Here is a 114,835-nt window from a genome sequence, read left to right as displayed (position 1 = left end):
GATCTCGGACTGCGAGCGATGCCTTTCGCAAGGGTAAACGGCGATGAAACCATCCCCGATGAAACTCATGATCTGCCCCCCTTTGCGATTGAAAGGTGCAGCAACGGCGTCGAAAAACTGGTTCAGCGTATCGATATAGATTTCACGGCCGGAGGTTTCGGCAAGCCTTGACGACCCGCGCATGTCGCCCATGACCAGCGCGGCCCGGATTGTATCGCCCTCGCCGCGCTTGATCTGACCGTCAAGCACGCGCCTGCCGGCGTCGCCGCCGAGATAAGTGGTCATCATGTTGTCGGCGAGCTTGGTGAGAACCGCCATCTTGGTTGCCATAGCGAGATGGTTCTGGATGCGCAGCAGCGCCGAAATCATGCTGTCGCTGAACCCTGCGGCACTGTCGGTGGACCAGGACCCCATCATGCCCTGACTGGCGTTGCCGTTGAAGGAATGCACGAAAGCCAAATAGTCGGTGACGCCTATAAGCCTGAGATCATCGAAAACAGGAAACTCCGATGGCAGCGACGGGTCGAGCCGGCGTCGCAGGTGGTCGAGCTTGTTGCTGAGCAGATGATAGTATGGGCTGGTCAGGAACCTGTCGGACGGCGCGCCGGGCTCATTGCGGAAGCTTTCGATTTCTAAGCCTCGGCCGCGAACCCAGGTGAAGCCAAGCGCATCATAAAGCGGATGAAGCATCGAAAAGCTCAAATGCACCCGCTTCAACGGCAGGCCGGCAGCAGCCAGCCGTTCGCAAAAGCCTTTTACCAATGTTTCTAGGTCGTTGCCGGCAAGTACCGATTGGTTCAGCCAATCGGCTACCTTATCCATGAGAATGGTGGAAATTTCTGCTTGCGTCGTGCTCATGCTATCTCGAAACTCCTCGAAGACGAGGCATTGTCCTTTGATCCGCCCACAACACAGTCCGCCAACGACCCCAAGAAGAGATCCCCGAAGTCAATGAAGCCAGCTTTGGCAGGAAAAGCCGGCGAAGAACTTCGCAACTGGCTGTCCGTGCGGGCGAGCGACAGGCTAACTGTATCTATTTACTCGCGGCATTATGTGTCGACGCTGCCGGCCGAGTGCAACCACGATCCTGACATCGAGCAAAGAATTCGCCGGCTCAGACCGCCGTCAGGCCTTTACCACCGTCTCTCGGGCTAGCCCGAGGCGGCCGAAAACATTGCGCGTGTCGACGATCAGAAGGGCGTGATCGGCGATCGCCTGATAGTCGATCGCGTCGTGGTCGGTTGCAACGACGACAGCATCGAAATCCTTCAAGGTCCCCTCGCTCAATTCGACAGACCGACGCCCCTTGATCGGCATATGCTCCCGTGTCGCCGGAATTTCTCTGACGTGCGGATCGTGGAATTCGGCCTTGCCGCCCCATTCCTCGATGAGTTCAATGAGCCGCAATGAAGGGCTCTCGCGGATGTCCGGCACATTCTTCTTATAGGCGAGCCCAATGATGAGAATGCGCGAGCGGCTGAGCGCCTTGCCGCAACGCCGGTCCAGCGCCCTGGCCAGTTCATCGACCACATGACGCGGCATAGCCGTGTTGATCTCTGCCGCCAGTTCGATGAAGCGGGTCGGCAGTTCGTATTCGCGCGCCTTCCACGTCAGGTAGAAAGGATCGATGGGGACGCAGTGCCCGCCAAGTCCGGGCCCAGGATAGAACGGCATGTAGCCGAAGGGCTTGCTCTTTGCCGCCTCGATCACCTCCCAGATGTCGATGCCCATCGCACCGAGCACGACCTTCAACTCGTTGACCAGGGCTATGTTGACCGAGCGAAAGATGTTTTCCGTTAGCTTGACCGCCTCGGCGGTCGCGGTGGTGGAAACCGGAACGACGGTCTCGACCACACCCTGGTAGAAATCCTTCACGAGCGCCGCCGCTTCAATGCCGTCGCCTGCCACGACCTTGGGGATCGTCGCGACTTCAAAGCTGCGGTTGCCGGGATCCTCGCGTTCGGGCGAGAAGCCCAGGAAGAAGTCTACCTTCGACTGCAAGCCGGTTTGTTCCAGGATGGGCTTGATCACGTCGTCGGTGGTGCCGGGATAGGTGGTCGATTCCAGCACGACCAGCTGGCCGAGACGCAGATGCTTCGCGATGGTGCCTGCCGTGTTCCTGACAAAGGAGAGGTCTGGCTCGCGGTTTTTCGTCAGCGGCGTCGGAACGCAGATGACGATGACATCGCAGGCGGCCAGTTCGGTAAAATCCGCAGTGGCGCGAAACCGTCCGCTCGCCACCTCGACGGCAAGGGCAGTGGACGTCACCGCCTCGATGTAGGATTGCCCGCTGTTCAGATTCTCGACCTTCTGGGCTTCAATGTCGAAGCCGAAAACCGGGAAGCCGGCGCGTGCTACCGCGACCGCCAGCGGCAATCCGACATAACCCAGTCCGATCACCCCGACTTGCGCGGTGCGCGTCGAAATCCGGTTCAGCAGACTGTCATATGTCGATCGTGAGGCGTCCAAAAATCTGTTTTCCTCAATGTGGACAGACTGCCCGCTTCCACGGCGAGGCTCATGTGGGCCCAACAACCCCGAGGCATATTGCGGAAAATGGATCTCCGCAAGCCGTCGTCAGGCCGACACCTTCGCCTTCAGGCTTGCGGCAGCCATCGCATAACCGCCGGCGGCGCCGTCGATGAAATGAACATGATCGCGCTGCAGCGGCGAGGCGACGAGGCACGTCATCAACGCCGATTGCTGGCGGTGCAGGCCATAGGTGCAAATGCCCGCCTCTTCGGCCTGCTGCAGCCGGTGCTCGATCCGCTGCAACAAATCCGCATCTACATCGATGGTCATCTTCAAGCCGTCATCGAACTTCCGGAAATCCGAATTGCTGGCCACGTCGCGTTTGTAGATCTTCGGATCGAACCTCCCGATTGTCCAGCCATATCGATCGGTCACAGCCGCAAGCGACAACAGGAACACTATCCACAGCTTCGACAACCACCGCCTTCCCGCCGGCGCGACGGCCCGGGCCTCGAGATCGAGGCCGGCGGGCGAAAAACCGTAGGCCGGCCCGTTCACCGGCACCGGATGGCCATCGCGTTCCTGTCGACCGACAAGGGCGATGATGTCGGAAGCCAGAACCTGAAAGCCGCGCACATCGCGCGAGGCCCCCGGAACGGCTATGATCGAGACGATTTCGCCATGCCGGGCTTCGATCGGGCGCCATCGGCAGGAGAGACCGGTCAGATCCGGCCGCGCGTTGGCCGGCGCAGGATCGATCAAGTAGCGCCCCGCTTTCATCTCGGCTTCCGCCCAACTGCCGCCGCCGCCGGCGAACATGGCATAGAACACCGCTTCGGAGGCCCGGAACCTCGCTACCCGAACGTCGAGGCCCTGCGCTCTTATATCCGCTATCGGCACGATTGCGGCACGCAAGGTCAGGGCCAACTCGTCCGCCACCCATCGCTGGACGGCCGCCAGGGCGTTGCGCGTGATCTCCAGCGCCGAACTCGGAAACGCCACGAGCGCGCCGTCGCCGCCGAACACAAAGGGAAGATCTTGCCGACCCAGCGCATTGAGCAGCGCCGAAATGACGCTGGCGCCGGCCATATTCACGGTTTTATAGCGCCCTGCCTCGATCGCCTTGGTCGAGCCGACGATGTCGGCGGTGGCCAGCGCCCAGCCATCGGGAAGCGGCCGATAGTTGTCGATGTCGGCAACGCTTTCGAACTTCGCGAACACCGGCAAGGAAGCGACGAACGGGTCGGACGCTGCGGCTGTTTCCATGAGCATGCAATAGCACATTCCACTGCTTGAAGGTGAAACTCGATCATGCTTCGAAATTGACTTGCGCAGGCTTTCGAATGATAGGCTCCGGCGATGCGAATTGCCTTCTACGCGCCGCTGAAGTCGCCCAATCATGCCGTTGCCTCTGGCGACCGTCAGATGGCACGGATGTTGATCAAGGCGCTTGAGCATGGAGGGCATCGCGTCGATCTGGCATCCGAATTGCGCTTCTATCTACGCGAACCGGAGTCGAAAAGTTTCGATGCGCTCAAGGTCGAAGCCCGAGAGGAAGTCGCGCGGCTGACAGAGCTTTGGCAGCGTGACGGCAAGCCCGACCTCTGGTTCTCCTATCATCTCTATTACAAGGCGCCCGACCTGATCGGGCCCGAGCTGGCGTCGGCCTTTGCCATCCCCTATGTGACCGCGGAAGCCTCCTATTCGAAGCGGCGCAACGTCGGTTTTTGGGCCGATATGCAAGCCTTGGTGGCGCTAGCCGTCGAACAGGCGGCGCTGAACATCTGCTTCACGCAAAGGGATCGTCGGGGACTGACAGACGCTCTTCCAGACGCCGTTTTCGGCATGCTTTCGCCCTTCATCGACACATCGGTATTCCGGGAACTGCCGGCGCGTGGTTGTCCGACGCGTCTCGTTACAGTCGCCATGATGCGACCGGGCGACAAGGTCGATAGCTATCGCATGCTCGCGCAAGCCCTCGCTCCGATCGGCCACCTGCCCTGGACCATGTCGGTCGTCGGAGACGGGCCTGCCCGTGACGAGGTCAAAGCGCAATTCGCCGGCCTTCCCGCCGACCGGATCGAATGGCTTGGCGCGATCGAGCCAGCCGCCGTGCCGGATGTCCTCTACAGTGGAGGGATTTACGTCTGGCCGGGTTGCGGCGAAGCTTATGGCGTTGCCTATCTTGAAGCACAGGCCGCCGGGCTTCCGGTGGTGGCGCAGGACATCGCCGGCGTGCCGGAGGTCGTGCGGGATGGCCAGACCGGATTTCTCACTCCGCCGGGCGATGTGGCGGCGTTCACGTCTGCCATTGAAAGGCTTCTGGTCCGTGGCGACGAAAGAACCGCCATGGCCGGCAACGCCAGACGTTTCATCCTCGAAAAACGCTCTCTCGGTACTGCAGCGGCGCGTCTTTCCGAACTTCTTGCGAAGATCGCGGTTGCATGACATTCGATCAGATCTGGCAGCCCTTGGTGGAAGAACTGGCGTGCTGGCGACGGGCGGACCGCAAGGCGGAGTTCTGGTTGCGCGACGACGACGCTGTGGATCCGACGGCTGCGCTTGATCGGCTGCTGGACCTCACCCGTGCATTCGAGGTTCCGCTCACTCTGGCCGTCATTCCGGCGCTGACCGACGAGAGGCTTGTCGTCCGGCTTGACGAGGCGCCGCATGCCTCCGTCGCCATCCATGGCTGGGCGCACCGAAACTATGCGCCGGAGGACCAGAAAAAGCAGGAACTCGGCGCCCATCGGCCACGCCAGGCGGTGCTCGATGATATGGCTCGCGGGCTGTCGCGCCTAACCGGGCTGCACGGCGCGCGTGCCGTTCCGATGCTGGTGCCACCCTGGAACAGAATCGACGCCGGCTTGGTATCGCAGCTTGGATCGGTAGGATTTGCGGCATTGTCGGTCTTTGGGCCGCCGAAGCCGGCCCCAGTGCCGGTCATCAACAGCAATGTCGACATCATCGATTGGCATGGCACGCGCGGCTGTCGCGATCATGGGCCCTTGGTTCAGGCCATCATTGCGCAATTGCGGCATGCATTCGACGGTGGCGAACCGGTCGGCCTGCTCACCCACCATCTCGTACACGATGAACCGGCCTGGCTTTTTCTCGAACGGCTGTTCACAGTCGCCGCACAGACTGAAGCCTGCGCATGGCTTCCGATCAGGACATTGATCGAGCGTGGCGGCGGTAGAGCAATTCCAGGAAAAGTGTGAGCGGTTTTCCGTCCGGAATGGCGTCAAAACAATAAGATAGAGCAAAATAGCTCAGCGCTTTTTGTGCAATGAGACTGGAAATTTGAGCGTCTGGCCGTCCCGCGCGGCAAAAGCGCCGGCAAACCTGGCTTTGGCCAGTTTTTCGATCTCGTCCAATTGCTCGTCGGTGCGTGTCGGATCGTGGTGGAACAGCCCAAGCCCTCGGGCACCGGCTGCCTCACAGAGTTTGACGCCCTGCTGCCATGTCGAGTGCCCGTTGCCACGGCGGTCTTCCATTTCGTCCTCGGTATAGGTGCAATCGTAGATGACGAGGTCGGCGTCTTCGATCAGGTCGAGCACCGCCTGATCCAGCTTACCCGGCTCGTGCTCAGTGTCTGTGATCACCGCCACGATGCGGCCGCCCCATTCGACGCGGTAGCCTATGCAGCCTCCCGGATGGTTGAGACTGCCGGTCCGGACGACCACTCCTTCGCGCGGCCTTAGAACGTCTCCGGATACGAAATCGCGGCAGTCGATGCTTGCCTTGCAGATGTCGAGCTTGGCCGGAAACCACGGCGGCCGCATGAATTCATCGACCATCTGACGGGTCGTCATGCGTCCTGCAAGATGGCCAGACCAAAGCCTGACCTTGACGCTCCGGTCATAGATCGGTTTGAAGGCTGGCAGCCCGATGATGTGATCGTAATGGCAATGGGTGAAAAACAGCTCGAAATCGGTCACGCCCGAGGCCCGAAACGCTCTGCCGGCAAGCCCTAGGCCAGAGCCGGCATCGAACAGAAGGGTATGCTTGCCGCATCGCATCTCAATGCAGCTCGTGTTGCCGCCATAGCGAGAGAATTCTGGTCCCGATACCGAAATGCTGCCCCGCACGCCCCAAAACCTGACCAGGAAATCCATGCTGCTCCTTCGCCCGTCGTGGCCAAACAACTGCTGCTAGGCGTTTCGTGCGTCGATCAGGTCCGCGGTCGTATGGCTTAGACGATCGGCAAGAACCCGCAATATCTCGATGGTCATCTCTGGGAACTCCTTCATAAGCCTCAGGAAATGATCCTTGCTGATTTTCAAGGCTTCCAGCGGACTTGCCGCTCTGACGGTGGCAGTACGGGAGCTGTTGCACAAGATGGCGATCTCGCCAACGATCGAATTTGGCGCCAGTTCGGCAACTTTTATCGGCCCGCTGTCGGAATCGACCAGAACATCCGCACTGCCTGAAAGGATGACATAGGCGGCGTCTCCCTCGTCGCCCTGCCGGAAAAGGATCTGGCCGGCGCTGTAGCTCACACGATCGGATGTGAACGCAAGCAGCTTGAGCTTTGTCGGTTCGATGCCGGAGAACAAGGGAACGCGTTGCAGCATTCCAACTTCATCCTTGAGCAGCATTGTCGCAAACCTTCTCAAAATTCGCGTTTGCCAGGCGCCGTATCCCGAGGCCTTGCAGCCAATTCCCACCGACAGAACGATCCCATCTCAATGCCCGTTGATCTAAGACAGCAGTTCCTTGAAGATACCCTTCCCTGCCAAAAGTGTCTCGAGCGTTCCGTCTTCCACCAATTTACCCGAGTCGAAGACGATAACGCGGTCGAACATCATCCCCATTGCCGGATTCGTCACGACCCACACAATTGCCGGCGAATGGCCGTCGCACCTGGCTTCGTCGAGCACGTTTCGCAGCACCTTGTCCTGCGCACGCTGGTCGAGCGCCGACAGCGGCCGGTTGAGAATGAGAAAATCGGGACGCTTGAGCAGGGCCCGGGCAACGTCGAGCTTCTGCCGCTGTCCAGCGGTCAGCCGCCTGCCGCCGGCGCCGACGTTGAAGTCCAGGCCAACATCCAGAAGTTCGGCATAAAGCCCCAGTTCGTCGAGAATGTCATAGACGATCGAGCGTATGCGATCCGGCGCGTCGGGATGGTTGTTGCCCACACGCCCGAACAGGACATTATCCATGACGCTGGCCGCGGCAATGTATTTGGCAGGATCATAACGTTCGATCGCATTTTGCAGCTCGGACGGCAGGGTTTCATAGAAACGGTTGCGTGCAGCGACGATCTTGCTCATCAGATCCTCGCTCAGCAGACCGAAGCGGTGCCGGGGCTCGATATAGGCAAAGCTCAGTGTAACGATCATGGCGCGATCGTTCTCCGAAACTGCCTCGTAGGGCCGGTTCTTGAGCCGTTGCAACAAGGTTTCGTAGGCGGGTATCTCTTCGGCGCCCATGAAGGCGAGCTGCTGGAAGAACTGGTGATCGGGCGGCAGGTCGGCAAACAGCTCGATCGCCTGTTCGGCGATCTCCATGCCCATCTCGAAAAGCGTGCGGTCGAGGCCGGCTTGCCTCAGCACAGACGCAAAATAGGGATTGGCCGCTAGTGCCTTGTCGGCCAGTTCGGGGCCGGCGGCGGCGCCGAAGAGCAGGTTTTGGCCGATCGATGCTTCCTTGTTGTAGGCGCCTGGTTCGAAAGGAACCACCAGTCCGCTCAGCCCTTCCTGTTCCAGCCGGGTTCGCAGCGCCGCACGCAGTTCGACGATGCGCCTGGCGAGTTCCGTGTGACGCGTCAGGTCAGCCGAGGAGCGCAAGCCAAGATCCAGAATGTCGCGCGACAGAAGAACCGCGTCGAGCACCCGGCGCACCGCCTCAAAAAGGTCGTGCGGGCCGGTGGCGCCGGCGGAAGCATAGTCGATCCAGTCGCTCCGGATATCGAGGTCCGAATTGCCCGACCGCCGCGCCTCGTGAATGTTCCAGCGCTGCTGGTCTGCCGCAGCACCCTCATAAGGCACCGATGTCAGCGGCGCATGCTTCAACCCGTAGAGCAGGTTATCGCGGAGGCTTGCATGGAACAGGAAAACATCCGACGAGGCGTAGGACATGCGCCGGCCGGTCACCGCTTCGGGAAGTTCAAGCAGGTCGTCGGCGCCCGAAGCGATCTTTCCGCTGTCCGGCCAGTTCAGCCGCGCGAAGGCTTCCGCAAGCGCCTCCGCTCCACCTGTTGCGGTGCTGACCAGCGCCACCGTCTCACCCGGCTTGACCTGGAGCGAGATCCGGTCGAGGAGCATTCCACCGCCATCGTCCGCTATGGACAGATTGATCGCCGACAGCGGGTTGGTCATCGGACCGGGAGCATCGATCGTCAACGCCCCAATTCTCGGCGCGATGAGACCCTCGACGGTGAATTGCTCAACGACCTGCTGGTATTTGACCTGGACATCCTGGCGAGCCTGATCCCAGTCGATCAGTTCCTTCATCGGTCCGGGCAGGTCCTTGTAGGCGCTGATCACGGCCACCAGCTGGCCGACGTCCAGCCGCCCCCGGATGACCAGGTAGCCACCGATCATGTAGAACAGAAAGGGCGTGAGCTGCGCCAGGAAATTGTTGAGGAACTTCACCATGAATTTCCATTGGTAAAGATCGAAGCGGATCTTGAAGATGAGGCCGAGCCGGGCAGCTATGTCGGCGCGCTCGTAGTTTGATGTGTCGTGGACGTGAACCGCGCCGATGCCGTCGACGATTTCGCCGACCCGGCCCGAGAGCGCGCGCGCGGTCAACTGCCGTTCGCGCCCGAGCACGATCAGGCGCCGCCGCATGCGCGGGATGAGGACGATCTGGATCACCACGATCACGACCGCAATCGTTCCGAGCCAGAAGTTTTGCACCATGATGAACAGCATGGCCGTCAGCGCCTGACCGCCGAGCAGCACAGGCTGCAGGAAGGCATCGCCGATGAAGCCACCCAGCGGCTCCACCTCGTCCTTCACCATGGTCGCCACTTCGGCGGATTTCACGCGTTTGAAGTAAATCGGCGGAAACCGCAGCACGCGATCGACCAGATCGAAACGGATACGCCGCAGCATGCGCTCGCCGAGTCGGCCCTTGTATGTGTTGATGTAGAGTTTGAACAGGCCGTTGATGATAACTAGCAAAAGGAAAACAATGCTCAGCGCAAACAGCGTCTCCGTGCGGTCGAGCTGAAAGCCGGAGAAGAACTGCACCTCACCAATGAACGGCAAGTCATAGTGCAGCCTCATGAACGGCTGGGTCGCGCCGGGTTCTCCGAAACCCTTACCTTGGATGGGGCCGTTGACGATCAGCTTCGGCAGATCGAAGGATATGAAATACGGGATCATCGAAAGCACGACGATCATCAATATCCAGACCTGCTGCCTCTTGGTGTGCGTCCAGATATAGCGGGCTAGACTGGGTTCCATCCGACCGTGGACCGTTCAATTGCAAGGCTGCAGGACATAGAAGCACCTGCTGGCTAATGGCGTATCGGCAATTTCTTCGTCGCCAACGACATGCTTCGAGCCACAGTGCACCGTGATTGTCCTACGCTCAACGATGAAAGGACGCTGCGAGGCGGCGCGATCCAGTTCAGGCGCATGGTCGATGACCGCAACACGGGCATTGTTGATTAGCGAAGAAAGCAGCTGGCCAAACGATTGACGGCTGCCGTGGCGTTTTGGCGAACGGCCGCCACAGCTGCGCTGCTGATGCTGGCGCATGAACGCCGATGGTCCGGACTGATGCGACAGCCCCTCTCCGGCACGGGGCAATGGCGAAGCGGCGTGCAGCATGATCAACGTCCGCGAACCAACCAGCCTTGCCGGGGCAAGATTGCGTTGTGTCGCCCGAAATCCCAACCTACAAGACGAGTATGATGGATGTCACGCAACCACGCAATGCGGGCATGGACGGGCACGAACAGGCCTTGGACCTCACGCGGGGAATTGCCGCCTATGTCAACCACCCTCTCGTGGCAGGGCTGGCGCGCGTCATCGCCAAGCATCCGCAGGCCGATATCGCCAACGCCTTCAACCACAAGCAGGTCGCCTGCAAGATGTGGGCGCGCGACAGGCTGTTCGACAGCTGCGGCGGCCGGTTCGGGCGCATATGGGTTTTGGGTGGATGGTACGGCGTATTGCCGGCAATGCTTTTCAACGACGCTCGCTTCGACATCGGGGCGATTGATAGCATCGATATCGATCCCGAAGTCGCGCCGGTCGCCCGGACCCTCAACCGGGATGCCGTTGACCGGTTCCGGGCGCTGACGGCAGATATGTACGCCGTTGACTATGTGGCCGCGCAGCCCGACTTGGTGGTCAATACGAGCTGCGAACACATAGTCGATCTGCGCGCCTGGCTTGCCCTGCTTCCGCGGGGCACGAATGTATTGCTGCAATCCAACGATTATTTCAGCGAGCCGACGCACATCAACTGCGTGGCTTCACTGGCAGCCTTCGAAGCAATGGCGGCGCTACGAGAGGTGCGGTTCGCGGGCGAACTGCCGACCAAAAATTATACGCGCTTCATGCTGATTGGAACTGTTTAACGCATTTCGCTCGAAAGAAGCGTGACGGCTGTCGAATAACGACGTCGCGCGAATCTCACCGGGGCGACGCGCGTTAGCTAGAGTTCCGTTTTCAGGGACCATGTTCGATGTCGCTCGCGCAGGATTTGGGCCGAGCGACGCGCGCCTTCCAGATCGAGACGATGCGCGGACGGCCTCGGTCCAGCAAGCGCCTGTTCGATCGCTCGCGCCAAACCTTCAGGCGTTAGGTCCTTTTCCGTCAGCACCGTTGCAAGACCGAGTTCTTCGAGCATCAGGGCGCGAACCGTCTGTTCGGTTTCCGCGCCCGCCGCAAATGGAACGAGTAGGGAGCGACAACCCGCGCGAAGCACGTCGCAGACCGTGTTGTAACCCGCCTGCGAGACCGAGAGGCGGGCGCCGGTCAGCAGGCTGGCGAAATCCTCGCGGAACCGGAAGACGGACAGGCCCGGCGTGGCATCGCGTGCGATCGCGTCGAAATCGCCTTTCGGCAGGTTGGGACCGGTGATCAAACACCATTTCCAAGCGCCGTTGGCATTCCGCGCCGCTGCGACAGTGGCACTGACGAGGCTCTTTCCGGCAGCCCCGCCGCCAACCGACACCAGAACGTCGAAGCGCTCGGAGACCGCGGGCGGTGGCGGCGCGGCAACGAGCCCAGTGTAGGCAACCTTGGCCCTGATCGCCCCAGCCAGTGGAAAGGTCTTGTCGATGGTCGCGAAAGCCGGATCGCCGTGGACCATGACAAGGTCGAAATGCCTGTTGATGAGATCGACCGTTTCCTCGTTTCGGCCCGGCTTGACGCGCTCCTGAAGGATATCACGGACGGACGTCGCCAGCAGCGGTCTGGGTGATGTCGCGTCGATGGCCTCGATCAGCGGCAGGAGTTCGAAACGCATCTGCCGGCGTCCAAATGGAAACGCCTCGACAATGACGATATCGGGCCCGCAATCCCGATAGGCCTGCAACAGCATCTCCGAACGCCATCTCCTGAAAGCATCGTCGATGGGTTTGCCCTGCAGGTCGACAAGTCCGGAAAATCCTTCATCGCCGGAGGTGACGGGAGGCAGAGATACAGATTTGACGCCCGATCCTGGAAACCCCGCGATCGGCGCGCCGCCCGTCACCACGGTTACGTCAAACCCGTCATCGACCAGAGCCGCCGCAATGCGGCTGGCGCGCGCAAGATGGCCGATACCCAGGAGGTGCTGGACATAGAAGAAGGCGCGCAGTCGCTTCATTCGGCGGCCCGCCACTCCCGCTCGAACAGTTCCTTGAGCTGCCCAATGCTTGTCAGATGATCGAAATTGGCGCGCACGCGCCACTCTGCAGCGTCACCGAGGCGGGCGCGCAGCACGGGATCACGGATAAGGCGCTCCAGCGCCTGTGCCAGGGCAATTGGGTTTTCTGTCGGGACCAGCAGCCCGGTTTCATCCGCAGATAAAAGCTCCGGCACGCCGGAAATATCGGTCGACACGCAGGCAAGCCGCTGGCTGGCCGCCTCAACCAGAACGTTCGGCAGACCGTCCCGGTCGCCGTTTGCGGTGATCCTGCAGGCCAGGGCGAAGATGTCGGCGCGGCGGTAGTGCTCAAGCACCTCCTCCTGAGCAAGCGCGCCTCTCCAAGAGACGCGACCATCCAGGCCGAGCTTTTGCGCCAGCGCCTTGAGCCGTTCCAGTTCCTCGCCGCCGCCGATATGCTCGAAACGCCACGCCAAATCACCAGGCAGGAGGGCAAGAGCCTCCAGCAAGGTATCGTAACCTTTCTTTTCAACGGCGCGCCCGACACTCAGAACGATAACCGGTTCGTCCGGTGCCGAGCCGTCATGCTGTTTCCGCGCCTCGCGGAAGCTGCCGAAGCGATCAAGGTCGAGCCCATGATAGCTCAGATGCAAAGACGAGTTGCCGTTAGCGAGTTTTTTCAGACGGTCGAAGCCGGTTTTCGTGCAAGTGACCGTCCAGCGGGCCGAGGAAAGCTTGCCGGCGAGATCCCAGTCAGGCGAAGTCCAGATGTCCTTGGCATGGGCCGAGCAGCTCCAGGGCAGACCGCGAAGCTGGCTGGCATAGCGTGTCACCGATGCCGGTGTGTGCGCGAAATGCGCATGCAGCCAGCCCACATCTTCCGGCCATTCGGCCGCCAACACGAGCGCTTGCCCGAAGCGGCGTACGCGATTGCGCGTAAAGTCGCGAGGGATGTCGGCAGCCAGCGATCCGAACGCGCGCCAGAAGCCTGGCCGCAGCAGACAAGCAAACAGCGAGCGAGCCACCCGCATCGGTTCTTCATGCAGATATTCCGGCAGATAATGGACGGGCGCTTTGATCTCGTTATGCACCGGATGGCGTTTTGTGTCGGTCGGCCGTCTCAGCGCGACGAGTATCAGGTCGAACCCCGCTCGCTCCAACCCGAGCAGTTCCTGCGCGATGAAGGTTTCCGACAGCCGCGGATAACCCTTCAGAACCACGACGATCTTGCGATGTTGCAACTCAGTTGATGCCTTCAATGACCGAAAGGTGATGGCCGGCACGCCTGTCGAGCAGTTCCGCGACGATCGCGGAAATATGAGGCAGCCCTTCCAGCCTCAGATGCGGATTGCTCTGCGATGGGCGGGGCCGATCCGGCAGCACCTTCAGTGTATCGGCAAACCGCTGGGAATCCTCGGCTTCTTCCGGCGAAAGCATCTTGATGAGACCGAGTTCGGCTGCTCGCCGTGCGCGGATCAGTTGCTCCTCGCGCGGCTTGATGCGCGGCACGATCAGCGCCGGCTTGTCGAAGGACAGTATCTCGCAATAGGTGTTGTAACCGCCCATCGCCACTACCGCCTTGGCGCCCGCAATCAGCTCTTCCATGCGGTTGTCGAATTCGATGATCTTGATATACGGGATTTTGGACCCCTTCTTAAGAAACTTGTTGCGCTTGCGCGCCGGCATGTAGGGCCCAAGCACGATCAGCGCCCTATGCTGCAATTGCGGATCCTGCTGATAGGCATCGATAACGTTGTGGATCAGATCGGCGCCGTCGCCGCCGCCACCGGTCGTAACGAGGATATAGTCGCCCTCGGGGCGGTGGCCGGGCAACTCGTTCTTCTGCAGGCTCCGTTGCAGGAAACCGACGAACTTCATCTTTGCCCTGATAGCCGGCGGCACATCCAGGCCGGTCAACGGATCGTAAAAATCCGGCGGACCGTAGGCCCAGACCTTGTCGTAGAACAGGCCTATCTTGCGCATCACATCCCTGCGTTCCCACTCTGCTTCCAGCAGATGCGGCGCATCCATCACCTCGCGCAGGCCAAGCACCAGCGTAGTGCCTCGCGTCTTGAGGTAGGACAGCGTGTCCTCGATCTCACCGCGCAGCCCGAGCGGTTCCTTGTCGACGATGAAGATATCCGGCCGAAACGTCTCGGCTGTGTGGCGAATGATCGACTGGCGCATTCTTAGCGTCTCATGCAGATCGATATCCTTTTCCAGCGAGGTGTATTCGCCGTTGCGCAACTTGATGACGCTCGGGATCTTCACGAAGTCGACGCGGGCGCGGTAGTCGAAGGCGCCGGCGATAGGCGCGCCCGAAATGATAAGCACCTGAAGTCCGTGGAAATCCTCGACCAGGGAATGCGCGATCGTGCGGCAGCGCTGCAAGTGGCCGAGCCCGAACGTGTCGTGGCTGTACATGAGAATTCGAGCATCTTGTACGTGCTGGGTCATTGTCGAACCTCTTTAGAATTCTCGCCTGAGGACCGCGGGCCCCCGCAGGATTCGAACCCATTTCTCGCGGGTCTATCGACCTGTTTTGAACATGAGGGAGCAATTTTTTCAAATTATATTACCCAAGAGGGTTCATATGCTGAGCAGCGTCTGCTCAGCTGCTATGCACATTGGATGCGATGCCCAGCCTATTTGCCTTGTCGGCCTCGTGCGCTGCAGATAGATCACGGCGGATACATGCACTTGTATCGAGACGGGTCGCGGGCTGGCCGATTGCTTGCTTTCAGAAAAGCGGCCAGGGCGATGGCGCTCCTCCCTCGTGGCCGACGCGGCTAAACTGCCCAAGAATGGGCTGAAGATCTTCAAAGACAGCGCGCCGACACAAACCATGATCGATGCCCCAGATGCGGGCGCTCTCGCGCCGCCCACGCAGAACATCGCCTTGTCCCTCAGCCAGACGAATTCAGTAACAGCATTGGCGTTATCCCACCTCCGACCCGATGAGCGAGGGGGCAACCCGCGCGGCCCACCCAAGCGCAGGACCTAACGTCGACGATTGTGCCTTCGAGCGTCGCCCAAGCGAAAGAGCCATATTCTACTCAAATTGAGGTATGACTCCGCGGGGACAGCCTTTCAAGCATGTGCTAATAAAGCCGTTTCAGGGAGGATGCCATGCCGTCCTTGAGGTGGGCTGCAGTTGTCGCGCTTGCCGCGAATCTCATCAATGCGACACCGACCATAGCCGCCGAAGCAGTGGGCCGGGCAGTCGTGATCAAGACTGCCGTTACCGGCGCAACCGGACCACTGGTGGTCAGCGCACCCGTTCATCGGGACGAACGTATCAGGACATCCAACACCGGGCTTGGCCAATTCGTGTTCCGGGATGGCACCAAGCTGGCGGTGGGGTGGGGTTCTTCCGTCGTCCTCGACAAATACGTCTTCAACGATAATAATTCGGTGAAGAAGCTCACCATTCGCGCTGCCAAGGGAACGTTTCGCTGGATAAGCGGGAGCTCGCCTTCGTCCGCCTACCAGATTGTGACGCCCGCAGGCACAATAGGCGTGCGGGGAACAGCATTCGATGTCCACATCGCGCCCAACGGCAAAACCGCCGTCGTGCTGCTGAAGGGGTCGGCCCGATTCTGCAGCGGCGGCGGATGCAGGGAACTGAAGCGGCGCTGCGATTGTGTGGTCGCGACGCCGTCAGGCTCAATGACCGACGTTGTCAAGGTCAATCGATCTGTGCTCACCACACTCGGGACCTCGCGGGCATTGCCGTTTCTGACCGGCAATCAGCAGCTCTCGGGAGGCTTTGACGCAATCGGCGGAAATTGCGGGCTTACGGCTGCCATTCAGCAGGAGCATACGGCGCGGCCGCAGCGGCGCAACTCACCGGCGCCACCCGGTCCGGGCACGCCCGATCCGCCGAGCCCGCCGCGGGGCGACAAAGATGACGGCAACAACGGCCATGGAAATGATCCGGGCAAGCACGATCCCAGCAATCCCGGAAAATCCAAGGGTCCTGGCAAAAAATAGCGGCAGGGGTGGCCGGCAGTGGCAAGAGCAGCGGATAGCCGCTCTTTTTCTCGGCGCGTCCGTATCCGACTTCGCCAACCGGTCTGGGCCAACTCGCCCCTACGTCGGGGTGGACGAAATTGTTGCCCTTGAACACCACCGAGTCGAGCGGTCGACCGCCCTACATCAATGAAGGTCAGGAACCGGAGCCGAATTGTTGCTCCGCATAGCCGGCATTCGCTTCCATCGCCGCTCCCGCCCGCTTGCCAACAAAATCATCCGCTCTGCGCGAGATCCGGCCATAGAATTCCTGCAACCCTGTCGGCAGGCCCGCAGCCTTGACTTTGGCCGCCGCGATCATCTTTCGGGTGCCTGGCAAGCGGGATTGCAACGCCTCCACGAGCTTGCCGTGGAGAAGCCGCAATTCGGCAAAATCCGGCGACGACCCAACGTTTTCATCGCCTACGACGGCATTGATTCTGGTCCTCGTGCTCTTTCCCTTGAGTTCCAGCGATCCGGCGTCGAGCAAGGCCCAGCCTTGCAGCGATCTTACTGTGTCGTCGGACGCGAGGATATCGAAACTCACCGTCTTGCACGTTGTCTCGATACGCGCTGCGATGTTCACCGCGTCGCCAACGGCCGAATAGTTGAAACGCGACTCCGCGCCCATATTTCCGACACAGGCGACGCCGGTATGGATTCCGATACCGATGCGAACCGTCTGCCCGGCCCCGAATCCGAATGCATCGCTTTCGTTGAGGCGGGCAATCGTCTCGCGCATCGCCAATGCCGCGCGAGCGGCTTTGCGGGGATGATCGGTGACGTCGACCGGGGCATTCCAAAAGGCCATGATCGAATCGCCGATGAACTTGTCGAGCGTGCCTTCATTGGCGGTGACATGACGGCTGAGCGCGTCGAGAAGCGTGTTCAAAAACCGCACGACGGCGGTGGGCGGCAGTCTTTCGCTGATCTCCGTGAAGTTTCGCACATCGACAAACATCACGGTCAGCTCTCGGTCGTCGCCGCCAAGACGAAGCGCGTCGCGCGTGTGCTCGATCCGGTAGAGAAGCGATGGCGACAAATACTGACCGAAGGCCCGCCGGATCGCGCGCCGCTCTCGATCAGTCACCAGGAAGCGGAAAGAGGTTGTCGCGAAATGCGTGATCGTGCCCATGAGGATCGGCGCAAACGGGTCGAACAGCAGTCCCGCAAGCGAAAAGGCAAACCATGATGCGACGAGCGCCAGTCCCGTGATCGCAAGGCCGCAGGCGAGCGCAATCGCGGGGCTTACGAAAATCGTCAGAATCACCAGGAGGCTGCCGAGCATCGCGATCGACGCGATTTCCAGCCCGTTTGCCCAATCAGGCCGAGACAGATAGTGGCCGGACAGCACCTGTTCAACGATCTGCGCGTGGATCGAGACGCCCGGCACGTTCTCACCGAGCGCGGTGACACGAATGTCCTGCAGCCCGGCGGCCGAAGTGCCGACAAACACGATGCTGCCTTCGATCGCGGCCCTCGTTTCGGACGAGACTCCGCCGGGTGCAAGCACGTCCTTCGCCGAAACATAACGCTCGGCCCTGTCGGGACTGACATAGAGCCAGAGTTCGCCGGCCGAGGTCACCGGGATAACGAAGTCGCCGATCTTGACGGAGGTCATTATGCCCTGCCGATCCGGCGCGCCGGCAATGAGGTAGGTGGAGGCCCCCTGCGCTACTCTTATGGCTTCGAGGGCAAGATCCGGATAAAGCTGCTCGCCATCAGTCAGAAAGAGTGGGGCTGTCCTCACCACAGCGGTCGATCTGCCGGGATTGAGGCTGATGTGTCCGATGCCGGCTGAATTGGCCTCAAGCTGCGGCCGCAGCGGCGTGGCTGCCTTGATAGGCGGAGGAGCAGCGACCGGGCTCTCGCCCATAAAGGCAATGCCAGCCTTGATTTGCGGCCGATAGTTCCCTTCGTTGGAGATGCCGTAGCCCAGGATAACTGGCTTGCCGGCGATCGACCCGGCGAAGATCTCGTCATTGTCGGGCAGGCGGTCGAGCAGGGCCGGATCGATGCCCGGCACGTCGCGGAGGACAGTGCGAGGCGACAGACGGTCGGGCTCGGCGAAAAGGATGTCGAATGCGATGGCTGCCGCACCAAGCTCCGTCAGCTTTTCGACCATGGCCGCCATGCGATCCCTGGGCCACGGCCACTGCCCGAACTGCTGCAATGAGGCCTCGTCGATGTCCACCACGCGGACGGGCATCGACTCGAAGCGGCGAGGTGCCAGCCTCTGATACTGGTCGAACGTCGCTTCGCGGGCGAGTCTCAACGGCTGCGGGTCGCTCGCCCGGACAATGGTAAGCGCTGCGACCAGCGACAGACCCAGGATGACGCCGGCCAACTGGGCGCGTGTCATGACATCTGCACCAGTAACTGTGCCGCGTATCCTGCCTGCATGGCCCGCTCCGGGAGGCAGCTTTCGAGCCTCGAAGCTAGGCTGCATTGTTCCCGGCAAATGTGCAATCGCCAACCTTACGCCCAACGGAGCAGCGTGGGCCCAGCGCTGGCGATTTGCGTAGCGACGAAGTTCTCAATCGGCTCCAGCGCTAGACAGTCGAGGAGCAAGAGCGCTAGCGGAGGCCGCCGGCCATTTTCACGCTCTCCGGCAAGTTTCGCAACCACAGCATAGCGGCCGCCCCGAGAAGCGGGCCCGGCACCAGCAGCAGGAAGGCCCAGCGCCAGCCGCCGATGAAGTCGGCGAAGCGCGGCGTCAGCCAGATGGCGAGCACCGTCAGCGCAAAGCCGGCGCCAAGCTGCACCGACAGCGCCGTGCCGACGAAGCGGCGATCGCCAAGCTCGGTCACTGCGGCGGAGAATTGCGCCGAATCGCCGATCACCGAAATACCCCAGACGACGGCGACCAGCATGAAGAGCCAAAGCGGCCCGGCAAACAGGAAGCCCATCAGCAGCGCACAGCTTCCCGAGACGATCATCATGCCGGCGGTGGTCGCGGTTCTGCCGATGCGGTCCGACAGATAGCCGCCCAACAGGCAGCCAATGATGCCGGAGGCGACGACGAAGAAGGTCGAAAGCGAGGCGGCAGCGGCCGATCCGATCGCCTGCGCCTCGAATGCCGAGCGCGTATAGGCAAGCAGCCACGCCCACATGGCGTAGAGTTCCCACATATGGCCGAGATAGCCGAGATTGGCCAAGAGCAGCGGCCGCTCGCGAAACACCTGCCCGATGCGCGATGGCTCGAACACCGCCTTGCCGAAAGGATAGGGCCCCTCCCTTGCGAACAAGAGAAACAGGAGCGCGCCGACCGTCGTTGCTACACTGGCGGCCGCGACCACCGGCCGCCAGTCGAGCGCGGTCAGGACAGCGCGAAAAAGATGCGGCAGCGCCGAGCCGATGGTGAGCGCGCCTATGACTGCGCCGAGCGCCAGCCCCCGGTCGCGCGTGAACCAGGTGGCGACGAGCTTCAGCGCCGGCGGATAGACGCCGGCAAGTGCTGCGCCGGTGACAATACGCGCGGCGATCACGCCGCCCGGCCCGAGATGAAACAGCAGGCTCGCATTGGCGAGCGCGGCGACAAAAGCGGCGGCCGCCATCAGCCGGCTGAGCCGCACCAAATCGGGAAGGTTGACCAGGCTCGCCCCCAGCGCACCGATCACGAAGCCGACCTGAACGCCGTTGGTCAGCCAGGCCTCCCCGCCGGCGCCGAGCGCGAGCTCCTGCCTCAGTTCGGGCAGGATGGCGGTCGCCGAAAACCAGGTGGTCAGCGACAGAACGACCGCCAGGCAAAGCAGCGACAGCACGCGCCAGCGGCCGCTGTCGGCGGCCATGCCAAGCGGGCTGCCGCTCACCGCGCTCATGCGCCTTGCAGCGGGACGGTCAACACGGTCGCCGCGCCGGTGGGACAAAGCTCCCCTGGCCGTTGCGTAGGCTGGTCTCGATCTTGCAGATCGGCTTGTCGGGGCGCAACTTCTTGACCTCCACGCGTCCGATGATCGCCTACTCAACGCCGACCGCCTTGACGAACTTCCATGCGATTTCGAGAAAGACGGTCCCGGGCCCGGGCAAATCCTCCGCGACCAGGGCATTGAGAATACCAGAACTGACGCCGCCGTGGAGGATCGGCTTGCCGAACACCGATTCTCGGCCAGCGCGGTCATTATGCAGCGAATTGCGCTCGCCGGTAATGTGGGTGGAGAGTTTCGATTCTATGCCAGCCCGAACCGTTCGACGGCCCGCATGATGCCGCGCAGTTCGGCGAGGCCCTTCAGCCTGCCGATCAGCGAATAACCGGGATTGATCCTGGTCTTGCCGATGTCGTCGGCGAGCAGATGTCCGTGATCGGGTCGCATCGGAATGCGCCAGTCGGCGCGGCCTTCCTTTCGACGGCGCGCTTCCTCCTGCATCAGGGCGAGGATGACATGCGCCATGTCGGTGCCGCCCTCGAGATGCTCGGCCTCATAGAAGGAGCCGTCATCCTCGATGGTGACGTTGCGCAGATGGACGAAATGGATGCGGCCCGCGAACTCCTTGACCATGGCGACGATGTCGTTGTCGGCGCGCGTGCCGTAGGAGCCGGTGCAGAATGTCAGCCCGTTTGCCGGGCTGTCCACGGCATTGAGGATGAATCGCGCATCGTCAGCTGTCGAAACGATGCGCGGCAGGCCGTAGAGCGAGAAGGGCGGATCGTCGGGATGGATGCACATGCGCACCCCTTCCTGTTCGGCGACCGGAATAATCTCGCGCAGGAACCAGGCGAGATTGTGGCGCAATTCCCTTGGCCCAATCGAATCGTACTCGGCCAAGGCCTCGCGAAAAGTGTCCCGGTTGTAGCTGCGCTCGGTGGCGGGCAGTCCGGCGATAAGGTTACGCTCGATCCGGTCGATTTTCTCGTCGCTGAGCTCTTTCAATCGCGCTTCCGCTTCGGCGATGCGCGCGGCGCTGTAGCCGGCCTCGGCATTCCGTCGCTTCAGCACGAACAGGTCGTAGGCCGCGAAATCGATCGCGTCGAAACGCAATGCATAACCCGTCGTCGGAAGGCGATACGCCAGATCGGTGCGGGTCCAGTCGACCACAGGCATGAAATTGTAGCAGATCGTCGCGATGCCGGCCTTCGCCAGCGCTCGGATCGTATCCTTGTAAAAGCCGACATAGCGCAGCCGTTCCGGCGAGCCGATCTTGATCGAGTTGTGGACGGGGATGCTCTCGACGACCGACCAGGTCAGCCCCGCCGCCTCGATGATCCGCTTGCGCTCCAGGATGTTTTCCAGCGGCCAGGCGCGCCCGTCATAGATGTCGTGCAGCGCCGAGACGATTCCGGTCGCCCCGGCCTGCTTGACGTGATCCAGCGTCACCGGATCGTCCGGGCCATACCAACGCCAGCACTGCTCCATTTTCTGCCTTCCTTTGAGAGGGAGCGGCAAGTTATTGTTGGACCACGATGAGAGTCAATGACAATTTGGGCTTTATCGGACGCCCTAATGGCCGACAGTAGCCCGGCAAACTGGTCGAGACCGCATCCAACTCGATTGTTTTCCCGGAATGTTGCGATATTCTGGTCCAACAATTTGGGAGATCGTCATTGGAAAATTCTCAGGCCGTGCGCGAGAGCGTCGCCCGCCGGCACCCCGGCGGCAGTTCGGCGGTCGATGCCGCGGCCGGGCGGATCCTCGATCTCATCCGCTCGCGGCAGCTGAATATCGGCGACGTGCTGCCGACAGAGCGCGAGCTCAGCGAGATCACCGGCGCCAGTCGCAACACTGTGCGCGAGGCTTTGCGCGCTATCCGGACCTACGGGCTGATCGAACCGAAACCCCGCGTCGGGGCGGTGCTCGCCGACAGGCATAGCATCGCCATCCAGAATTTCTTTGCCGCGCATATGGATGTCTCGCGCTCCTCCTTCGCCGACATTCAGGGCTTCAGGCGCATCATCGAAGTCGGCATCGGCGACCACATCGTGCTCAACGCCACCAACGAGCAGATCGAAGCGCTCGACGCGGTCAACGCGCGGATCGTCGAGAGCCGCTCGATCCAGGAGGCCGCCGAGAATGATTTCGACTTCCACATGGCGTTGATCGGGCTGGCGGACAACCGCATGCTGTCGGACATGTATTCCTTCCTTTCCCCGGTGATCCTGCGGATCATGACCATCGGCAAGGAGATGCGCCCGGTCCTGGCCGACACCCGCGCCGCGCATGGCGAGATCGTCGCCGCCCTGCGCGCGCGCGACAGAGTGGCCTACGCCTACCTGATGAGCCGCCATCTGGATTTCGCCCTGCGATTCCTGCCGGAAGAGCCGGGTTCCGACACGTGACTGAAGGAGTTCCCGCAATGAAGGATTTTGTTGGCAAGGTCGCCCTGGTGACGGGGACGACGGGAATCGGTCTGGCAACCGCCAGGCGCCTCGCCGCAGGGGGTGCTGCGATCATCGCCTGCGGCATCGACCGCTCGGCCAATGCGGCAATGAGAGCGGAGCTGGAAAGTTCCGAAGCCGGCGCGCTGGTCGTCGACACCGACGTCTCCGTGGCGGACCAGGTCCGCGATGCCGTCGCTGCCGGGGTCGCACGGTTCTGCGGCCTCGACGTGATCGTCAATTCGGCGGCCGTCCATCCCTACGGAACCGCGACCACGACCGACTGGGAAACATGGAACAAGGCCATGACGGTCAATGTCGGCTCGATCTACCTGACGGCGCATTACGGCATCCCCGAAATGATCCGCCGTGGTGGCGGCGCCATCGTCAATGTCGCCTCGGTGCAGGGTTTCGCCTGTCAGCAGAACGTCGCCGCCTATGCCACGACTAAGGGCGCAATCCATACGCTGACGCGTTCGCTGGCGCTGGATTACGCGGCGGCTGGCATCCGGGTCAATTCGGTCAGCCCAGGCTCGATCCGCACACCGATCCTGGAGAAGGCCGCGCGTGGCGAAACCGGCAGCGATGCCGATGTCGAGGAAGCGTACAGGCGCTTCGGTGCGGCGCATCCGCTTGGCCGCATCGGCGAACCGGAAGAAGTGGCCGAACTCATCGCCTTTCTGTGCTCCTCCAGAGCGAGCTTCTGCACCGGCGCGGATTACAAGATAGACGGCGGCCTGACCGCCGGCATCGGTGTGAAATAGAGCCATGAAGATCGGTCTTGGCCTTTGCCGGAGTAGCTGACGCCGGACGATTTCCGCTTTGCCCGTCTGGCGGGCGCCATGCATGTCGCTGCCCGCCTCACCAACTATTTCGTGGCCCAGGATCACCCAGGATAGATCAGGAGCTTGTTGGCATTGCAATGTGGTCGCACCAGTGGCGATCGCATCGCATTCGTGTTGAAAACGCAGCTTCAAAATCACCCAAAAAGCAAGTGAAGTCGAGGTCAAAAGGTTAAACTGATTTATATTTCGATTCAAATTGTCCATATTAACTAACTATTAACATGTCGCTTAACTTTTTGATTTTTTTAGGTATGGTGCCATGAAGGAGGTAGTTTGAACTACCGGAGAGTGGGGCGACTTCTCCTATGCGAAAAGTTTTAGAAACTTCAAAAAGAGATTTTGAACAACACAGCGCTACGACCGGCGGATCGGATCCGCTCCACTCCAGCCAACATCTGACGTCCGCGAACCATGAGACCTCTCGTTTTCCCCGGTTGCAGCACCAGACTTCGACCGGACGTCCAAGCGTGACCGCCGTGGCAGCGCTGGAAGCAGCCCCTTCCCGGCAGGACCTGCCTGCATTGCCGACGGTGCAGCTTGGCGGGCTGCCTGTCACCGTGATCGATCGGCAGGGCGCCGCCCGCCTGATGCTCGCGGCGGCGCGGCAGCACCGCCATGGCAGCCGTCCCTACTACTTCACCTCCGCCAACGGCGACGTCATCGCCCAGGTTCGCGCGAAATCTGAGATCGCCGCCCTCTTCCGCGAAGCCGACCAGATCTTCGCCGACGGCCAGCCGCTTGTTCTCGCCTCGCGCCTATTGTGCCGCACGCGGTTGCCGGAACGGGTGGCCACCACCGATCTGTTCCACGATGTGGCGAAGCTCGCCGAGAACGAGGCCGCGACCTTCTATCTGCTTGGATCGACTGAGGCCGGGAACGCCAAGGCCGTGACCGCCATCAAAGCCAGCTATCCGCGCCTGCGCATCGTCGGCCATAGCCATGGCTACCTCACCGGCGAAGCGCTCGAGAAAAAGCTCGAAGAGATCGACGCGCTTGCACCGGACATATTGTGGCTCGGCCTCGGCGTGCCGCGCGAGCAGATCTTTGTCCGCGATTTTGGCTCGCGGCTCTCGAATGTCGGTGTGATCAAGACTTCCGGAGGGCTGTTCGACCATATTGCCGGCAAGGTCCGGCGCGCCCCCCTCTGGGTCCAGAAGGCGGGTTTCGAATGGCTGTGGCGCATGTTGATGGAGCCGCGCCGGCTGTTCTGGCGCTACTTCACCACCAATCCGCGTGCCCTTTATGCCCTATTGAGGTATTCCCAATGACAGCCGAACATTCGCTTCGTCCGCTGCCGGAGGGAACCGACACGGAGATCGCTGTCGTCGGCGGCGGGCTCTCCGGGACACTTGCCGCGACTCTCCTCGGCCGGTCGGGCTACCGTGTCACATTGATCGACCGCCACCCCGTTTTTCCGCGCGAGTTCCGTGTCGAGAAGATCGCCGGCGACCAAATCGACAAGCTGCGCCGGATCGGCCTCCTCGACAGTCTTTCCACGGCGGCCGCGGCATTCGACGAGATCGTCAACGTGCGCAAGGGGCGAGTACTCGACCGCACGCGAGCCCGCCACTACGGCATTTTTTACGACGACCTCGTCGCGGCGATGCGGGCCGAACTGCCCAAGGCCGTACGCTTCGTCGCCGGCAGGGTGAGCGCTGTGGAGGCCGGCCCAGAGCGGCAGCGTGTGTCGATCATCGGGCAGCCGGATGTGACGGCTCGCCTGCTTGTGCTCGCCACCGGCATGGGCGACATCCTGCGGCGCGACGTCGGCATCGAGCGCCGGTTCGTCCACCAGCGCCAATCGCTGACTTTCGGTTTCAATGTCCGGCCGGCGGGAGCAAGCGCGTTCAAGCATCCGGCGTTGACCTATTACGGCGAACGCGTTTCGGACGGCATCGATTACCTCAACTTCTTCCCGGCCGGCGGCGTTACCCGCGCCAACCTCTTTGTTTTCCGGGAGCATACCGACCCGTGGGTCAAGGCGCTGCGCGACCGCCCGCGCGAAACGCTCATTGAAACGCTTCCGGGACTCCTCAAGACCTTTGGCGATTTCGAGGTCATCGACCGCGTTTCGAGCTGGCTCACCGACATCACCGTCGCCGAAAATTGCAAGCGCGACGGCGTCGTCCTGATCGGAGACGCCTATCAGACATCCTGTCCGGCCGCCGGAACAGGCGTCAGCCGCCTCCTCACCGATGTGGAGCGCCTGTGCATGGTGCACGTGCCGCAGTGGATGGCCTCGCCCGGCATGGCGGCGGCGAAGATCGCCACCTTCTATGATGATCCCACGAAGCAGGCGATGGATGAACGGGGGCTCGAGTTGGCGAATTTCCGCCGCAGCTTGACCATCGACACGGACCTGCGCTGGCGCGCGCGCCGGCAGGTTCATTTCAGCCGTCGCCGCATCCTGCACGAGATCGACAAGTTCAGCCCGAGCTTTGCCGCGCGGCTGCGCGGTCTCAAGCGGCCGCAAGTGGAAGCCGTGACCTGATTGCGGGTAAGCCGGCGCATTTCGTTCAAAGTACGCTTCGGCATAGGCGTGCGCGACCGCCTGAAGCTAGCGTAAGGCGTCCGAACCGACCCGCTTCAACTAGGACGACTCGGCGGCTTCATCGGCAGCCGGCGGCACGATGACAGCCGAAGGCTTGGCCTTCTTGACATGCGCGGCCTCAAGGATATGCCGCGCCAGCGCCTTGGCCGCCGGCAATTTCTGCACCGTTAGATGCGCCGCATAGCCGAGCGGACTCCCTGCGCGGTAGATTTGCCACATCGGTGAAGGCCGGCCGCCGAACACGCGCTTGTAGGGCTCGTCGCCGATGGTGAAATCGAGGTGTTGATCGCCGCGCTCGATGCAATCGCGGGCGATCTGCTCGAACATCAGGCTGCCGATCGACTGCTTCCGGTAGCCGGCCTCGTCGAAACCGCCGAGGATGACCAGGAGCGAGCCGCGGTGCTTGAGCCCGAGCGCGCCGGCGATCGGCTGGCCGTTCATCCAGAATGCATAGGTGCGGGCGAAGCCGCCGCACCCTTCATTGGCCACGGCCAGGTAGAAATCGAAATAGGAAGGCAGCTGCAAAAGGTCGGCCGGACCGTTGCTGCCGTCGAAGCGTTTGCCGCGATAGAGCTTGAGGGCATCGAATGTCGTGCGGACCGCGGCCGGGCCGTCAACGCATTCGAAGCGCGCCTCCCCGATGCGGTTGAGCTGCCGGGATTTCTTGTCCAGCTCCTTGCGATAGGACTGGTCCAGCCGCTGCTCGCGCCAGCCGGCGAATGTCGGCTCCAGCTTGCTGGAATAGGCGCTCATGCCCATGCTGTCGCGCTTGTCGACGCCAAGCAGGTGCTCCATCGCCAGGGAGCGGTCCGCCAGCTTGCCTATGCGCAGGAGATCGTATGGCCGCAGATACTTGCGGATGGCGGCGACGGTGCGGGCGTCGGCAAGAATGCGGGAGAAGGTCTCCTCGTCGGCGACGGGCGAGACATAGTCCGAAACCCGCATATCCGCGAATTCCACGACCTTCAGCAGCGTGTAGCGGCGCCTCACCAGCGGCAGGACCATCGCGAGCCTTCCGCTCGCACGCACGCGGACGACGATGATCAGTGGCGTGGCGGCGCCTTGCCGCACGAGCCTCTCATAAAGTTGCGCGAGCCAAATCGGATGCTGAAAAGCGGTTGCCGCCGAGCTGGCGAAGAGCTCGGCGTACTCCGTCGAACGGAAATCGAACGCATCCTCGGCAGTGACTTCAAACATGTGATCCGAACCGGCAGGGACAGCGGCTATCCACGACTTCTTACGTTCCAGGTCAAGACCGGTCGCCGCGATTGTTGGAATCTTGGTATATGCCGAAACCGCTAATCTTGCGTTGCATGGCAGTCCGGGCGGACGACCACAACCGCTTCGGGATCGCAAGTCGAAAATCATGCCGAAAAAGTAGAAATCCGGTTTTGCGTGTAACGCCGATGTAAGTATTTTCGGCCAGTCTCTCGTTCCTCATTGTTGGAAATCCGAGCAGGACATAGCCGCCCAAGACATGCTGGCGATCGAGGTCATCGTTCCGCAATCGGCGCCCCGCCATTGGCAGCGGCTCGCCATAGAGCGGCTGGAGGCGGACGGCCACGATGTCGCGGTGGCGCATCAGCCCGGGCCGGCGACCTGGCCGGCAGCGGCAAAAGCCGCCTTCCAGTTCGAGCAACGTCTTTTCCGCCGGCGCGGACCCCTTCTCGGCTCCGCGCTGCAAGCAATCCCGGCACGGCCCGGCAATCGCCCCCCCGCGCTGAGGCTCGATCTTGCCGGCGATGCGGCCTTGGCGAATGTTCCCACCATCGGCCTTCTTTTCGACGGATCCAGCGCCGATCTCTCGGCTGCAATTGCCGTCGCGGCCGGCAGGCTCCCGGTGATCGAGGCCGTGCTCGACGGGAAGACGGTGGTCGGCCAAGCGCGGCCCATGGTCGACAAGCGGGAATCCAGCGCACTCGGCACCGAGGACGTGTTCGCCCGCGCCATCACTCTGGTTCAGTCGGTCACCCGCGCGTTCGCGGCCGACCGGCTGCCACGAGGGGCAGTTGCTGAAATCCATGGTCGTGGCGAGCGAGGCGGGTTCACATCCGCCTATTTCGGCTCGGCGCTGCCGCGGCTCGGCCGGGAAGCGCTTCGGCGCGCGCGCTTCCGCCACGCGCATTGGCGTGTCGGCTATCGCTTTACCGATGCGCCGGGTGTCGCCGATACCGGCAAGCTCGGCACCGGCTGGTCGGTGCTGCCGGATCCGGGCGATCATTTCTATGCCGACCCGTTCCCCTTCTGGTGGCAGGGTCAGCCCTTCGTGTTCGTCGAGGACTATCCGCACGAGACCGGAAAGGCGGTCATTTCCGTTGTTCCGTTTGATGCGGATGGCGTTCCTGGCGAGCCTCGGGTCGTGCTGGAGGAGGCTCACCACCTCTCCTACCCGCAGGTATTCGAGCGCGACGGCGCGATCTGGATGCTGCCGGAGGCGAGCGCCGGCGGCAAGCTCACGCTCTACCGCGCCGCGGGCTTCCCGGACAGCTGGCTTGTCGAGACCGTGCTGGTCGAAGGCGAGATTTCCGATGCCACCTTGTTCGAGCATGAAGGCATGCTCTGGCTGTTCGCCACGGACCGTGACGGCCATGGAAGCACTTCCGACACGCTGGTGATTTTCTCCGCCCCCGCGCTTGCCGGTCCGTGGCGGCCGCATCCGGCGAACCCGGTCCTGATCGACCACCGCATGGCCCGCCCGGGCGGAGCCTTCGTGCGCAACCGCGACGGCCGCGTGCTTCTTCCGGTCCAGGACGGAACGCTGGGCTATGGCGGCGGGCTGGGCCTGTCGGAGTTGCTGGAGCTCAACCAGCAGACGGTGCGGCTGTCGCCGCCGCGGCCGATCGATGCGGCTGGCGACTTTCCTTATCCGAAAATCCACACACTCAATCGAGCCGGGCGCCTGGAAGTGATCGACGGGATCGCCGCCGTGCGCAAGCGGTCAGGCAAGCAGTAGCGCCTCGTAGCCCGCGCACATCCTGGCCGGCGAATACTTATCCCGCAGCCGCCGTCCCGCCTCCGAAAGCCTGGTCTTGGCTTCCGGCCGCGCAAACAGATCGCCAAGGCCCCTGGCCATGCCGGCAGCGTCGGCCTCGACGAAGAGTGCGGCGGGAGAGCCGTCCTCCGCGGTCAGCACCTCGCGCAAGACGTCGAGGTTGCTGGCCACAACCGGCAGCCCGGAAATGGCTGCTTCGACGCAGGCGAGGCCGAAGGTCTCCGTCATCGAGGCAAACGCATAGGCATCCCCGGCCGCGAGGAATTCGAAGATGCGCGTCGGCGGAACCTCGCCCACGAGATGCAGGCGGTCGGCAACGCCGCGGCTTTCGGCAAAGGCGACGAGCGCTTCGCGCTCCGGCCCCGCGCCTGCCAGCGCGACATGGACGTCGGGCAGTCGATCGAGCGCGCCGACAAGCGCGATCTGGTTCTTCATCCGCGTCAGTCGGCCCGATGATACGGCCAGCCAAACGTCCTGCGGCAGGCCGAAGGCGGCGCGCGCCGCTGCCTTGTCGAATTCCTCGCCCGGCGCGGGTACGCCGTGATCGATGCGACGCATGCGCCGCCGATAGGAGCGCGGATAGCGATCGAACTGCGCTTGAGTCCAGCCGGAATTGACGACATTCGCCTGGTAAAGGCCGACCGTGCCCATCAGCTTGTCGATTTGGGAGAGCAGCCCCATGACGCCCATGCTTTGCGGGGCACCGCTTTGGTTTGCGACGATGTGCCTGACGCCGGCCAGCCGGGCGCCGATCGTGCCGAAGATATTGCCATAGTGTTGGTAAGTGATGACTGCGTCGGGGCCTGCCGCGCGCAGATATCGCGCCAAGCCGACGGTCGCCCGGATCTGCCCGGGCAATCCGCGCGGTCTGTCCGTCAGGACGAAATCCACATTGGGATCGCGGTCATAGGCTTCGGTCTTGCGGTACATGAAGACGGTGCGTACCTCGTGCCCGCGCGCCCGCAAGCCCTCGCCCACCATGTCGGAGATGCGCTGCGCCCCCGCTGCTTCCGCCTGGGTCTGCACTTGGACGATCTTCACGTGCGCCCCTTCAGGAGGGCATGAGGCACCAGCCCGATCCTGTCCAGGGACAAGCCGAGGATCGACGGGTTGATGCCGATTCTGCGCCGGGCGATCAATACCCCGAAAGCCGTCCATGCGATGACGGTTCCGGCAATGCTGAGGGCCGCTCCTATGGACCCGAGGTAGTAAGTTGCCACGGCCGTCACGCAAAGTCCGACAACGTTGACGATGACCAGCACCTTGAAGAGCGCATGCTGCAGACCCGTCAACTGCAACAGGACTTCGATCGGGCCGCAAGCGGTGCCGAACGTCGCCCCGATGCCGAAGATGACGAGCGTCGCCCTCATGGTCGGCGTCGCATAGGCCGGATTGAAGATGGACAGGATGAAGTCGCCGAATATCCAGAAGGACGCCAGCACGCACAGCGCAATGGCCGAGCCGCCAAGCGCGGCGAGGCTGGTGATGCGCTGCACGTGAGCCCTGTCGCCGCTGTAGAAGGCCGCCGATATCTGCGGCGCCAGCGCCTGGTTGATGCCGTTGAGGGCAAGGGTCACGAAGCGCGTGGTCCGGTCCGCCACGAAGATCGCGCCTGCCGCCTCTGGCCCCAGGATCATCGCCACGAGCAGGGTGCTGACCTGGCCGAGCGCGGGCGGCAGCGAGGTGACGCCCCACAGGCCAAGCGTCACCGTCTTGAATTCCTGCTTTTGCCCTTCCGTGAGACCACCGCGATCTGCCCGCGTCGTGTCGCGCAACAGCACAATTGTTTGCGGGACGACCGACAGGATGAGCAGCAGCGCCGTCAGATATGTCGCCGCGATCGCATCGATCTTCACTTGCATGAAGTGCAGCGCCGCAACGGCGGCGATTGTCGCCGCGCGCCAAATGATGTCCCGCGGCAGCAGGCCCGATATCAGCGCGTTCTTGGCCCGGAAGGCGCCCGAGGTAAACTCCGACCAGCCGAGCGAGAACGACAGCACCGCCGCCGCCACGCATAGCGGCAGCCATTCCGGCGTTCCCCTGCCGACGAAGGGCAGGAATCCCACCACGATGATGAGCAGGCTGGTGCCGACAAGCCCGGCCAGCGCCACGAGAATGGCACGCGCCATCAGCCCGTGAGCCGAGCCGAGATCGCCCAGCCCGGCATATTGAGGCCAGAACCTGAGCACGGTGCTCTGCTGCCCCACCGAAGCGAAGAAGGAAACCAGGCTCGCGCCGGCATAGGTAGCGCTGTAAAGGCCGAACTCGCGTTCGTTCGTCACCATCGCCACGGCCACGAACATCAGGAAGGACAGGCCCGCGCTGGCAAGCTTGATGATGCCGGCCACGGCGCCGCTCTTGGCAAGCGCCGTGACCGACATGCGTATGTCGGTCGCCGGGCTGGCCCCTGCCCCGGGGGCGGCCTCGCGGTTCCCTTTATTGTCCTTCAACCTCGCCTCCTGAGACGATCGGCGATGGGCTACCCGCACCTACGACGACGCTCAAAACCCGATCCTGCATAAGCAAAATGCCGCAACCGCGCCAGCGCGAACGCTTCGCATGGTTACCGGCATCGCCAGCGCCGAGCGCATCGTCACGCCGCCAAGCTTAACGGATGGCTAACGATAATCCTTAATACTGTGGAGACGAGTGAGGTCGTGAAGTCGCGGCTCTCGACGAGGAAAATCGATGAAGCCAGCCAGTATCGACGAGCGCACTCTTACGCCGTTGTTCGACATAGGTGCAGTGTGGGCCATCCTTTGGGCGCGACGCGTGATGGTGCTTGCCATCGCCGGCGCGGCAGTGCTGCTGGCGCTCTCCTATCTTGCGGTGACCAAACCAAGCTATACCGCAACGGCCTCGATACTGATCGACCCCCGCGACACGCGCGCGACCAATTTCAACAACGTGCTTCCGGGGATCGGCTCCGACAGCGCCGCCATCGCCAGCCAGGTCTTCGTCATCCAGTCGCCAGACCTGCTCGGCGCCGTCTTCAAAAGCCAGAAGCTCGACAGCGATCCGGAATTCGCCGGCGGCGGCCTTGCTTCACGTCTGTTCGGAGCCGGCGCAAGCGCGCCGCAGGACGCCGCCTTCAAGCGCTTCCAGAGCAAGGTTTCTGTCGAGCGCGAAGGGCTGACCTACGTCATCAATGTCAGCTTCACGTCGTCGTCGCCGGAGAAGGCCGCGCGCATCGCCAATGCCATCGTCGATCAGTACCGGGCAGGCCTGGTGGGAGAACGCGAGAGCGCCAACAGCGACGTGAATACGCTGCTCACGGACAGGATCTCCGGCCTGCAGCAGGACGTCAGCGACGCCGAGCGGGCGGTCGAAGACTTCAAGACGAAACACAATATCGTCAATTCGACGGACGGCGGCACGCTGCAGTCGCAGCTCGATCAGCTGACGACGCAGCTGATCGCCGCCCAGGGCGACGCCGACCAGGCCAAGGACCGCTACAATCAGGCGCTGGCTGCGGGCAGTTCGCCGGCCGGGCTCGCCAAGCTTGCGGATATTCTTACCTCCACCTCGGCCATCAAATTGCGCGACGACTACAACCAGCGCGCCACCGAGCTTGCCAGCCTGCAAACCATGTACGGGCCGCGCCACCCGACCATCGGGCGGCTGCAGTCCGAGCTGGAGCGTTTGAAGCGGCTGATGTCCGCCGAGGCGGATCGCATAAGGCAGCAGTTGAAGGCCAGCTATGATCTCGCCGTGCAGAATGTCGGCAAGCTGCAGGACAAGCTCGAAGCCCTGCGCCAACAGTCGACGAACTCGAACATCGCGCAGGTACAGCTGCGGCAGCTGGAATCGAAAGCCCAGGCGGCGCGTGCCGTGCTCGACGACTATCTCAAGCGTGCACAGGAAACGTCGCAGATGCAGGGCGTGCAGACATCCGAAGCGCGCAAGATCGGCGTGGCTTCGCCGCCTGTCCAGCCGACATGGCCGAAGCCGGTCCTGCTTCTCTTGGTGAGCGCCGTTCTGGGGCTCCTCGCCGGATGCGGCCTCGCTCTGGCGCTTGGTCCGGTCCCGCAGCCGCAAGAGGACCCGCAGGCGCCGAAGGCGGCCGTGCCGGAGCCGGTCGTGGACCGTAAGGACAGCGCGCCGGTCAGCCCCCGGCCATTGCCGATGCCAGCCAATTTCGGCGAGTACCGTCTGCCCGGCGTCGCCGGTGGGACCGCCCATTCAAACATCAAGGCGATCAGGAAACAGCTCTTCCAGACCGGAAACGAAACGCTGTCGCTCGCCGTCCTGAAGATCATGCGGCAGATGGTCTTGCACCTGAACGACCACGGCAAACCGTTCGTCATCCTCGTGTCTTCGATCCACAGCAGTTTCGAGGCAAGGATTGCGGGCGCGATGCTGGGCATCGGAATGCAACGAGCCGATCAGAACGTGCTGATGGTGGAAATTGGCGATCGTCTGTCCAGCGCGACGACAGACGGAGCCGGTTTGTTCATCGATGGCGCGACCGGTCTGCAGACTGTCGTGTGCAGCTCAGTGGCGGAAAAAAGTCCTGGCGTTGCCGATCGCAACTCGTTCCGTGGCATTCTGGCCGAAGCCGGGAGCGCGTTCGATTTCGTCGTCGTGATCGCGCCCTCGCTCAATGAGAACGGCTGGAATCCGGAGCTCTTCGCCAAAGCCGATCTTGCGCTTCTGGCGCTCAGCCCCTCCGAGCAGCCTTCGGAAGCCGCCAGGCTGCTCGCGCAAAAATTCGGTGCCGGCCAGATCGGCCGCAGTGCCACTCTTGTCGTCGCGGCGGAAAGCGCGCGGCCAGCCACGGCGATCGACAGTCCGCGAGCGGCCGGCGAGCAGCGCCGCAGCGCCACCGTTCGGGGCTAGACCGTGGAGGCGGTGCATCGATGACATCGCCGCCCAAGGTGTCGAGGCGACAGGCGCTGGCCTTTGCCGCCGGAGCCGTTTTCGCCGCCTCCCCTCTGCCGCAATCCGCTGCGCTCGCGACGGCCGGCCAAGTTCCGTCGCGCGGCTTCAACCTTCCCGGATGGCTCGACCGAAACGATGGGCTTGCTCCCGCCACGGCCACGCTTGAGAAGCTGCGCCAATCAGGCTTCGAAACGATCCGGCTGCCGGTCAACGGCGATCTCGTCTCCAGCGGCGACCCGGCAACGCTTCGCCGCATCCAGAACGGGATCAGGGATCTTGTCGGGCTGGGCTTTTCGGTCCTCCTCGACATGCATCCTTCTGGCGAGCTTGTAGGAGTTTTTCGAAACGATCCCGAGGCGGCTGCAGGAAGAGTGCTTCAGGCCTGGACGGCGTTGCGTGCCGTCGTTGCCGATCTGCCTGCGGAGTGGGTCTATCCCGAGCTGCTGAACGAGCCACCGATGGAACGGAGCGCCTGGCTGGCGCTGCGGGAACGGATCGCCGCGGCGCTGCGGGCGAAATGTCCGCGCCACACGCTGGTCTGGGGACCGGCACGGTTTCAGGGCATCTGGGAAATCGCCGACGCGCCGCCGCTCGCCGACGACAACCAGATTGCCGCCGTTCACTATTACGCCCCCTTGGCCTTCACCCACCAGTGCGAGACCTGGGATGCCTCGCCGCTCGCCCGCATCGCGGACCTGCCCTTTCCCGCAAGCAAGGGAATGGCCCAGGTGAGCCGGCTTATCTCCAAACTGCGGTCGGCCGGCGACGAAGAAGCCGCCAACCTCGTTGAAGAGGAATTGTCGGCGCCTTGGACGGCCGCGCGGATCGGCTCCGATTTTGCCGATCTGGCGCGCTGGTCCACCACCAACGGCTGCCCGGTCATGCTGAACGAATTCGGTGTGCTCAACTTCTGCGTGGATGCCGAAAGCCGCGCCTCCTGGGTGCGCGCCGTGCGCAAGGCGGCTGAAGCGAACCATGTGGCATGGACCTATTGGGAGCTCGATCAGGGCTTCGGCTTCATCAGGAGCAGGCAGAGCGTCGAGGGCTTCGACGGCTCGATGATTGCCGCGCTCCTTGGAGGTTAGGCCGGAAATGGACGACAGGCGCCATCTACGCTTGCTGGGACAAGTGACGAGCGGAGCGGATCAGCGATGAGCACGATGCAGGTCTCTTCGCCCGTCAGACTGGGTTTGCCGGGCAGGGATACGCCCGAAACCTTGCTGCATGTCGGCACGGCCTTGCTTGTCGTTGCGCTCGCCGTCTCCGCATTTGCCGTGTGGACGCCGTTCGGGATTGCCGCAACATTCGTGCTGACGCTGATCGTTTCGAACGCGATGCCGGCGGGCGTTCCGGTGCTGATCATCTGCGCCTTTCTCTTTCAGAACCTCGTGGTCGCCTGGTTCACCCCCTACATTCCCGACAACGACACGTTCGACGCGCTGCGCGGCACCAACTTCATCATCCTGATGACAGCGTTCGGCATTTTCCTGGCCGCCTCATTTCAGTACCGCGTCCGCGCGCTGACCGAGTTGCGCCCGTGGCTGCTGCTGAGCATGGTCCTGTGCGGAACGATTTGTTTCTATTTCGCTCTCGGCGTCGTGCATGGCGACCCCAAGGACGCGGTCGTCTATTTCCGCAACACGATCACGCCGCTCGCCTGCTTCCACGTCGCGGTCCTCGCCGCCAGCCTTTATCCCGTCGATCTGCGCAAGAGCATGCTGTGGCTCGGCGCCGGCGCGATCGTCTATGGCTATGCGGAACTGACCTTCACCATGGATTTCCTCGGACTGTTCCACGGCGACCAATATGTCGAGCGCAGCATCTCGCGGCAGGTCGAGACCGGCGTGTGGGAAAAAGCGCTTCAGGAAACCGGTTTCGTTTACCGTGGGATCGAAGACGTGATGACCACGACCTTCTTCAACACGCCCCTGTTCAACGACATCCTGCCAAGCGTCTTCCGCATCGGCGGCCCGAACTTCCATCCGATCAGCTATGCTTACGCCTTAAGCATCATTTCGGCCTGGCTGCTCTTCAAAGGACGATGGGTGCTGCCTCTCGCGGCTCTGCCGCTGCTGCTCGTCATCGGCTCCAAGGGCGCGACCTTCATGCTTTTCGTCGCAATTGCCGTGCGGCTGATCTACAGTCCCTCCCGCGCCGGTCTGGCGCTCATGGCCGCGATGGCCCTGGCCGTGGTCTGGACGACGGCGGCGATCGGCTATGGCGCCACCCATGGCGACTATCACGTCCTCGGTCTGATTGCCGGCATGCGCGATTTCCTGGCCGATCCGCTCGGCCAGGGCTTGGGTCTCGGCGGCAACCTGTCGAGCACCAGCATCAATCTCAACTGGCAAACCGCCCAGGCCGAAGGCGCCGCCTCCGTGCCGGTCGAGAGCGCGGTCGGTGTCATGCTTTACCAGATGGGCGTGGGGAGCCTCGTCTTCTTCGGCTTCCTGGCGGCGCTGGCCGTGGCATTGCGACGGCAGCTTATCCAGACCGGCGACCCGGATTTCCTGTTCGGCTTTGTCGGCATCGTCACCATTTCGGCCAATGCCGTATTACAGGAGGAGGCTTTCTACTCCCCTCTTGCCCTCGCCTTCTGTCTGCTGCTCGTGGGCGTCTCGCTGGGAACACGCTGGCGCATGGCGGCAAGAGCCGAAGCGGCGGACTGACTTCGGATCGGCTGGGCTCCAGACCGGCTTCACGATTTCGTTCAGGAACCGAACAGCACCATTTCGGTGAACGTCAGGTCTCCCGGAGAAGGCGATTTCGGACCCTTGAAATACTTGATCCCCTTGTTCGGAAAATACCTGCCGGACAGACCGGGAACCGGGCCCATCGCATCGACGAGGCAAAGCAGCTGTCGGCGCCGCAGGAGAAAGCGGCCCACGACCCCGGCGCACCTGACCAGATCCGCGTGGGATCGGCAGTAGACGACCTGGCAGCACGACACGTGCCCATGCAATATCCGGCGCGGCTTCAGCACAAGCGGCAACGCCAGACCGTCGCAGACGCAGATCAGCGAAAGACAGCCCAACGCGGCGTGCTAGCGTAAGCACTGCGCCGACGATCCGGCCCGACTTCTCCAGGACGAACCCATATCGCGGAAAATCGACGACCGCTGGCCGCTGCGCCAGGCGGGTCAGCGCTTCTATCCAATAGCTCCTGCTGCGCTCCGGAAACCCCCGGTGCAGGCAATCCGCCACGCCTCCCCAATCCCTCTCGTCGAAGGGCCGGCAACCGATACCGGGAGGGAATGCGCCGAGAACCGCCATAATCGACTCAAGAAAAAGGCACCAAATATGTCGAGGTCCGGGTTATCCTGACGATCGATTACTAACGAATTACACCGCTATCGAAGCTAATTTTATTGGCCGGATTTGACGGGATCGTGCAGTGCTCCTCCGCCTACAATTTATCGTCGCATTACCCTTAGGCGGGTTACAATTGTAGAATTGACTAAAACAATCATTGGTTTTGTATGATTCGGGCCGGTGGCGGTCCTTCCTGGCAGAAGCGCCTCGCCATCCCGGCCGGCACAGCGGCGTTCGCCGTGACCCGGAAGTCCGCTGGCAACTGCCGGAAGTAGCCGCGCCTGGCGCTGTGCCTGCTGCATCCAAGGCAACTCCGAGTTCGATCGTGCAGGCGAAATTTCACCGGACCGGCTTGTGCGCAAATCTCATATGTGAATATAGTATTCACAAAAGAAGATTTGGAGGATCGATCGCGTCCGACTCCGGCTTGCCGGAGCGGTGCGGCCATTCTCCCGGAGCGGACGAACAGCGCAATGACCAGCTTCCCGCCCACCGTCGGCGTCGCTTCGACCTGCCCTGCCGACATGCCGCCCGATCACGCCTTGCTGCCGGTATGGAATGCCGAAAACTGGTTCTATGAAGATTGGCCAATCGGCCAGAAAATCCGCTCGCTCCGGCGCACTATGGCCGAAGGCGACAGTCATCTCTTCAACACCCTGGTGCTCGACATCCACCCTTATGTGCAGGACCAGATGTTCGCCGAGCGCGAAGGTATCTTCGGCAAGCGCCTCGTGGCGGGCGCGTTCGTTTTCTCGGCCGGGCTCGGTCTAGTCGCCACCAACTGCGTCAATGCCTTTTCCTACGGCTATGACAAGCTCCGCTTCATAAAGCCGGTCTTCATCGGCGACACCATCTATTCGATCCGCACCAACATGGAAAAGAAGCCCCGCTACAAGGAAATGGGGCTGATCCGCGCCAGCTATGAAGTGTTCAAGGGCGAAGGCGAGCTGGTGCTCTACTGCGAGCATCTGCAGACGGTGAAATACAAGGACCCGGCCGACTTCGCCGGCAAGACGGAGAAGCAATGATGGCCGCCGACCTGCCGCTGTCCGGCCTTGTCGTCGTCGACATGAGCCAGTTCCTGTCGGGACCTTACTGCTCGCTGAGGCTCCTCGACCTCGGTGCCCGCGTCATCAAGATCGAGCGGCCCGATGGTGGCGACCTGTCGCGCCGGCTCTATCTCAGCGACACCGAGATCGGTGGTGATTCCACCATCTTCCACGCCATCAACCGTGCCAAGGAAAGCTTTGCGGTCGATCTGAAGAACGAGGATGACCTTAAAGCGCTGCGCGGGCTGCTCGCCAAGGCCGACGTGCTGATCCAGAACTTCCGGCCCGGCGTCATCGAGCGGCTCGGCCTCGATTACGAGCATGTGCGGACGCTCAATCCGCGCCTGGTCTACGCCTCGATCAGCGGCTATGGCGAGGAAGGCCCGTGGGTAAAGCGTCCGGGTCAGGACCTGCTTGCCCAGGCGCGCTCCGGCGTCATGTGGCTGAACGGCGACGAAGATCAGGGTCCGGTGCCGTTCGGCCTGGCAATCGCCGACATGCTGGCCGGCGCCGCCTGTGCGCAAGGCATCCTTGCAGCACTGGTCCGGCGCGGCACCACCGGCGCGGGCGGCCATATCGAGACCAGCCTCTTCGAAGCGCTGATCGACCTCCAGTTCGAGGTGCTGACGACGCATCTCAATGACGGCCGGCGGCTGCCGCGCCGTTCGTCGTTCCATAGCGCCCACGCCTATCTGGCGGCGCCCTACGGAGTCTATCCGGCCAAGGACGGCTTCCTGGCGATCGCCATGACGCCGATCCCGAAGCTCGCCGACCTGCTCGAGATCGAGGCGCTGGCGCCCTATCGCGACCAGCCGGCGACCTGGTTCACGGCGCGCGACGAGATCAAGGCGATCATCGCGCAGCGCATCGCGCAGAAGTCGGTCGACGAATGGCTGGCGATCCTCGAGCCCGCCGACATCTGGTGCGCGAAGGTGCTGAACTGGAAAGAGGTGCTGGAAAGCGACGGCTTCAAGGCGCTCGACCTGCTGCAGACCGTGACGCGCGAGGACGGTGTTTCGATCGACACCACCCGGTCACCGCTCAGGATCGACGGCATGCGTGCCAAAGTCGAGCATGCGGCGCCGCGCGTCGGCGAGCACAGCGCAAAAATCCGCAAGGAGTTCGGCCTGTGACGACACTCAAGGGCATGACCTGGAACCATCCGCGCGGCTATGATCCGATGGTCGCCTGCTCCCGGCTTTGGCGGGAAAAGACCGGAGTCTCTATCGAGTGGGAGAAGCGCTCGCTGCAGGACTTCGAGTCCTTCTCTGTCGAAGAACTCGCCCGCGCCTACGACCTGATCGTCATCGATCATCCGCATGTCGGCCAGATCACCGCCGAGAAGTGCCTGGCCCCGCTCGACGTGCCCGGCCGCGAGGCGGAGCGCGAAGCGCTGGCGAAGGCAAGCGTCGGCCGGTCCTATCCGAGCTACACTTGGCAGGACCGGCAATGGGCCTTTCCGATCGACGCCGCGACGCAGGTGCAGGCCTGGCGACCCGATTTGATAGACGCCGCGCCGAAGATCTGGACCGAAGTGCTGGAGCTTGCCCAGCGTAGCCGCGTGCTCTTGCCGCTCAGGCCGCCGCACTCGCTGATGTGCTTCTTCACGCTTGCCGCCGATCTCGGCCGGCCATGTGCAGTCGAAAGCCCGAGCGATCTGATCGATCCCGATACCGGCGAGACCGTCTTCGAAATGCTGCGTGAGATCGCGGCACTCCTCGATCCCGAGTGCCTGACGATGGATCCGATTGCGGTGTTCGAAAAGATGGCCGAGGCCGGCTCGCGCATCGCCTGCGCGCCGCTGATCTATGGCTACGTGCCCTATGCCACTGCAGGCTTCCGGCCGAACCGGCTCTTCTTTTGCGACATGCCGACTGTGGGCGGCAACGGCCCGGTCGGCTCCGCGCTCGGCGGCACCGGCATCGCCGTCTCCGCCTTTTCCGCTGCCGGCGAGGAAGCGATCGACTTCGCCTACTGGATCGCCAGCGGCGACGTGCAGCGCGGCCTCTATGCCGCCGCCGGCGGCCAGCCCGGCCATGCCGCCGCCTGGGAGGACGAAGCCGTGAATGTCGCGACGGGCGACTTCTACCGCGGCACGCGGGCGACGCTGGAAGGCGCCTGGGTGCGCCCGCGCCACGACGGCTACATGGCGTTTCAGCAGGCGGCGTCCGATCGCCTCAACGAGGGTCTTGCCGGCCGGCAGGACGCCCCCCGCGTCGTCGCCGACATCAATCGCCTGTTCCGGCAGAGCTTCGCGGCGCCCCGCTAATACAGTCGGGCATCGGCCTTGCGGCTCACAGCCGCCAGAGCTTCTTCGCGTTGCCGGAGAGCAGTTTCGCGCGCTCGGTTTCGCTCGCCCCGGCAAGGAGCGCGTGCGTCGCCGCTACCCAGCCGAGCAGCCCGCCACCGAGCGTGCAGACCGGCCAGTCGCTGCCCCACACGACGCGATCCCAGCCGAAGCTGCCGATCGTGTGCTCGACATAAGGCCGCAGGGTCTCGACGGTCCAGCTCGCCGGATCGGCATAGGCGACGACGCCGGAGATCTTGCCGACGACATTGGGGCGCCGGGCGATCTCGGCGATCTGCTCGCGCCAGGGATGCTCGGCCTTGCCCCGGATGTCGGGCACGCCGCAATGATCGAGGACGAATTGCACGTCTGGCGCCAGATCGACCAGCGCGATCGCTTGGCTCATCTGTCGTGGCAGGACGCAAAGATCGAAGGTCAGCCCGCTGCCGGCGATGCGCCCGACGTTCTCGCGGAACAGAGCACCCTCGGAGACGTCGTCGGGCACGACATGCAGCACGCGACGGAATCCTTTGACAAATGGATCGCCCTTCACCTTGTCCAGCCAGTCGGCGAAGCCAGGTTCTTCCGGCCGGCACGACACGATCGCGCCCCGCACCAGGCTGCCCGGCTTCTTCGACAGTCCTTCGACAAGGGCTGTCTCGGCCGCGATATCGGCCGGGTGGACGTCGACTTCCATATGGAGCGCCAATTCTATGCCCGCGCGGCGCGCCTCGGTGGCGTAATCGTCGTGGGAAAAATCGCGGTCGAGGGCCGGCACGGCGGAAAGCCAGGGATAGCGTAGCGCCGCCCTGTCGATGAGATGCAGGTGCGTATCGACGATCATGGCTTCCTCCCTTGTCGCGCTATCCACGTGGCCCGAATTGCGCAGCGGCTTTTGCGCAAACGACATGCTTCAAACATCGTCTCGATCATTTCACGGGAGAATTCATCATTCAAATTAGAATTATTCCTGTGACCTCACATCCGACCCGGCGAGTTGGGACAGGCGGGCCGCTGCTGCCTGGAGCAGCGCGATGGTCCTGGTGATATCGGGCGCTGCCGGCGCGTTGACCAGAGTGATATAGGGTATGGTGAGCGCGGCGATGCCGTGCCCGTCGGAACCGAGCACCGGCGCCGACAGATTGTAGACGCCGGCGGTCTGCAGCGAAGCCATCATCTCGTAGCCACGATCGCGCACCTGGTCGAGGCGGGCGAAGAAGTCGGGCGACAACTTCATCTCCTCGTTGCTGCGCAAATGCTCGGCGATCATCATCTCGCGCTCTTCCGGCGAGCGGAAGGCCAGCAGCACATGTCCCGAGCCGGTGTCGAACAGGCTGATATGCGAGCCGACGCGGATCGAGATGCCCCAGTATCGCGGCGCTTCCTGCTGGGCAATGACCACGGCGCTGCCACGGTCGAACACGACGAGCTGGTTTGCCTGCCAGGAGGTCTCGGCCAGCTCGCGCATGATCGAGGTGGCGTAGGAGACCAGCCTGCGCACCGGTGCATGCAGCTGGCCAAGCCCGAAGAGCTTCAGCGTCAGCGAATAGCGGTCGCCGTCTGACCGGGTGACGTAGCCGCGTTTCACCAGACGGTCGAGCATCCGGTAAAATTCGTTCGGGCTGCGGTCGAGCCGCTTGGCGATCTCGGCCTGGGTCAGGCCGCCATCGACGCTGGCGAGCAGTTCCAGAATGTCCAGCCCTTTGTCCAGTGCCGGCGCGCGATAGCGGTCTTCCTCGTCGTCCTGCACCCGATGCCCTCTGGTGAATTCTGATCTTCATATACGCAAGACAGCCTTCATAGGGAAGAAGTTTCGGCTTGACGACCTATGAATAATTTGTTTGCATATGAATGAAGCATAGAGCTTCAGCCACGACGGCCTACAGCCGTTCCAGGGAGGATATTCATGAACAGACTGCTTTCCGGCGTCGCCGCCGGCGCATTGCTCATGGCATCGGGTGCGGTCTTTGCGGCCGACCTGCCGGGCAAGTTCACCGGCGTCACGATCGACGCCAAGCTGATCGGCGGCCAGCAATACGAAAAACTCTACGCGCGCATCGGCGAGTGGGAGAAAGCGACTGGCGCCAAGGTCAACGTCGTATCCAAGAAGAACCACTTCGATCTCGACAAGGAGATCAAGTCGGACATCGCCTCCAACTCGATCACCTGGTGCGTCGGCTCCAACCACACCTCGTTCGCGCCGCAATATCCGGGCATCTACACCGACCTCGCCAAGCTGCTGCCGAAGGAGGAGATCGACGCTTTCGTCCCGGCCAACATCGCCGCCGGCACGCTCGACGGCAAGCTGGTGATGCTGCCGCGCGCGCAGTTCGACGTCTCGGCGCTCTACTACCAGAAGAGCCTCTACCAGGACGAAGCCAAGAAGAAGGCCTACAAGGAGAAATACGGCGAGGAGCTCGCCCCGCCGGACACCTTCGACGAGATGGCCCAGCAGGCGGAATTCTTCGCCAGCCCGCCCGACTTCTACGGCACGCAATATGCCGGCAAGGAAGAGGCGATCAACGGCCGCTTTTACGAGATGCTGATCGCCGACGGCGGCGAATATCTCGACAAGGACGGCAAGCCTGCCTTCAACTCCGAGGCCGGCGTCAAGGCGCTCGACTGGTTCGTCAAGCTCTACAAGGCCAAGGCTGTGCCCGCTGGCACGACCAACTATTTGTGGGATGATCTCGGCCAGGGGTTCGCGTCCGGCACGGTGGCGCTCAATCTCGACTGGCCGGGCTGGGCCGGCTTCTTCAACGACCCGAAGTCGTCCAAGGTCGCCGGCAATGTCGGCATCAAGGTGCAGCCGAAAGGCTTGTCCGGCAAGCGCTCGGGCTGGTCCGGCGCGCATGGCTTCTCGGTGACCGAAAACTGCGCCAACAAGGAGGCCGCCGCCTCGCTCGTCTGGTGGCTGACCAACGAGGACAGTCAGAAGCTGGAAGCCGCGGCCGGCCCGCTGCCCACCCGCACCAAGGTGTGGGAATGGGACCTCGAGCAGGCCAAGTCCGATCCTTACAAAACCGAAGTGCTGCAGGCATTCCAGGAAGCCGCCAAGAACGCCTTCCCGGTGCCGCAGACGCCGGAATGGATCGAGATCTCCAACGCGGTCTATCCCGAACTTCAGGCCGCCATCCTCGGCGACAAGACTTCCAAGCAGGCGCTCGACGACGCTGCCGCCAAGGCGACGCAGATCCTCGAGGACGCCGGCAAGCTCTAAGGGACTATCCTCCCAGCGGCGTCGGTCTTCGCGACCGGCGCCGCTTTGACCGAGGCGGCCGCCCCATCGCCGGCCGTGCAAACAATTTTGGGACTTTGCATGACGGCCAAGCGGCTTTCCGCGCCAACGCTTCTTCTGCTGCCGGCCGTGCTCGTTCTGGCGGCCGTGGTGGTCGTGCCGCTCTGCCTGTCATTCTATTCAAGCTTCACGCCGTTCAGGCTGACACGGCCGGAAACCTTCTTCACCTTCATCGGCCTGCGCAACTATCGCAACATTCTGTCCGACGCGAATTTCTGGTGGGCCTTCGGCCGCACCGTGCTCCTGCTCACCATCGCGCTCAATCTCGAAATGCTGCTCGGTCTCGGCCTCGCGCTGCTGGTCGAGAAGGCTAGCCGCGGCCAGCGGTTGCTGCGTACCATCATGATGTTCCCGATGATGTTTTCGCCGATCCTGGTCGGCTTCCAGTTCAAGTTCATGTTCAACGACAATATCGGCTTGGTGAACAACGCGCTGCAGTCGCTAGGCATCACGCGGGACGCCATTCCCTGGCTGATCGAAGGCCATCTCGCCTTCATCGCCATTTCAGTCGCGGAGATCTGGTCGTCGACCTCGATCTTCGTGATCCTGATCCTCGCCGGCCTGCTCGCCATGCCGAAGGAGCCGGTCGAAGCGGCGCGCGTCGACGGCTGCACGCCGTGGCAAACCTTCCGCTATGTGACCTGGCCCTTCATCATGCCCTTCGCCTATATCGCCATGACCATCCGCTCGCTCGACGTTGCGCGCGCCTACGACATCGTCAAGATCATGACCGATGGCGGCCCAGCCGGCCGCACGGAACTGTTGTGGACGCTGGTCGCGCGCACCGCCTACAGTGACGCGCGCATGGGCGTGGCCAATGCGATGGCCTATTTTTCGATCCTGCTGTCGATCGTCTTCACCGTCTATTTCTTTAAGAAGCTCGCCGCGGCACGGACCCAGATCGGCGCGGAGTGGTGAGGATGGACGCCAACGCATCCGCCCGCCTGAAGCGCCGCGCCGGCGCCGTCGCCCACCGCGTCGGCCTGTTCCTCGCCATGCTTTTGATCTGTCTGCCCGGCATCTGGATCGTGCTGTCCTCGCTGCGGCCGACGGTCGAGATCCTGGCCAAGCCGCCGGTCTGGATCCCGCAGCAGGTCTCGCTCGATGCCTACGTCGCCATGTTCAGCGGTGTCGGCAAGGGCGGCGTTCCCGTCTTCGACTATTTCCGCAATTCCCTGATCATCTCGGTGACGTCGACCGTCATTGCCATCGCCATCGGTATGGCCGGTGGCTACGCCTTCGCTCGCCACCGGTTTCGTGGCAAGTCGGCGATGTTCCTCGGCCTTATGCTGACCCGCACCGTGCCTGGCATCGCGCTGTCGCTGCCGCTGTTTTTCGTCTATGCGCGGCTCGACATCATCGACACGCATTTCGGCCTGATCCTCGCCTATGTCGCGCTCAATGTGCCGTTCACCATCTGGCTGATCGACGGCTTCTTCCGCCAGGTGCCGAAGGATCTCGCCGAGGCCGCGCAAATCGACGGCTGCACGCGCTGGCAGGCCTTCTGGCAGGTCGAGTTTCCACTCGCCGGGCCAGGCATCGCGTCGGCCGGCATCTTCGCCTTCCTTACCTCTTGGAACGAATTCGCGCTCGCCTCGCAGCTGACGCGCTCGATCAATTCCAAGACGCTCCCCGTCGGGCTGCTCGACTACACCGCCGAATTCACCATCGACTGGCGCGGCATGTGCGCGCTGGCGGTGGTGATGATCATCCCGGCGCTGCTCCTTACCTTCATCGTCCAGAAACACCTCGTCGGGGGCCTGACTTCCGGCGCGGTGAAAGGTTGATCCGATGGCGATTGTCTCGCTCAAGAAACTGACCAAGCGTTACGGCAATATGGAGATCGTGCACGGCATCGATCTCGATGTCGCCGACCGCGAATTCATCGCGCTGGTCGGGCCGTCCGGCTGCGGCAAGTCGACCACGCTGCGCATGATCGCCGGGCTGGAAGACATCTCCGGCGGCACGATCGAGATCGGCGACCGCATCGTCAACGATCTGCCGCCGCGTTCGCGCAACATCTCGATGGTGTTCCAATCCTACGCGCTTTATCCGCACATGACGGTCCGCGAAAATCTCGGCTTCTCGCTGAAGATCGCCGGCGCGCCCAAGGAAGAGATGGACCGTCGCGTGGCCGAGGCCTCGGCCATTCTCGGCCTCGACGCGCTGCTCGAGCGCCGCCCCTCCCAGCTTTCCGGCGGCCAGCGCCAGCGCGTCGCCATGGGCCGCGCCATCGTGCGCGATCCGGACGTCTTCCTGTTCGACGAGCCGCTCAGCAATCTCGACGCCAAGCTGCGCACGCAGATGCGCACCGAGATCAAGAAGCTGCACGCCAAGGTGAAGTCCACGGTTATCTACGTTACCCACGACCAGGTCGAGGCGATGACGCTCGCCGACCGCATCGTCATCATGCGCGACGGCAACATCGAGCAGGTCGGCACGCCGGACGAGGTCTTCCAGCGGCCGGCGACACGCTTCGTGGCGGGCTTCATCGGCTCGCCGCCGATGAACCTGCAGGAGGCGACCGTGGACGACGGCAAGATCGTCTTTTCCGGCGGACAGAGCCTGCCGCTGCCCGGCCGCTTCAAGGCCAAGGTGAACGCCGGCGACAAGGTAGTGTTCGGCCTGCGTCCCGATGACCTCTACCCCGTGGGCCACGGCCTGCATTCGGGCGATGCCGCTGACGTCCACGAGATCGAGCTGCCGGTGACGGTGACCGAGCCGCTCGGCAACGAGACGCTGGTGTTCGCCGAATTCGACCGCCGCGACTGGGTTTCGCGGATGCTGAACCCGAGGCCATTGCGGGCGGGCGATCGCGTGGCGATGAGCTTCGACCTGTCGCAGGCGCATCTCTTTTCCGCGGAAACCGGCAAATCCTTGAGGGCCTGACGATGGCGAAGATCGAGAAAGTCGAGCTTGCAATGGTTGATCTGGTGCCGAAGGTGAAGCGCACCGACGCCATCCAGAGTTTCGTCAGCCAGGAGACGCCGATCGTCACCATCACCGACGTCGACGGGGCGGTCGGCATCGGCTACAGCTACACGATCGGCACCGGCGGCTCTTCGGTGATGCGGCTTCTGGCCGACCACCTCGCGCCGCGCCTGATCGGTGAGGATGCCGACCGGATCGAGGCGATCTGGCACGATCTCGAATTCGCCACGCACGCCACCACCATCGGCGCTATCACGGCCATCGCGCTCGCCGCCATCGACACTGCGCTCTGGGACCTTCGGGCGAAGAAGCAGAAGCTGCCGCTCTGGAAGCTCGCCGGCGGCGCCAAGGACCGCTGTCCGCTTTACACCACCGAAGGCGGCTGGCTGCACATCGAGACTGAAGCGCTTGTCGAAGATGCGCTGGCCGCCAAGGCGAAAGGCTTTACCGGCTCGAAGGTCAAGATCGGCAAGCCGCACGGCGCCGAGGATTTTGCCCGGTTGTCGGCCGTGCGCAAGGCGGTCGGCGACGGCTATGAGATCATGACCGACTGCAACCAGGGTTTTACCGTCGACGAAGCCATCCGGCGCGCCGAGCGGCTGCGCGATCTCGATCTCGCCTGGATCGAGGAGCCGCTGCCGGCCGACGACATAGACGGCCATGTGCGGCTATCGAATTCGACGGCGACGCCTATCGCCGTCGGCGAGTCGCTCTATTCGATCCGCCATTTCCGCGAATATATGCAGAAGGGCGGCTGCAGCATCGTCCAGGTCGATGTCGGCCGCATCGGCGGCATCACGCCCTGGCTGAAGGTGGCGCATATGGCGGAAGCCTTCGACATGCCGATCTGCCCGCATTTCCTGATGGAACTGCATGTCAGCCTGGCCTGCGCGGTGCCGAACGGCAAATATGTGGAATATATTCCGCAGCTGGATGAGTTGACGGGCAAGAAGATGGTGATCGAAAACGGCCACGCGCTGGCGCCGGACGAGCCGGGCCTCGGCATCGACTGGGATTTCGATGCGACCAGGGCCCTGAGCATCGCCGAATTCAGCGTCACCGTCACGGAACGGAGGAACTGAGAATGCAGCGAATGGGCATGGTGCTTGGCCTGAAGCCGGAAAAGGTCGAGGACTATGTGCGCCTGCACGCCGCCGTCTGGCCGGACGTGCTCGAGATGATCGCCGCCTGCAACATCAAGAACTACTCGATCTACCTCAAGCGGCCGGAGAACCTGCTGTTCTCCTATTTCGAGTATCACGGCATCGACTACGCCGCCGACATGGCCAAGATGGCCGCCGATCCGAAGACCCAGGAATGGTGGTCGGTCTGCATACCATGCCAGGAACCCTTGCCGACGAGGCAGGAGGGCGAGTGGTGGGCGACGATGGATGAAGTCTTCCACCATGACTGATGCCTTCGATCCCGCCTCGCTGGCGCAATCCTGGCCGATGCCTGCAAAGCCGCGTCCGATCGTCACCTTCGGCGCCGGCTCGATCGTCGGCGATGCGCATTTCCCGGCCTATCGCAAGGCTGGTTTTCCAGTGGTGGGTCTCTACGATCCGGACCAGGCCAAGGCTCGGAAACTGGCCGAACAATGGGGCGTGACGGCATTCGGCTCGGTGGACGAGGCGGCCGCCGTCAAGGATGCGATCTTCGATCTTGCAACGCCGCCCGGCCGGCACGCCGACGTGCTGAAGGCCCTGCCCGGCGACGCGGTCGCATTGATCCAGAAGCCGATGGGCAACTACCTTGGCGAGGCAACCGAGATCCTTGAAATCTGTCGCGCCAAGAAGCTCAAGGCTGCAGCGAATTTCCAGCTTCGCTTCGCGCCGATGATGCTGGCGCTGAAGGACGCGATCGCCAAGGGCTGGCTTGGCGAGGTCGTCGACTTCGATGCCTGGCTGGCGCTCGCAACGCCGTGGCAGCTCTGGGAATTCCTGCTCGCGGCGCCGCGTGTCGAGATCGCCATGCATTCGATCCACTATCTCGACCTGATCCGGCAGCTTCTCGGCGACCCGAAGGGCGTGCATGCCAAGACGCTCGGCCATCCCAATCACAAGGTCGCGCAGACCCGGACAAGCGCCATCCTCGACTATGGCGACACGGTGCGCTGCGCGCTCTCGATCAATCACGATCATAAGTTCGGACGGCGGCATCAGGCCTGCGAGTTCCGTATCTGCGGCACCGAGGGCGCCGCCTACGTCAAGCTTGGCCTCAATCTCGACTATCCGCGCGGTGAGCCCGACGTGCTGGAAATCCATCCTAAAGGCGGCTCCGATTGGGTCGGCGTGCCGCTCACCGGCGAATGGTTCCCCGACGCCTTTGTCGGGCGCATGGCCAATGTGCAGCGCTTCGCCTCCGGGGAAGACAAAGAGCTGGTCAGCTCCGTCGAAGATGCCTGGAACACCATGGCACTGGTGGAAGCCGCCTATCGTTCGAGCGCCGCGCCGGCGACGCCGCTCACCGCAAAACCGTAAGGAACGGCATGGAACAGGTCACCTATTTCGACGACTACGAGATCGGCTCGTCGCGGCTGACCAGCGGCCGCACCATCACCGAGACCGACTTTGTCGTCCATGCCGGCCACACCGGCGATTTCTTTCCGCACCACATGGACGCCGAGTTCATGAAGACGACGCCCTTCGGCCAGCGCATCGCGCATGGCACGCTGGTGTTCTCGGTCGGCGTCGGCCTGACCGCGAGCGTCATCAACCCGGTCGCCTTCTCCTACGGTTATGACAGGCTGCGCTTCATCAAGCCGGTCTTTATCGGCGACACGATCCGCACGCGCACGACGATCGCCGCGAAGGAAGACGATCCGAAGCGGCCGGACTCCGGGCGCGTCATCGAACGCGTCGAGGTTTTGAACCAGCGCGACGAAGTCGTGCTGGCCGCCGATCACATCTATATCGTCGAGCGGCGCCCCCGGCTCGGCTGAAGACGGAGACAAAACAACATGGCTGATCTGACAGGCAAGGTGGTGGTCGTAACGGCCGCTGCGCAAGGCATCGGCCGGGCTAGCGCGTTGGCTTTCGCCAAGGCTGGCGCGATCGTCCACGCCACCGACATCAATGAAGCGGCGCTGGCCGAGCTCGGCAACACCTCGGTCATCAAGACTCGCAAGCTCGACGTGCTGAACGACGACGCCGTGCAGGCCGCCTTCGCCAAAATCGGCCGCATCGATGTGCTTTTCAACTGCGCCGGCTTCGTCCACTCCGGCTCGATCCTGGAGATGAAAGACGAGGACCTCGACTTCGCATTCAACCTCAATGTGCGCGCCATGATCCGCACTATCCGCGCCGTGCTGCCCGGCATGCTGGAACGCGGCGGTGGTTCGATCATCAACATGGCATCGGTCGCCGGCGCCCCGAAAGGCGTGCCGAACCGCTTCGCCTATGGCGTGACCAAGGCGGCCGTGATCGGGCTGACCAAATCGATCGCCGCCGACTATGTCGGCAAAGGCATTCGCTGCAACGCGATCTGCCCCGGCACGGTGGAGAGCCCCTCGCTCGAAAGCCGCATGCGGGCGCAGGGCGACTATGAGGCCGCCCGTGCTGCCTTCATCTCCCGCCAGCCGATGGGAAGGCTGGGCACGGCGGAGGAGATCGCCGATCTTGCCGTCTATCTCGCCGGCGCCACCTATACCACCGGGCAGGCCTATAATATCGACGGCGGCTGGTCGATCTGATGAGGCACCGAGCATGACCCGCATTACCGATCTTCGCGTCTTCGATCTGCGCTTCCCGACGTCGCAGAGCCTCGACGGGTCGGACGCGATGAATCCGAACCCCGATTATTCGGCCGCCTATGTCACCCTCGACACCGATAGCGAGGGGCTTAGCGGCCACGGGCTCACCTTCACCATCGGCCGCGGCAACGAGATCTGCTGCGCGGCGATCGAGGCGCTGCGCCATCTTGTTGTCGGGATCGACTTGGACTGGGTCAAGCATGATCCCAGCCGCTTCTGGCATCACGTGACCGGCGACAGCCAGTTGCGCTGGATCGGCCCGGACAAGGGCGCCATGCACCTCGCCGTCGGCGCGGTTGTCAATGCGGTCTGGGATCTTTGGGCCAAGGAAGCCGGCAAGCCGGTCTGGCGCCTTGTCGCCGAGATGAGCCCGGAAGAGATCGTGCGCATCGTCGACTTCCGCTATCTCACCGATGCGATCGCGCCGGCCGAAGCGCTGGAGATCCTGAGGAAGGCCGGGGCCGGCAAGGCCGAGCGCATCGCCACCCTCGAGCGCGAAGGCTATGCCTGCTATACCACATCGGCCGGCTGGCTCGGCTATCCCGACGACAAGCTGAGGCGCCTCTGCCAGGAAGCAGTCGACGAGGGGTTCAATCACATCAAGCTGAAGGTCGGCCGCGACCGCGACGACGACATCCGCCGCCTCAGGATCGCCCGCGAGGTGATCGGTCCGGACCGTTACCTGATGATCGACGCCAACCAGGTCTGGGAGGTCGACCAGGCGATCGACTGGCTGCGCGATCTTGCCTTCGCCAAGCCTTTTTTCATCGAGGAGCCGACCAGCCCGGACGATGTCGCCGGCCATGCCAAGATCCGCAAGGCGGTGGCGCCGATCAAGGTTGCGACCGGCGAGATGTGCCAGAACCGCATCATGTTCAAGCAGTTCATCGCCGGCGGCGCGATCGATATCGTGCAGATCGATTCCTGCCGCATGGGCGGCCTGAACGAGGTACTGGCCGTGCTTTTGATCGCCGCCAAGTTCGGCCTGCCGGTCTGGCCGCATGCCGGCGGCGTCGGCCTGTGCGAATATGTCCAGCATCTGTCGATGATCGACTATATCGCGGTGTCGGGCACCAAGGATGGAAGGGTGATCGAATATGTCGATCACCTGCACGAGCATTTCCTCGAGCCCTGTGTCATTGAGAATGCGGCCTACATGCCGCCGACGGCGCCGGGCTTCTCGATCGAGATGAAGCCGGACTCGATTGCCGCCTACCTATTCCACAGTTGAATGCGAGCCGTAACGCAGGTGGCCTTGGCGGCGTTACGGCGTCGCTTCTACCTGGCGCGCTTCAGTCAACCTCGACGGCAAGCACCGCAACACAATCGCCGGCCTTGACCAGGCCGGGGAAATGGCGCGCGGCCAGGAGCCCTGACATCCTGGCCTTGATCTCCTGGGGCGCGGTGCCGGTGCGACCGGTCGAATGGATGCGCGCCACGACCTGGCCTTCCTCCACCTTCTCGCCGAGATCGATCATGGTCTCGATCATGCCCTCGTCCTCGGCAAACGCAAAGCAGTCCCCCGAGGGCATGTCGAGCCATTGAGTTCGATTTTTCTCGATAGCACCATCAACGATGCCGGCATGGCGAAGCACATTGAGGATGCCACGGCGAGCGATGCGCACCGTCTCGGCCCGGGCCGTGCCGCCACCGCCGAGCTCGGTAGTGACGAAGACCTTGCCCATCTGCTCGGCCGCGGTGTCATACATGCCAACGGTATCGATTTCGGTCATGCGCATCGAGAACGGAGCCGAAAAGGCCTCGACCGCGGCGAAGGCCTTTTTCTCCTGCTCCTTGTCCGGCAGCGTATGTGCGGCGCAGAAGGGCACGAAGTCCAGCGTCTTTCCGCCGGAGTGGAAGTCGAACACGATGTCCGCCCGCGGCAACAATTCGCGCTGGAAATAGTCGGCGATCTTTTCCGTCACGGTACCGTCCGGCCGGCCGGGAAAGCTGCGGTTCATGTTGCCCTTGTCGATCGGCGAGGTGCGGCTGCCGGCGCGGAACGCCGGATAGTTCATCGCCGGCGCGATGATGACGGTGCCGGTGACATCCTTCGGGTCGAGCGTGCGGGCGAGCTCGTAGAGCGCCAGCGGGCCTTCATATTCGTCGCCGTGATTTCCCCCGGTGAGCAGCGCCGTCTGCCCCTTGCCGTTGCGGACGACACAGATCGGAATCATCACCGACCCCCAGGCGGAATCGTCGCGGCTGTAGGGCAGGCGCAGGAAGCCGTGCTGGACACCGTCGCGTTCGAACTCGACGGTCGGCGTGATCGGCGATGGAGGCAGAGCTGACATCGGCTCAATCCTTGACGAACAGCTTGCGCGGCACATTGGCCAGGCACTCGACGCCGGTCTCGGTGATCAGGATCGACTCGGTGATCTCAAGTCCCATTGTCTCGAGCCATAGACCCGTCATGAAATGGAAGGTCATACCGGGCTTGAGCAGGGTGCGATCGCCGGGGCGCAGGCTCATCGTGCGCTCGCCCCAATCCGGCGGATAGGAAAGACCGATCGAGTAGCCGGTGCGGTTGTCCTTGACGATGCCGTACTTCTTCAGCACGGCGAAGAAGGCATTGGCGATGTCCTCGCAGGCATTGCCCGGCTTGGCGGCGGCAAGGCCCGCCTCCATGCCCTCGAGCGTCGCCTTCTCGGCGTCGAGGAAGGCCTGCGTCGGCTTGCCGAGGAAGACGGTGCGCGACAGCGGGCAGTGGTAGCGATTGTAGCAGCCAGCGATCTCGAAGAAGGTGCCCTCGCCCACCTTCATCGGCTGGTCGTCCCAGGTGAGATGCGGCGCCGAGGCGTCGGCGCCCGATGGCAAGAGCGGCACGATCGCCGGATAGTCGCCACCGATGCCTTTGACGCCGCGCGTGCCGGCGTCATAGATCTCGGCGACCAGATCGCATTTGCGCATGCCGACCTCGATCTTGTCGACGATGCGCTGATGCATGGCCTCGACGATGCGGGCGGCCTTGCGCATATAGTCGATCTCGGTCGGGCTCTTCACGGCGCGCTGCCAGTTGACCAGCGCGGTGGCGTCGACGAAGCGGGCCTTGGGCAGGTGCTTCTGCAGCGATGCGAAGGCCGCCGCCGAGAACCAATAATTGTCCATCTCGACGCCGATGGTCAGCTTGTCCCAGCGGCGATCGGCAAGCACGCTGGCGAGATGGTCCATCGGGTGCCGCTCGGTCGACTGCACATAGTGATCGGCGTAGCCAATGATGTTGTCATGCGCGAGATAGGCGGTGCGCTTGGCGCCGTTGGCATCCTGGCCGCGGCCATACCAGACCGGCTCGCCCGAAGGCGGCACGATGACCGCCTGATGCACATAGAAGGACCAGCCGTCATAGCCGGTCAGCCAGGCCATGTTGGAGGGATCGCTGACGATCAGCAGATCGACCCGCTTGGCCTCCATGGCTTTCCGCGTCTTGGCAAGGCGATCGGCAAATTCGCTTCGCGAGAATTTCAGGTTTGGCTGCATTTTGTTGGTCCTCGTTTGTTGGGCCTCGCGGCCATATTCAGCTTTCGAAAATCGTTCCCGCCTTCGCTGCCCGCGCGCGGTCGCGGGCTAAAGTGGCGATCGCGGTGTCCTGCACGCCGGTGCCAGTGAGATCGGCGAGGGTGATGTCACCGGCCGATCGTCGTCCGTGCTTTTTCCCGGCGATGATCTGGCCGAGCTCGGTGACTTCCGCGTCGGCCGCCATCGCCCCTGCCTCGATGGCGTGGTGAAGCTCGCCCAAGCGCCGCGTCTGCTTCGCGCTGTCTGCGACATAGAGATCTGCCAGGCGAAGGATCGCCGGCGCGATCTCGTTCTTGTGCTCGGCATCCGAGCCCATCGCGGTGATGTGCTGGCCGGCCGAGACGAACCCGGCCTTGATCAGCGGCTCGGTCGAAGGCGTGGTGGTGACGATGATGTCGGCGCCCGCTGCCGTCCTCGCCGCATCCGGCTCGGCACGCACCATGATGCCCAGTCTCTCGCGCAAGCGGGCCGCGGTCGCCTCGGCCTTGGCCGCATCGCGCGCCCAGACGCGCGCCTCCGCGATCGGCCTGACGAGACGCAGCGCTTCCAATTGCAGGCCGGCCTGCAAACCGGCGCCGAAGATCGCCGCTATGCTGGAGTCTTCGCGCGACAGATGCTTGGCCGCGACTGCGCCGGCTGCGGCGGTGCGCACATCGGTCAGATAGCCATTGTCGAGCAGCAGCGCCTCGATCACACCGGTCTTGGCCGAAAGCAGCACCATCATGCCGCCGCCGCTCGGCAGGCCGAGCTTCGGATTGTCGAAGAAGCCGGAGCTTATCTTGACGGCGAAGCCATCTATGCCGGGCACGTACGCGGACTTCACGTCGACCTCGCCGCGATGCTCGTGAATGTCGAGCCTCAAGATTGGCGGCATCGCCACCGGCATTGTCGCCAAAGCCCGAAAGGCGTTCTCGACGCAGGCGACCGCATCCAGATCGAGCGTCACGACCTTGCGCAGGTCTGTTTCGGTGAGGATGGTCACGCGGCTCATCTGGGGCGCTCCGTCAGTGCAGCGTCGCCGCAGACGATGCGGCGTTGCAGGCTCATGTCGATGTTGCGGCCAGACAGGATGGCCACCACCGGTCCTTTCGCAGTGACCTTCCCAGCAAGCAGCGCGCCGATGCCGACCGCGCCTGCGCCTTCGACGATCTCGCGCTCTTCCTCATAGGCATGCCGGATGCCGGCGGCGATCTCGTCCTCGGAAAGCAGGATGACGTCGTCGAGCAGCTCACGGCACATGGCAAAGGTCAGCCGGTTATCGAGGCCGATGCCGCCGCCGAGTGAGTCCGCAAGCGTCGGCAATTCCTCGACCTGCACGGGGCGGCCGGCATCGAGACTCGCCTTCATCGCGGCACCGCGCGCCATCGAGACGCCGACGACTTTGGTGGCCGGGCTCACCCCCTTGACCGCCGCGGCAACGCCGGCCGCCAGGCCGCCGCCGGAGAGCGGCACCAGCACACTTGCTGCTTCCGGAACCTGCTCCAAGATCTCCAGCCCCAGCGTGCCCTGCCCGGCGACGATGTCCGGATGGTCGAAGGGCGGCAGCATGACCAGCCCCTCCTCCGCAACCAGCCTGTCCACCTCATGCTGGGCATCGTCCTGGCTGTTGCCGACGATGCGAATATCCGCGCCAAGGCGGCGGATTGCATCGAGCTTGTTTTCGGGCACCAGCTTCGACATGCAGATCACCGCGCGCATGCCCTTGAGCTTCGCCGCATGGGCCAGCGCGCGGCCGTGATTGCCGGTCGATGCCGCGACCACCCCGCGCAATTTTTCTCGCGGACTCAACGCGGCGATCGCGTTGGACGCGCCGCGCAGCTTGAACGCGCCGGTCGTCTGGTGATGTTCCAGCTTGAGGTGAACGGGATGGCCCGCCCGATCCGAGAGGCTTTGCGACAACACAGTCGGCGTCCGCTCGACCTTTCCGGCAATGCGTTCGCGCGCAGCGCGGATATGCTGAAGCGTGACTTCCGTTTTGGTCATTGGCATGCCCGCTCACCGGGCCAATGGCTTCGTCATCAGCCGGCCGAACTGCGGCCGCGCCGTGTCGTCGCCGCAAAGCCGCAGGCAGTTCCAGGCGCTCGCCTGGTTGCTGGTGACGACCGGGCGGCCGATTGCCTCCTCCATGCCTGGAACGGCGAGCGCCGCGCGTAGCGCGGTGCATGAAACGAACAGCGCATCTGCCTGCGCATGCGTCGCCTTGCGCGCCAGATCGACGAGCGAGGTAGGCTCGATGCGTGCCATCTCCCGATCGTCCTCGAAGCCGAGGCAGGTGACGCTCTCGATGTCGAAGCCGTGCGCGGCGAAATAGGCGGCCATCGGCCGGCTGGTCTCGACAGTGTAAGGGGTGAGAATGCTGATCCGCTTCACGCCAAAAGCGTTGAGGCCGCGCACGCCGGCCATGGGCGGCGTGACCACGGGAACATTCGGCTTGGCCGCCTGGATCGCCTGCTCGATCTCGGCGTCGCCGATCACCACGGAAGCAGACGTGCAGGAATAGCAGACGGCATCGAGCGTCTCGTCCGGCAAGATCAGTGCCGCGCCCGTCGAAAGCGAGGGCTGCATCTTGCGCAGATTGTCCGGCGTCGTCGGATTGGCGTAGGGGATGCGCGCGACATAGACGCCGATCCGCTCGCTCGCCACCATGCGGCGGAAGTCGACCTCGCTGGTATGATCGGTGGCCAAAGCAATCAGCCCGACGCGCTTTTCGAGCGGACGCGCATCGAGTGCGGGCCGGGTCGATGCCAGCTCGATTTCGGGCAACAGTTTCATGACTTTCATCTCTCGATCCTGCCGTAACGACGCTCCAGCCAGCGCAACAGCACGACGGAGCAGAGGCTGATGACGAGGAAGAAGGCGCCAACCAGCGTCATCGGCTCGATGTAGCGGTAATAGGTATTGGCGACGCTCTTGGCTTGGTTCATCAGCTCCAGCACGGTGATCGCCGAAAGCAGCGGCGTCTCCTTGAACATGGCGATGAAGTAGTTGGCCAAGGCCGGGATCATCGGCGGGATCGCCTGCGGCAGGATGACATGCGTCCAGGTGTGGCGGCCGTTAAGATTGCAGGCCTTGGCAGCCTCCCACTGGCCGCGCGGCACATTGTCGATTCCGGCGCGATAGACCTCGGCCGTATAGGTGCCGTAGTGCAGTCCAAGCCCGATGACGCCCGCCACCAAGGGCGGCAGCAGGATGCCGATATCGGGCAGCACGTAGAAGATGAAATAGAGCTGCACCAGAAGCGGCGTGCCGCGGATGAATTCGGCGAACCAGCCGACGCTGCGCGACACCGTGCGGTTAGGCGAGCGCCGCGCCAGCGCGATCGCCAGACCGACGATCCCGGCCAAGATCGAGCCGAGCACGGTCGCCAGGATCGTGATCTTCACCCCCTGGATCAAGGTCGGCATGATCTCCCAGACAAAGTTCCAATCCCATTCCATTAGCGGGCCCATTCCATCAGACACGCACTCCGTCGAGACCGCGCGCCATGCGGCGCTCCAGCGAGCGCACGCCCCAGGAGATGATCAGCGCGAGCGCGAAATAGATGACGAGAACGGAGACGAAGGGCATCAGCGTGCTGCCGGTCTGCGAGCGAACCACCTGCGCCTGGAAGGTGAGATCGGCAAGCGAGATCAGCGATACGACCGAGGTCGCCTTGAGCAGCTCGATCGCGTTGTTGCCGAAGGTTGGCAGCATGATGAGCAGCGCCTGCGGCAGGATGACGTGGCGCATGCCTTGCCAGCGGCCGAGATTAAGCGCGGTGCAGGCCTCATATTGCTCACGGCCGATCGACAGGATGGCGCCGCGCACAACTTCCGCCGCATAGGCCCCGACATTGAGCCCCAGCGCCAGCACGCCGGCCTGCAAAGGCGTCAGCGACAGACCGGCGAAGGGCAGCACGAAATAGGCCCAGAACAGCTGCACGAAGATCGAGGTGCCGCGGAAGAACTCGATATAGGTCGTGGCAATCGCGCGCACGATGAAGAAGCGCGATACGCGTCCCATGCCGGCGAGAAAGGCCATGACGAGCGCGAGCACCGACCCCATCAGCGTCAGCTCGATGGTGACAAGCGCTCCCTGCAATATCAGGCCGAGATAGCCGGACCACTGGGTCATTGAGTCTCAAATTTTCCTAACGTTTTGCAGTTGTTGCGAGACGGCTGCGACAGCCCCTTCTCCCCGTTCACGGGGAGAAGATGCCGGCAGGCAGATGAGGGGCAGCGCTGACCTTGAAATGCTGGCGCGCCGCCCCCTCATCCGGCTCTTCGAGTGACCTTCTCGCCGCAAGCGGGAAGAAGGGAGATTACCTCGCCGCGCAGAGCTTCTCGCGCGTCGTCGACATCGCCGCCTTGGCCGAGAAGCCGTAAGGCTCGATGATCTTGGCGAACTCGCCGGATTTCTTCATCTTGGCGAGCTCGACGTCATAGGCATCGCGCAGCGCCTCGTCGCCCTTCTTGAAGGCGGCGCCGTCGCAATAGACCGGCGCGCCCTGCACCGGCGCGATCACTTCGAGGTTCGGATCATTGGCCTTCTTGATGAGGTCGTTGATCGACAGAACGGGCAGCGAATAGGCATCGATGCGGCCGTCCTGCACCATCTTCAGACCGCTCTGGCCGTCCGGCACGACGATGACGCGGTCGCGCGGCACGCCGGCATTGAGCGCCAGCTTCTCCTCGGTGCCGCCGCCCGGCGCGCCGATAGTGGCCGACGTGTCCTTGGCGACGTCCTCATAGCTCTTGAAACCCTTCGGGTTGCCCTTCTTCACCAGCATCGCTTCCGCATCGCAGAGCACCGGCTCGGAATAGGCGACCGCCGCGCAGCGCTCGGGCTTCATGAACAGGCCGGCGGTGACGACGTCGAAGCGGCCGGCCTGCAGGCCGGGGATCATGGCGCCGTATTCGGAGATGGAGGCGACGATGTCGTTGACGCCGAGGCGCTTGAAGATCTCGCGCGCTACGTCGGGTGCAGCGCCCGAGACCTTGCCGTCCGCGGCGACCGCCGTGTAAGGCGGCTCGTTGGCAATGGCGACGCGGGCAAAGCCCTGCTGCTTGAGCTGCTCGAGCTTTGCGTCGTCTGCCGAACGCGCGCCGGAGGCGAGCAGCATGGTGCTTACGGCGAGACCGGCGACGCCAGCCAGGATGCCAAGTTTCTTCATCGTTCCCAACTCCTTGTTTGTCTTCTTGGTTCGCTCGGTTCGGATGGCGTCCTTGCCACCCGTTTCTGGCTTTCGGGACGGCTTCGCCGCCCTGGCATGACGGTCAGACGCGATGTCCGGCCGCGATGATCTTCTTCAGGAAGCCCTGCGTGCGTTCCTGCTTGGGATGGCGGAAAATCTCATCGGGCTTGCCCTCCTCGACGATCCTGCCGCGATCGAAGAACAGCACGCGATCGGCAAAGTCGTGGGCAAAGCCCATCTCATGAGTGACGAGCAGCATCGTCATGTCGGTTTCGGCGGCGAGCTTGCGCATGACGTTGAGCACCTCCTCGACAAGCTCAGGGTCGAGCGCCGACGTGACCTCGTCGAACAGCATGATCTTGGGCGACAGCGCCAGCGCGCGGGCGATCGCGACGCGCTGCTTCTGGCCGCCGGAAAGCTGTGCCGGCATGCTCTTCGCCTTATCGGCGAGGCCCACCATGTCGAGCAGTTCCATCGCCCGTTTTTCGGCGGCGGCTCGCGCCACGCCCTTGGTCAGCATCGGCGCCAGCGTGACGTTGTCCATGACGCATTTGTGCGGGAACAGATTGAAGAGCTGGAAGACCATGCCGATCTTCTGGCGCATCTTGGCCAGGTGCCGCTCGTCGGCCGGCACCAGCTGCCCGTTGCGCTCCATGTGATAGAGCTGCTCGCCGTCGATCTGGATATGGCCGCCGTCGATCTTTTCCAGCGTCATCAGGATGCGCAGGATCGTCGTCTTGCCCGATCCGGATGGGCCGATCAGCGCCAGCTTCTCGCCTGGCATGACCTGCATCGACAGGCCGTCCAGCACCTTGAAGGCGCCGAAGCTCTTCGAAATGGCGTCGACCTTGATGATGGGCGCGGGCAATCCATTTCCCCGTTCTGAAGCGGCCTATGCTCCTAACGATGCGAAACGCGCTAAATCATGTCAATTAGGAAAATAATATCATGACAATTTTTCGAGCGCTGCACAATTTCAGGGCAATTGGCGATCCGCTTTTGCATCAGATGGCGAGCAGAAGATGCTCCGGATCGCCCAGCAGGAGCTTGGCGACAACGCTCAAGCCCGAGCGCAGTTCCCCTTCGGTGGTCGAGCCGAGCGAGATGCGCACGGCCGGATGCCACGGCGTGTCGGCGATGCGGAACGACGTGCCCGGGGCAATCGCCACGCCGCGCAGGCGCGCCTGCGCAACGAAGCTCTCCTCGGCGCGGTCGCCCGGCAATTCGAGCCACAGATGCAGCCCGTCGCGATGGGAGCGATAGTCGACGCCGGCCAGCATTTCGGCTGCGATTTCCTGCCGGCGTCTCAACGCCCCGCGTTGCCAGTTGACCAACTCAAAAGCCGTGCCGTCATTCACCCACCGCGTCGCGATTTCCGCCACCATCGGCGTCGCCATCCAGTTCGAGACGAGATGGCGGTTGGCGACCGCCGCGACATAGCGGTCGGGCACGGCGAGATAGCCGATCCGCAGGCCGGGCACGGTTATCTTGGTGAAGGAGGTGACGTAGAGCGTCCGCTCGGGCGCGAAGGCGGCAACCGCCGGAGGCCGGCCTTCGACGAGCGGCCCGAGCACGTCGTTCTCGATGATGGCGATGTCATGTTTGCGCGCGACCGCGGCGATCTGCTCGCGCCGGCTGTCGTCCATCAAGCTCGCCGTCGGGTTGATGACCGAAGGCTGGACGAAAACAGCGCGAATGTCGGAGAGACGGCAGGCCTCGTCCAACGCTTCCGGGATCAGGCCGTTGCCGTCGATCGGCAGGCCTTCGAGGTTGAAGCCGAGATAGCGGGCGAGCGGCACCAGCGTGTGGTGGCCGATCGCCTCGGTGGCGACCGTCGAACCGGGCGGTGCGACGCTCATCAGCGCTACCGTCATGCCGGCGGTGGCGCCGTTGGTGAGGCTGATGTTCTGCGGTGAGGCGTCGAGGCCGCAGAGCTTCAGCCATTCGACCGCCACCGTGCGATGACGCGGGAACACCATGTTCGGCCGGAACGACAGCGCCGAACTCGACGGCAGGTTCTCGGCCAGCCACCCCAACGCCTGCTTCAGCTTCTCCAGATGGATCGGCTCGCAGACCGGCTTCAGGATCGAGAGGTCGATGACCTCGCCCAACCGTTCCGGGAGGTAGGGCGGCTCCGGCTCGCGGCGCTGCGTCTGCACGAAGCTGCCGCGCCCGACCTCGCCGGCAATCAGACCGCGGCGGATCAGTTCCTCATAGGCGCGGCTGACCGTCTGGACCGAAAGTTTCAGGTCGTCGGCAAGCCGCCGGTGCGTCGGCAGTCGCGCGCCATTGGCGAGCTTTCCGTCATGGATGGCGCGCGCGAACTGATCGGCCAGCGAGAGGTAGGCCGGGCGGCGGATGAGCGCAGGATCTGGCTGCCATAATGTCATGACTTTATTAGAGATCGAAATCAGTGCAATTGACAATCGAAATAATGCATCGTCATGGTGTCCGGAACAAAAAGCGGAGCCGGCATGGCGGCAGCGAAACTCGATCCGATCGACCTCAAGATCCTCGACGCCATCCAGCGCGACGGGCGCATCACCAAGCTGGCGCTGGCCGAGAAGGTCGGCCTGTCGCCGACGCCTTGCTGGATGCGGCTGCGCAAGCTGGAGAAGGCCGGCATCGTCTCGGGCTACCACGCCGCGATCGCCATGCGCGCGATCGCGCCGGTGGCGACCGTGCTGATGGAGGTGACACTGGCCAGCCACCGGCAGGCCGATTTCGACCGTTTCGAGCGGGTCATCCGCGACGTACCCGAGATCGTCGCCTGCTGGTCGGTCGGCGGCGGCGTCGACTATGTGCTGAAAGTGATGGCGCGGGACATCGACGCCTATCAGCGGCTGGTCGACGCCCTGCTGGAACGCGAGATCGGCATCGACCGCTACTTCACCTACATCGTCACCAAGACGGTGAAGGAGGAGTCCGTGGTGCCTGTCGCCGACCTGTTGCCAGGCTGAAGCCGGAGAGATCGTCTGGCCCGGCGGGCCATGGGAGACAATCTCTCTCCTGGCGGCTGCCGAAAAAGCCTCTCTGTCTCGGTCGCGCGGCTAATCTCTCCGCATCGCCTTGGCACCGGGAGACAAACGATGTCCGCGCATTTTGCACGCCCACACCGCCACGAAGCACTGGATCGTCTCGCCGATCGCCGGCTGCTGCGCGATCTCGGCTATATCGGGGGCCATTGGACCGCCGGCGACACGGCTGCGAGCTTCGCAGTCACCGATCCGGCCACCGGCGCCACAGTCGCCTTCGTTGCCGCCCTCGGCGCAAGCCAAACGGCGGAGGCTGTCGACGCGGCAGCGCGTGCCCTGCCGGCCTGGCGCTCCGCGCTGCCGCAGGAGCGCTCCGGAATCTTGCGAAAATGGTTCGAGCTGATCGTCGCCGCCAAGGACGACCTGGCGCTGCTGATGACGCTTGAACAGGGCAAGCCGCTAAAGGAATCGCTGGGCGAGATCGACTACGCCGCCTCCTTCGTCGAGTGGTATGCCGAGGAAGCAAAGCGCCTCAATGCCGAAAGCGTCACCAGCCATTTGCCGAATGCTCAGATGACCGTTCGCCGCGAGCCGCTCGGCGTCGTCGGCGTCGTCACCCCATGGAACTTTCCGTCGGCCATGCTCACCCGCAAGGCCGCTGCGGCGCTTGCCGCCGGCTGCACCGTGGTGGCGCATCCGTCCTCGGAAACGCCGCTTTCGGCGCTGGCGCTGGCCGAGCTCGGCGAGCGTGCCGGCCTGCCCGCCGGCGTCTTCAACGTTGTCACCGGGGATGCGCGCACCATCGTCGGCGCGATGTGCGCTGACGCCCGGGTGCGCGCCATGAGCTTCACCGGTTCGACCGACGTCGGCCGGCTGATTGCCGCGCAGAGCGCGCCGACGATGAAGCGACTGGTCATGGAGCTCGGCGGCCATGCGCCGCTGATCGTCTTCGGTGATGCCGATATCGAAAAGGCGGTGACGATCGCCCTCGACGCCAAATTCGCCACCTCCGGCCAGGATTGTCTTGCCGCCAACCGCATCTATGTGCAGCGCCAGATCTATGACCGCTTCTGCGCCGCCCTCGCCCGTCGCATCGAGCGTCTGCGCACCGGCAACGGGCTTTCCCCCGACGCCGATATCGGCCCGCTGATGCATGAGCGCGCCGTCAAGAAGGTGGAGGAGCAGGTCGCAGACGCGCTGGCTCGCGGCGCGCGCTGCCTCATCGGCGGCAAGCGCCATGCGGCCGGGCCGCTGTTCTATCAGCCAACGCTGCTCGTCGATGTGCCGGACGAGGCGCTGATCATGCATGAGGAAACCTTCGGCCCGGTCGCCGCCGTCACCCCGTTCGACGAGGAACGGGAAGTCGTCGCCCGCGCCAATGCTACCGAATATGGCCTCGTCGCCTATGTCGTGACCGAGAACGGCGCGCGCCAGGCGCGCATGGGTCGCGCGCTGGAATACGGTATGGTCGCGATCAACCGGGTGAAGATCACCGGCGCGCCGATCCCGTTCGGCGGCGTCAAGCAGTCCGGCATCGGCCGCGAAGGCTCGCGCCATGGCCTCGAAGCCTTCACCGATCTGAAATACCTTTGTCTGGACGTCGCCTAGCGCACGCCGGAAGAATTCCCTGCAAGGAGAAAAAAGATGCTCGAACAGTCCAACGAACTTTCGGCCTGGGATCGCGACCACTTCTTCCATCCCTCGACGCATATGGGCACGCATGCGCGGGGCGAGTCCCCGGCACGCATCATGGCCGGCGGCGAAGGCGTCACCGTCTGGGACAACACCGGCAAGAAGAGCATCGATGCCTTTGCCGGCCTCTATTGCGTCAATGTCGGCTATGGCCGCCACAAGATCGCCGATGCCATTGCCGATCAGGTCAAGAACCTCGCTTATTATCACGCCTATGTCGGGCACGGCACCGAGGCCTCGATTACGCTCGCCAAGATGATCATCGACCGCGCGCCGAAGGGCATGTCGAGGGTCTATTTCGGCCTCTCCGGCTCCGACGCCAACGAGACCAACATCAAGCTGATCTGGTATTACGACAACGTTCTCGGTCGGCCGGAGAAGAAGAAGATCATCTCGCGCTGGCGCGGCTACCACGGCTCCGGCGTCATGACAGGATCGCTGACCGGGCTCGAGCTGTTCCACAACGCCTTCGACCTGCCGCGCGCGCCGATCATGCACACCGAGGCCCCCTATTATTTCCGCCGCGCCGACCGCTCGATGAGCGAGGAGCAGTTTTCGCAATATTGCGCCGACAAGCTCGAGGAGATGATCCTTGCCGAGGGCCCGGACACCGTCGCGGCCTTTATCGGCGAGCCGATCCTCGGCACCGGCGGCATCGTGCCGCCGCCCGCCGGCTATTGGGAAAAGATCCAGGCAGTGCTGAACAAATACGACGTGCTGCTTGTCGCCGACGAGGTGGTGACCGGCTTCGGCCGTCTCGGCACCATGTTCGGCTCCGACCATTACGGCATCAAGCCGGACCTGATCACCATCGCGAAGGGCCTGACGTCTGCCTATGCGCCGCTTTCCGGCGTCATCGTCTCCGACAAGGTCTGGCAGGTGCTGGTCAGGGGTTCCGACAAGCTGGGCTCGCTGGGCCACGGCTGGACCTATTCGGCGCATCCCATCTGCGTCGCCGCGGGCGTCGCCAATCTCGAACTGATCGACGAGATGGATCTGGTGAGGAATGCCGGCGAGACCGGCGCTTATTTCCGCGCCGAGCTAACCAAGGCCGTCGGCGACCACAGAAACGTCGGCGAGGTCCGCGGCGACGGCATGCTGGCTGCGGTCGAGTTCGTCAGGGATCGCGACGATCGCGTCTTCTTCGATCCGGCGCTCAAAGTGGGCCCGCAGATCGCCACGGCGCTCGCGGCAAGCGGCGTCATCGCCCGCGCCATGCCGCAGGGCGACATCCTCGGCTTCGCGCCGCCGCTTTGCCTGACGCGCGAGGAGGCCGACACCATCGTCGCCAAGACCGCCGACGCCGTGAACAGCGTGTTTGCCAGCCTCTGAGGCAATCCAAGAAAGGTGTGAAACGGTTTTCCGTGGGGAATTGCGCGAAGGCAAAGGAACAGATTGACATGAATGCCATGACCAGAACCGTCCCGGCCACGATGGCCGCCGTGCAGCTCACCGGCCACGGCGGCCTGGAAAAACTCGTCTACCGCACCGATGTGAAGGTGCCGTCGCCGGCTGCCGGCGAGGTGCTGGTCAAGGTCAGCGCCTGCGGCATGAACAACACCGACGTGTGGGTGCGCCAGGGCGCCTATGGCACGGAAGAAGATGCGGCCGCGGTATCGACCTGGCGCCGGCAAGGCAACACGCTGACCTTTCCTCGCATCCAGGGCACCGATACGGTCGGCACCATCGTCGCCGTCGGTGACGGCGTACCCGCCGAGCGCATCGGCGAACGCGTCATGGTCGACTTCTCCATCTACAACCGTGACGACGATTCGCTTGCCGACATCGACTATATGGGCCACGGCCGTGACGGCGGCTATGCCGAATACCAGGCGCTGCCGGCCGAGAACGCGCATGTCGTCAATACCGATTTGAGCGATGTCGAGCTCGCCACCTTCTGCTGCGCCTATCTCACCGGCGAGCAGATGCTGGAACGTGCAGGCTTGAAGGCCGGCGAACGGGTGCTGGTCACCGGCGCCTCCGGCGGTGTCGGCTCCGGCATCGTGCAGCTGGCGCGGGCGCGGGGCGCCATTCCCTATGCCGTGGTCGGCAAGGGCAAGGAGCAAGCGGTGCTCGACATCGGCGCCGAGAAAGTGATCACGCGCGGCGTGGCCGACCTGCCTGCCGCCGTCAACGAAGCGACCGCTGGCCAACCCATCGACGTGGTCGCCGATCTTGTCGGCGGCGCCATCTTCAATGATCTGCTGCGCATCCTGCGGCCCGAGGGACGCTACACCACCGCAGGCGCCATCGCTGGGCCGGTGGTGCAGCTGGACCTGCGCACCATGTATCTGAAGCAGCTTCAGCTGCACGGATCGAGCCAGGGCACCAGGGCCGATTTCCGCCGCATCGTGCGCTACATCGAGGAGAAGAAAATCCGCCCGCTGGTCGGCGGCGTCTACAAGCTGTCGGACTTCCACCGCGCCCAGACCGACTTCATGGCCAAGGACTTCGTCGGCAAGCTGGTGGTGGTGCCGGACGCGATTGCCGACACGAACAAGTAACGGCCGATGGCGGCGGCCGACGGTTGACCTTCGCGGTCAGCCCTTGCGCTCCTGAAGGATGTTGCCGCCATCCACGACGAGGACGGCCCCGTTGACATAGCTGGCGCCGTCGGACGCCAGGAACAGCACAGCCGCAGCGACCTCCTCCGGAGTGCCGGCGCGTCCAAGCGGCGTGTTTTGCGCCGCGACGAGCTCTTCCGGCGTCGAGGCGCCCGTCGCGATCCAGCCCGGCGCCACGGCGTTGACGGTGACGCCGCTGCGGCCGACCTCCAGCGCAAGCGCATGCGTCAGCCCGACCATGCCTGCCTTGGCGGCGGAATAAGCGGCCTCGCCTTCGTTGGAGACGTAAGGGCCGGTGACCGAGGCCATGTTCACCACGCGTCCATGACCGCGCTCTACCATGCCGGCCAGAAATGCGCGTGTGGCAAGGAATGTGGTCTTCAGGCTGACATCGATGCTGCGGTCCCAGTCGCGCTCGCTGAGATCGAGAAATCGCCGCTGCAGCGCCGGCTGAGCGACCGTTCCCATCCCGGCATTGTTGACGAGGATATCGATCTCGCCGACCTCCGAGCAGAGCCGCTCGACATCCGCTGCACGCGTCAGATCGGCCACCACCGCACGAACGTCGAGCCCCTCCGCCCGCAGCTCTTCAGCGCGCTGCTCGACGCGATGCGACGAGGCGGTGATCGCGACCGCAAGCCCGGCGTCGCCGAGTGCGCGCGCCACCGCGACGCCGATGCCGTCGGCGGCGCCCGCGCCGGTCACCAGCGCCATGCGGGATTTGCGAAACGTGGTCATGAGCCCTCCAAGGCGATGACGCCAATGCCGCGAGTCAGTATCCGGCGCTGATGCCGAAATCGATCGAAAGCGCGGCCCCGGTGATCGGCGCCGCGCCGGGCTGGCAAAGATAATGGATGAAGGAGGCGATCTCTTCCACGCCGATGAACCGTGCTCTTTCCCCTTGCGGGTAGTGCCCAAGGAGCCGGCGCTTGTAGCCGTCCGGGTCATCTCCGCCATAGGTCCTTGCCTGATACTCGATCATCGGCGTCGCCGTGTCGCCAGGACAGACGGCGTTGACCCTGATGCCGTGCGGCGCAAGCTCCAGGGCGAGAGCCTTGGTCAGCATCACCAGCCCGCCTTTGGAGGCGCAATAGACCGCCGCGCCGCTGTTGCCGACGATGCCCGCGTCGGAGGCGATATTGATGATAACGCCCTGCGCCGCCGACAGGTGCGGAATGGCGGCCGAGATCAGGAAGAAGGCGCCTTTGAGATTGACATCCAGCACCAGGTCCCATTGCTCTTCGCGGACCTCGCTTGCCGCTCCCTCGAGCCAGACGCCGGCGGCGTTGACGAGAATGTCCAGGCCGCCTCCCCACTCGCGGGCCTTGTCCACAACCTCCCGGCAGGCGGCGACGGAACGGATATCGAGCGGCAGACCGATCGCGTTCGCACCGGTCGCGGCAATCCTTGACACGGCCTCGTCGAGTTTCGCGCCGGGAAGGTCGGCGAGCACGATCCGCTCACCGTCAGCCGCAAGGCGCAGTCCCGTCGCAAGACCCATTCCCCCGGCGCCGCCCGCGATCAGGACGGTTCTTGCAGCCATTCGATAACCTCCGCTGTGCGATGAGCGTTGCGGCGAGACACAGTCCGGCATCCGAACCACGTCGGAGAGACATCTCGCATGCGCCACGCCGGACAAACAATGATCACAGCACCGAAGCCATTCGCTTCGCGATCACCCCAGCTCCAGCGTCGTGATGCCGAAAACCTTCGACGGCACATTGCCTGGTTTGCCGCCCCGATACATGCGGGTCGTCGTGAATCCGGGGACCATGCCGACAGCCTGAAGCACGGCGGTGAAGCCGATCTGGGTGGCCGGCACGTCGATATGCAGCGCCTCGCCTGCCGTCCTTCCCGTCAGTTCCGCCATCAAAGCCAGGGCTGTCTCCATGTCGTCCGCGAACAGCGGACCGATCTTGAAACCTTCGCGGCATCGGCGCGCCACGCCGTAGCCGGCAAGGCCGGTCGAGCCAGTGGACATCATCGCGATCCGGGGCGGCCGCAGCCATGCCCGCAGGAAGGCCTCCCGAGGCGCCGGGAAGCACTGGCGGTCATAGGCCAGGATCTCGGCTGTCTCGGCGGCGGCAACGGACCGGATTTCCCGACCCCCCGTTAGTCGGGCCGGACGACCGGTGAAGCGGACGGTCTCATAAGCCGGCACGAAGCCTTTGTGTTGGTAGTTGGCGCGCTGCTCGGCTACGCCGTCGAGGCCGACAATGCGGTCGCCGAGCCGAGCCATGCCGGCATCCCAGACCGCCTTGCCATGGCCTTCACCGCGCCGATCGGGCCGGCAGATATAGAGGCCGATGAAACCGAACTCCGCGCCATAGGCGACGGCCGAGATGCCGGCCACCATCTCGCCGGTGACGAAGGCGCCGATGAACCCTTCAGGATCGGCAGCCCTGAGCGCGGCGGCATCGTCGATGCCCGGATTCCATCCCTCCCTCGCCGCCCACTCGACGAGCGTTTCGACCTCGCTGGCGGTCAGCGTCCGGATCGTTCTCGGCATGGCTTCACTCGGCGGCGGCCTAGAGGCAACGGATTTCAAGCCTCCAGGATAGGTCGCCGCCAGCAGGTTGCAAAGACCGGTTTTGGACGTTGCCGACCTGTCCACTCACGAAGCCCAAGCGTCGATGCTCCTTCGCCGATTCGGCGAAGAGGCCGCCCATTGAACGCTAGACCGTCGAGCGAATTATTATCCGGGTTTTTCGAATCGATGCAAAGGGTTAGCAAGAACGCGTCGAAACATCAGCTGTTGTTCCAATGGGTAACTGGACACGACCGTGGAAGGCGGGGAATCTTCTTTGGTCGTTGCTTCGAATTGAATGGAGTGCCCGAGGAAATGCCCCTGAGCGCCGAAGAAATCGCCAGTCATCCGGCAGCTCTGCGCGGTGTCAAGGAGCAGTCGCGCGCGCTCATCCATATCTACGAAACCAGCCCGCGCCTTGCCGCCGTTTTTGCCACTCAGCAGCGCTGGCTGCTCGGCCATGTCGGACTTGCGCTGCATTTCAGGCGCGACCCCGATGACCGTCGCACCGAAATGACCGTAGCGCGTTTCATCGAGGTCGTGCGCCGCAATTCAGTCGCCAGCCGCAACACCGCCGAAGCGTTCGTCAAGGAAATGCTCCGTTACAACGTCGCCGAATATATTTCGTCGCGTGGCGATGGCCGGGCTCATCCGTTGCGGGTGACCGCGGCCACCATCGAGACCTTTACCGGCTGGATCCATGCCCATTTGCGAACGCTCGACCGCATCGATGGCGGAGCCCGGCTGACGACTTTCCTCGGACACCCCGATATGCTGGCCAAGCTGCAGCCATTGATCTGCGACGGATTGCTCGCATCCATTCCGGTGCGGGAACCCCAGCAAACCTTCTCGTTGTTCATCTGGCTCAACAACGGCGGCATCGTCATGGACTGGCTGATGTCGGGTATCGATCCGGAGGACGCCAGCCTCGAGAAGATTCCGACCGGCGTCATCTCGATCAGCGAATTTGCGCATTGGCTGAAGCTGTCGCGCACGCATCTGGCGCGCAAGCTCCGCGACGCCGAGGCGCTCGGCAGCATCGGCTGGGTCGGCCAGCGCGGACATTCCGTCATGTGGGTGTCGCGGCAGTTCTTCGACGAATACATGGCCGTCCAGGCAGCCAAGCTCGCCATCGTCGACGCAGCCTTCGAGGCGAGTTTTTCCGGCGCGAGCGAAGGCTGAGCGCCGCGGCGCCTGCTCCGAGCTTGCCGTGACGGCGCGCAAAGAGACGCGCCGTTGAGCCGCTTCGACCATGACGCGGCGCTCAGAGCAATTCCAGGAAAGTGTGAAACGGTCTTCCGTCCGGAATTGTCAAATCAAAGAGCTAGGGAGGCTTGCCGTTTCCGTGGAACGGTGAACCGCTCTATGTCCTCAGTCGATGTCGAACGACACGCCTTGCGCCAAGGGCAGGGCCTTGGAGAAGTTCACCGTGTTGGTGGCGCGCCGCATATAGGCCTTCCAGGCGTCCGAGCCGCTCTCCCGGCCGCCGCCGGTTTCCTTCTCGCCGCCGAATGCGCCGCCGATCTCGGCGCCCGACGTGCCGATATTGACATTGGCGATGCCGCAGTCCGAACCGTCGACGCCGAGAAAGCGCTCCGATTCCTGCAGGTCACGGGTAAAGATCGAGGATGACAGGCCTGCGCCGACCGCATTGTGCAGGTCGAGCGCCTCGTCGAAATCGGCATATTTCATCACATAGAGGATCGGCGCGAAGGTCTCTTCCGTCACCGGCGAAACCTGCTTCGGCATTTCGACGAGCGCCGGATGCACATAGTAGGCCTCGGGATGGCCGTTCTCGAACCGCTTGCCCCCGGTCACCTTGCCGCCATGCGCTTCCGCTTCGTTCAACGCCTTCTGCATATTGTCGAAGGCGGCCTTGTCGATCAGCGGACCGACCAGCGCCGAGGTCTCCAGCGGATTGCCGACCGAAACGCTCTGATAGGCCTTCTTCAGGCGCGGCAGCAGCGCGTCATAGACGCTCTCGTGCACGAACAACCGCCTGAGCGTCGTGCAGCGCTGGCCGGCGGTGCCCATGGCGCCGAACGCAATGGCGCGCAGCGCCATGTCGAGATCGGCGCTCGGGCATACGATGCCGGCATTGTTGCCGCCGAGCTCGAGCACCGCGCGTGCAAAACGCTTGGCCAGCCGCGGACCGACCTCGCGGCCCATGCGGGTCGAGCCCGTGGCCGAGACCAGCGGCACCTTCGGATGGTCGACCAGCACCTCGCCGACGGCGCGGTCGCCGATCAGCACCTGGAGTAGTCCTTCCGGCGCATCGGCGCCGAAACGCCTGGCGGCGCGCTCGAAGATCGCCCCGCAGGCAAGCGCCGTCAGCGGCGTCTTTTCCGACGGCTTCCACACCACCGCGTCACCGCACACGAGTGCAAGTGCCGCGTTCCACGACCACACCGCGACGGGGAAGTTGAAGGCCGAGATCACGCCGACGACGCCGAGCGGATGCCAGGTTTCCATCATGCGGTGTCCAGGGCGCTCGGTGGCGATGGTCAGGCCGTAGAGCTGGCGGGAAAGACCGACCGCGAAATCGCAGATGTCGATCATCTCCTGTACTTCGCCAAGACCCTCGGACGGGATCTTGCCGACCTCGATCGACACCAGCCGGCCGAGCTCCGCCTTGTGAGCACGCAACTCCTCGCCGAGCAGGCGCACCAGTTCGCCCCGCTTCGGCCCCGGCACCAGCCGCCAGGCCTGGAAGGCCTTGTGCGCGACATCGATAGCCTTGCCGGCATCGACCGCCGAGATCGACTTCAGTGCCGCGATCTGCTCGCCCGTCACCGGGCTGCGCACGATGAGGTCGCCGCCGGAAAGCGTATCCTTGGCGACGCCAAGTTTCTCCAGAAGTGAGGCCGTTTCCTTCGCAATCGTCATGTTTGTTCCTTTTCAGATCTCGCCTTGGATATGGCGAGCGTCGAAGCCTTGCGCCACGTCTTGTCGCCGCCCTGAGGCACGACGGCGCTTTCATGGCGTGGCATTACTCGTTTCAGGGAAAAACCGCCACCCCGGGATGGTCCAACCCCCGGCGCGCAAAATTGGGCCAGCAGTGAAAATGGGATCAGCGCGCCTTCTTGGCCTGCGACTTCTCGGTGCTTTCCTTGATCAGCCGGTCGATATGCATGCGGATATGAGCGGCTTCGGCGGCGGTGTTGGCTAAAGCGATCGCGCGGTCGAAGGCCACGCGCGCCTCCTCGCCACGGCCGAGCTGCATCAGCAGGCCGCCCTTCAGGCCGAAGAAGTGGAAATAGCCTGCCAGCCGATCCTCTAGCGGCTCGATCATCGCCAGCGCCGCTTCGGGGCCGCGCACCTTGCTCACCGCAACCGCGCGGTTCAGCGTCACTACCGGCGACGGCTGCATCTGCTCGAGCAAGCCGTAGAGCAGGTCGATCTCGGTCCAGTCCGTATCCTCGGGTGTTGCCGCCCGCGCATGCAATGCCGCGATCGCCGCTTGCACCTGGTATGGGCCAGGCTTGCGATGACGCAGCGCCTTGTCGACCAGCGCCAGGCCCTCGTCGATCATCTTGCGGCTCCAGAGCGACCGGTCCTGATCCTCGAGCAGCACGATCTCGCCATGCGCGTCGAAGCGCGCCGGCGCGCGTGCATGCTGGAGAAGCAGCAGCGCCGTCAGCCCCATGATCTCCGGTTCCTGCTGAAACAGCCTGAGCAGCAGCCGGGCGAGCCGGATCGCCTCCTCGCAAAGCGGCGCGCGGGCCGGCGCCTCGCCGCCATTGGTCGAATAGCCCTCGTTGAAGATCAGATAGATCATGGCCGCGACCGCCGCCAAGCGCTCGGAACGCTCGACCGCGCCTGGCGTCTCGAACGGCACGCCGGCATCGGCGATGCGCGCCTTGGCCCGGGTGATGCGCTGCTCCATGGCGCTCTCGCCGACGAGAAAGGCGCGCGCGATCTGCTTGACGGTCAGGCCGGAGACGATGCGCAGCGCGACCGCGATCTGCTGCGTCGCCGGCAGGTCCGGATGGCAGCAGATGAACAGGAGCCGCAGGATATCGTCGCGATAATGCGCGCCGTCCAGCCGCTCGGCCATATCGCCTTCGGCATCCTCGAGATCGGAGATCTGGTCCTCTTCCGGCATCGGCGCCTGCTTGGCGCGCTTGCGCACCGCGTCGATGCCGCTGTTGCGGCCGACGAAGATCAGCCAGGCCGCCGGATCGCGCGGCGGCCCGTTTTTCGGCCAGTTCTTCAGCGCCCTCAGGCATGCATCCTGGAAAGCTTCTTCCGCGGCGTCGAGGTCGCGGAAATAGCGCAGCAGCGCGCCCATCGCCTGCGGACGGGCGGTGCTGATCGCGTTGCTGATCCAGGCAAGCTCGGTCATGCGGGAACCTTTGTCGGATTGAAGACCGAGATCGGCCTGATCTCGTAGGAACCACCGCTCGGATTGACCTCGGAGAGTTCGCGAGCGAACTCGACGGCTTCGTCCAGGTGATTGCATTCGAGCGTGTAGAAGCCGAGGAACTGCTCCTTGGTCTCGGCGAACGGGCCGTCGAGCACCACCGATTCGCCCTTGACCTTGCGAAGCGTCGTCGCGGCTGTGGTCGGCAGCAGGCGCGCCACCGGCCCCAGCCGGCCTGCCCTGGCGTATTTGTCCTGTACGTTGAGGAGCTTTGCCATGACCTCCTCGTCCTGTTCCTTGCTCCAGGAGCAGACGACGTCTTCGGAGGCATAGCAGAGGATGGCATAAAGCATGGCGCGTCCTTTCCGTATCAAAGGACGCAACAGTAGGACCCTTCCCGACACAAGGTCGACAAAAAAGTTGTAGGGCTATCGAGGGTTTACGCTATCCTCCTGGTGGTCAGGCTTCGCGCGCCTGCAGCCATCTCAGCACCAGCGTCTCCTCCTCGTCGAGGCCCGGTATAAGGCGCTTTCGTTTGTTGGCTTCGGCCATTTCGCCGAGCAGCTTCCCTTCGGCCCACGCCTCGAAGACGAGCGGATGGATATAGCACCGGCGGCAGACGGCTCGCGTATTGCCGAGTCGTTCGGCGACCTTGTCGACGATACTGTTCATCACGCGGTTTTTCTGGGTCATGCTCTCGGGCAACTCCGCCTGCGCGAACAGGGATGCCGCATGGATGGTGCCGCCCCAGGTGCGAAAATGCTTGGAGCTGAACTCCGGGCCAGATGCCTCGCGAATATAGCGATTGACGTCCTCCGACCGCAGCGGCCGGCGTGTTCCCTCGTCATCAAGATACTGAAACAGCTTCTGGCCAGGCAGGTCCTGCGCGCCGCGCACGATTTTGGCGATGCGTTGGTCGACGAGCTTCAGCTTCCATTCCTTGCCGGACTTGCCCGTGAAGGAGAAGCGCAGGCTGGAACCGGTGATTTCGACATGGCGGTCGCGCAGCGTGGTCAGGCCGAAACTCTTGTTGTCGCGGGCATAGGCGGCATTGCCGACACGGATCATGGTGTTGTCGAGCAGCCAGACGACAGAGGCGACAACGCGCTCCAGCGGAAGTCCATGACGGCGCAGGTCGGCATCGACCTGGCGCCTCAAGGAGGGCAGGCTTTGCGCGAAAGCAACGAGGCTGGAGTATTTGACGCCGTCCCGTTCCTCGGTCCACTGCGGATGATAGCGGTACTGCTTGCGTCCGCGCTGATCCCGGCCGGTCGCCTGGATATGGCCGTTCGGGTCGGGCGAGATCCATACATCCGTCCACGCGGGCGGAATGACGATCGCCTTGATACGGTCAAGGGTGGCCGCGGTGACCGCACTCCCGTTCGGGCCGACATAGGAAAATCCCTTGCCTTTTCTCAGGCGCCGGATGCCCGGATCGGCATCGCTGACATAGCTGAGCGCGGCGCGCTCGGCGGAACTCTGCGCGCCGTTCCCTTGTATTTCCAGACCACCCGCCAGGCGGCCGAAGGACGATTGTGCTCGTTGCAGCATGGTAACTCCACGGAACTGGTCCGTAGATAAGCCGCGCGACAGCGGCTGGTTCCCGCCGTCCCCAGAGGGCGTCCTTCAGCTCCGCCGGTCGGCGGACACCTCAGCCATCCAAAGCCTGCCGTCGTCGACATGGGTGGGAAAGTAGTCTCGCCCGGCCGGTATCGCTTCCAGAACCGCTCCCGACTCGTCCGTCAGATAGTCGTAGCCGATCTGCTGCAAACGTTGCTCCGGATCGAGATGATTGTAGAGGTCGCGACGTGCCACGCGCCGTTTCGGCTCGATCATCTTCAAATGATAAAGGTTAAGGCCGCTGTCCCGAAGCTCGAAGCGCAGATCTTCGGGGAACCAGGCCTCATGCAGCCCTTGCGACCGGCTCAGATCCGGGTGATAGGCGGGGAAAAGCCTGTGCTGCATCTTTTGGCCCCAGACGCCGTCGATGCGATAGCTTGCCGGCGTATACATCTCCCTTAGGCGAAATCCCCAGGCATTGCGCCTGGACCCGCTGGTCAGTTGGCCTATCCGGCTTGCCACGGCATCTTCCAGCCTTTCGTCCGGATCGATTGCCAGAAGCCAATCGGCACCCGCCTCATAGGCCGCGGCAATAAGCGCGCGCCGCCTCTGCGGTTCATTGCTGAAGACCGCATCCGCCGAGCGATCGTCATAGGCGATCCAGCCATCGACGATTGCGTCGAGATTGGCGAGGAGGTCTGGCACCAGATGCGCATCGTAGCGATAGCTGAAAATGGCGACGATCCTTTGCCGCGACCAAAGCCATCGACCGCGCCGCCGGCGCGGCTGCTTCATCTCAATGGTGATCATGGCCGCGTGCCTGTCCTATCGCCATGCGTTACGCCGACGGCTGCCCCCAGCGATTTTGCGAACAATGCCGCCCATACGATCGGCAGCGATAACATCGCGAAACATCTATCCTCTTCGGCCAGGCCTTCTTTTGCGAACTTGCCGACATTGCGCCGGTCCCGAAACACCCCTTTGAAAATCCGCAATGGCTTTCGGTGTCCAACGGATTTGAGGTAGGTCCCATATCGGTATCCGCGCAGATACTGGTCGACAATCACTCGGATCAGCCGTGTCTCGTTGCGATGGACGGTAAGCACCGCCGGCTCCCATAGCGGCACGACCGCCTTCGGCAGCCTTTCCAGGAATTCCGTGTCTTCTCCCGTCGCCATTTGTTCGTCGAACAGGCCATACCGATCGAACAATTTTCGGTCGAAAGAAACGCCGTAGCGAAGTGCCTTATGAGCGGGAAGACCTGGCAGGCGCCGCATATAGGTAACGAGATGGGCCGCGCACGCGACCAGATTGCGCGGATGACTGTTGGCGATGGCGCTTGCCACGGCCGCGACGCCTTCCCGGTGATGGCGCAGCCGGACCTCTGCCCATCGCGGGCATGCCAGGCAATCATCCGCGAGAAAGGCGATGAAAGGAGCTTTCGTCGCCGCTATGCCGCGATTTCTCGCGGCCCCGGCAAAGAGCCTTTCTTCGCACTCGATGACTGGCACGTCGAGTCCGGCATTGGCCAGAAGCGCCTGGGCATTCCCGCCGCCGGAATTCACGACCACCACCTCGAGCGGGATGTTCTGGCCGAGCACCGACCTGACCGCCGCGACCAGATCGGTCGGAGCCCGAAAACCTATCACCACGACTGCAAGTTCCGGCCCGTCGGCCATCAGGCACTTTGCAGTTGGACGCGATGGGCCGGGAACCGGCGCCGCGCCGCGATTTTGAGCCGGTAGCGCATGCAGCGCCAGATGTCGGTGGAAACCTTGGGCGCCGCTTCGGCAACCGCCAGGAATTTTGCCGCCGTTTCGAGATCGCCGCGAGCGTAGTGTACGCGGGCGATCTTGAGCGCCACAAGCCCTTCCCTCGCTTTCAACGACGATTTCGCAATGCCGCAGTCGGCGAGTTCGCGCAACGCTAGGCGCCATTCGAGGAAGCGTCGCGCAGGCTTTATCGCGAAGCGGTCATCCGAACGGTCCGACGATACGAAGTAGACCATGATCGGTTGCCTCACGACCGCGAGCGATGCCTTGCTCATAACCCGCGCCCAGAACAATGTGTCCTCGTCGTAGGCAAGACCGGTCGGGAAGCGCGTGTCGCCGACCGTATGCCGCGACACCAGCGCGCTGCCGACGGCAATCGACCGTATCCTGCCTTCCACATAGGCGGAGGCATTGGCGAGCCCGGCAGTCATGTAGCCGGCCGGCGTTTTGAACTGTCGGTCCCGGCCATCGGTCCGCCGGCGGTAGGCGCCGACCACCATGTCGGCGCCTGCCTTGGTCCTGGTCTTGGACAGCAGCGTCCGCAACCCACCCTCGATATGCAGATCGTCGGCGTCGATCATGTAAATCCAGGGGAAGCGCGCCTCGGCCAGCGCAAGATTGCGGGAGCCGCCCGCGTCTCGACAATTGGACCGGATGATCCGGAACGGCAGCGCCAGCCGCGAGGCTGCGTCCGCGGCCACGGCCGCCGTGTTGTCCGTCGAGGAATCGTCGACCAGTATCACTTCGCCGATGATCTCGGCTTCCGAGCGCAAGGTTGCCAACGTGTCTGCAACGGTTGCCGACGCGTTGTGTGCTGGAATGATGATGCTGACCGATGTCAACAATTGAACTCCGCGCAAGTGCCCGGCAGGCCGGTCCACGGTCCGGCGGCAAGATAGCGGCGGGATCGCGATTTGAGAAGCAGCCGCATCACCGATCGTACGCCTTCAGGCAGCGACCGGGATGACGTCGACCGCCTGCTCGCCGATCTGGTCGCCGGTGGTTTTCAGGACGCCGACAATCGGCGCCACATCGGAATAGTCGCGGCCGTATCCCACCGTGATATGGTCGTTGCTCGCCCGCATGCCGTTGGTCGGATCGAATTCCTGCCAGCCGGCATCGCGCCCGCACCAGGCCTTGACCCAGGCATGCATGGCGTCGGCGCCTTCGAGCCTCGGCTTACCCTTGGGAGGGATCGTGCGCAGGAAGCCGCTGACATAACCGGCGGGGATGCCAAGCCCGCGCAGCCCGGCGATCATGATGTGCGAGAAATCCTGGCAAACCCCACGCTGAAGCGCAAAGGCATCGCTGGCGCGCGTCTGCACGGTGGTTGCCTTGCCGTCATAGGTGAAATCGCGGTGGATCCGATTGCAGAGATCGACCGCCGTGGCGATCGCCGAACCGGCGAGACTTTCCCGCGCATAGGCCGTGATTACCGGATCGATGCCGGCGTGGTTGCTGGCGGCGAGGAAGTGATGCGGCGCCTCGGCGGACAGCGAACGCACCGCGTCGAGTTCCCCCCTCAAGCCGTGAATGTCGGGAGAGACGTCGAGGCCGGCTTCCGGCCGCGACACCGACACACGAGCGCTCATCCTGACGTGGAGCTCCTCATGCGCGTCGCGAACGGCGATCGCAGTGACGTTGTTGCCGAAGAAATCGGAAAAATCCGCCCGCTCGGCCGGATTCGGCTGGAACAACAGCGAGGCGGCGATAACCCGCTGCACGCCAGTGATCGTCTGGGGCAGCACGCGCACCTGGTGCCTGCCGCCGCCGGCTGCGGCCGCATAGCCGTAATGAAGATGGAGCCTGATGTCGTAGAGCATTTATCCGAAATAGGCCTTGGCGAGACTGTTGTAGAGATCGCCGATCTGAATGGCGAGATCGTCGAGCACCTTCGCGGTCATGTCCTGAGGCTCCATCACGGCGAGCGCCGTGTTGAGCTGCAGGATTTCTTTCGCCGCGGGCGACATATGTCCCTCGCCGCCGACGGAAGGCAGCATGCCGATCTCGGCCTTGAGCCGCTCGAGCTGGAACAGGATCGAGCGCGGGTTGAGCGGATCGAGCGCCAAGAGGTCTATAACCGTGCGCCGGCCTGACTGAACCGGATATTGCCGGCGGTGGGTCATGACGCTGTCGCCGATCTCCAGCATCATGTCGAGTGCGCCGTCGGGCGCGTCTGCCTTTGTCAGCCTGGCTAGCGTGCGCCCGATCTGGATGCCACGTTCCAGTCGGCGGCCGATCTCCAGGAAGCGCCAACCGGTGAAGCGGTACATGTTCTCGTGCAGCAGCCCCGAGAAGCCCGCAAGCTTTCGCAGCATCACGGTCATCGCCCGCGTCGCGTCGTCGCCCGGAGCGACCGTCTCCGCGAATTTGTGGATGGTTTTCGACAGATCCTTCAGCGCCAGCCAGCCATCCGGCGAGAAGCGGTCGCGGATCTGGCCGGCGCTGTAGACGGCGCTGTCCAATGTGCCGATCAATCCAAGCGGGATCGCGGTTTCGACCTCGATGCCGAACGGTTCGAGATAGTCTCTGATGTCGGCGAGCAGCGGCATCTCGGGATCGGATGTCTCCGCCAGCCTGACGTGATAAGCGCGCAGCACCCGCACCGTGTCTTCCGAGCGCTCGATATAGCGGCCGAGCCAGGTCAGGTTTTCCGCGGCGCGGCTCGGCAGGCTGCCGGGCATGGTGCGGGTGAAGCCGTCGGTCTCCTGCGGCAGCAGCGTCTCCCGCTCGACAGGCCTGTCGCTGACCACCCAGACATCCGCCGCCTGACCGCCGCGCTGCATGGCCATCGCGGTCGGGTCGAGCGAGAAGCCGACGCGTGCAAAGCCGCCGGGCATCACCGTCCAGCCTTCGTGTGTTCGCGCTAGGTAGACGCGCAGGCTGGCGGGCCGCGGCTCCAAGCGGCCGCCGGCAAAGACCGGCGTAGTCGAGAGCGTGACCGCCTCCTGGCCGACGAAGCCAACCCCGTCGGCTTCGATCCGCGCGATAAGCTCTGCCCGCCCGCCGGCCGAAAGCGCCGAACCGAGCCTGGTCGCGCCATCGTCCTCGAAGGCAAGCCGTGTCGACAGCGCCGGGCCGACCACCATGCGGTCGATATTGGCCAGCACATGGTCGCGTTCGGCCTGCTGTCCGCACCACCAGGTCGCAATGTTCGGCAGCTTGAGTTCCTCGCCATGCAATTCCCGCGCGATCCGCGGCAGGAAAGAAAGCAGCGCCCGCGTTTCCGCCAAGCCGGAACCGAGCCCGTTGACGGCCGAGACGGTGCCGCGCCGGATCGCCTCGACCAGCCCCGGCGTGCCGATCTGCGAGTCCGGTTTGAGCTCCAGCGGATCGGCGAAAGCGGCATCGAGCCGCCGCCACAAAACGCCGATCGGCATCAAGCCCGAAACCGTGCGCACCATCAGCCGGCCGCCGGACACCGTCAGGTCCTCGCCTTCGAGCAGCATAATGCCGAGATAACGCGCGATATAGGCGTGCTCGTAATAGGTCTCGTTGAGCGGTCCGGGCGTCAGGATGGCGACGCGGCCGCCGGAATCCTTCGCCATGCCGTTCAGCGCATCACGGAAGCGGCGGAAGAAGCCGGCCAGGCGATGCACATGCAGCTCGCCATAGATGTCAGACAAGGCGCGCATGGTGGCAACGCGATTCTCCAACGCAAAGCCGGCGCCCGACGGCGCTTGCGTGCGGTCGCCCAGAACCCACCAGCGGCCGTCGGGGCCGCGGCCGAGCTCGAAGGCGACCATGTGCAGGAAATGGCCGCTGGCCGGACGGACGCCGACCACCGGGCGCAGATATTCCGGGCTCGCCGCAATCAGCCCCGCCGGCAGGATTCCCTTCTCGATCAGCCGGTTCGGCCCGTAAATGTCGGCCAGCATCGTCTCGAACAGGTCGGCGCGCTGGACGAGGCCGGCGCTGATCTCGGCCCATTCCTTCTCGTCGATCAGCAGCGGGACATGCGCCAGCGGCCATTCGCGCTCGTTGGCGCCGGCTTTGTCGTAGACGCGGTAGTAGACGCCGGCATCGCGCAGATATTGGTCGGCGCGGGCAAAGCGCTGTCCGAGCGCCTCAGCCCCCAGATCGTCCAGCGCTCCGATGAAGGACTGCCAGGCCGGGCGCGGATTGCCCGACGCGTCGACCATCTCGTCGACGACGCCTTCAATCGGCCGGTAATGCTCCAACAGGCTCTGCGCCCGCGGCCTGCCGCCCGCCCGTTTCTGATTCCCCTTGGCCATGCTCGATCAGAATCTCGCCGGTCGCCTGAGGTCAAGGGTCATGGGAAACTCTTCAGAACCTTGTTCTTCACGCAGCACATAGGCACCCGGCGTATGGCCGCGCGGCTCGAAGCGGGCCAGCCGCCGCGCCTCCGCCTCGTTGCCGTTGACCGGGAAGGTCTCGTAGTTGCGGCCGCCCGGATGCGCGACATGATAGACGCAGCCTCCCAACGAGCGGCCCGACCAGCGGTCGTAGATGTCGAACACCAACGGCGTGTTGACCGGAAGGGCCGGATGCAGGCCGGAGGCCGGCTGCCAGGCCTTGAAGCGCACGCCTGCCACCGCGACCTCTCTGCTGTCGGTCGCCTTCATCGGTACGATGCGGCCGTTGCAGACGACCGCGTGACGCTCCGGATTGAGGCCTTGCGTCCTCACCTGCAGCCGCTCGATGGACGAATCGACGAAGCGGACCGTGCCGCCGATCGCGCCTTGCTCGCCCATCACATGCCAAGGCTCCAGCGCCTGCCTGAGCTCCAGCTTGACGCCGCCATGCTGCACCTGGCCGCAGAACGGGAAGCGAAATTCGAGTTGGGCTGCGAACCATTCCGGGCGGAAGTCGAAGCCGTTGAGCTTCAGATCTTCCAGCACGTCGAGGAAATCCGCCCAGACATAATGCGGCAGCATGAAACGGTCATGCAGCGACGTGCCCCAGCGCGCGAAGCGGCCGTCGAGCGGGTTCTTCCAAGCCCGCGCGATGATAGCGCGGACCAGCAATTGCTGGGCGAGCGACATCCGGGCATTGGGTGGCATTTCGAAGCCGCGGAACTCGACCAAACCGAGCCGTCCTGTCGGACCGTCCGGCGAGAACAATTTGTCGATGCAGATTTCCGAACGGTGCGTGTTGCCGGTCACGTCGGTCAAGAGATTGCGGAACAGCCGGTCGACCAGCCACGGCAACGGCGCCTCGCCCTTGTCGGGATGCGGCACCTGGGCCAGCGCGATCTCGAGTTCATAGAGGGAATCATGCCGTGCGTCGTCGATGCGCGGCGCCTGGCTGGTGGGGCCGATGAACAGGCCGGAAAACAGATAGGAGAGCGATGGGTGCCGCTGCCATTGCAGCACCAGGCTCTTCAACAGGTCCGGCCGGCGCAGGAACGGACTATCGTTGGGCGTCGCACCGCCGACAACGACATGATTGCCGCCGCCCGTGCCGGTGTGACGGCCGTCGATCATGAACTTGTCGGTGCCGAGCCGCGACTGCCTGGCTTCCTCATAGATCGCCGTGGTCGTCGCGACGCATTCCCGCCAGTCGGCGGCCGGGTGGATGTTTACCTCGATGACGCCGGGATCGGGCGCCACGCGGATGACGTTGAGGCGCGGGTCGTGCGGCGGCCCATAACCCTCGATATGCACCGGCAGGCCGATCGCCTTGGCCGCGTTCTCGGCCGCCGCCACCAGCTCAAGATAGTCCTCAAGCGCCTCGACCGGCGGCATGAACACGCAGAGCCGCCCGTCACGAGGCTCGACGGTGAGCGCCGTGCGCACCGCACCGCCGATCTCGGTGATCTCCTGCTCGACGCGGTCCTGCTGGCCCGTTGTCGCGGTGAAGGACGCTGCCAGCTGGCGGCGCGCCATTTCTTCGGGGCCCTCAAGTTCTGCTGGGGCAGGTTCCGGCAAGAGAGCGTCGCGCGCCGGCAGCGTAGCGCGCGGCAGCGACGGATCGACCGGCACGATATAGGGGTACTGCGCCGGCGGCACGTAAGGCAGCGCGCCGAGCGGCAGCCGATAACCGACCGGGGAATCGCCCGGCACCAGGAACAGCCGGCCGCGCCGCGTCTTCCACTTTTCCGAACGCCAGCGCTGCCCGGCGGCCTGGCTGTTCCAGCGCTGCACCGGCAGCACATAGCCTGACGGCTTGGTCAGGCCGCGCTCGAACACACGTGCCATGCGGCTGCGCTCTTCCGGATCCTCCAGCTTCGAGTTGGACGGGTCGACATTATCCGGCAGCTTGCCTTCCTTGAGCAGCCATTCGGCCGGATCCTCATAGGCCTCGCCGACCATCGCCTTGTCGATGCCGAGCTCGACGGCGATCGCCGTGAGCAAGCTTGCGGCCTGCTCAGGCCCGACAGAGACGGTGCTCGTTTCGCGCGCGATCAGAGACGGGTCGCGCCAGACCGGCTCGCCATCGGTGCGCCAAAAGAGCGAGAAGGTCCAGCGCGGCAGGCTCTCGCCCGGATACCACTTGCCTTGCCCGTAGTGGAGGAAACCGCCCGGCGCGAAGCGCTCGCGCAGCCGGCGGATCAGCTGATCCGCCTTGTCGCGCTTGGTCGGCCCGACGGCCGCCGTATTCCATTCGGCAGCCTCGAAATCATCGATCGACACGAAGGTCGGCTCGCCGCCCATGGTGAGCCGCACATCCTGTTCCCGCAAAACCGCGTCGACCTTGTTGCCCAAGGCGTCGAGCGCCTCCCAGCTTTCATCCGAGAACGGCTTGGTGATGCGCGGATGCTCGGCGATGCGATCGACGCGCATGTCGAAGTCGAAATCGACATTGGCGAAGCTCGCCATGCCGGAGATCGGCGCGGCATTGCGGAAATGCGGCGTCGCCGCCAGCGGCACATGGCTTTCGCCGGTGAGCAAACCGGAAGTCGGGTCGAAGCCGATCCAGCCGGCGCCCGGAATATAGACTTCGCACCAGGCGTGCAGGTCGGTGAAATCGACCGAGGTTCCAGGCGGTCCGTCCAACGAGACGAGGTCCGGCTTCAACTGGATCAGGTAACCGGAGACAAAACGCGCTGCGATGCCGAGGTTGCGCAGGATCTGCACCAGCAGCCAGCTCGAATCTCGGCACGAGCCTTTGCCGGCGGCCAGCGTCTCCTCCGGCGAATAGACGCCGGTCTCCATGCGCACGATATAAGCGATTTCGCGCTGCAGCCGCGCGTTGAGGCCGACCAGGAAGTTGACCGTGTTTGTCGGACTGCGGTCGATGGTTTTCAGGAAGGCCGACAGCAACGGGCCGGCCGGCTCGGGCGTGCGGTATATAGCGAGGTCTTGCCTGATCTCTTCCGGGTACTCGAACGGGAAATTCTCGGCTGATTCCTCGACGAAGAAATCGAACGGATTATAGACCGTCATATCGGCGACTAGATCGACTTGGATCTTCAGTTCCGTCACCGGCTCCGGGAAGACGAAGCGGGCGAGGAAGTTGCCGTACGGGTCCTGCTGCAGGTTGACGAAATGGTTCTTCGGCTCGACCTTCAGCGAATGGCTGAGCACCTTGGTGCGCGAATGCGGCGCCGGCTGCAGCCTGATCACCTGAGGGCCGAGAACGACCGGCCGGTCGTATTTGTAATGGGTCAGGTGGTGGACGGCTGCCAGAATTGCCATGGTGCCCCGGGGAACGGCGTTTCAATCGCCGAACCCTGACATAAGTGCTGGGCATTCTCCAAGCAGAGATGTTGCGCTGCACCTAATTTAAGCAGCGTTGCCAGCTTAGAAAAACGCCTGAAGCCCCGTCTGCGCCCTACCCAGTATCAGCGCATGCACGTCATGCGTGCCCTCATAGGTGTTGACCGTCTCTAGGTTCTGGGCATGACGCATCACGTGATAGCCGATCTGGATGCCGTTGCCGCCATGCATGTCGCGAGCCTGGCGGGCGATGTCGAGCGCCTTGCCGCAATTGTTGCGCTTGACGATCGAAATCATCTCCGGCGCCATCTTGCCTTCGTCCATCAGCCGGCCGACGCGCAGCGAACCCTGCAGGCCGAGCGCGATCTCGGTCTGCATGTCGGCGAGCTTCTTCTGGAAGAGCTGTGTGCCGGCGAGCGGCTTGCCGAACTGCTTGCGGTCGAGGCCGTACTGCCGCGCGCGGTGCCAGCAATCCTCGGCCGCGCCCATGGCGCCCCACGAGATGCCGTAGCGCGCGCGATTGAGACAGCCGAAGGGTCCCTTCAGGCCCGAGACATTGGGCAGCAGCGCCTCCTCGCCGACCTCGACGCCTTCCATCACTACCTCGCCGGTGATTGAGGCTCGCAGCGAAAGCTTGCCGCCGATCTTCGGCGCCGACAGCCCCTTCAGGCCCTTTTCCAGCACGAAGCCGCGGATCTGGTTGTCATGCGCGGCCGACTTTGCCCAGACGACGAAGACGTCGGCGATCGGCGCGTTGGAAATCCACATCTTGGAGCCGGAAAGCCTGTAGCCGTTCGCCGTCTTCTCGGCCCGTGTCTTCATGCCGCCCGGATCGGAGCCGGCATCCGGCTCGGTGAGGCCGAAGCAGCCGATCCATTCGCCGGAGGCGAGCTTCGGCAGGTACTTCTTGCGCTGCTCTTCCGAGCCGTAGGCATGGATCGGATACATGACCAGCGACGACTGCACGCTCATCATCGAGCGATAGCCGGAATCGATGCGTTCGACTTCGCGCGCCACCAGCCCGTAGGTGACGTAATTGGCGCCGAGCCCGCCATATTCCTCCGGAATGGTAATGCCGAGCAGGCCCGCCTCGCCCATCTCGCGGAAGATCGAGGGATCGGTTTTCTCATCGGCATAGGCTTCCTCGATGCGGGGCGCTAGCTTGTCGGCGGCGAACGCCGCTGCGCCGTCGCGCACCATCCGCTCGTCTTCGGATAGCTGGTCCTCGATCAGGAAGGGATCGTTCCAGACGAAGGCGTTCTTCTCGGCGGCCATGAGGTGGGTCTCCCGGTAAAATCTTGGATGGCCCGGCTTATCCGCCTCCATCTGGAAAAAATCAAACGAAATTGCATCAAGCATCAATGAGCGATAGTAATAGATCATGAACGTTCAGCGCCGCCTCTTGCCAAACATCAGCGCGCTTGCCGCCTTCGAGGCGGTGGCGCGTCTCGGCTCCTTCACCGCCGCGGCCCGCGAGCTCGATCTCACGCAAGGTGCCGTCAGCCGGCAGATCAATCTGCTGGAAGAGCAGTTCGGGCGCCGGCTTTTCGAACGCGACAGCCGCAATGTCAGGCTGTCCACGGCGGGCGAAATCTACGCCGGCGCGGTGCGCTCAGCACTCGCGCAGTTGCGCGGTGCGGCGCTTGGATTGATGAGCAATCGGCATAGCGGTGTTCTCAACCTTGCCATCCTGCCGACCTTCGGCACGCGCTGGCTGATGCCGCTCATTCCGGATTTCGTCGCCCGTCATCCGGACATCACGATCAATTTCGCCACGCGCATTGGCCGCTTCGACTTCGCGCGCGAGCGGCTCGACGCCGCAATCCACCATGGCATGCCTGATTGGCCGGACGCTGATTGCACGCTTTTGATGCGCGAGACCGTGATGCCGGTCGCCGCGCCCGAATTCCTGGCGCAGCGGAAGGTCGCGACGCCGGCCGATATCGACCGCCTGCCGTTGCTGCACATGGCAACGCGTCCCGACGCCTGGAGCGAATGGTTCGAGCATCAGGAGCTCGACGCGCCGACCGGCCCCGGCATGCAGTTCGAGCAGTTCGGCACGGTCGCGCAGGCCTGCATGGCGGGGCTCGGCGTGGCGCTGCTACCACAAATCCTGATTGCCGGAGAATTGCAGCGTGGCCAGTTGGTGCCGGCGCCGGGCAAGCCGATGCAGAGCCGCAGTGCCTATTATCTCGTCGTGCCGCACGCCAAGCGCGGCCATCCGCCGGTTGCCAGCTTTCGCGACTGGCTGCGGGGCCAGGTTGAGAAGGAGCCGGCTGTTCTGGCGTGGTAGCTATTTCCGCTTCATCGCCTCGGCGAGCGCCGCGCCGAAAGCACCCTGCGCCGGCCGTTCGGGCTGGCGCTGCGGCGCCGGCGAGCGCGGGACCGGCTTACCGCCGCCGCTGTCGCGCTGGCCGACCCGAGGCGCCCCACCCTGGCCGCCATCCTTGCGCATCGAGAGGCCGATGCGATTGCGCTTGATGTCGACATCGACCACTCGAACTTTCACGACATCGCCGGCCTTTACCACCTCATGCGCGTCCTTGATGAAGCGGTCGGCCAGCTGCGAGACATGCACCAGCCCGTCCTGGTGCACGCCGATGTCCACGAAGGCGCCGAAGGCGGCGACATTGGTGACCGTGCCTTCGAGCAGCATGCCGGGCTTCAGGTCCTTGATGTCGTCGACGCCTTCGGCAAAGGTCGCCGTCTTGAAGCCCGGCCGCGGGTCGCGTCCGGGCTTTTCCAGTTCCGCGATGATGTCGCGTACCGTCGGCAGGCCGAAGCGCTCGTCGACGAAGACACGAGGGTCGAGTGCCTTGAGCGCGGCACTGTCGCCCATCAGCGCGCGCACGTCGCGGCCGCAGGCGGCGACGATCTTCTTTGCCACGCCATAGGCTTCCGGATGCACGGATGAAGCGTCGAGCGGCTCAGAGCCGTTCGGGATGCGCAGGAAGCCGGCGCACTGCTCGAACGCGCGCGGTCCAAGCCGCGCCACGTTCAGCAGATCGCGGCGCGTAGCGAACGGACCGCCGACGTCGCGATGCGCGACGATCGCTTCGGCAAGCGATGGCCCCAGTCCCGACACGCGCGCCAAGAGCGGCGCCGATGCCGTGTTGAGGTCGACGCCGACGGCATTGACCGCATCCTCCACCACCGCCTCCAGCGAGCGGCCGAGCCGGTACTGGTCGACATCGTGCTGATACTGGCCGACACCGATCGACTTCGGCTCAATCTTGACCAGCTCGGCGAGCGGGTCCTGCAGGCGCCTGGCGATCGACACCGCGCCGCGCAGCGACACGTCGAGGTCGGGAAACTCGGCGGCCGCCGTCGCCGAGGCCGAATAGACCGACGCGCCGGCTTCGCTGACGATCACCTTGATCGGCTTCGGCCCGCCGTCGGACGGCAGGCTGGCGAGCATGTCGGCCACCAGCTTCTCGGTCTCGCGGCTGCCGGTGCCGTTGCCGATCGAGATCAGCTCCACCTTGTGGAAGCGAATGAGCCTGGCAAGTTCCGCCTGCGTGCCGCGCACATCGTTCTTTGGCGGAAACGGATAGACGGTGGTCGTCGCCACCAGCTTGCCGGTACCGTCGACCACAGCCACCTTGACGCCGGTGCGGATGCCGGGATCGAGACCCATCGTGGGCCGGGAGCCGGCGGGCGCGGCGAGCAGCAGGTCCTTGAGGTTGCGGGCAAAGACATGGATGGCCTCGTCCTCGGCCCGCTCGCGCAGGTCGCGCATCAAATCAAGCGTCAGATGGAGCGATAGTTTTATCCGCCAGGTCCAGCCGGCCACTTCCATCAGCCAGCGGTCGCCCGGCAGGGTGCTACCAATCGCATAGGCGTTGGCGATCATCCGCTCGACCGGTTTCACCGGCGATTGATCGTCGGCATCGATTTCGAGGTCGAGCGACAGCACCTCTTCGTTGCGGCCACGCAGCATGGCCAAGGCGCGATGGCTGGGCACGTTCGCCCAGCGCTCGACATGATCGAAATAGTCGGAGAATTTCGCGCCCGCCTCCTGCTTGCCGTCGACGACCCTGGCGCGCAGGAAAGCGCGCTCCTTCATATAGGCGCGCAGCCTGCCGACCAGATCGGCATTCTCGGCCAACTGCTCCGACAGGATGTCGCGCGCGCCTTCGAGCGCCGCCTTGGCGTCGGGAACCTCCTCTGTGAGATAGGCTAGCGCGAGCTCGGCAGGCACCGCCGAACGGTCGGCGAGGATCGCCTCGGCCAGCGGCACCAGTCCACGTTCCCTGGCGATCTCGGCCTTGGTGCGGCGCTTCGGCTTGTATGGCAGGTAGATGTCTTCGAGCTCGGCCTTGGTGGTCGCCGCCGCGATTTTTGCCTCGAGGTCCTCGGTCAGCTTGCCCTGCTCACGGATCGAGCCGAGGATGGTGTCGCGGCGCGCATCCAGCTCGCGCAGATAGGCAAGCCGCTCGGAAAGGTCGCGCAACTGCGTGTCGTCGAGGCCGCCGGTGACCTCCTTGCGGTAGCGCGCCACGAAAGGCACCGTTGCGCCCTCGTCCAGCAGCCCGATTGCGGCTGCCGCCTGCTCCGGCCGCGAGCCGATCTCGGCCGCGATGATTGCTGCGATGCGCTTGATGTCCGATGCCATGCTGGTTCCTGCCGAAAAGAGCGGCGACAATAGGCCGGGACGACGGCTGCGCCAACCGCGCTGTCTCCACCCGACGGGAAAGCTCCACAGGAAAGAGCTGCGAGGAAAGACCAGCCGAACGGCTCAAACCGTCCGGCTCAGGGCCTCGAAGAAGGCGACGACATCGAGATCAAGCTGATCGTCGACCGGTTCCGGCTGCGACGACATCTTGGCGATGACCACCTCGTCGCTCGGGTTGACGTAGATCCACTGGCCGTGAATGCCGATGCCGCAGAAGGCGCCGCTTGGCGTGCCCATCTGGTACCATTTGTTGCGGTAGCGGCCCTTGGGGAAGAGGAACACCATCGTGCCGCGCCGCCAGGCTTCGTGGCTGCCGCCGCTGGCAACCGTGTCATGCACCCAGGTTTCCGGCACGATGCGGCGGCCATTGGCCGTGCCGCCCTGTCGCATCATTTCGCCGATGCGGGCAAGGTCGCGCGGCGTCATCGACATGCCGCCGGCGGTACGCGCCGTGCCTTCCATGTCGACCGTCACCGACATCTCGCTCGCGGCGGCCAGCGGCAGCCACAGTTTTTCGCTGAGCAAGTCGCTGACGCGTTTGCCGGATGCCCGCTCCACCAGGATGCCCAGCATATCCGAATTGGGTGAGCGATAACGGTAGGTCTGCCCATGCGGCTCGGCGAGCCGCGGCAACGTCAACAGAAACGCAGCGAGGCTTTCCGACCCGCCGCCCGGATTCCACAGTGTCGCGCGGCGATAGCGGGCGAAGGCGCTTTCCGGATCGAGATAGGCCTCCTCGAAGTCGAGGCTGACCGTCATGTCGAGCACATTGCGCACGCTCGCATCGCCATGGGCCGAGCTCTTGGCTTCGGGGATGTATTCTGTCACCGGCGCTTCCGGGTCGAACACCCCCTCGCCTTGCAGGATGCCGGCGAGGATCGCCGTCACCGACTTGCTGATCGAAAAGATGATATGGCGCTGACCGAACGCCATATGCGGCGCCGACCAGTCGCCGACCAGCCTGCCGCCCTTCAGGATCGTCAGCCCGTCAGTGTCGGAGCGCTTTAGGAAGGATTCGACTGTTTCGGCGCCCCCGGCCAAGGTGACTTTCTCCTCGAGCAGCGCGCCGAGCGATTTCACCTGTTCCTCGCCGCCGGGCGCGGCGGCAACGTGGACGCTCGGCACCAATTCGCCGACATTCTGGAACGACCATTGGCTGAACGGCCTCAGCCGCCAATTGTCGAGCCGCACATCCTTGCGGGCAAAGCCGTATCTTGTCTCGAACGCGGTGTTGCCGGTCACGATTGTCTCCCGGTCGTCCATTTCTGACTTTCAGCCTAGCGCGGCGGCTATGGCGTGCACGGCCTTAAGCGTCGCCACCGAATAGGCGGCGTTGAGGAAATCCGGATAGGTCGAAAGCTTCACGACGACCATCCTGTGCTCCCAGCTGATATGGATCATCTGGCCGAACACGCCCTTGCACATCAGTGCGCGAGAGCGTGGATCCTCGATCCAGAACTGGTTGCGGTAGCTGCCGTCCGGAAGGCTCGGGCTGAAGTCCGGTCCGTGCTTGCCGCTGCGCGTAGCCTCGATCCACTCGGCAGGGATGACCCCGCCGCCATTGTCGAGGATCAACTGGCCGAAGCGGCCATAATCGCGCAGCGTCGCGTTGAAGCCGCCGTCGGCCAGCGCATAGCCGGCGCTGTCGACGGTGAAACAGGCGCTCTCGTCGGCGCCGAGCTTTTGCCAGAGTTCTTCCGAGACCAGCTGCGCCAGGCGCTTGCCGCTCACCCGCTCCATGATGAAGGCAAGCACATCGGTCTCGATCGAGCGGTACTCGAAGGCCTCGCCATGTTCGCGGACCTTGTCCTTCAGCCGCAGGATCAGCTCGAACAGATGCGCGGGCCACCGGAAATCAGGATCGCTGCCCGGCGGGATCGGCTTCCAGCCGGTGGCGACATCGACCTGGCCGATCTCGGAATAGCGATCGGTGTATTCCTCGGAGAAGCGCACGCCCGTGGTCATGTCGAGCACTTGCTGCACGGTGGCCCCGGCCCAGGCGGTCTCGCCGAGCTCCGGAAGATAATCCGTCACCAGCCTGGCCGGGTCGATCAGGTCGCGCCCGACCAGGATGCCGAACACCGATCCCGTGACCGACTTTGCCATCGATTGCGACAGATGCAGCGTGCGCTCGTCCATGCCGTTGAAGTAGCGCTCATAGGCGACCGTGCCGTCCTTCAACACCAGGAAACCGTCCGTGTAGGTCTCGTCGAGCAAGCCGGCGAGCGTTGTCGGCCGGCCCTCGCTATCGGCCACGGTCAGGTCGTCGAGATCCACCTCGGCGCGCTCGAGCCGACGGCGATGACCTTGGCCGCGCCAGACCTCGACGGTCGGCAAAAACTCACGCACGTGCTGGAAGGCCCAGCGGTTCCACGGTCGCCGATCCCAGTCGAGCTTCGGCAGAGCCATGGCCGGTGGCGAGCCCTGCATGATCGGCGGCCGCGGATCGGAGTTGCGGTAAGATGTCATCAATCCTCCCTGCACATAAGAAAGGGAGGCCGGAGCCTCCCCTCCCTTCATGCGTTCCCGCTCAGTTACTTGCGCAGGTTGGTCCAGATCTTGTTGTAGATCTCCACCACATCTGGCGGGCACGGCGGCACGAATTCCGGCGTCGGCGAGCCGGCCGGCGGGCTGATTTCCGGCGAGTTGGCGAACTCTGCCGGCAGAAATTTGTGGCTGCCGGCGATGCCGTTGTCGTAACCGGCATACTCGGAGATCAGCGCCGCGTTCTCAGGCGCCATGACGAAATCCTGGAAGAGCTTGGCGTTCTCCAGGTTCTTGGCGCCCTTCAGCACCGCGACATTGTCCATCCAGCCCTCGATGCCTTCCTTCGGATAGGCATATTTGATCGCCGGGATCTTCTGACGCGAGCGGTAGGCCGCACCATTCCACTGTTCGGTCACGATCACGTCGCCGGAAGTGATCTTGGTGATCGTGTCGTAGCTGAAGGTCTTCCATGACGGCTTGGCGGCCATCAGTATGTCGTTGATCTTTTTCAGGCTGGCCTTGTCTGCGCCGCAGCGCGGCACGCCGGCATAGCGCTCGGCCGCGTGCATGACGGTGTTGACGTCGTCGAGCACGTTGATCTGGCCCTTCAGTTCGTCCGGCGGGTTGAACAGGATGGCCAGCGTGTTGATGTCGCCCTTGAACTTATCCGTATTGACGGAGAACGCCGTCGTGCCGAATTGCCACGGCGCGGTGTAATGGCGTCCGGAGTCCCAGTAGATATCGAGGAAGCGCGGATCGATGTTCTTGCCGTTCGGCATCGCGTTGGGCTCGGTCTTTTCGAGCAGGCCCTCCTCGATCATGATCTTCACGGTGTAGTCGGACGGCACGACGATGTCGTAGCCCGAATTGCCGGCGCGCACCTTGGACAGCATGGTTTCGTTGGAATCGTAGTCGTCCAGCGTCACCTTGACGTTGTACTGCTTTTCGAACTTCTCGATCAGCTTGGGGTTGGTGTAGTCGCCCCAGTTGTAGATATGCAATTCGCCGTCGGCGAGCGCCGGAACGGCCCATAACAGCACGGCCGCGGAAACGGCCGCCATCAGTTTTCCAGACATTTAATGTTCTCCTTGCCTTCCCATTGTTTTGTGTTGGAGCTCACGGATCATTTGGCGCGTCGCCGCGCGATCAGGAACGAGACCGAGACGAACACGATCGACACCAAAAGCAGGATGGTGGAGATGGCGTTGATCTCCGGCGTCATCGGCCGCCGGATCTGGTTCCAGATATAGAGGGGCAAAGTCGTCTGGCCGGGGCCGGCGACGAGCTGGGTGATGGTGAAATCGTCGAATGAGACGATGAAGGCGAGTGCTGCGCCCGACATGATGCCGGGAACAAGTAACGGCAGCGTGATGCGCTTGAAGGCCTTCCACGGCGTCGCGTAAAGGTCGGCGGCGGCATATTCCAGCGTCAGGTCCATGTCTTCCAGCCGCGCCCGGATCGGCATGTAGGCGAACGGAATGCAGAACACGGTGTGGGCGAGGATCAGATTGCCGATGCCGAAATTCAGCCCGAACGTGCCGGCGATCAGCGCGAAGAAGGAGAGCGTCGCCACCGCCGTGATGATTTCCGGCACCATCAGTGGCAGATTGATGACCATGAAGGCCGCCGCCAGCCCGCGCCACGGCTTCACTCTTGTCATGCCGATCGCCGCGAGCGTCGCGCACACGGTAGAGATTATCGTGGCGCTGATCGAGATGATCAGCGTGTTGCGGGCAGCGTTGTGGAATTCCTCGTTGCGCAATGCGCTGCCGTACCAGCCGAGCGTGACGCCCTCCCAATGCGTGACCAGCGAGCCGCTGTTCAGCGAGAAGATCATCAGGATCAGCACCGGCACGTAGAGCACCAGCAGGCAGATGACAGCAATCGAGCGGAAGCCCGGCTGCTCCTTGATGTCGATGCTGCGCGGCTCAGCCATGCTGCACCTTCCCTGACGTATTGCGGACGTAGAAGAACAGCGCCACCAGCACCGCGGCCATCAGGATCAGCGCCTGCGCGCAGCCGAGCGGCCAGTTGCGCCCCGATCCGAATTGCTGGGCGATGAGATCGCCGATCATCAGGTGGACGCCCCCGCCGAGGATCAGCGGCGTGACATAAGCGCCGAGCGCCGGGATGAAGACGAGCAGGCAGCCGGCGATGATGCCGGGCTTCGACAGCGGGATGATCACCCGCCACAACACCTGGCGGCGCGTCGCATAGAGGTCGTAGGCCGCCTCGATCAGCCGGAAATCGAGCTTCTCCAGGCTGGAATAGAGCGGCAGCACCATGAACGGCAGAAAGGCATAGAGCAGGCCGAGTTGGATTGCGAAATTGGTGTAGAGCATGGTGATCGGCTTATCGATCACGCCGAGCCCCAGCAGCGCGTTATTGATCAGCCCTTCGTCGCGGATGATGAACATGATCGCCAGCGTGCGGACCAAAAGGTTCGACCAGAACGGGATGGTGATCAGAAGCACCCACCAGTTGCGCTGCGCCGGCGGTCGCGTCGCCATGAAATAGGCGGTCGGAAATCCGAGCAGCAGGCAGATGATCGTCGTCACCACCGCGAACAGGAACGAGCGCAGATAGATGATCAGGAAGTCCGGCGTGAACTGCAGGGTGTCGTCGAAGATGTCGCGCTGGAACAGGAAGTTCAGATAGGCGTCGGTCGAGAACCGCCACTGCACGCCGCCATAGGGCGCGGCGGCCAGAAACGAATAGACGCAGATGATCAAAAGCGGGAGCACGCCGAAAATGCCGATGATGAGCAGCGCCGGCAGCGACAGCAGGCGGTTGCGTCGCGCGCCGGCTTTCACCGCCTGGGCTTCGAACAACGCGGCCTTGGAAGGCATGGTCGGGGAGAGCGTGGCTGTCGTCATCAGTCTTTCAGGACGCGCGCGGCGCCCTCCTCGAACTGGATGCCGACCTTGGCGCCGGTCTCGTAGGTCACCGGAGACGAGCGGCTGTTCTGGTGGCGCACGATGAAGTTCTCACCGCCGTCGAGCCTCACGTGGTAATGCGTATCGGTGCCGAAATAGACGATGTTGGAAAGCGTTCCAGCGATCGTGCCCTTGGTCGGATCGGGCACCAGGTCGGCATGCTCGGGACGCACCACCAGCGTCACCTCGCCTGTCGGATCGAAGCCCTCCGGATAGCCGGCGGCGATCGTCGCGTTGCTGGCGAATTTGACCGTGGCCGCCCCTGGCTTCTTCAACAACACCGTGCCGGCCAAGAAATTCGTCTCGCCGATGAAATCGGCGACGAAGCGTTCCGCCGGCTTGTCGTAGATGTCGCGCGGCGTGCCTACCTGGAGGATCTTGCCGGCCGACATCACCGCGATCCGGTCTGACATGGTCAGCGCTTCTTCCTGGTCGTGGGTGACGAAGATGAAGGTGATGCCGGTCTCGTGCTGCAGCCGCTTCAGTTCGATCTGCATCTCCTTGCGCAGCTTGTAGTCGAGCGCCGAGAGCGGCTCGTCGAGCAAGAGCACCTTCGGCTGTGGCGCGAGCGCCCGGGCGAGCGCCACGCGCTGCTGCTGGCCGCCCGAGATCTGGCTGGTGCGGCGCGCCTTGAGCGCCTCCATCTTGACCAGTTTCAGCATCTGAGCGACCCGTGCCTCGATTTCGCCCTTGGGCTTGCCGAGCATCTCCAGACCGAAGCCGATGTTCTGCGCCACCGTCATGTGCGGGAAGAGCGCGTAGCTCTGGAAGACGGTGTTGACGGGTCGCTTGAACGGCGGCAGCGGCGCGATGTCCTGGCCGTGCAGCATGATTTCGCCGGCGCTTGGGAAATCGAAGCCGGCAATCAGTCTCAAAAGCGTCGTCTTTCCGCATCCGGACGGGCCGAGCAGCGTGAAAAACTCGTTCTCGCGGATCGAGACGGACACCGTGTCGAGAGCGGCTACCTGGTTTTCACCGGTTCCAAATACTTTTCGTACGCCGCGAACTTCGATCGCGTTCTTACCCGGTTGTTCCGGCACGATTACCCCATTGAGAGAGCCTGCTCTTGGCGGCAGGTGCGTTCCTGTTTGATTGTCACCATAAGCCGACCGGCTTGGCAACTGCGGAGCTGCTACTCGTTTTTTTAACGCAATACCCATGCCAGCCTCAGGCCTAGTCAATCCTAAGCTTGGAAAGTGATCTTGCCGCCACAGATGGTGGTGACCGGCCGCACGGTGTGCAGCGCCTCCGGCGCCGTCTTCTCGATATCGGCCGACAAAACCACGATATCGGCGAGGTATCCGGGCTTCAGGCGCCCCTTGCGGTGTTCCATGAACTCGGCATAGGCGCCTTCGACCGTGTAGCCGGCAATCGCTTCATGCAGCGAGAAGCTCTGGTCCGGCAGGCCTTCTGCCCAAGGTTTGCGCAAGACCGCCGCCTGGATGCCCAGGATCGGGTCAACCGGCGAGACCGGCCAGTCGGATGCGAAGACGACCCGCGCGCCGGCATTCTTCAAGGTGCGCCAGGCATAGCTCAGCGGCCACTTATCATGGCCAATGCGCGAGATCGTCGGCTCCAGCGGGAAATTCATCGCGCCCGGCGGATGCGGCGGCTGCATCGAGGCGAGCACGCCGAGCTCGGCGAAACGCGGCACATCGGACGGGGTGATCACTTCGATGTGCTCGATGCGGTGCCGGCTGTCGCGCCTGCCGTTTTTCTTCGCTGCCGCCTGGTAACCGTCGAGCACGGCGCGCACCGCTCCGTCTCCGATCGAATGAACGGCGATCTGCAGGCCGCGCCTGTCGGCTTCGACCGCAACCTCGGCGAAATGCTCGGGGGAAAAAAGCGGCTCGCCGCGCCAGCCCGGACGGTCGGCATAATCGTCGACCATCACCGCGGTCCAGGAATCCAGCACCCCGTCGTAGAAGACCTTGACCATGCCGGACGACAGCCACTCGGAATTGTACGCCGCCGCCATGCGCGAGGCTTTTTCCAGCATGTCCAGCTTCATGAAATTCTTGAAGTGGAACGGGATCTTGGTGCGGCAGATGAGCCGTCCTTCCTCTTGCAGCCCGGCGAGCAGCTCGAGCTGGTAGAGGTTGCCGTCCATGTTCTGGATCGAAGTGATGCCGTGCTTTGCGCACCACTCGAGCCCGCGGTGCATGAGATCGCCGTCGGCGGCAAGCTCCGCTGCCGACGGATAGGGATCCGGCTCCGCACCTTCGAGGCCGAGCCGTGTCCGGTTCGCGCCGAAATGGTCGAGCACGGGACCGAACGCCTCGCCTTCGCGCAACTCGCCGGCGGCAAGTCCGTCCGCGCCCATGACGATTTCGTTGCCTGGTCCCACCTGCTTGCCATGCAGCAGGCCGGCCTCTTCCAGCGCCTTGGTGTTTGCCCACATCGTGTGATGGTCGGAGGCCGACATGGCGAAGGGCCGGTCGGGAATGATACGGTCGAGGTGATGGCGGGTCACCGGCTCGGGCAGGATCGCATAGTCTACACCGGCGCCGAGCAGCAGCCCGGCTTTCGGACGCTTCGCCGCAAAGCCCCGGATCGCGTCGCGAAGCGCGTCGAAGCCCTGCACGCCTGCCAGATGCAGATTGTCGAGCTCGGCCGCGCCGCCGAACAAATGCATGTGCGCTTCGATGAAGCCCGGCAGGACGGAGCCGCCCTGAGCATCGACGACACGAGTGGCAGGGCCTTTGCAGTCGCGGACGCTATCGCGATCTGCGATCGCAATTATCTTATCACCTTTGATGGCAATGGCCTGGGCGGCGGGGGTATCCGGATCCATCGTCAATATGCTGGCGTTCTCGACGATAAGATCGGCCGTTTGCGGCATCATTTTCTCCCATTTGTGCCTAGGCTAGCAGAGTATTGGCGTCTGGCAAGCCGTCCCATGCTGGCCCGAACGACAAACTGAAATGCCCCTTGGCGGCGCCGGAACTCTCTGCCACAAAGCTGTTTGAGGCCCCGAAACCAGAACTCGAACAGCGAGCCAACTCCCAAAATGAAGACAGTTTTTTCACCGCTTCACGCCGGTCACGCCGGCCAGATGGAATTGGTCACCTCGGCGATCGTGCCGAGTTTCGAGAAGCCCTCGCGGGCCGAATTCATCAAGGCAAGGGTGGAAAGCGAGAAGCTGGGGCCGATCATCGGGCCGGCCGAGCACGACCTTGCCGCCGCCAAGCGCGTGCATGAAGCGCACTACATCGATTTCCTGCCGACGGTTTGGCCGGAATGGGTCGCCGCCGGCTTCAAGGGCTCGGCGATGGGCTTCACCTGGCCGACGCGCGGCCTGCGCGGCGATGTCCCGCCGAAGCGCATCGACGCCCTGCTCGGCTACTATTCCTTCGATGCCGGCGCCACTTTCGTCGAAGGCACATGGAAGGCGATCAAGTCATCCTATGACGTCGCGCTGACGGCGGCCGCCCTGGTCAAGGGCGGCGAGCGGACCGCCTTCGCGCTCTGCCGCCCGCCCGGCCACCACGCCGGCGCTGCCTTCATGGGCGGCTACTGCTTCATCAACAACGCCGCCGTCGTCGCGCAATGGTTCCGCGACCAGGGCGCAAGCCGTGTCTCGATCCTCGATGTCGATTACCACCACGGCAATGGCACGCAGGAGATTTTCTATCGCCGCGGCGACGTCCAGGTGCTCAACCTGCATGGCGATCCGATGGTCGAGTACCCCTTCTTCCTCGGCCATGCCGACGAGCGCGGCGAGGATGAAGGCGAAGGCTTCAACGTCAACTACCCGATGCCCTTCGGCACCAACTGGGACGGCTGGAACGCAGCGCTGGAAGACGCCTGTGCCAAGCTTGCCGCCTATGCGCCGGACGTGGTCGTGGTCTCGCTCGGCGTCGACACCTTCGAGAAGGATCCGATCAGCCAGTTCAAGCTGAAGAGCGAAGACTATCCCAAGATCGGCCGCCGCATCGCCAAGCTCGGCCTGCCGACGCTGTTCGTCATGGAAGGCGGCTACGCGGTTGAGGAAATCGGCATCAACGCCGTCGGCGTGCTGACCGGCTTCGAGGACCGCTGAGCCATATCTGATCAAACGGACGCGCTTCCGCCTGCAACGGACGTCACCGGGAAATCGGCTCGATTCAGCTCTGAAGCCACCCCCAAGCAACGCGATGAGCAGCCGCTGAGTCGCAACAAGAGTCCAGCGGATTCGATTTTGTCAAATCGCGTTTGATGTCGGATTCATCTACGGGTAGATTAGACCCGAATCAGCCGGTCCACGGGGGGCGCGGCGACCACCCAAAGTCTCAAGTTCCGGCGTCCTGCCGGTACCAGACGCGGACGGCTTCGCGTTCCCTGTAAGGATTCGGCTCGGTTGGGCGCTGTGCGCGCCCGTGGGTGTGTCTTCGTAAACGTGACGCGTTTCGGGTCCGAGCGCTGGCCAATGCCAGCACCGGGCGCAAGGATCGATTCCGGTCAGAATATCAAAATGAGCAGTCCCGCCGCGCTTCTTCATTCCGACGCTTCAGGCTCGCGCCTGGCGTCGCGCGGCGATCTCACCAGTTTCTTCATGCAGCTTTCAGCCGATATCGGCGCCGACAGCTATATGTTGGTCGCCATGGTGCACGATCAGGATCGAAACGACGCGCGTATCGTGTCGTCGAACTGGATTTTCGACGCCATCGAGTTGATCGGCAAGCGGCTGATTGCCAATCTCGCGCTCGGCCCGCTGACGGCAGCGCCGGGCGTGCGCCCCAAGCCATTGGTCGCGGCGCATGCGCCCGACGCCGGCGCGCTACTGAGCGGCGAGGAAGCGCGGCTGCTCGATGTGCTCGGCCACGCCGAGATCTATTCGCTGAGGTTGAATGTCGGCCGCCAGCGCCTTTTCGTGCTGTTTTCCGCCGCCGAGCCCGCCAAGATCGACCTTACGGCCTTGATGAAGGCGCAGCTGAAATGCTGCTACGCGTTATCCAGCATCCCGCAATTGATCGCCGCGGCATCCATGCAGGATCCGCTGTCGGACCGCGAGCGCGAATGCCTGTTCTGGGTATCGGAGGGCAAGACCACCGACGAGGTGGCCCTCATCCTTGGCGTCTCGTCGAACACCGTCAACAGCTACATCACGCATGCCATCCAGAAATTCGCGGCTTCGAACCGCGCGATGGCGATTGCGACCGCTATCAGGAGCGGCATCATTTGAAGCACGCACAGATCAAAGAGGCCGCTGCCGCCCTTTTCAACGAGCAGCGCAATCCGTTCGGCGCCTTCTCGCTCGGATCGGAGACGCATCACGCGGTGACCATTCCGGACGCCGTGCGCCGCTGCCGCTGGATCGCGGTCGATATCAACGCTTCTGGTTTCGGACTGTTCTTCGTCAGCCCCTCGCTGGAGCGAGCGCGCCTCGTCGCCTGCTTCGATTCCGATTATCCGTCGACCGGCCTCACCACCAAATTCATCTCGGGCGCCAGCGGCGAGGAAATGGTGCGCCACAGCCGCATCTCGACGACGCCGCGCTGGTGGGCCGACAGCGGCATGGCCGTTTCGCAGCAGAGGTTGGAGAGCCTGGCATGGTCCGAACCGACCGCGCCGCTGGCGCCCGGCACCGACGGCATCGCCTTTCCGGTGCATGCGGAGCGCGGCCAGTGCGGGCTGGTCGTCTTCCTGGGGCCGGACATGACCCTTTCGGACGACACGCTATGTGAAATCCACGCGCGCTGCTTTGCCCTGTTCGCGTCGGTCGCCCGCATCCGTCCAAGCGAAACCGGCAGGACGCGCGCCATTTCCAAGCGCGAACTCGAATGCCTGAAGCTGACCGCCAACGGCAACACCAGCGAGGAGATCGCGAAGCTCCTGAAACTGTCGGTGCACACCGCCAACCAGTATCTCACCCAGTCGACGCAGAAGCTCAACGCTGTCAACCGCAACCAGGCAGTCGCGAAGGCGCTGCGCCTTGGCCTGATCGAGTAGCTCGCCCAGGCCAGGCGCCGAGACCTGAAACATCGTCAGGGAAAAGCGAGCGGCTCGGTCCTCCGGATGCGCGCCTCGTCGATCGCGTCCTCGAGCAGGGCGGTGTTGTGCTCCGGCGTCTCGCCCGGCTTCTCGAAAGAGACGTAATTGACGATCACGGACGTGCCCTGCCCGGTCAGCATCAGTTGGAAATAGACGGTTACGCCGCGCGGCCGAAGCTCGAGATCGAGCACGATGCGCGGGCTGCCGCTCCAGTCGACATGCGCTTCGCCGCCATGACCGAGCCTGAGCGTGCCCGGCTGGAAATAGAGCTCCGCAGCCGAGTCCACCAGGTCCGACAGGCAGGCGAAATGCTCCAGCCGGATGAAGGCGATATAGTCAGCGACCTCGATCAGGCGCAGCTCGCCCACCACGTCCTGGATGGCATTGGCGACGATCTGCTCGCGTGAATTGGCGTGTGGTTGCCGGTTCATGGATAGAAACAGCGTCCGATCATTGGGTTACTTTTCGCTCGGCCTTCTTCGAGTAGACGATCCGCACCAATTCGGCGACGGCCTGGTAGAATTGCGACGGGATCACGCTATCAACTGAAACTTGCTTGTACATGGAGCGGGCAAGCGCCACATCCTCGAAGATCGGGATGTTGTTCTCTCTCGCGATCTCGCGGATTTTCAGCGCCACCAGATCCTGGCCCTTGGCGAGCACCAGCGGAGCGGAGTCCTCTTCGCGCACATATTTCAGCGCGATGGAATAGTGGGTCGGATTGGCGATGACGAGCGTCGCGCGCGGCACCGCCGTCATCATGCGCCGCCGCGCCCGGTCACGCGCCAGCGAGCGCAGGCGCGACTTCACGATCGGATCGCCTTCCGACTGCTTCAGCTCGTCTTTCACTTCCTGCTTGGTCATGCGCAGGTCGCGCCGCCAGTGGAAGCGCGACCAGACGATGTCGGCGACCGCGACCGCCCCCATGACGAAGACGATCGCCACCAATATGTCGACGAAGATGCCGCGGATGACCATGCCGAACGACACCGGGTTGGTGATCATGCCGGCGAGCAGCCTGCGGTGATCTTCCGACAGCGTGAAGGCGAGCACGGCGATGGCGAAGGCAAGCTTGGCCAGCGACTTGGCGAATTCGACAAAGCCCTGCACGCCGAACAGGCGGCTCCAGCCCTTGGCGATCGAAATGCGCGACAGCTGCGGCCGGATCCGTTCGCCGACGAATCGCGGGATGTTCTGGAACACCGAAGCGCCGACGCCGGCGACCACCAGCAGCACCAGCAGGCTGACGACGGCGCGGCCGATTTCGAACAGCACGGTCTTGTAGAGCTCGATGACGTCGGTCTCGGTGTCCATCGGCCAGGCTTCCGGCTTTTCCAGGAACATGGCGAGGAACATGCCGAGATTGACGATGGCGTCCTTGGCGTAAAAGACGCTGAACACCAGTATGGCGAGGAAGGAAGCGAAGATCGCCGTCTCGCGCGAGTGAGGCAGCTTGCCCTGCTCGATCGTGTCGCGGATCTTCTTTTCTGTGGCTTCCTCGGTTTTGGAATCCTTGTCGACCGCCTCAGCCATGGTGCCCTGACCGCATCGCTATCGTCAGGCGGCTTCGGCGGCGGTCTGCATCGAGGGAAGCTCGAACGCTCCCTGCCGCGAGAGACGAATGGTCGCCACGGCGATCGTCTTTCGCGCCGCCATGATGTCGGCCAGCGCGATACCTTCCGATCCCTGTCCGAGCTCGGATTCGATCATGCGGCGCGAGCGAGCGCCGATCGCCGACAGCACGGATTCGGTAAGCTCCGCCGGCGCGCCGCGCAAAGCCAGTGTGACGAGCTCCGTCGACAGTCCGTCGAACAGAAGCACGCGCGCCTTCTGGGCGAGCAGCGGCAAGTCGTCGAAGGCAAACAGCCGCGACCTGACCCCGGCCAGATCCGGCGTGCCGGCGTCCTCCAGGTTCTGCATGAGTTCGTCGAGCTCGGGCTTGGCCATCTCGTTGAGAACGCTGGCGACGCGCTCCTGGCCGACCGAGGTGTCCCTGGTCGCTTTTTGCGAAAGCACGCTGGCGCGCAACTGGTTCTCGACGATCCTGGCTGCCGCATCCGGAATGTTGGCCATCGTCACCATACGCTTGATGATCTGGCTGCGTATCGGCTTTTCCATCGTCAGCAGCACATTGGCCGCGGTCTGCGGCGCAAGCTTCGACAGCACCATGGCGGACGTTTGCGGGTGTTCGCCGGCGAGGAAGGTGCCCAGGCGCGTCGGCTCGAGCTTTTCCAGATCCGGCCAGATCGGCGGCGGCCCCTCAGGAGCGGGCTCGAACTTCTTCTCGCCCATGATGGCGCTCATTTCCTCCGGCGACAGCGATTCGTTGAGGATCGTGTCCATCCGGTCCGCCGAGTCGAGCAGGCCTGCGCCCTCGGTGAACTCGGCCTCGAATTCCGCAACGATGCGCTCCAGGTCGGTTTGCGGAATGGTGCGCAGCAGCCGCGCGCCCTCGATCAACGCCTTCAGCTCCTCCTGCTTGAAGAATTTGAGCAGCCGGCTGGCCGAGGGCTTGCCCATCGCCACCAGGATGGCGGCGGCCTTTTGCGGGCGCGTCAGCGTCAACGACGTCATTGGGCATGGCTCCGCTGCCGGTGAATGCTCTCGCCGTCCATGCTCAGGCGCTCTTGGTAGCAGCGTTGATTTCGGTAAGCCTGATGCCGAAGCGCGTCGGATCGTGTTCCAGCACCGTGATCTCGCCACGCGCGATTCTGCGGCCGTTGACCACCACGTCGACCGGCTCGCCTATGCGGCGGTTGAGCGCTACCGTCGAGCCCTTCTGCAGCGCCATCAGCTCCGACACCGACATTTCGGTGCTGCCCAGAATGATCTGCACATCGACCGGAATCGTCATGATGATCGAGGAATTGGCGCCGGCCTGCAGGGCAGCGTCGGGGCGGTTCTCCTCCTCCCGCAGCACGCCGCGCAATTCCTCGATGGCGCGGTCGAGCTGCTCGTCCGGCTGGTCGGCTTCGGGTTCGGCTTCCACCTTGGTCTTCGCCATGCCTCGTCTCCAATAATCCCAAGCCAGGCCTCAGCCCGGCACCAATCCGTCGACGAAATCCTGCCCGCCATCGTGAGGATGCCGGATGCGGACCGTGTAGTTCTGTCCGAGCTTGCCGAACTCGCAGACAAACAGCGTCTTGTCGCGCGCGCTGAGCTTTGCCTGCAGCTGCGCATCTTCCTCGAACTCGATCACCTGTCCGGGCTGGAAGGCGGCGAGATCGCCAAGCGACAGCCGGGCGAGCGGCATGGTGGCCTCGAGCCGCACGGCCGAGCGCATCACTTCCTCCGAGAAGCGGGCTCGCCAGTCGAATTCCGTCGTCTGGTCGCCGCCGTGATCGGCGGTGGCGCCGCGGGTCGCCAAAAGGATTCGCTGCGGGATCATCACCGTCACCGTGCCGGTGTCGGTCGGCGTCGAGATGCCATAGATGATGCGAACCGCCGCCCCGTCGCGTAGCACGCGCCGTTTCGCCTCGTTGCCGGACATCGCCCTCGGGACAGGCTGGCGCAGCTCGAGAGAACGCCGGCCCGATCCGTTCAGCGCCATCGCGACCTCTTGGAAGACGGTGGTGGCGACGTCGGTCTCGATCTGTGACAGGTCGCGCTCGATCGGCGCCACCGGCTGGTCCGGATCGCCGCCGAACAGCGCCTGGACCATGACGGCGATCGCCGGCGCGTCCATGACGAGCGTCATGGCGTCGGCCGAGGTCGGCGAAGGAACGATAGTCATGGCGAAGGTTTCGCCGGCGCGCATACGCGCATCGGGGACACGTCCCACTTCGACCGCCTGCAGGTCGACGGTGACCGGCGCGCCCAGCTCTGCGGAAAGTGCTTTCTGCAGCAGCGGCAGCGAGCGCTCGGCCATGCCGCGGCCGACGCCGATCACCTGCGCGGCCTCGCCGCTGTCGCCGACGAGACGCTCGATGATGAGAGCCCGGGTTTGCGACGGACTTGCCGGACTGGTCATGACGCCAAACGGCCCCGGCTGAAGTTCTGCATGCTCAGGCCGCCTTCTTCTCGGCGGTGCCGGTATTCATCGTGCTCTGCTCGACGGCATCGATAGTAGGACGCTCATAGGACGAAATGGTCTTGCGGCCGAACTCGATCGCGACCTGCGGCAAGGCGCCGTTCATGTAAGCGAGCAGCGTCTGCTTGACGATGATGTACAGGCGGTTCTTCTTCTCGCGCACCGTCTTGATCTTGGTGGCGACCGGACCGACCACGGCATAGGACAGGAAGATGCCGAGGAAGGTTCCGACGAGCGCAGCACCAATCAGCCCGCCGAGAATTTCCGGCGATTGGTCGAGCGCGCCCATCGCCTTCACCACGCCGAGCACGGCCGCGACGATGCCGAGCGCCGGCAGGCCGTCGCCGACCGCGACCATCGCGTGATAGGCCTTCAGCTTGTCGGTGCGGATCGTCTGGATCTCCTCATCCATCAGCGCCTCGATCTCGTGCGAGCGCGCATTGCCGATGATGATGATGCGGCAATAGTCGCAGATGAAATGCGTCAGGTCGTGGTTCTTGAGCACCGTCGGGAACGCCTGGAAGATCGCCGACTCTTCCGGATTGTCGATATGCGCCTCGACCTCGCTGCGCGACTTCGATCGCAACTCGCGCATCAGGCTGTGCAGGACGCCAAGCGTTTCGAGATAGTCGCGCTCCTTCGGCACGGCCTGCTTGAAGGCCTCGAGAATGCCCTTGCCGGTGTCCTTGACCGTCTTCATCGGGTTGGCGACAAGGAAAGTGCCGAGCGCTGCGCCGCAGATGACCACCGCTTCCCAAGGCTGGATCAGCACATGCAGATGCCCACCCATGGCCATGAAGCCACCGAGCACGCAGCCAAGCGTCACCACAAGTCCGATCAGAATACCCACGACAGGTCCTTCCGCATGTCACGTCGAGGATCAGGGATAGTCCTCGTGCCTTGTGTGAGGCTTGAATCGCGATGCGGAACCGATTCAGCCTCGCACAAGGAAGCATCGCTATCGTCACCGGAAAGCTTCGGCCGGAGGCGCAGATGTTGAACACCTATACGAGCTATCAGCTCATCGCCAAGGACATCCCAAAGGCAATCGACCAGGTCGAGTCGCAGCCCGTCGTGAAGCGTGACACCGACTACTATTTGGCCAATATCGGCAACGTCAAAAGCATCGACGTTTTCGTCAACAACACTCGGCTGTTCAACTACGCGATGAAGGCGTACGGGCTGGAAGACATGGCCTATGCCAAGGCCTTCATGGTCAAGGCGCTCAAGGAAGGCGTGTCCGACTCCGACAGCTTCGCCAACAAGCTGAGCGACAAGCGTTACGCCGACTTCGTCAAAGCGTTCAACTTTGCGGCTTACGGCTCGACCGCCACGCTCTATCCCTCCGCCCAGCAAGGCGCGGTCGACAAATACATGCGCCAGACGCTGGAGGAGAATGCCGGCGAAACCAATCAGGGCGTGCGCCTGGCGCTCTATTTCCAGCGTAAGGCGCCTGACATCAACAGCTGGTATGACGTGCTCGCCGACACGGCCCTTTCGAGCGTGGTGCGCACGGCTCTCGGCCTGCCCGACTCCATCGCCTCCGCCGACATCGACAAGCAGGCGCAGATGTTCGAGCAGAAGCTCGATATCGCCGACTTCAAGGATCCCGACAAGCTGAACACCTTCCTTACCCGCTTCACCAGCCTGTGGGAGATCAACAACCCGACGACCACTGCCGTGACCTCGGTCAGCGTGCTGTTCGCGCAGCCGACCACGGTCGGCATCTCGACCGATCTGATGATGGCCATGCAGAAGCTGAAGTTCTGAGAACACCATGCAGGACAGTCTCTACGTCGCCCTATCTTCGCAGATTGCGCTCGAACGCCGTCTCGACACCATCGCCGACAATGTCGCCAACGCTTCGACCATCGGCTTTCGCGCCACCGGCGTGAAATTCGAGGACGTGGTCTCCGGCACCGGGCCGAAGTCGGTATCCTTCGCATCCTCCGGCAAGACCTATCTTTCCAGCGCGCACGGCTCGCTGACCGAAACCGGCAATCCTTTCGATTTCGCCATCCAAGGCGACGCCTGGTTCGCCATCGAGACGCCGGCCGGCACGGTGATGACCCGCGACGGCCGTTTCTCCATGAACGAGAACGGCGAGCTGATGTCGATCGAAGGCTATCCGGTGCTGGACAGCGGCGGCGCCCCGATCCAGCTCGATCCGCGCAACGGTCCGCCGAAGGCCGGCGCCGATGGCTCGCTGCGCCAAAACGACCAGCTCGTCGGCGCCATCGGCCTCTACGATTTCGATCCCGGCGCCAATTTCGTCCGCTACGGCAATTCGGGCATCGTTCCCGCGCGGACCCCGGAACCGGTCACCGACCGCTCCGATGTCGGCGTAGCTCAAGGGTTTCTCGAGGAATCCAACGTCAATCCGGTGCTGGAGATGACCCGGCTGATCCAGGTGCAGCGCGCCTTCGAGAATACGGCTGCGCTGATCCGGCAGAGTGCTTCGTCCACCGACGATGCGATCAAGACGCTCGGCGACAAGTAACGGGATGGCGAACGGCTCGTCCCTGCTCCGCGCGCCTGAGAAGCTTGCAGACGCCGGTCCCACGGATCGGCTGGCCGCGCTCGAACGCATCTGGCGGCGGTTCGACAACCCGGAAACGCTGCTCAGCCGCGGCGGCCGCGTCGTCGAGATCTCGCCCACTCACTACAAGGTGCGCGGCCTTTCGGACATTGCCAGGCTCGGCGACATCGTCGAGCAGCGCGGCAAGACCGGCACGCGCCGCGGCGAGATCGTCAGGATAGGCCGCGACGAGGTGGTGGTCGCGCCGTTCGAGCGCCACGCCGATGCCGGCATCGGCGACACCGTTTTCCGGCGCGGCCCACTCGCGGTCGCGCCGGATGTTTCCTGGCGCGGGCGCGCCATCGACGCTTTGACTCGCGTCATCGACGGCGGCCCGCCGCTGGTCAGGCCGAATGCCGCCGGCAGCGCCGACACATTGACGCCCGGCGCCATGTCGCGGCAGCGGGTCGACACCGGCTTCCTGACCGGAGTGCGGGTGATCGACATCTTCACGCCGCTCTGCTTCGGCCAGCGGCTCGGCATCTTCGCCGGCTCCGGCGTCGGCAAGTCGACGCTGCTTGCCATGCTCGCCGGCGCCGAGGCCTTCGACACGGTGGTCGTGGCGCTGATCGGCGAGCGCGGCCGCGAGGTGCGCGAATTCCTCGAGGACACCATCGGCGCCGACAGCATGGCCAAGACCGTCGCGGTCGTCGCCACCAGCGACGAGAGCGCCATGATGCGCCGGCGCGCGCCCGACACAGCCATGCGCGTGGCCGAGCATTTCCGCGACCAGGGCCATCGCGTGCTCCTCGTGCTGGATTCGATCACCCGCTTTGCCCATGCGCTGCGCGAGGTGGCGACGGGCACCGGCGAGCCGCCGGTCGCGCGCGGCTACCCGGCATCGGTCTTCACCGATCTGCCGAAGCTGCTCGAGCGCGCCGGACCAGGCGCCGAGGGCAAAGGCTCGATCACCGCCATCATCTCGGTGCTGGTGGACGGCGACGACCACAACGATCCGGTGGCCGATTCGGTGCGCGGCATCCTCGATGGCCACGTCGTGCTCGACCGCGCGATCGCCGAGCAGGGACGCTACCCGCCGGTCAATCCGCTGTCGTCGATCTCACGTCTCGCCGACAAGGCCTGGAGCGCCGAGCAGCGCATGCTGGTGACAAGGCTGAAAGCGATGATCGCGCGCTTCGAGGACACGCGCGACATCCGTCTGCTCGGCGCCTATCAGGGGGGCGCCGACGCTGAGCTCGACATCGCCGTGCGCCAGGTGCCGCTGATCTACGAGGCGCTCACGCAGTCGCCGAGGGACCGCGCATCGGCCGATCCGTTCACCGATCTCGCCCGCCATCTCAAGGGGAAGCAGAATGGCGATCAAGGAGACTGACCTGCAACAGACCGAGCGCATGCTGCGTGAGATGATTGCCGAGGCCAAGGCCGCCGAGGAGGCCGACGCCAGCCGCGACTCGCTCATCAACGGCCTGTTCCCGAAAAAGGTGGAGTGGCCGCAGCCGCCGCCGGCCCAGTTCCCCCGCCTGGCCAACAGGAAAGCGGACCGGCGCAGCGATTTCGTCGTCGCAGCGCTCGGCATCACGCTCGGCCTGATCTGCGCGCTGTTTCCCTGGTATATCTTTTTCAACCAGGAGCAGTTCGGCGTCCAGACCATCAAGTTCGGCGGCAGCGGCAGCAATTCGGGACGCGACGGCGGCGGCGTCGCGGCCGAACGCAGCGGACCGCTGACGGCCAAGGACGTTCCCAACGCCGATATCGACCTGCTGGCCACCGGAACGGTGCAGGACGAACCCCCGCCGGCGCCTGGCGACCAGCCCTTCCCTGCGGCCGCGGCGGAATTCAGGATGGTGCATGTCGCCAATGGCCGCGCGATGATCGAGGACGACACCGGCCTGTGGATCGTCCAGCGCGGCTCCGTCCTGCCGGACTCCAGCCGCGTCGCCGCGATCGAGCAGCGCGGTGGCAAGTGGGTGATCATCACCGATGCCAACAAGGTGATCCAGCTTTCCAGGTGATGGCCTCGTAACGGGCCGCGGGCTCGCTCCGCGCAAGGTCCGCGCAAGACTGGCGGCCTAGTCTTGTGCGTACTCGCCCGGAGAGTCCCATGGAACCCGTCAACCTCTTTGACCTCGCCACCCGGCAGTCGCAATGGCTGGCCGTGCGCCAGTCCGCGATCGCATCCAACATCGCCAATGCCAACACGCCGGGCTACACGGCAAACGACGTCGAACCGTTCGAAAAGGTCCTCGACCGGACTGCGGTGACGCTGGCGGCCACCCAGACCGGCCATTTGGGCGCCGAGGGGACCAATGCCGGCTTCAATCTCAAGCCGGAGGATGTCACGGGCTCGATAATGCCGTCGAAGAACACGGTGGTGCTCGAGGACGAGCTGATGAAGGCCGGCGAAGTGCGCCGCTCCTTCGAGCTCAACACGGCGATCGTCAAAGCCTTCCATTCGATGATGACGATGGTGGTGAAGAGCTGACCATGGACGCCCTGACCGCAGCCCTCAAAGTCGCGGCATCCGGCCTTGGCGCCCAGTCGGAGCGTCTGCGCGTGGTGTCGGAGAACCTCGCCAATGCGCAATCGACGGGCAACACGCCTGGCGCCGATCCCTATCGCCGCAAGACGATCAGCTTCCAGTCCGAGCTCGACCGGACGAGCGGTGGTTCGCTGGTCGAGGTGAGCTCGATCGCGCGCGACCCGTCGGACTTCCCGATCGAGTTCCAGCCCGGCAACGAGGCCGCCGACGCAAAAGGGTACGTGAAGATGCCCAACGTCAATGTGCTGGTCGAAATGGCCGACATGAACGAGGCCAACCGCTCCTATGAGGCCAACCTGCAGGTCATCAAGCAGGCTCGCGATCTGATTTCCATGACCATCGACCTGATGAGGAACCAGTAATGATCGGCGGTATCGGGGCACTACAGTTCAAACCGGCAATCGACGGCACGGAGGCCGCCTCGCCGCGCCTGCTTCAGGGCGGTGTCGGCACCAAAGCAGGCGAAGGCGTCGGCAGCAGCTTTGCGGAGGCTCTCAGCCAGGCTGCGACCAAGACCGTCAACACGCTGCAGAACGCCGAGCAGATGTCGATCCAGGCGCTCAAAGGCGACGCCGACACCCGCCAAGTGGCCGATGCGGTGCTGAGCGCCCAGCAGGCCCTGCAGACGACGATCGCCATCCGCGACAAGGTCGTCTCGGCCTATCTCGAAATCAGCCGCATGAGTATCTAGGACCGCGTCATGAAAGCCCTTGCCATCGCCGCGACCGGCATGAACGCCCAGCAAACCAATCTGGAAGTCATCGCCAACAACATCGCCAACATCAACACCACCGGCTACAAGCGGGCGCGCGCCGAATTCTCCGACCTGCTCTACCAGGTCGATCGCACCCAAGGGGTGCCCAACCGCTCCAACACCTCGCTTGTGCCCGAGGGCGTTTCGATCGGCCTCGGCGTCAAGACGACGGCCGTGCGCAACGTCCATACACAGGGCGAGCTGACCAGCACGGGCAACAGCTTCGACCTGGCGCTGACCGGCCGCGGCTGGTTCCAGATCGAGGGCGCCGACGGCAGCACGCTCTACTCCCGCGCCGGTGCCTTCAACACCAATGCCACCGGGCAGCTGGTCACCGCCGACGGCGCCACCGTCATTCCGGCGATCACCGTGCCGACCGACGCGGTCGAGGTCATCGTCAACAAGACCGGCCAGGTCTTTGCCCGTATCGACGGCCAGACCGACCTTCAGCTTCTCGGCCAGCTTCAGATCGCCAACTTCGCCAATGAGGCGGGCCTGGCGCCGCTCGGCGACAATCTGTTCCAGGAGACGGCGGCCTCTGGCCCGGCCAATGTCGGCGTTCCAGGCGATCCGGGCTTCGCCACCATCGAGCAGGGCTATCTGGAGTCCTCCAACGTCGATCCGGTCAAGGAAATCACCGAGCTGATCTCGGCGCAGCGCGCCTATGAAATGAACTCGAAGGTCATCCAGGCCGCTGACGACATGGCCTCGGTGGTCTCAAAGAACATCAGGTAACCGACGATGGCCATGCCGGCTTCCTGCCCTGCTTTTCGTCGCGCCGTGCTGGCCCTTGCGCTGGTGGTCGTCGGCGTGCCGGCGCTTGCGCAAGAGACGGGCCCATCTCCCTTGCGATCCGGGGAGTCGGCCAACCAGCTCGCCGCCAATCAAGCGGTCGGCGAAGCCGTGCTGATCCCCAACCGGGTCATCTATCCCGGCGAGACGATCGAGCTTGCGGCGCTGAAGCAGGTGACGCTTGTCCCGGGCAAGCACAAGCCGGACGGAATGGCGACGCGCTCCGAGGAACTTCAGGGCAAGGTCGCCAAGCGCACCCTCGTGCCCGGCCGCTACATTCCGGCGGCCGCGATCCGCGATGCCTGGCTGGTCGAGCAGGGTGCCTCGGTGCAGGTCTATTTCACCGCCGGAGCGCTGACCATCTCGGCCGCGGGCGTCACGCTGCAGCCGGGCGCCGCCGGCGACCTCATCAAAATTCGCAATGTCGACAGCGGCAAGATCATTTCCGGCACAGTAATGGCCGACGGCACGATTCGAGTCGGCGCATCGTGAGGCGCGTCTTTGCCCTTCTGCTGAGCGCCGCGATCGGTCTTCAGCCCGCATTGGCCGATGGGCTCACGTCCAAGGCCAAGCGCGAACTTGCGCAGAAAAATGGCGGCGTTTACGACGATCCGGAATACGATCCGGCCACCACCAACCGCATGTTCCGCGTCTCGACGGGACCGAGCACGCTGCCGCCCGGCCAGGTCGCCGCGCGCATCAAGGACATTGCCCAGCTGCAGAGCGCGCGCGACAACCAGCTCGTCGGCTACGGCCTGGTCATCGGCCTGGCGGGAACCGGCGACAGCCTGCGCAACTCGCCGTTCACCGAACAGTCGATCCGCGCCATGCTGGAGAACCTCGGCATCGCCACCGAAGGTGGCAGCGCGCGCGCCAAGAACGTCGCCGCCGTCATCGTCACCGCCAACATGCCGCCCTTCGTCCAGTCGGGCGCGCGCATCGACATCGACGTCTCCTCGATGGGAGATGCCACCTCGCTTGCCGGCGGCACGCTGGTGATGACGCCGCTCAAGGCCGCGGACGGCGAGATCTACGCCGTCGGCCAGGGCTCGGTGATCGTGGGCGGTTTCACCGCCCAGGGCCAGGCCGAGCAGCTGACGCAAGGCGTGCCCACCGCCGGCCGCGTGCCGAACGGCGCCATCGTCGAGCGCTCGGTGCCCGCCGAGTTCGACGACCAGGGCGTGCTGACGCTGCAATTGCGCAATCCCGATTTCTCAACCGCCATCCGCATCGCGGACGCCATCAACGACTACACCTCGCAGCGCTTCGGCATGCGGGTTGCGGCCGAGCGCGATGCCCGCACCGTGCAGATCAGACGGCCGAAGAACGTATCGGCCGCGCGCTTTTATGCCGAGATCGAAAACCTGGTCGTCGAGTCGGATGCGCCTGCCCGCGTCGTCATCGACGAGCGCACCGGCACCATCGTCATCGGCAACAACGTCAAGATCTCGCGCGTCGCCATCAGCCACGGCACTCTCACCGTGCGCATCACCGAGGCGCCGAAAGTGGTTCAGCCGGAGCCCTTCTCCAAGGGCGAGACGGCGGTCGAGCCCTTCACCGCCATCGAGGCCTCGCGACCCGACGCCCGCGTCGCCGTGCTCGACGGCCCCGACCTTGAAACGCTCGTTTCCGGTCTCAACCGTCTCGGCGTGAAGCCCGACGGCATCATCGCCATCCTGCAAGGCATCAAGTCGGCCGGCGCCCTGCAGGCCGACCTGGTTCTCCAATAGGCATGCCGATGATCGAGCTCTTCTCCTCAAACCCGCATCGTCGCCCGAGACTTCATACGACCATGAAGCTACTAGCCGCTGTCTCGATCGCTGCGCTGATGGGCGGCACTCCGGGTCGCGCGGAAGAAGTCCGCCAGGTGCTGCCCGGCGGACAGGCCCCGGCCCAGCCGGCTGATCTCGCGCGCGGCAAGGCGCCGGACGAGAGCGAGATCCAGCGCTTCTGCTCCAACATCGCCGATGCAGCTCGCGACCGCCGCTACGCCTTGCAGGCCGAGGAGCTGAAGCAGCTCCAGGCAGGCATCGACGAGCGCATGAAAGCCCTGGAGACGAAACGTTCCGAGTACGAGCAGTGGCTGAAGCGACGCGAGGTATTCCTGGCGCGCGCCGAAGAGAGCGTCGTCAAGATCTATGCCGGCATGAAGCCAGACGCCGCGGCCGAGCGCCTGGCAATGGTCAACGCCGAGCTCGCTGCGGCCATCCTGATGAAGCTCGATGCGCGCAAGGCCGGCGTCATCCTCAACGAAATGGACCAGAAGGCGGCGGCGACGCTCACCGGCATCATGGCCAGCGCGGCGCGAAGGGTTGATCCGTCATGAAGTTGAAATTGCTCGTCCTTGTCGCGGTCGCGGCACTGTCCGGCTGCGGCACCGACCTCAAGGAAGTCGGCCGGGAGCCTGCGCTCTCACCGGTCGGCTCCGGCATCGGCAATGGCGGCGCTGCCCCCTACTCCTATCCGGAGCCGCCGGCGAGACCCGTCAAGAAATTCTCGCTTTGGGATGATCGCCAGAGCAGGCTTTTCACCGATCCGCGGGCGCTACGCGAGGGCGATATCCTGACCGTCAACATCAAGCTCAACGACAAGGCCAATTTCAAGAATAAGAACGACCGCAGCCGCACCGCCGCGCGCAAGCTCGGCTACGACGTGACGCTCGGTTGGGACGGCAAGAGCACCAGCGGCAAGGGCGATGCCGGCTTGAGCTCCAGCACCGAGACCAACGCCGACGGCGAGATCAATCGCTCGGAGAATCTCGAGCTCAATGTCGCCGCCGTCGTCACCGAAGTGCTGCCCAACGGCAATCTGATGATCAGGGGCTCGCAGGAAGTGCGCGTCAATTACGAACTTCGGGTCCTCACCATCGCTGGCATGGTGCGTCCCTCCGATATCGGCGCCGAAAACACCATCCCCTACGAGCGCATCGCCGAGGCACGTATCTCCTATGGCGGACGCGGCCGCGTGAGCGAGGTCCAGCAGCCGGCCTACGGTCAGCAGATCCTCGACCAGGTTCTTCCTTTCTAGGCGGGGAGATCGCTGTCGTGGCAAACGTCGAGCAGGCTCAGTCCAAGAAGGGACCTTCCCTTGTGGTCCAGCTCGCCATGCTCTTGGCCATGACGGGCGCGGCCGTCGGCATGGGCTGGTTCTCGGGCGGCTATCTCAAGCAGGGAGAAGCCCCGGCGCCTGTTCCTGCCGCACCTGAGAACGCCGGCAACCCGGAGAAGTCGGCCGAAGTGGGCAAACAGATCGCCGGACCGACGGTGGTCCAACTGGCGCCGATCACCACCAATCTCGCCGCACCTAGCGAAATCTGGATAAGGCTGGAGGCATCGGTGCTCTACGACGCGCCGCAGCCGCAGGAAATGACCGAGCAGATCCATCAGGACCTGCTGGCGTTCGTGCGCACGCTGAAGATGCATCAGATCGAAGGCGCCAGCGGCTACCAGCATCTCAAGGCCGATCTCGACGAGCGTGCGGCGCTGCGCAGCGGCGGCCACGTCAAACAGGTTCTCATCAGGACGATGCTGCTCGAATGAGAAAGTTCCTCATCGCCACGGCGCTCATCGTCGTCACCACCTCTGTCGCCGCGGCCCAGCAGCTCGATCTCGGCGGCATAGGCAAGGCCGACGGCACCACGGTCGGTTATCTCATCCAGATGTTCGGGCTGCTCACCGTGCTTTCGGTGGCGCCGGGCCTGCTGATCATGGTGACGAGCTTCACCCGCTTCGTCATCGCCTTCTCGATTCTGCGCGCCGGCATCGGCCTGCAGTCGACCCCGGCCAACCTGATCCTGATCTCGCTGTCGCTGTTCATGACCTTCTATGTCATGGCGCCGACCTTCGACCAGGCCTGGAACACGGGCGTCAAGCCGCTG

106 protein-coding genes (2 of these 106 running past the window's edge) are annotated in these 114,835 nt (G+C 63.8%); 48 read left to right on the top strand and 58 right to left on the bottom strand.

Features of this window, described 5'->3' with window-relative positions; all coding sequences use genetic code 11:
* The 3 genes from P9217_RS15235 to P9217_RS15225 all read right to left on the bottom strand — a co-directional run.
* Positions 1-858 carry the 5' portion of an adenylate/guanylate cyclase domain-containing protein gene (locus P9217_RS15235; protein ID WP_067326319.1) on the bottom strand. Its footprint begins 483 nt before the window's first position, so 858 of the gene's 1,341 nt are visible here — the first part of the coding sequence; it begins with the start codon at positions 856-858; its stop codon lies beyond the left edge, outside the window.
* 267 nt (positions 859-1,125) lie between these two features.
* Positions 1,126-2,469, bottom strand: a complete 1,344-nt coding sequence (locus P9217_RS15230; RefSeq protein ID WP_095823330.1) for a nucleotide sugar dehydrogenase — start codon at positions 2,467-2,469, stop codon at positions 1,126-1,128.
* A gap of 108 nt (positions 2,470-2,577) precedes the next feature.
* Positions 2,578-3,756: a DUF3095 domain-containing protein gene (locus P9217_RS15225; protein ID WP_278087185.1), complete on the bottom strand. Its 1,179-nt coding sequence runs from the start codon at positions 3,754-3,756 to the stop codon at positions 2,578-2,580.
* 75 nt (positions 3,757-3,831) lie between these two features.
* Here P9217_RS15225 and P9217_RS15220 point away from each other — a divergent pair, with 75 nt between their 5' ends.
* A complete protein-coding gene (locus P9217_RS15220; protein WP_278087184.1) occupies positions 3,832-4,920 on the top strand; it encodes a glycosyltransferase family 4 protein in 1,089 nt (362 codons plus the stop codon).
* The gene (locus P9217_RS15215; RefSeq protein ID WP_127323806.1) at positions 4,917-5,693 is read left to right on the top strand and encodes a polysaccharide deacetylase family protein; all 777 of its coding nucleotides are present in this window, start codon (positions 4,917-4,919) and stop codon (positions 5,691-5,693) included. Before P9217_RS15220 ends, P9217_RS15215 begins: the two co-directional genes overlap by 4 nt.
* A gap of 51 nt (positions 5,694-5,744) precedes the next feature.
* Here P9217_RS15215 and P9217_RS15210 read toward each other — a convergent pair whose 3' ends face one another.
* The 4 genes from P9217_RS15210 to P9217_RS15195 all read right to left on the bottom strand — a co-directional run bounded on the left by P9217_RS15210 (position 5,745) and on the right by P9217_RS15195 (position 10,259).
* Positions 5,745-6,590: an MBL fold metallo-hydrolase gene (locus tag P9217_RS15210; protein ID WP_278087183.1), complete on the bottom strand. Its 846-nt coding sequence runs from the start codon at positions 6,588-6,590 to the stop codon at positions 5,745-5,747.
* Between the two features lie 36 nt (positions 6,591-6,626).
* Complete coding sequence (locus tag P9217_RS15205; protein ID WP_067326300.1) at positions 6,627-7,073, bottom strand: cyclic nucleotide-binding domain-containing protein; 447 nt, start codon at positions 7,071-7,073, stop codon at positions 6,627-6,629.
* A 102-nt stretch (positions 7,074-7,175) separates the two neighbouring features.
* Positions 7,176-9,890, bottom strand: a complete 2,715-nt coding sequence (locus P9217_RS15200) for an ABC transporter ATP-binding protein (RefSeq protein ID WP_278087182.1) — start codon at positions 9,888-9,890, stop codon at positions 7,176-7,178.
* Positions 9,891-9,905: 15 nt separating this feature from the next.
* Positions 9,906-10,259 carry a hypothetical protein gene (locus tag P9217_RS15195; RefSeq protein WP_278087181.1) on the bottom strand — a complete coding sequence of 118 codons (354 nt, stop codon included), beginning with the start codon at positions 10,257-10,259 and terminating at the stop codon, positions 9,906-9,908.
* 83 nt (positions 10,260-10,342) lie between these two features.
* Here P9217_RS15195 and P9217_RS15190 point away from each other — a divergent pair, with 83 nt between their 5' ends.
* Positions 10,343-11,014: a class I SAM-dependent methyltransferase gene (locus P9217_RS15190; RefSeq protein WP_278087400.1), complete on the top strand. Its 672-nt coding sequence runs from the start codon at positions 10,343-10,345 to the stop codon at positions 11,012-11,014.
* A gap of 77 nt (positions 11,015-11,091) precedes the next feature.
* Here P9217_RS15190 and P9217_RS15185 read toward each other — a convergent pair whose 3' ends face one another.
* From P9217_RS15185 to P9217_RS15175, 3 genes are read right to left on the bottom strand one after another with little or no spacing between them, the layout of a single operon-like run.
* Entirely contained in the window at positions 11,092-12,249 is a 1,158-nt protein-coding gene (locus P9217_RS15185; protein ID WP_278087180.1) for a glycosyltransferase family protein, read from the bottom strand.
* Positions 12,246-13,490, bottom strand: coding sequence for a glycosyltransferase family 4 protein (locus P9217_RS15180; RefSeq protein WP_095826628.1), 1,245 nt, complete (start codon positions 13,488-13,490; stop codon positions 12,246-12,248). The genes P9217_RS15185 and P9217_RS15180 overlap by 4 nt, the downstream gene beginning before the upstream one ends.
* Before the next feature lies 1 nt (position 13,491).
* Positions 13,492-14,706 (bottom strand): glycosyltransferase family protein, encoded by a 1,215-nt coding sequence (locus tag P9217_RS15175; protein ID WP_095823336.1) that lies wholly within the window; start codon positions 14,704-14,706, stop codon positions 13,492-13,494.
* A gap of 672 nt (positions 14,707-15,378) precedes the next feature.
* Between P9217_RS15175 and P9217_RS15170 the strand changes: the two genes are divergently transcribed.
* Entirely contained in the window at positions 15,379-16,242 is an 864-nt protein-coding gene (locus P9217_RS15170; protein ID WP_278087179.1) for a FecR domain-containing protein, read from the top strand.
* A gap of 175 nt (positions 16,243-16,417) precedes the next feature.
* Here the strand turns inward: P9217_RS15170 and P9217_RS15165 are convergent, their stop codons facing one another.
* The 4 genes from P9217_RS15165 to uxuA all read right to left on the bottom strand — a co-directional run bounded on the left by P9217_RS15165 (position 16,418) and on the right by uxuA (position 21,614).
* Positions 16,418-18,622, bottom strand: coding sequence for an adenylate/guanylate cyclase domain-containing protein (locus tag P9217_RS15165; RefSeq protein ID WP_278087178.1), 2,205 nt, complete (start codon positions 18,620-18,622; stop codon positions 16,418-16,420).
* Positions 18,623-18,836: 214 nt separating this feature from the next.
* Positions 18,837-20,081: an MFS transporter gene (locus P9217_RS15160; RefSeq protein WP_278087177.1), complete on the bottom strand. Its 1,245-nt coding sequence runs from the start codon at positions 20,079-20,081 to the stop codon at positions 18,837-18,839.
* Between the two features lie 139 nt (positions 20,082-20,220).
* Positions 20,221-20,358, bottom strand: a complete 138-nt coding sequence (locus P9217_RS15155) for a MaoC/PaaZ C-terminal domain-containing protein (RefSeq protein WP_206628220.1) — start codon at positions 20,356-20,358, stop codon at positions 20,221-20,223.
* A 71-nt stretch (positions 20,359-20,429) separates the two neighbouring features.
* Positions 20,430-21,614 carry a mannonate dehydratase gene (gene uxuA, locus P9217_RS15150; RefSeq protein WP_278087176.1) on the bottom strand — a complete coding sequence of 395 codons (1,185 nt, stop codon included), beginning with the start codon at positions 21,612-21,614 and terminating at the stop codon, positions 20,430-20,432.
* 188 nt (positions 21,615-21,802) lie between these two features.
* Here uxuA and P9217_RS15145 point away from each other — a divergent pair, with 188 nt between their 5' ends.
* From P9217_RS15145 to P9217_RS15130, 4 genes are all read left to right on the top strand, one after another.
* The gene (locus tag P9217_RS15145; RefSeq protein ID WP_278087175.1) at positions 21,803-22,534 is read left to right on the top strand and encodes an FCD domain-containing protein; all 732 of its coding nucleotides are present in this window, start codon (positions 21,803-21,805) and stop codon (positions 22,532-22,534) included.
* Positions 22,535-22,551: 17 nt separating this feature from the next.
* Positions 22,552-23,337 carry an SDR family oxidoreductase gene (locus P9217_RS15140; RefSeq protein WP_095823341.1) on the top strand — a complete coding sequence of 262 codons (786 nt, stop codon included), beginning with the start codon at positions 22,552-22,554 and terminating at the stop codon, positions 23,335-23,337.
* A 668-nt stretch (positions 23,338-24,005) separates the two neighbouring features.
* The gene (locus tag P9217_RS15135) at positions 24,006-24,686 is read left to right on the top strand and encodes a WecB/TagA/CpsF family glycosyltransferase (protein WP_245307597.1); all 681 of its coding nucleotides are present in this window, start codon (positions 24,006-24,008) and stop codon (positions 24,684-24,686) included.
* Entirely contained in the window at positions 24,683-25,909 is a 1,227-nt protein-coding gene (locus P9217_RS15130) for an NAD(P)/FAD-dependent oxidoreductase (RefSeq protein ID WP_127246030.1), read from the top strand. Before P9217_RS15135 ends, P9217_RS15130 begins: the two co-directional genes overlap by 4 nt.
* 99 nt (positions 25,910-26,008) lie before the next feature.
* On the opposite strand, the gene P9217_RS15125 is transcribed toward P9217_RS15130, so the two are convergent.
* A complete protein-coding gene (locus P9217_RS15125; protein WP_278087174.1) occupies positions 26,009-27,166 on the bottom strand; it encodes a GNAT family N-acetyltransferase in 1,158 nt (385 codons plus the stop codon).
* A gap of 280 nt (positions 27,167-27,446) precedes the next feature.
* Here P9217_RS15125 and P9217_RS15120 point away from each other — a divergent pair, with 280 nt between their 5' ends.
* A complete protein-coding gene (locus P9217_RS15120; RefSeq protein WP_278087173.1) occupies positions 27,447-28,922 on the top strand; it encodes a hypothetical protein in 1,476 nt (491 codons plus the stop codon).
* Here the strand turns inward: P9217_RS15120 and P9217_RS15115 are convergent.
* Both P9217_RS15115 and P9217_RS15110 read right to left on the bottom strand, forming a co-directional pair.
* A complete protein-coding gene (locus P9217_RS15115) occupies positions 28,908-30,002 on the bottom strand; it encodes a glycosyltransferase family 4 protein (RefSeq protein WP_127215209.1) in 1,095 nt (364 codons plus the stop codon). The two genes, P9217_RS15120 and P9217_RS15115, sit on opposite strands and share 15 nt — an antisense overlap.
* A complete protein-coding gene (locus P9217_RS15110) occupies positions 29,999-31,411 on the bottom strand; it encodes a lipopolysaccharide biosynthesis protein (protein WP_278087172.1) in 1,413 nt (470 codons plus the stop codon). Before P9217_RS15110 ends, P9217_RS15115 begins: the two co-directional genes overlap by 4 nt.
* A 238-nt stretch (positions 31,412-31,649) precedes the next feature.
* Between P9217_RS15110 and P9217_RS15105 the strand changes: the two genes are divergently transcribed.
* From P9217_RS15105 to P9217_RS15095, 3 genes are all read left to right on the top strand, one after another.
* On the top strand, positions 31,650-33,800 hold the full coding sequence (locus P9217_RS15105; RefSeq protein ID WP_278087171.1) for a GumC family protein: 2,151 nt from the start codon (positions 31,650-31,652) through the stop codon (positions 33,798-33,800).
* 20 nt (positions 33,801-33,820) lie between these two features.
* On the top strand, positions 33,821-34,927 hold the full coding sequence (locus P9217_RS15100) for a cellulase family glycosylhydrolase (protein WP_067326246.1): 1,107 nt from the start codon (positions 33,821-33,823) through the stop codon (positions 34,925-34,927).
* A gap of 66 nt (positions 34,928-34,993) precedes the next feature.
* On the top strand, positions 34,994-36,511 hold the full coding sequence (locus P9217_RS15095; RefSeq protein ID WP_127246033.1) for a hypothetical protein: 1,518 nt from the start codon (positions 34,994-34,996) through the stop codon (positions 36,509-36,511).
* A 41-nt stretch (positions 36,512-36,552) separates the two neighbouring features.
* Here P9217_RS15095 and P9217_RS15090 read toward each other — a convergent pair whose 3' ends face one another.
* Positions 36,553-36,729 (bottom strand): hypothetical protein, encoded by a 177-nt coding sequence (locus P9217_RS15090; protein WP_278087170.1) that lies wholly within the window; start codon positions 36,727-36,729, stop codon positions 36,553-36,555.
* 897 nt (positions 36,730-37,626) lie between these two features.
* On the opposite strand from P9217_RS15090, the gene P9217_RS15085 reads away from it, so the two are divergent.
* Genes P9217_RS15085 through P9217_RS15075 form a run of 3 tightly spaced genes read left to right on the top strand, consistent with a single transcriptional unit; the run spans position 37,627 to position 40,471 of the window.
* Complete coding sequence (locus P9217_RS15085) at positions 37,627-38,181, top strand: MaoC family dehydratase (protein ID WP_127215205.1); 555 nt, start codon at positions 37,627-37,629, stop codon at positions 38,179-38,181.
* On the top strand, positions 38,178-39,335 hold the full coding sequence (locus P9217_RS15080; RefSeq protein WP_127215204.1) for a CaiB/BaiF CoA-transferase family protein: 1,158 nt from the start codon (positions 38,178-38,180) through the stop codon (positions 39,333-39,335). The genes P9217_RS15085 and P9217_RS15080 overlap by 4 nt, the downstream gene beginning before the upstream one ends.
* A gap of 14 nt (positions 39,336-39,349) precedes the next feature.
* Positions 39,350-40,471 carry an extracellular solute-binding protein gene (locus P9217_RS15075; protein WP_127847417.1) on the top strand — a complete coding sequence of 374 codons (1,122 nt, stop codon included), beginning with the start codon at positions 39,350-39,352 and terminating at the stop codon, positions 40,469-40,471.
* A gap of 25 nt (positions 40,472-40,496) precedes the next feature.
* Here P9217_RS15075 and P9217_RS15070 read toward each other — a convergent pair whose 3' ends face one another.
* Both P9217_RS15070 and P9217_RS15065 read right to left on the bottom strand, forming a co-directional pair.
* A complete protein-coding gene (locus tag P9217_RS15070) occupies positions 40,497-41,333 on the bottom strand; it encodes an amidohydrolase (RefSeq protein ID WP_278087169.1) in 837 nt (278 codons plus the stop codon).
* Positions 41,334-41,453: 120 nt separating this feature from the next.
* On the bottom strand, positions 41,454-42,239 hold the full coding sequence (locus P9217_RS15065) for an IclR family transcriptional regulator (protein WP_067326231.1): 786 nt from the start codon (positions 42,237-42,239) through the stop codon (positions 41,454-41,456).
* A 156-nt stretch (positions 42,240-42,395) separates the two neighbouring features.
* On the opposite strand from P9217_RS15065, the gene P9217_RS15060 reads away from it, so the two are divergent.
* The 10 genes from P9217_RS15060 to P9217_RS15015 all read left to right on the top strand — a co-directional run bounded on the left by P9217_RS15060 (position 42,396) and on the right by P9217_RS15015 (position 51,700).
* Positions 42,396-43,709, top strand: coding sequence for an extracellular solute-binding protein (locus tag P9217_RS15060; RefSeq protein ID WP_278087168.1), 1,314 nt, complete (start codon positions 42,396-42,398; stop codon positions 43,707-43,709).
* Positions 43,710-43,808: 99 nt separating this feature from the next.
* Positions 43,809-44,705, top strand: coding sequence for a sugar ABC transporter permease (locus P9217_RS15055; RefSeq protein ID WP_278087167.1), 897 nt, complete (start codon positions 43,809-43,811; stop codon positions 44,703-44,705).
* Positions 44,706-44,707: 2 nt separating this feature from the next.
* Positions 44,708-45,574, top strand: a complete 867-nt coding sequence (locus tag P9217_RS15050) for a carbohydrate ABC transporter permease (protein ID WP_278087166.1) — start codon at positions 44,708-44,710, stop codon at positions 45,572-45,574.
* 4 nt (positions 45,575-45,578) lie between these two features.
* Positions 45,579-46,676, top strand: coding sequence for a sn-glycerol-3-phosphate ABC transporter ATP-binding protein UgpC (ugpC, locus tag P9217_RS15045; protein ID WP_095777214.1), 1,098 nt, complete (start codon positions 45,579-45,581; stop codon positions 46,674-46,676).
* A gap of 2 nt (positions 46,677-46,678) precedes the next feature.
* Positions 46,679-47,800, top strand: a complete 1,122-nt coding sequence (locus P9217_RS15040; RefSeq protein ID WP_278087165.1) for a mandelate racemase/muconate lactonizing enzyme family protein — start codon at positions 46,679-46,681, stop codon at positions 47,798-47,800.
* A 2-nt stretch (positions 47,801-47,802) separates the two neighbouring features.
* Positions 47,803-48,132 (top strand): L-rhamnose mutarotase, encoded by a 330-nt coding sequence (locus tag P9217_RS15035; RefSeq protein ID WP_278087164.1) that lies wholly within the window; start codon positions 47,803-47,805, stop codon positions 48,130-48,132.
* Positions 48,125-49,198 (top strand): Gfo/Idh/MocA family oxidoreductase, encoded by a 1,074-nt coding sequence (locus tag P9217_RS15030; RefSeq protein WP_278087399.1) that lies wholly within the window; start codon positions 48,125-48,127, stop codon positions 49,196-49,198. The genes P9217_RS15035 and P9217_RS15030 overlap by 8 nt, the downstream gene beginning before the upstream one ends.
* 8 nt (positions 49,199-49,206) lie before the next feature.
* Positions 49,207-49,659, top strand: coding sequence for a MaoC/PaaZ C-terminal domain-containing protein (locus tag P9217_RS15025; RefSeq protein ID WP_095777210.1), 453 nt, complete (start codon positions 49,207-49,209; stop codon positions 49,657-49,659).
* 18 nt (positions 49,660-49,677) lie between these two features.
* A complete protein-coding gene (locus tag P9217_RS15020; protein ID WP_278087163.1) occupies positions 49,678-50,409 on the top strand; it encodes an SDR family oxidoreductase in 732 nt (243 codons plus the stop codon).
* A 13-nt stretch (positions 50,410-50,422) separates the two neighbouring features.
* Positions 50,423-51,700 carry an L-fuconate dehydratase gene (locus P9217_RS15015; RefSeq protein WP_278087162.1) on the top strand — a complete coding sequence of 426 codons (1,278 nt, stop codon included), beginning with the start codon at positions 50,423-50,425 and terminating at the stop codon, positions 51,698-51,700.
* 61 nt (positions 51,701-51,761) lie between these two features.
* Here P9217_RS15015 and doeB read toward each other — a convergent pair whose 3' ends face one another.
* From doeB to P9217_RS14965, 10 genes are all read right to left on the bottom strand, one after another.
* On the bottom strand, positions 51,762-52,763 hold the full coding sequence (gene doeB, locus P9217_RS15010) for a N(2)-acetyl-L-2,4-diaminobutanoate deacetylase DoeB (RefSeq protein WP_278087161.1): 1,002 nt from the start codon (positions 52,761-52,763) through the stop codon (positions 51,762-51,764).
* A 4-nt stretch (positions 52,764-52,767) separates the two neighbouring features.
* Positions 52,768-53,946 (bottom strand): ectoine hydrolase DoeA, encoded by a 1,179-nt coding sequence (gene doeA, locus P9217_RS15005; RefSeq protein ID WP_278087160.1) that lies wholly within the window; start codon positions 53,944-53,946, stop codon positions 52,768-52,770.
* 37 nt (positions 53,947-53,983) lie between these two features.
* On the bottom strand, positions 53,984-54,976 hold the full coding sequence (locus P9217_RS15000) for a cyclodeaminase (RefSeq protein WP_278087159.1): 993 nt from the start codon (positions 54,974-54,976) through the stop codon (positions 53,984-53,986).
* Positions 54,973-55,968, bottom strand: coding sequence for a hydroxyectoine utilization dehydratase EutB (eutB, locus tag P9217_RS14995; protein WP_278087398.1), 996 nt, complete (start codon positions 55,966-55,968; stop codon positions 54,973-54,975). Before eutB ends, P9217_RS15000 begins: the two co-directional genes overlap by 4 nt.
* Positions 55,969-55,980: 12 nt before the next feature.
* A complete protein-coding gene (eutA, locus tag P9217_RS14990; RefSeq protein WP_278087397.1) occupies positions 55,981-56,757 on the bottom strand; it encodes an ectoine utilization protein EutA in 777 nt (258 codons plus the stop codon).
* 5 nt (positions 56,758-56,762) lie between these two features.
* Entirely contained in the window at positions 56,763-57,422 is a 660-nt protein-coding gene (gene ehuD / locus P9217_RS14985) for an ectoine/hydroxyectoine ABC transporter permease subunit EhuD (RefSeq protein WP_067002307.1), read from the bottom strand.
* 16 nt (positions 57,423-57,438) lie between these two features.
* Positions 57,439-58,098 carry an ectoine/hydroxyectoine ABC transporter permease subunit EhuC gene (gene ehuC / locus P9217_RS14980; protein ID WP_095781183.1) on the bottom strand — a complete coding sequence of 220 codons (660 nt, stop codon included), beginning with the start codon at positions 58,096-58,098 and terminating at the stop codon, positions 57,439-57,441.
* Positions 58,099-58,285: 187 nt separating this feature from the next.
* Positions 58,286-59,137: an ectoine/hydroxyectoine ABC transporter substrate-binding protein EhuB gene (gene ehuB / locus P9217_RS14975; RefSeq protein ID WP_278087158.1), complete on the bottom strand. Its 852-nt coding sequence runs from the start codon at positions 59,135-59,137 to the stop codon at positions 58,286-58,288.
* Positions 59,138-59,240: 103 nt separating this feature from the next.
* Entirely contained in the window at positions 59,241-60,026 is a 786-nt protein-coding gene (gene ehuA, locus P9217_RS14970) for an ectoine/hydroxyectoine ABC transporter ATP-binding protein EhuA (RefSeq protein WP_067326178.1), read from the bottom strand.
* 136 nt (positions 60,027-60,162) lie between these two features.
* A complete protein-coding gene (locus P9217_RS14965; RefSeq protein ID WP_278087157.1) occupies positions 60,163-61,548 on the bottom strand; it encodes a PLP-dependent aminotransferase family protein in 1,386 nt (461 codons plus the stop codon).
* 84 nt (positions 61,549-61,632) lie between these two features.
* Between P9217_RS14965 and P9217_RS14960 the strand changes: the two genes are divergently transcribed.
* The 4 genes from P9217_RS14960 to P9217_RS14945 all read left to right on the top strand — a co-directional run bounded on the left by P9217_RS14960 (position 61,633) and on the right by P9217_RS14945 (position 66,329).
* Positions 61,633-62,118, top strand: coding sequence for an Lrp/AsnC family transcriptional regulator (locus P9217_RS14960; protein ID WP_095781181.1), 486 nt, complete (start codon positions 61,633-61,635; stop codon positions 62,116-62,118).
* Between the two features lie 129 nt (positions 62,119-62,247).
* The gene (locus tag P9217_RS14955; protein WP_278087156.1) at positions 62,248-63,741 is read left to right on the top strand and encodes an NAD-dependent succinate-semialdehyde dehydrogenase; all 1,494 of its coding nucleotides are present in this window, start codon (positions 62,248-62,250) and stop codon (positions 63,739-63,741) included.
* Between the two features lie 36 nt (positions 63,742-63,777).
* The gene (locus P9217_RS14950) at positions 63,778-65,157 is read left to right on the top strand and encodes an aspartate aminotransferase family protein (RefSeq protein WP_278087155.1); all 1,380 of its coding nucleotides are present in this window, start codon (positions 63,778-63,780) and stop codon (positions 65,155-65,157) included.
* Between the two features lie 68 nt (positions 65,158-65,225).
* On the top strand, positions 65,226-66,329 hold the full coding sequence (locus tag P9217_RS14945; protein WP_095800413.1) for an alcohol dehydrogenase family protein: 1,104 nt from the start codon (positions 65,226-65,228) through the stop codon (positions 66,327-66,329).
* A 36-nt stretch (positions 66,330-66,365) separates the two neighbouring features.
* Here P9217_RS14945 and P9217_RS14940 read toward each other — a convergent pair whose 3' ends face one another.
* The 3 genes from P9217_RS14940 to P9217_RS14930 form a co-directional block, all read right to left on the bottom strand.
* The gene (locus P9217_RS14940) at positions 66,366-67,127 is read right to left on the bottom strand and encodes an SDR family NAD(P)-dependent oxidoreductase (protein WP_278087154.1); all 762 of its coding nucleotides are present in this window, start codon (positions 67,125-67,127) and stop codon (positions 66,366-66,368) included.
* Between the two features lie 34 nt (positions 67,128-67,161).
* Positions 67,162-67,932 (bottom strand): SDR family oxidoreductase, encoded by a 771-nt coding sequence (locus tag P9217_RS14935; RefSeq protein ID WP_095800415.1) that lies wholly within the window; start codon positions 67,930-67,932, stop codon positions 67,162-67,164.
* Between the two features lie 132 nt (positions 67,933-68,064).
* The gene (locus tag P9217_RS14930) at positions 68,065-68,898 is read right to left on the bottom strand and encodes a GNAT family N-acetyltransferase (RefSeq protein WP_095800416.1); all 834 of its coding nucleotides are present in this window, start codon (positions 68,896-68,898) and stop codon (positions 68,065-68,067) included.
* Positions 68,899-69,231: 333 nt separating this feature from the next.
* Here P9217_RS14930 and P9217_RS14925 point away from each other — a divergent pair, with 333 nt between their 5' ends.
* Entirely contained in the window at positions 69,232-70,098 is an 867-nt protein-coding gene (locus P9217_RS14925) for a hypothetical protein (protein WP_095800417.1), read from the top strand.
* 189 nt (positions 70,099-70,287) lie between these two features.
* Here the strand turns inward: P9217_RS14925 and P9217_RS14920 are convergent, their stop codons facing one another.
* From P9217_RS14920 to P9217_RS14865, 11 genes are all read right to left on the bottom strand, one after another.
* Positions 70,288-71,802, bottom strand: a complete 1,515-nt coding sequence (locus P9217_RS14920; protein WP_127246045.1) for an aldehyde dehydrogenase family protein — start codon at positions 71,800-71,802, stop codon at positions 70,288-70,290.
* A gap of 184 nt (positions 71,803-71,986) precedes the next feature.
* A complete protein-coding gene (locus P9217_RS14915; protein ID WP_095800418.1) occupies positions 71,987-73,261 on the bottom strand; it encodes an RNA polymerase sigma factor in 1,275 nt (424 codons plus the stop codon).
* Entirely contained in the window at positions 73,258-73,632 is a 375-nt protein-coding gene (locus P9217_RS14910) for a YciI family protein (protein ID WP_067002334.1), read from the bottom strand. The genes P9217_RS14915 and P9217_RS14910 overlap by 4 nt, the downstream gene beginning before the upstream one ends.
* A 106-nt stretch (positions 73,633-73,738) precedes the next feature.
* Positions 73,739-74,830, bottom strand: a complete 1,092-nt coding sequence (locus P9217_RS14905; RefSeq protein ID WP_067326145.1) for a DNA topoisomerase IB — start codon at positions 74,828-74,830, stop codon at positions 73,739-73,741.
* Positions 74,831-74,905: 75 nt separating this feature from the next.
* Positions 74,906-75,649 (bottom strand): hypothetical protein, encoded by a 744-nt coding sequence (locus P9217_RS14900; RefSeq protein ID WP_095800419.1) that lies wholly within the window; start codon positions 75,647-75,649, stop codon positions 74,906-74,908.
* Positions 75,646-76,518 (bottom strand): glycosyltransferase, encoded by an 873-nt coding sequence (locus P9217_RS30425; RefSeq protein WP_095800420.1) that lies wholly within the window; start codon positions 76,516-76,518, stop codon positions 75,646-75,648. The genes P9217_RS14900 and P9217_RS30425 overlap by 4 nt, the downstream gene beginning before the upstream one ends.
* Entirely contained in the window at positions 76,518-77,453 is a 936-nt protein-coding gene (locus P9217_RS14885; protein WP_278087152.1) for a glycosyltransferase family A protein, read from the bottom strand. The genes P9217_RS30425 and P9217_RS14885 overlap by 1 nt, the downstream gene beginning before the upstream one ends.
* A gap of 105 nt (positions 77,454-77,558) precedes the next feature.
* Positions 77,559-78,434 carry a transglutaminase family protein gene (locus P9217_RS14880; protein WP_278087151.1) on the bottom strand — a complete coding sequence of 292 codons (876 nt, stop codon included), beginning with the start codon at positions 78,432-78,434 and terminating at the stop codon, positions 77,559-77,561.
* Positions 78,435-80,846, bottom strand: coding sequence for a circularly permuted type 2 ATP-grasp protein (locus P9217_RS14875; protein ID WP_278087150.1), 2,412 nt, complete (start codon positions 80,844-80,846; stop codon positions 78,435-78,437). It abuts the gene before it with no gap.
* Positions 80,847-80,852: 6 nt separating this feature from the next.
* The gene (locus P9217_RS14870) at positions 80,853-84,212 is read right to left on the bottom strand and encodes a transglutaminase family protein (protein WP_278087149.1); all 3,360 of its coding nucleotides are present in this window, start codon (positions 84,210-84,212) and stop codon (positions 80,853-80,855) included.
* A 105-nt stretch (positions 84,213-84,317) separates the two neighbouring features.
* Complete coding sequence (locus P9217_RS14865; protein ID WP_067002729.1) at positions 84,318-85,508, bottom strand: acyl-CoA dehydrogenase; 1,191 nt, start codon at positions 85,506-85,508, stop codon at positions 84,318-84,320.
* A 106-nt stretch (positions 85,509-85,614) separates the two neighbouring features.
* Between P9217_RS14865 and P9217_RS14860 the strand changes: the two genes are divergently transcribed.
* On the top strand, positions 85,615-86,526 hold the full coding sequence (locus P9217_RS14860; protein ID WP_278087148.1) for a LysR family transcriptional regulator: 912 nt from the start codon (positions 85,615-85,617) through the stop codon (positions 86,524-86,526).
* Here P9217_RS14860 and P9217_RS14855 read toward each other — a convergent pair whose 3' ends face one another.
* The 8 genes from P9217_RS14855 to P9217_RS14820 all read right to left on the bottom strand — a co-directional run bounded on the left by P9217_RS14855 (position 86,527) and on the right by P9217_RS14820 (position 97,173).
* Positions 86,527-88,848 (bottom strand): Tex family protein, encoded by a 2,322-nt coding sequence (locus P9217_RS14855; protein WP_278087147.1) that lies wholly within the window; start codon positions 88,846-88,848, stop codon positions 86,527-86,529.
* Positions 88,849-88,971: 123 nt separating this feature from the next.
* Entirely contained in the window at positions 88,972-90,150 is a 1,179-nt protein-coding gene (locus P9217_RS14850) for a serine hydrolase (RefSeq protein WP_278087146.1), read from the bottom strand.
* A gap of 30 nt (positions 90,151-90,180) precedes the next feature.
* Positions 90,181-91,377, bottom strand: coding sequence for a serine hydrolase (locus P9217_RS14845; RefSeq protein WP_278087145.1), 1,197 nt, complete (start codon positions 91,375-91,377; stop codon positions 90,181-90,183).
* Positions 91,378-91,442: 65 nt separating this feature from the next.
* Positions 91,443-92,471 (bottom strand): extracellular solute-binding protein, encoded by a 1,029-nt coding sequence (locus tag P9217_RS14840; protein ID WP_067002357.1) that lies wholly within the window; start codon positions 92,469-92,471, stop codon positions 91,443-91,445.
* Between the two features lie 47 nt (positions 92,472-92,518).
* Positions 92,519-93,331, bottom strand: a complete 813-nt coding sequence (locus tag P9217_RS14835; protein WP_278087144.1) for an ABC transporter permease — start codon at positions 93,329-93,331, stop codon at positions 92,519-92,521.
* Positions 93,324-94,271 (bottom strand): ABC transporter permease, encoded by a 948-nt coding sequence (locus tag P9217_RS14830; RefSeq protein ID WP_082953946.1) that lies wholly within the window; start codon positions 94,269-94,271, stop codon positions 93,324-93,326. The genes P9217_RS14835 and P9217_RS14830 overlap by 8 nt, the downstream gene beginning before the upstream one ends.
* Positions 94,271-95,371, bottom strand: coding sequence for an ABC transporter ATP-binding protein (locus tag P9217_RS14825; RefSeq protein WP_278087143.1), 1,101 nt, complete (start codon positions 95,369-95,371; stop codon positions 94,271-94,273). Before P9217_RS14825 ends, P9217_RS14830 begins: the two co-directional genes overlap by 1 nt.
* A gap of 143 nt (positions 95,372-95,514) precedes the next feature.
* Entirely contained in the window at positions 95,515-97,173 is a 1,659-nt protein-coding gene (locus tag P9217_RS14820) for an amidohydrolase (RefSeq protein WP_095823579.1), read from the bottom strand.
* Between the two features lie 168 nt (positions 97,174-97,341).
* Here P9217_RS14820 and P9217_RS14815 point away from each other — a divergent pair, with 168 nt between their 5' ends.
* The 3 genes from P9217_RS14815 (at position 97,342) to P9217_RS14805 (ending at position 100,262) form a co-directional block, all read left to right on the top strand.
* On the top strand, positions 97,342-98,373 hold the full coding sequence (locus P9217_RS14815; protein WP_278087142.1) for a histone deacetylase family protein: 1,032 nt from the start codon (positions 97,342-97,344) through the stop codon (positions 98,371-98,373).
* A 411-nt stretch (positions 98,374-98,784) separates the two neighbouring features.
* Positions 98,785-99,495 (top strand): helix-turn-helix transcriptional regulator, encoded by a 711-nt coding sequence (locus tag P9217_RS14810; RefSeq protein WP_095777177.1) that lies wholly within the window; start codon positions 98,785-98,787, stop codon positions 99,493-99,495.
* The gene (locus P9217_RS14805; RefSeq protein WP_067326107.1) at positions 99,492-100,262 is read left to right on the top strand and encodes a helix-turn-helix transcriptional regulator; all 771 of its coding nucleotides are present in this window, start codon (positions 99,492-99,494) and stop codon (positions 100,260-100,262) included. Before P9217_RS14810 ends, P9217_RS14805 begins: the two co-directional genes overlap by 4 nt.
* 35 nt (positions 100,263-100,297) lie before the next feature.
* Here P9217_RS14805 and P9217_RS14800 read toward each other — a convergent pair whose 3' ends face one another.
* The 6 genes from P9217_RS14800 to motA are packed head-to-tail and all read right to left on the bottom strand — an operon-like array spanning position 100,298 to position 105,184.
* Positions 100,298-100,735 (bottom strand): hypothetical protein, encoded by a 438-nt coding sequence (locus P9217_RS14800; protein ID WP_067002370.1) that lies wholly within the window; start codon positions 100,733-100,735, stop codon positions 100,298-100,300.
* A gap of 19 nt (positions 100,736-100,754) precedes the next feature.
* On the bottom strand, positions 100,755-101,837 hold the full coding sequence (gene flhB, locus P9217_RS14795) for a flagellar biosynthesis protein FlhB (RefSeq protein ID WP_278087141.1): 1,083 nt from the start codon (positions 101,835-101,837) through the stop codon (positions 100,755-100,757).
* Between the two features lie 24 nt (positions 101,838-101,861).
* A complete protein-coding gene (locus P9217_RS14790) occupies positions 101,862-102,878 on the bottom strand; it encodes a flagellar motor switch protein FliG (protein WP_278087140.1) in 1,017 nt (338 codons plus the stop codon).
* Between the two features lie 43 nt (positions 102,879-102,921).
* Positions 102,922-103,308 carry a flagellar motor switch protein FliN gene (gene fliN, locus P9217_RS14785; RefSeq protein ID WP_278054666.1) on the bottom strand — a complete coding sequence of 129 codons (387 nt, stop codon included), beginning with the start codon at positions 103,306-103,308 and terminating at the stop codon, positions 102,922-102,924.
* Between the two features lie 30 nt (positions 103,309-103,338).
* Positions 103,339-104,274 (bottom strand): FliM/FliN family flagellar motor switch protein, encoded by a 936-nt coding sequence (locus P9217_RS14780; protein ID WP_278053809.1) that lies wholly within the window; start codon positions 104,272-104,274, stop codon positions 103,339-103,341.
* Between the two features lie 34 nt (positions 104,275-104,308).
* A complete protein-coding gene (motA, locus tag P9217_RS14775) occupies positions 104,309-105,184 on the bottom strand; it encodes a flagellar motor stator protein MotA (RefSeq protein ID WP_067002381.1) in 876 nt (291 codons plus the stop codon).
* A 143-nt stretch (positions 105,185-105,327) separates the two neighbouring features.
* Here motA and P9217_RS14770 point away from each other — a divergent pair, with 143 nt between their 5' ends.
* The 14 genes from P9217_RS14770 to fliP form a co-directional block, all read left to right on the top strand.
* Complete coding sequence (locus P9217_RS14770) at positions 105,328-106,104, top strand: DUF1217 domain-containing protein (protein WP_278087139.1); 777 nt, start codon at positions 105,328-105,330, stop codon at positions 106,102-106,104.
* 7 nt (positions 106,105-106,111) lie between these two features.
* Positions 106,112-106,834: a flagellar basal-body rod protein FlgF gene (flgF, locus tag P9217_RS14765; RefSeq protein ID WP_067002386.1), complete on the top strand. Its 723-nt coding sequence runs from the start codon at positions 106,112-106,114 to the stop codon at positions 106,832-106,834.
* 4 nt (positions 106,835-106,838) lie between these two features.
* Entirely contained in the window at positions 106,839-108,245 is a 1,407-nt protein-coding gene (gene fliI / locus P9217_RS14760; RefSeq protein ID WP_127246055.1) for a flagellar protein export ATPase FliI, read from the top strand.
* Positions 108,226-108,885, top strand: coding sequence for a hypothetical protein (locus P9217_RS14755; RefSeq protein WP_278087137.1), 660 nt, complete (start codon positions 108,226-108,228; stop codon positions 108,883-108,885). The genes fliI and P9217_RS14755 overlap by 20 nt, the downstream gene beginning before the upstream one ends.
* Positions 108,886-108,974: 89 nt before the next feature.
* A complete protein-coding gene (gene flgB / locus P9217_RS14750) occupies positions 108,975-109,355 on the top strand; it encodes a flagellar basal body rod protein FlgB (RefSeq protein ID WP_095800437.1) in 381 nt (126 codons plus the stop codon).
* Between the two features lie 2 nt (positions 109,356-109,357).
* Entirely contained in the window at positions 109,358-109,774 is a 417-nt protein-coding gene (gene flgC, locus P9217_RS14745) for a flagellar basal body rod protein FlgC (protein ID WP_278087136.1), read from the top strand.
* Positions 109,774-110,103, top strand: a complete 330-nt coding sequence (locus tag P9217_RS14740; protein WP_278087135.1) for a flagellar hook-basal body complex protein FliE — start codon at positions 109,774-109,776, stop codon at positions 110,101-110,103. The genes flgC and P9217_RS14740 overlap by 1 nt, the downstream gene beginning before the upstream one ends.
* A 9-nt stretch (positions 110,104-110,112) precedes the next feature.
* On the top strand, positions 110,113-110,901 hold the full coding sequence (gene flgG / locus P9217_RS14735; RefSeq protein ID WP_067002397.1) for a flagellar basal-body rod protein FlgG: 789 nt from the start codon (positions 110,113-110,115) through the stop codon (positions 110,899-110,901).
* 6 nt (positions 110,902-110,907) lie between these two features.
* On the top strand, positions 110,908-111,450 hold the full coding sequence (flgA, locus tag P9217_RS14730; RefSeq protein WP_095823388.1) for a flagellar basal body P-ring formation chaperone FlgA: 543 nt from the start codon (positions 110,908-110,910) through the stop codon (positions 111,448-111,450).
* Positions 111,447-112,688 (top strand): flagellar basal body P-ring protein FlgI, encoded by a 1,242-nt coding sequence (locus P9217_RS14725; RefSeq protein WP_127216564.1) that lies wholly within the window; start codon positions 111,447-111,449, stop codon positions 112,686-112,688. The genes flgA and P9217_RS14725 overlap by 4 nt, the downstream gene beginning before the upstream one ends.
* A 62-nt stretch (positions 112,689-112,750) precedes the next feature.
* The gene (locus P9217_RS14720) at positions 112,751-113,284 is read left to right on the top strand and encodes a MotE family protein (protein WP_278087134.1); all 534 of its coding nucleotides are present in this window, start codon (positions 112,751-112,753) and stop codon (positions 113,282-113,284) included.
* Positions 113,281-113,985, top strand: a complete 705-nt coding sequence (gene flgH, locus P9217_RS14715) for a flagellar basal body L-ring protein FlgH (RefSeq protein ID WP_067002405.1) — start codon at positions 113,281-113,283, stop codon at positions 113,983-113,985. The genes P9217_RS14720 and flgH overlap by 4 nt, the downstream gene beginning before the upstream one ends.
* Before the next feature lie 17 nt (positions 113,986-114,002).
* Positions 114,003-114,497 carry a flagellar basal body-associated FliL family protein gene (locus tag P9217_RS14710; protein WP_095823390.1) on the top strand — a complete coding sequence of 165 codons (495 nt, stop codon included), beginning with the start codon at positions 114,003-114,005 and terminating at the stop codon, positions 114,495-114,497.
* A protein-coding gene (gene fliP / locus P9217_RS14705; RefSeq protein WP_095777164.1) for a flagellar type III secretion system pore protein FliP crosses the window boundary here: on the top strand, positions 114,494-114,835 show its start. 390 nt of this gene lie beyond the right edge of the window; the window shows 342 of its 732 coding nt (coding positions 1-342); its start codon is at positions 114,494-114,496; the stop codon falls past the right edge of the window. Before P9217_RS14710 ends, fliP begins: the two co-directional genes overlap by 4 nt.

Origin of the sequence: Mesorhizobium sp. WSM4989, from assembly GCF_029625795.1 — a bacterium.
Lineage (GTDB): Bacteria > Pseudomonadota > Alphaproteobacteria > Rhizobiales > Rhizobiaceae > Mesorhizobium.
Note: the sequence above shows the minus strand (reverse complement) of the source record. Positions and strands in the feature narration are given on the sequence as shown.

Excerpts from the sequence above, each read along its gene's own strand:
- P9217_RS14915 (WP_095800418.1), bottom strand. The coding sequence starts at position 73,261 with ATGACCGAGCTTGCCTGGATCAGCAACGCGATCAGCACCGCCCGTCCG.
- eutB (WP_278087398.1), bottom strand. The coding sequence starts at position 55,968 with ATGACCAAAACGGAAGTCACGCTTCAGCATATCCGCGCTGCGCGCGAA.
- P9217_RS14925 (WP_095800417.1), top strand. The coding sequence starts at position 69,232 with ATGCCCCTGAGCGCCGAAGAAATCGCCAGTCATCCGGCAGCTCTGCGC.
- P9217_RS15070 (WP_278087169.1), bottom strand. The coding sequence starts at position 41,333 with ATGATCGTCGATACGCACCTGCATCTCATCGACAGGGCGGCGCTACGC.
- ehuB (WP_278087158.1), bottom strand. The coding sequence starts at position 59,137 with ATGAAGAAACTTGGCATCCTGGCTGGCGTCGCCGGTCTCGCCGTAAGC.
- P9217_RS15120 (WP_278087173.1), top strand. The coding sequence starts at position 27,447 with ATGCTGGCGATCGAGGTCATCGTTCCGCAATCGGCGCCCCGCCATTGG.
- flhB (WP_278087141.1), bottom strand. The coding sequence starts at position 101,837 with ATGGCTGAGGCGGTCGACAAGGATTCCAAAACCGAGGAAGCCACAGAA.
- P9217_RS14835 (WP_278087144.1), bottom strand. The coding sequence starts at position 93,331 with ATGGCTGAGCCGCGCAGCATCGACATCAAGGAGCAGCCGGGCTTCCGC.
- P9217_RS15175 (WP_095823336.1), bottom strand. The coding sequence starts at position 14,706 with ATGACCCAGCACGTACAAGATGCTCGAATTCTCATGTACAGCCACGAC.
- P9217_RS15100 (WP_067326246.1), top strand. The coding sequence starts at position 33,821 with ATGACATCGCCGCCCAAGGTGTCGAGGCGACAGGCGCTGGCCTTTGCC.
- P9217_RS14815 (WP_278087142.1), top strand. The coding sequence starts at position 97,342 with ATGAAGACAGTTTTTTCACCGCTTCACGCCGGTCACGCCGGCCAGATG.
- P9217_RS14905 (WP_067326145.1), bottom strand. The coding sequence starts at position 74,830 with ATGCTGCAACGAGCACAATCGTCCTTCGGCCGCCTGGCGGGTGGTCTG.
- P9217_RS14910 (WP_067002334.1), bottom strand. The coding sequence starts at position 73,632 with ATGCTTTATGCCATCCTCTGCTATGCCTCCGAAGACGTCGTCTGCTCC.
- P9217_RS14855 (WP_278087147.1), bottom strand. The coding sequence starts at position 88,848 with ATGGCATCGGACATCAAGCGCATCGCAGCAATCATCGCGGCCGAGATC.
- P9217_RS14840 (WP_067002357.1), bottom strand. The coding sequence starts at position 92,471 with ATGTCTGGAAAACTGATGGCGGCCGTTTCCGCGGCCGTGCTGTTATGG.
- P9217_RS15000 (WP_278087159.1), bottom strand. The coding sequence starts at position 54,976 with ATGAGCCGCGTGACCATCCTCACCGAAACAGACCTGCGCAAGGTCGTG.
- P9217_RS14800 (WP_067002370.1), bottom strand. The coding sequence starts at position 100,735 with ATGAACCGGCAACCACACGCCAATTCACGCGAGCAGATCGTCGCCAAT.
- P9217_RS14955 (WP_278087156.1), top strand. The coding sequence starts at position 62,248 with ATGTCCGCGCATTTTGCACGCCCACACCGCCACGAAGCACTGGATCGT.
- P9217_RS15205 (WP_067326300.1), bottom strand. The coding sequence starts at position 7,073 with ATGCTGCTCAAGGATGAAGTTGGAATGCTGCAACGCGTTCCCTTGTTC.
- flgB (WP_095800437.1), top strand. The coding sequence starts at position 108,975 with ATGGAACCCGTCAACCTCTTTGACCTCGCCACCCGGCAGTCGCAATGG.
- P9217_RS15080 (WP_127215204.1), top strand. The coding sequence starts at position 38,178 with ATGATGGCCGCCGACCTGCCGCTGTCCGGCCTTGTCGTCGTCGACATG.
- flgF (WP_067002386.1), top strand. The coding sequence starts at position 106,112 with ATGCAGGACAGTCTCTACGTCGCCCTATCTTCGCAGATTGCGCTCGAA.
- P9217_RS15020 (WP_278087163.1), top strand. The coding sequence starts at position 49,678 with ATGGCTGATCTGACAGGCAAGGTGGTGGTCGTAACGGCCGCTGCGCAA.
- P9217_RS15130 (WP_127246030.1), top strand. The coding sequence starts at position 24,683 with ATGACAGCCGAACATTCGCTTCGTCCGCTGCCGGAGGGAACCGACACG.
- P9217_RS14810 (WP_095777177.1), top strand. The coding sequence starts at position 98,785 with ATGAGCAGTCCCGCCGCGCTTCTTCATTCCGACGCTTCAGGCTCGCGC.
- ugpC (WP_095777214.1), top strand. The coding sequence starts at position 45,579 with ATGGCGATTGTCTCGCTCAAGAAACTGACCAAGCGTTACGGCAATATG.
- P9217_RS15165 (WP_278087178.1), bottom strand. The coding sequence starts at position 18,622 with ATGACACGCGCCCAGTTGGCCGGCGTCATCCTGGGTCTGTCGCTGGTC.
- P9217_RS14780 (WP_278053809.1), bottom strand. The coding sequence starts at position 104,274 with ATGACCAGTCCGGCAAGTCCGTCGCAAACCCGGGCTCTCATCATCGAG.
- P9217_RS15225 (WP_278087185.1), bottom strand. The coding sequence starts at position 3,756 with ATGTGCTATTGCATGCTCATGGAAACAGCCGCAGCGTCCGACCCGTTC.
- doeA (WP_278087160.1), bottom strand. The coding sequence starts at position 53,946 with ATGCAGCCAAACCTGAAATTCTCGCGAAGCGAATTTGCCGATCGCCTT.
- P9217_RS15210 (WP_278087183.1), bottom strand. The coding sequence starts at position 6,590 with ATGGATTTCCTGGTCAGGTTTTGGGGCGTGCGGGGCAGCATTTCGGTA.
- fliI (WP_127246055.1), top strand. The coding sequence starts at position 106,839 with ATGGCGAACGGCTCGTCCCTGCTCCGCGCGCCTGAGAAGCTTGCAGAC.
- uxuA (WP_278087176.1), bottom strand. The coding sequence starts at position 21,614 with ATGGAGCAGTGCTGGCGTTGGTATGGCCCGGACGATCCGGTGACGCTG.
- P9217_RS15015 (WP_278087162.1), top strand. The coding sequence starts at position 50,423 with ATGACCCGCATTACCGATCTTCGCGTCTTCGATCTGCGCTTCCCGACG.
- P9217_RS15055 (WP_278087167.1), top strand. The coding sequence starts at position 43,809 with ATGACGGCCAAGCGGCTTTCCGCGCCAACGCTTCTTCTGCTGCCGGCC.
- P9217_RS15200 (WP_278087182.1), bottom strand. The coding sequence starts at position 9,890 with ATGGAACCCAGTCTAGCCCGCTATATCTGGACGCACACCAAGAGGCAG.
- P9217_RS14860 (WP_278087148.1), top strand. The coding sequence starts at position 85,615 with ATGAACGTTCAGCGCCGCCTCTTGCCAAACATCAGCGCGCTTGCCGCC.
- flgG (WP_067002397.1), top strand. The coding sequence starts at position 110,113 with ATGAAAGCCCTTGCCATCGCCGCGACCGGCATGAACGCCCAGCAAACC.
- P9217_RS15025 (WP_095777210.1), top strand. The coding sequence starts at position 49,207 with ATGGAACAGGTCACCTATTTCGACGACTACGAGATCGGCTCGTCGCGG.
- flgA (WP_095823388.1), top strand. The coding sequence starts at position 110,908 with ATGGCCATGCCGGCTTCCTGCCCTGCTTTTCGTCGCGCCGTGCTGGCC.
- flgC (WP_278087136.1), top strand. The coding sequence starts at position 109,358 with ATGGACGCCCTGACCGCAGCCCTCAAAGTCGCGGCATCCGGCCTTGGC.
- P9217_RS14820 (WP_095823579.1), bottom strand. The coding sequence starts at position 97,173 with ATGCCGCAAACGGCCGATCTTATCGTCGAGAACGCCAGCATATTGACG.
- P9217_RS14720 (WP_278087134.1), top strand. The coding sequence starts at position 112,751 with ATGAAGCTACTAGCCGCTGTCTCGATCGCTGCGCTGATGGGCGGCACT.
- eutA (WP_278087397.1), bottom strand. The coding sequence starts at position 56,757 with ATGAAACTGTTGCCCGAAATCGAGCTGGCATCGACCCGGCCCGCACTC.
- P9217_RS14940 (WP_278087154.1), bottom strand. The coding sequence starts at position 67,127 with ATGACCACGTTTCGCAAATCCCGCATGGCGCTGGTGACCGGCGCGGGC.
- P9217_RS14830 (WP_082953946.1), bottom strand. The coding sequence starts at position 94,271 with ATGACGACAGCCACGCTCTCCCCGACCATGCCTTCCAAGGCCGCGTTG.
- P9217_RS14945 (WP_095800413.1), top strand. The coding sequence starts at position 65,226 with ATGAATGCCATGACCAGAACCGTCCCGGCCACGATGGCCGCCGTGCAG.
- fliN (WP_278054666.1), bottom strand. The coding sequence starts at position 103,308 with ATGGCGAAGACCAAGGTGGAAGCCGAACCCGAAGCCGACCAGCCGGAC.
- P9217_RS15095 (WP_127246033.1), top strand. The coding sequence starts at position 34,994 with ATGAGCACGATGCAGGTCTCTTCGCCCGTCAGACTGGGTTTGCCGGGC.
- P9217_RS15160 (WP_278087177.1), bottom strand. The coding sequence starts at position 20,081 with ATGAGCGCGGTGAGCGGCAGCCCGCTTGGCATGGCCGCCGACAGCGGC.
- P9217_RS14790 (WP_278087140.1), bottom strand. The coding sequence starts at position 102,878 with ATGACGTCGTTGACGCTGACGCGCCCGCAAAAGGCCGCCGCCATCCTG.
- P9217_RS14865 (WP_067002729.1), bottom strand. The coding sequence starts at position 85,508 with ATGGCCGCCGAGAAGAACGCCTTCGTCTGGAACGATCCCTTCCTGATC.
- P9217_RS14960 (WP_095781181.1), top strand. The coding sequence starts at position 61,633 with ATGGCGGCAGCGAAACTCGATCCGATCGACCTCAAGATCCTCGACGCC.
- P9217_RS15190 (WP_278087400.1), top strand. The coding sequence starts at position 10,343 with ATGGATGTCACGCAACCACGCAATGCGGGCATGGACGGGCACGAACAG.
- P9217_RS14920 (WP_127246045.1), bottom strand. The coding sequence starts at position 71,802 with ATGACGATTGCGAAGGAAACGGCCTCACTTCTGGAGAAACTTGGCGTC.
- P9217_RS14950 (WP_278087155.1), top strand. The coding sequence starts at position 63,778 with ATGCTCGAACAGTCCAACGAACTTTCGGCCTGGGATCGCGACCACTTC.
- P9217_RS15030 (WP_278087399.1), top strand. The coding sequence starts at position 48,125 with ATGACTGATGCCTTCGATCCCGCCTCGCTGGCGCAATCCTGGCCGATG.
- P9217_RS15125 (WP_278087174.1), bottom strand. The coding sequence starts at position 27,166 with ATGTTTGAAGTCACTGCCGAGGATGCGTTCGATTTCCGTTCGACGGAG.
- P9217_RS14875 (WP_278087150.1), bottom strand. The coding sequence starts at position 80,846 with ATGGCCAAGGGGAATCAGAAACGGGCGGGCGGCAGGCCGCGGGCGCAG.
- ehuC (WP_095781183.1), bottom strand. The coding sequence starts at position 58,098 with ATGACCCAGTGGTCCGGCTATCTCGGCCTGATATTGCAGGGAGCGCTT.
- P9217_RS14965 (WP_278087157.1), bottom strand. The coding sequence starts at position 61,548 with ATGACATTATGGCAGCCAGATCCTGCGCTCATCCGCCGCCCGGCCTAC.
- P9217_RS15135 (WP_245307597.1), top strand. The coding sequence starts at position 24,006 with ATGCTCGCGGCGGCGCGGCAGCACCGCCATGGCAGCCGTCCCTACTAC.
- P9217_RS14900 (WP_095800419.1), bottom strand. The coding sequence starts at position 75,649 with ATGATCACCATTGAGATGAAGCAGCCGCGCCGGCGGCGCGGTCGATGG.
- P9217_RS15185 (WP_278087180.1), bottom strand. The coding sequence starts at position 12,249 with ATGAAGCGACTGCGCGCCTTCTTCTATGTCCAGCACCTCCTGGGTATC.
- P9217_RS14755 (WP_278087137.1), top strand. The coding sequence starts at position 108,226 with ATGGCGATCAAGGAGACTGACCTGCAACAGACCGAGCGCATGCTGCGT.
- P9217_RS15060 (WP_278087168.1), top strand. The coding sequence starts at position 42,396 with ATGAACAGACTGCTTTCCGGCGTCGCCGCCGGCGCATTGCTCATGGCA.
- P9217_RS14740 (WP_278087135.1), top strand. The coding sequence starts at position 109,774 with ATGATCGGCGGTATCGGGGCACTACAGTTCAAACCGGCAATCGACGGC.
- ehuD (WP_067002307.1), bottom strand. The coding sequence starts at position 57,422 with ATGGAATGGGATTGGAACTTTGTCTGGGAGATCATGCCGACCTTGATC.
- P9217_RS15220 (WP_278087184.1), top strand. The coding sequence starts at position 3,832 with ATGCGAATTGCCTTCTACGCGCCGCTGAAGTCGCCCAATCATGCCGTT.
- P9217_RS15105 (WP_278087171.1), top strand. The coding sequence starts at position 31,650 with ATGAAGCCAGCCAGTATCGACGAGCGCACTCTTACGCCGTTGTTCGAC.
- doeB (WP_278087161.1), bottom strand. The coding sequence starts at position 52,763 with ATGTCAGCTCTGCCTCCATCGCCGATCACGCCGACCGTCGAGTTCGAA.
- P9217_RS15170 (WP_278087179.1), top strand. The coding sequence starts at position 15,379 with ATGCCGTCCTTGAGGTGGGCTGCAGTTGTCGCGCTTGCCGCGAATCTC.
- P9217_RS15050 (WP_278087166.1), top strand. The coding sequence starts at position 44,708 with ATGGACGCCAACGCATCCGCCCGCCTGAAGCGCCGCGCCGGCGCCGTC.
- P9217_RS14930 (WP_095800416.1), bottom strand. The coding sequence starts at position 68,898 with ATGCCGAGAACGATCCGGACGCTGACCGCCAGCGAGGTCGAAACGCTC.
- P9217_RS15215 (WP_127323806.1), top strand. The coding sequence starts at position 4,917 with ATGACATTCGATCAGATCTGGCAGCCCTTGGTGGAAGAACTGGCGTGC.
- P9217_RS14880 (WP_278087151.1), bottom strand. The coding sequence starts at position 78,434 with ATGCTCTACGACATCAGGCTCCATCTTCATTACGGCTATGCGGCCGCA.
- flgH (WP_067002405.1), top strand. The coding sequence starts at position 113,281 with ATGAAGTTGAAATTGCTCGTCCTTGTCGCGGTCGCGGCACTGTCCGGC.
- P9217_RS14770 (WP_278087139.1), top strand. The coding sequence starts at position 105,328 with ATGTTGAACACCTATACGAGCTATCAGCTCATCGCCAAGGACATCCCA.
- P9217_RS15085 (WP_127215205.1), top strand. The coding sequence starts at position 37,627 with ATGACCAGCTTCCCGCCCACCGTCGGCGTCGCTTCGACCTGCCCTGCC.
- P9217_RS15140 (WP_095823341.1), top strand. The coding sequence starts at position 22,552 with ATGAAGGATTTTGTTGGCAAGGTCGCCCTGGTGACGGGGACGACGGGA.
- P9217_RS15195 (WP_278087181.1), bottom strand. The coding sequence starts at position 10,259 with ATGCTGCACGCCGCTTCGCCATTGCCCCGTGCCGGAGAGGGGCTGTCG.
- P9217_RS14870 (WP_278087149.1), bottom strand. The coding sequence starts at position 84,212 with ATGGCAATTCTGGCAGCCGTCCACCACCTGACCCATTACAAATACGAC.
- P9217_RS15035 (WP_278087164.1), top strand. The coding sequence starts at position 47,803 with ATGCAGCGAATGGGCATGGTGCTTGGCCTGAAGCCGGAAAAGGTCGAG.
- P9217_RS14845 (WP_278087145.1), bottom strand. The coding sequence starts at position 91,377 with ATGACATCTTACCGCAACTCCGATCCGCGGCCGCCGATCATGCAGGGC.
- P9217_RS30425 (WP_095800420.1), bottom strand. The coding sequence starts at position 76,518 with ATGGCCGACGGGCCGGAACTTGCAGTCGTGGTGATAGGTTTTCGGGCT.
- P9217_RS14935 (WP_095800415.1), bottom strand. The coding sequence starts at position 67,932 with ATGGCTGCAAGAACCGTCCTGATCGCGGGCGGCGCCGGGGGAATGGGT.
- P9217_RS15075 (WP_127847417.1), top strand. The coding sequence starts at position 39,350 with ATGACCTGGAACCATCCGCGCGGCTATGATCCGATGGTCGCCTGCTCC.
- P9217_RS15040 (WP_278087165.1), top strand. The coding sequence starts at position 46,679 with ATGGCGAAGATCGAGAAAGTCGAGCTTGCAATGGTTGATCTGGTGCCG.